Annotated in this window: 72 protein-coding genes, 1 pseudogene and 1 riboswitch; of the genes and pseudogenes, 38 read left to right on the forward strand and 35 right to left on the reverse strand. The window is 67.0% G+C overall.

What is annotated here, in order from left to right; genetic code table 11:
- Nucleotides 1-151 precede the first annotated feature (151 nt).
- Genes A7D27_RS12995 through A7D27_RS13010 form a run of 4 tightly spaced genes read right to left on the reverse strand, consistent with a single transcriptional unit; the run spans nucleotide 152 to nucleotide 5,275 of the window.
- Nucleotides 152-373, reverse strand: coding sequence for a formate dehydrogenase subunit delta (locus A7D27_RS12995; protein ID WP_044409197.1), 222 nt, complete (start codon nucleotides 371-373; stop codon nucleotides 152-154).
- Nucleotides 370-3,246, reverse strand: a complete 2,877-nt coding sequence (fdhF, locus tag A7D27_RS13000) for a formate dehydrogenase subunit alpha (protein WP_069565136.1) — start codon at nucleotides 3,244-3,246, stop codon at nucleotides 370-372. Before fdhF ends, A7D27_RS12995 begins: the two co-directional genes overlap by 4 nt.
- Nucleotides 3,243-4,799 carry an NADH-ubiquinone oxidoreductase-F iron-sulfur binding region domain-containing protein gene (locus A7D27_RS13005; RefSeq protein WP_069559127.1) on the reverse strand — a complete coding sequence of 519 codons (1,557 nt, stop codon included), beginning with the start codon at nucleotides 4,797-4,799 and terminating at the stop codon, nucleotides 3,243-3,245. Before A7D27_RS13005 ends, fdhF begins: the two co-directional genes overlap by 4 nt.
- On the reverse strand, nucleotides 4,793-5,275 hold the full coding sequence (locus A7D27_RS13010; RefSeq protein WP_069559128.1) for a formate dehydrogenase subunit gamma: 483 nt from the start codon (nucleotides 5,273-5,275) through the stop codon (nucleotides 4,793-4,795). The genes A7D27_RS13005 and A7D27_RS13010 overlap by 7 nt, the downstream gene beginning before the upstream one ends.
- 455 nt (nucleotides 5,276-5,730) lie before the next feature.
- On the opposite strand from A7D27_RS13010, the gene A7D27_RS13015 reads away from it, so the two are divergent.
- The 7 genes from A7D27_RS13015 to A7D27_RS13045 all read left to right on the forward strand — a co-directional run bounded on the left by A7D27_RS13015 (nucleotide 5,731) and on the right by A7D27_RS13045 (nucleotide 13,815).
- Nucleotides 5,731-6,708 carry a dipeptidase gene (locus tag A7D27_RS13015; protein ID WP_069559129.1) on the forward strand — a complete coding sequence of 326 codons (978 nt, stop codon included), beginning with the start codon at nucleotides 5,731-5,733 and terminating at the stop codon, nucleotides 6,706-6,708.
- A 139-nt stretch (nucleotides 6,709-6,847) separates the two neighbouring features.
- The gene (locus A7D27_RS13020) at nucleotides 6,848-7,378 is read left to right on the forward strand and encodes a DUF5943 domain-containing protein (RefSeq protein ID WP_069559130.1); all 531 of its coding nucleotides are present in this window, start codon (nucleotides 6,848-6,850) and stop codon (nucleotides 7,376-7,378) included.
- Between the two features lie 15 nt (nucleotides 7,379-7,393).
- A complete protein-coding gene (gene dgcA, locus A7D27_RS13025; protein WP_069565137.1) occupies nucleotides 7,394-9,454 on the forward strand; it encodes a dimethylglycine demethylation protein DgcA in 2,061 nt (686 codons plus the stop codon).
- A gap of 92 nt (nucleotides 9,455-9,546) precedes the next feature.
- Entirely contained in the window at nucleotides 9,547-11,505 is a 1,959-nt protein-coding gene (gene dgcB, locus A7D27_RS13030; RefSeq protein WP_069565138.1) for a dimethylglycine demethylation protein DgcB, read from the forward strand.
- Nucleotides 11,506-11,542: 37 nt separating this feature from the next.
- Complete coding sequence (locus A7D27_RS13035; RefSeq protein WP_069565139.1) at nucleotides 11,543-12,775, forward strand: electron transfer flavoprotein subunit alpha/FixB family protein; 1,233 nt, start codon at nucleotides 11,543-11,545, stop codon at nucleotides 12,773-12,775.
- On the forward strand, nucleotides 12,765-13,544 hold the full coding sequence (locus A7D27_RS13040; RefSeq protein ID WP_069565140.1) for an electron transfer flavoprotein subunit beta: 780 nt from the start codon (nucleotides 12,765-12,767) through the stop codon (nucleotides 13,542-13,544). Before A7D27_RS13035 ends, A7D27_RS13040 begins: the two co-directional genes overlap by 11 nt.
- Before the next feature lie 25 nt (nucleotides 13,545-13,569).
- Nucleotides 13,570-13,815 (forward strand): hypothetical protein, encoded by a 246-nt coding sequence (locus A7D27_RS13045; protein WP_044409219.1) that lies wholly within the window; start codon nucleotides 13,570-13,572, stop codon nucleotides 13,813-13,815.
- A gap of 793 nt (nucleotides 13,816-14,608) precedes the next feature.
- Here A7D27_RS13045 and A7D27_RS13050 read toward each other — a convergent pair.
- Nucleotides 14,609-15,703, reverse strand: coding sequence for a GlxA family transcriptional regulator (locus A7D27_RS13050; RefSeq protein ID WP_069559135.1), 1,095 nt, complete (start codon nucleotides 15,701-15,703; stop codon nucleotides 14,609-14,611).
- Nucleotides 15,704-16,120: 417 nt separating this feature from the next.
- Complete coding sequence (locus tag A7D27_RS13055; RefSeq protein ID WP_069559136.1) at nucleotides 16,121-17,497, reverse strand: L-serine ammonia-lyase; 1,377 nt, start codon at nucleotides 17,495-17,497, stop codon at nucleotides 16,121-16,123.
- Nucleotides 17,498-17,760: 263 nt separating this feature from the next.
- Between A7D27_RS13055 and A7D27_RS13060 the strand changes: the two genes are divergently transcribed.
- The 6 genes from A7D27_RS13060 (at nucleotide 17,761) to betI (ending at nucleotide 24,230) form a co-directional block, all read left to right on the forward strand.
- Nucleotides 17,761-18,699, forward strand: coding sequence for a choline ABC transporter substrate-binding protein (locus A7D27_RS13060; protein ID WP_069565141.1), 939 nt, complete (start codon nucleotides 17,761-17,763; stop codon nucleotides 18,697-18,699).
- A 669-nt stretch (nucleotides 18,700-19,368) separates the two neighbouring features.
- The gene (locus tag A7D27_RS13065; protein ID WP_069559138.1) at nucleotides 19,369-20,565 is read left to right on the forward strand and encodes a glycine betaine/L-proline ABC transporter ATP-binding protein; all 1,197 of its coding nucleotides are present in this window, start codon (nucleotides 19,369-19,371) and stop codon (nucleotides 20,563-20,565) included.
- 1 nt (nucleotide 20,566) lies between these two features.
- Entirely contained in the window at nucleotides 20,567-21,463 is an 897-nt protein-coding gene (locus A7D27_RS13070) for a proline/glycine betaine ABC transporter permease (RefSeq protein ID WP_069559139.1), read from the forward strand.
- 35 nt (nucleotides 21,464-21,498) lie between these two features.
- Complete coding sequence (locus A7D27_RS13075) at nucleotides 21,499-22,443, forward strand: choline ABC transporter substrate-binding protein (protein ID WP_069565142.1); 945 nt, start codon at nucleotides 21,499-21,501, stop codon at nucleotides 22,441-22,443.
- Between the two features lie 121 nt (nucleotides 22,444-22,564).
- The gene (locus tag A7D27_RS13080; RefSeq protein ID WP_069565143.1) at nucleotides 22,565-23,422 is read left to right on the forward strand and encodes a glycine betaine ABC transporter substrate-binding protein; all 858 of its coding nucleotides are present in this window, start codon (nucleotides 22,565-22,567) and stop codon (nucleotides 23,420-23,422) included.
- A gap of 217 nt (nucleotides 23,423-23,639) precedes the next feature.
- Nucleotides 23,640-24,230 (forward strand): transcriptional regulator BetI, encoded by a 591-nt coding sequence (betI, locus tag A7D27_RS13085; RefSeq protein ID WP_069559142.1) that lies wholly within the window; start codon nucleotides 23,640-23,642, stop codon nucleotides 24,228-24,230.
- Between the two features lie 91 nt (nucleotides 24,231-24,321).
- Here betI and A7D27_RS13090 read toward each other — a convergent pair whose 3' ends face one another.
- Nucleotides 24,322-25,857, reverse strand: coding sequence for a BCCT family transporter (locus A7D27_RS13090; protein ID WP_069565169.1), 1,536 nt, complete (start codon nucleotides 25,855-25,857; stop codon nucleotides 24,322-24,324).
- Between the two features lie 359 nt (nucleotides 25,858-26,216).
- Between A7D27_RS13090 and betB the strand changes: the two genes are divergently transcribed.
- The 5 genes from betB (at nucleotide 26,217) to A7D27_RS13115 (ending at nucleotide 33,757) form a co-directional block, all read left to right on the forward strand.
- A complete protein-coding gene (gene betB, locus A7D27_RS13095; RefSeq protein ID WP_044409245.1) occupies nucleotides 26,217-27,689 on the forward strand; it encodes a betaine-aldehyde dehydrogenase in 1,473 nt (490 codons plus the stop codon).
- A 100-nt stretch (nucleotides 27,690-27,789) separates the two neighbouring features.
- Nucleotides 27,790-29,475 (forward strand): choline dehydrogenase, encoded by a 1,686-nt coding sequence (gene betA, locus A7D27_RS13100; protein ID WP_069565144.1) that lies wholly within the window; start codon nucleotides 27,790-27,792, stop codon nucleotides 29,473-29,475.
- Between the two features lie 94 nt (nucleotides 29,476-29,569).
- Complete coding sequence (gene mdtD, locus A7D27_RS13105) at nucleotides 29,570-30,982, forward strand: multidrug transporter subunit MdtD (RefSeq protein WP_069565145.1); 1,413 nt, start codon at nucleotides 29,570-29,572, stop codon at nucleotides 30,980-30,982.
- Nucleotides 30,983-31,048: 66 nt separating this feature from the next.
- Entirely contained in the window at nucleotides 31,049-32,449 is a 1,401-nt protein-coding gene (gene dbpA / locus A7D27_RS13110; RefSeq protein WP_371914817.1) for an ATP-dependent RNA helicase DbpA, read from the forward strand.
- 75 nt (nucleotides 32,450-32,524) lie between these two features.
- Nucleotides 32,525-33,757: a diguanylate cyclase domain-containing protein gene (locus tag A7D27_RS13115; RefSeq protein WP_069559145.1), complete on the forward strand. Its 1,233-nt coding sequence runs from the start codon at nucleotides 32,525-32,527 to the stop codon at nucleotides 33,755-33,757.
- Nucleotides 33,758-33,789: 32 nt separating this feature from the next.
- Here A7D27_RS13115 and A7D27_RS13120 read toward each other — a convergent pair whose 3' ends face one another.
- On the reverse strand, nucleotides 33,790-34,524 hold the full coding sequence (locus A7D27_RS13120; RefSeq protein WP_069565146.1) for an ABC transporter substrate-binding protein: 735 nt from the start codon (nucleotides 34,522-34,524) through the stop codon (nucleotides 33,790-33,792).
- 239 nt (nucleotides 34,525-34,763) lie between these two features.
- Between A7D27_RS13120 and yccS the strand changes: the two genes are divergently transcribed.
- Nucleotides 34,764-36,938 carry a YccS family putative transporter gene (gene yccS, locus A7D27_RS13125; protein WP_069565147.1) on the forward strand — a complete coding sequence of 725 codons (2,175 nt, stop codon included), beginning with the start codon at nucleotides 34,764-34,766 and terminating at the stop codon, nucleotides 36,936-36,938.
- A 69-nt stretch (nucleotides 36,939-37,007) separates the two neighbouring features.
- Here the strand turns inward: yccS and A7D27_RS13130 are convergent, their stop codons facing one another.
- The gene (locus A7D27_RS13130) at nucleotides 37,008-37,457 is read right to left on the reverse strand and encodes a transposase (RefSeq protein WP_069565148.1); all 450 of its coding nucleotides are present in this window, start codon (nucleotides 37,455-37,457) and stop codon (nucleotides 37,008-37,010) included.
- Nucleotides 37,458-37,585: 128 nt separating this feature from the next.
- Complete coding sequence (locus A7D27_RS13135; RefSeq protein WP_069559149.1) at nucleotides 37,586-39,055, reverse strand: PLP-dependent aminotransferase family protein; 1,470 nt, start codon at nucleotides 39,053-39,055, stop codon at nucleotides 37,586-37,588.
- Between the two features lie 177 nt (nucleotides 39,056-39,232).
- On the opposite strand from A7D27_RS13135, the gene A7D27_RS13140 reads away from it, so the two are divergent.
- Nucleotides 39,233-39,463: a DUF1127 domain-containing protein gene (locus A7D27_RS13140; protein ID WP_069559150.1), complete on the forward strand. Its 231-nt coding sequence runs from the start codon at nucleotides 39,233-39,235 to the stop codon at nucleotides 39,461-39,463.
- A gap of 4 nt (nucleotides 39,464-39,467) precedes the next feature.
- Here A7D27_RS13140 and A7D27_RS13145 read toward each other — a convergent pair whose 3' ends face one another.
- The 4 genes from A7D27_RS13145 to A7D27_RS13160 form a co-directional block, all read right to left on the reverse strand.
- On the reverse strand, nucleotides 39,468-41,495 hold the full coding sequence (locus A7D27_RS13145) for a methyl-accepting chemotaxis protein (protein WP_069565149.1): 2,028 nt from the start codon (nucleotides 41,493-41,495) through the stop codon (nucleotides 39,468-39,470).
- Nucleotides 41,496-41,615: 120 nt separating this feature from the next.
- Nucleotides 41,616-42,476: an HDOD domain-containing protein gene (locus A7D27_RS13150; RefSeq protein WP_069565150.1), complete on the reverse strand. Its 861-nt coding sequence runs from the start codon at nucleotides 42,474-42,476 to the stop codon at nucleotides 41,616-41,618.
- Between the two features lie 70 nt (nucleotides 42,477-42,546).
- A complete protein-coding gene (locus A7D27_RS13155; RefSeq protein WP_069565151.1) occupies nucleotides 42,547-43,302 on the reverse strand; it encodes an ABC transporter substrate-binding protein in 756 nt (251 codons plus the stop codon).
- Nucleotides 43,303-43,494: 192 nt separating this feature from the next.
- Nucleotides 43,495-43,995 carry a M48 family metallopeptidase gene (locus A7D27_RS13160; RefSeq protein WP_069559154.1) on the reverse strand — a complete coding sequence of 167 codons (501 nt, stop codon included), beginning with the start codon at nucleotides 43,993-43,995 and terminating at the stop codon, nucleotides 43,495-43,497.
- Nucleotides 43,996-44,061: 66 nt separating this feature from the next.
- On the opposite strand from A7D27_RS13160, the gene A7D27_RS13165 reads away from it, so the two are divergent.
- Complete coding sequence (locus A7D27_RS13165; RefSeq protein ID WP_069559155.1) at nucleotides 44,062-44,265, forward strand: hypothetical protein; 204 nt, start codon at nucleotides 44,062-44,064, stop codon at nucleotides 44,263-44,265.
- A gap of 272 nt (nucleotides 44,266-44,537) precedes the next feature.
- Nucleotides 44,538-45,221: a polysaccharide lyase family 7 protein gene (locus A7D27_RS13170; protein ID WP_069559156.1), complete on the forward strand. Its 684-nt coding sequence runs from the start codon at nucleotides 44,538-44,540 to the stop codon at nucleotides 45,219-45,221.
- 69 nt (nucleotides 45,222-45,290) lie between these two features.
- On the opposite strand, the gene fba is transcribed toward A7D27_RS13170, so the two are convergent.
- From fba to A7D27_RS13205, 7 genes are all read right to left on the reverse strand, one after another.
- The gene (gene fba, locus A7D27_RS13175) at nucleotides 45,291-46,355 is read right to left on the reverse strand and encodes a class II fructose-bisphosphate aldolase (protein WP_044403502.1); all 1,065 of its coding nucleotides are present in this window, start codon (nucleotides 46,353-46,355) and stop codon (nucleotides 45,291-45,293) included.
- A gap of 123 nt (nucleotides 46,356-46,478) precedes the next feature.
- Nucleotides 46,479-46,796 (reverse strand): MliC family protein, encoded by a 318-nt coding sequence (locus A7D27_RS13180; RefSeq protein WP_069559157.1) that lies wholly within the window; start codon nucleotides 46,794-46,796, stop codon nucleotides 46,479-46,481.
- Nucleotides 46,797-46,828: 32 nt separating this feature from the next.
- Nucleotides 46,829-47,023, reverse strand: a complete 195-nt coding sequence (locus tag A7D27_RS13185) for a hypothetical protein (RefSeq protein ID WP_069565171.1) — start codon at nucleotides 47,021-47,023, stop codon at nucleotides 46,829-46,831.
- 69 nt (nucleotides 47,024-47,092) lie between these two features.
- Nucleotides 47,093-48,256, reverse strand: a complete 1,164-nt coding sequence (locus A7D27_RS13190; protein WP_069565153.1) for a phosphoglycerate kinase — start codon at nucleotides 48,254-48,256, stop codon at nucleotides 47,093-47,095.
- 27 nt (nucleotides 48,257-48,283) lie between these two features.
- A complete protein-coding gene (epd, locus tag A7D27_RS13195) occupies nucleotides 48,284-49,333 on the reverse strand; it encodes an erythrose-4-phosphate dehydrogenase (RefSeq protein WP_069565154.1) in 1,050 nt (349 codons plus the stop codon).
- A 68-nt stretch (nucleotides 49,334-49,401) separates the two neighbouring features.
- Nucleotides 49,402-51,402: a transketolase gene (tkt, locus tag A7D27_RS13200; RefSeq protein ID WP_069565155.1), complete on the reverse strand. Its 2,001-nt coding sequence runs from the start codon at nucleotides 51,400-51,402 to the stop codon at nucleotides 49,402-49,404.
- A gap of 107 nt (nucleotides 51,403-51,509) precedes the next feature.
- Entirely contained in the window at nucleotides 51,510-52,628 is a 1,119-nt protein-coding gene (locus A7D27_RS13205; RefSeq protein WP_069559161.1) for a TDT family transporter, read from the reverse strand.
- 105 nt (nucleotides 52,629-52,733) lie between these two features.
- On the opposite strand from A7D27_RS13205, the gene A7D27_RS13210 reads away from it, so the two are divergent.
- The 5 genes from A7D27_RS13210 to ligB all read left to right on the forward strand — a co-directional run bounded on the left by A7D27_RS13210 (nucleotide 52,734) and on the right by ligB (nucleotide 58,194).
- On the forward strand, nucleotides 52,734-53,645 hold the full coding sequence (locus tag A7D27_RS13210; RefSeq protein ID WP_069565156.1) for a LysR family transcriptional regulator: 912 nt from the start codon (nucleotides 52,734-52,736) through the stop codon (nucleotides 53,643-53,645).
- Nucleotides 53,646-53,690: 45 nt separating this feature from the next.
- Complete coding sequence (locus A7D27_RS13215) at nucleotides 53,691-54,692, forward strand: metalloregulator ArsR/SmtB family transcription factor (protein WP_069559163.1); 1,002 nt, start codon at nucleotides 53,691-53,693, stop codon at nucleotides 54,690-54,692.
- Between the two features lie 16 nt (nucleotides 54,693-54,708).
- A complete protein-coding gene (metK, locus tag A7D27_RS13220; protein ID WP_069559164.1) occupies nucleotides 54,709-55,899 on the forward strand; it encodes a methionine adenosyltransferase in 1,191 nt (396 codons plus the stop codon).
- Nucleotides 55,900-56,122: 223 nt separating this feature from the next.
- The gene (locus A7D27_RS13225) at nucleotides 56,123-56,383 is read left to right on the forward strand and encodes a hypothetical protein (RefSeq protein WP_069565157.1); all 261 of its coding nucleotides are present in this window, start codon (nucleotides 56,123-56,125) and stop codon (nucleotides 56,381-56,383) included.
- Between the two features lie 119 nt (nucleotides 56,384-56,502).
- Nucleotides 56,503-58,194, forward strand: coding sequence for an NAD-dependent DNA ligase LigB (gene ligB / locus A7D27_RS13230; RefSeq protein WP_069565158.1), 1,692 nt, complete (start codon nucleotides 56,503-56,505; stop codon nucleotides 58,192-58,194).
- On the opposite strand, the gene A7D27_RS13235 is transcribed toward ligB, so the two are convergent.
- The 3 genes from A7D27_RS13235 to A7D27_RS13245 all read right to left on the reverse strand — a co-directional run bounded on the left by A7D27_RS13235 (nucleotide 58,188) and on the right by A7D27_RS13245 (nucleotide 59,633).
- Nucleotides 58,188-58,640 carry a cytochrome c gene (locus A7D27_RS13235; RefSeq protein ID WP_069565159.1) on the reverse strand — a complete coding sequence of 151 codons (453 nt, stop codon included), beginning with the start codon at nucleotides 58,638-58,640 and terminating at the stop codon, nucleotides 58,188-58,190. The two genes, ligB and A7D27_RS13235, sit on opposite strands and share 7 nt — an antisense overlap.
- A gap of 114 nt (nucleotides 58,641-58,754) precedes the next feature.
- Nucleotides 58,755-59,141, reverse strand: a complete 387-nt coding sequence (locus A7D27_RS13240) for an MAPEG family protein (RefSeq protein ID WP_069565160.1) — start codon at nucleotides 59,139-59,141, stop codon at nucleotides 58,755-58,757.
- Between the two features lie 102 nt (nucleotides 59,142-59,243).
- On the reverse strand, nucleotides 59,244-59,633 hold the full coding sequence (locus tag A7D27_RS13245; protein WP_044403527.1) for an acyl-CoA thioesterase: 390 nt from the start codon (nucleotides 59,631-59,633) through the stop codon (nucleotides 59,244-59,246).
- Between the two features lie 171 nt (nucleotides 59,634-59,804).
- Nucleotides 59,805-59,898: riboswitch (S-adenosyl-L-homocysteine riboswitch) on the forward strand.
- Between the two features lie 21 nt (nucleotides 59,899-59,919).
- Here A7D27_RS13245 and ahcY point away from each other — a divergent pair.
- The 5 genes from ahcY to A7D27_RS13270 all read left to right on the forward strand — a co-directional run bounded on the left by ahcY (nucleotide 59,920) and on the right by A7D27_RS13270 (nucleotide 67,390).
- Nucleotides 59,920-61,329 (forward strand): adenosylhomocysteinase, encoded by a 1,410-nt coding sequence (gene ahcY / locus A7D27_RS13250; protein ID WP_069565161.1) that lies wholly within the window; start codon nucleotides 59,920-59,922, stop codon nucleotides 61,327-61,329.
- Between the two features lie 63 nt (nucleotides 61,330-61,392).
- Complete coding sequence (gene metF, locus A7D27_RS13255) at nucleotides 61,393-62,238, forward strand: methylenetetrahydrofolate reductase [NAD(P)H] (protein ID WP_069559171.1); 846 nt, start codon at nucleotides 61,393-61,395, stop codon at nucleotides 62,236-62,238.
- Between the two features lie 114 nt (nucleotides 62,239-62,352).
- On the forward strand, nucleotides 62,353-64,551 hold the full coding sequence (locus A7D27_RS13260; RefSeq protein WP_069565162.1) for a hypothetical protein: 2,199 nt from the start codon (nucleotides 62,353-62,355) through the stop codon (nucleotides 64,549-64,551).
- Nucleotides 64,551-65,276 (forward strand): DUF3142 domain-containing protein, encoded by a 726-nt coding sequence (locus A7D27_RS13265; RefSeq protein ID WP_069565163.1) that lies wholly within the window; start codon nucleotides 64,551-64,553, stop codon nucleotides 65,274-65,276. Before A7D27_RS13260 ends, A7D27_RS13265 begins: the two co-directional genes overlap by 1 nt.
- Before the next feature lie 248 nt (nucleotides 65,277-65,524).
- The gene (locus tag A7D27_RS13270; RefSeq protein ID WP_069565164.1) at nucleotides 65,525-67,390 is read left to right on the forward strand and encodes a DEAD/DEAH box helicase; all 1,866 of its coding nucleotides are present in this window, start codon (nucleotides 65,525-65,527) and stop codon (nucleotides 67,388-67,390) included.
- A 126-nt stretch (nucleotides 67,391-67,516) separates the two neighbouring features.
- On the opposite strand, the gene A7D27_RS13275 is transcribed toward A7D27_RS13270, so the two are convergent.
- The 3 genes and pseudogenes from A7D27_RS13275 to A7D27_RS13285 form a co-directional block, all read right to left on the reverse strand.
- Entirely contained in the window at nucleotides 67,517-68,092 is a 576-nt protein-coding gene (locus A7D27_RS13275) for a YceI family protein (protein ID WP_069559175.1), read from the reverse strand.
- A gap of 28 nt (nucleotides 68,093-68,120) precedes the next feature.
- Complete coding sequence (locus tag A7D27_RS13280; RefSeq protein ID WP_069565165.1) at nucleotides 68,121-68,675, reverse strand: cytochrome b; 555 nt, start codon at nucleotides 68,673-68,675, stop codon at nucleotides 68,121-68,123.
- A 203-nt stretch (nucleotides 68,676-68,878) separates the two neighbouring features.
- Nucleotides 68,879-70,354 (reverse strand): annotated as a pseudogene (locus A7D27_RS13285) (flavin monoamine oxidase family protein); the annotation flags it as partial.
- A gap of 160 nt (nucleotides 70,355-70,514) precedes the next feature.
- On the opposite strand from A7D27_RS13285, the gene A7D27_RS13290 reads away from it, so the two are divergent.
- Together A7D27_RS13290 and A7D27_RS13295 are read left to right on the forward strand one after the other, a co-directional pair.
- The gene (locus tag A7D27_RS13290; RefSeq protein WP_069565166.1) at nucleotides 70,515-71,921 is read left to right on the forward strand and encodes an adenosylmethionine--8-amino-7-oxononanoate transaminase; all 1,407 of its coding nucleotides are present in this window, start codon (nucleotides 70,515-70,517) and stop codon (nucleotides 71,919-71,921) included.
- Between the two features lie 84 nt (nucleotides 71,922-72,005).
- Complete coding sequence (locus A7D27_RS13295) at nucleotides 72,006-72,725, forward strand: 16S rRNA (uracil(1498)-N(3))-methyltransferase (RefSeq protein WP_069559179.1); 720 nt, start codon at nucleotides 72,006-72,008, stop codon at nucleotides 72,723-72,725.
- 30 nt (nucleotides 72,726-72,755) lie between these two features.
- On the opposite strand, the gene A7D27_RS13300 is transcribed toward A7D27_RS13295, so the two are convergent.
- The 8 genes from A7D27_RS13300 to pilG all read right to left on the reverse strand — a co-directional run bounded on the left by A7D27_RS13300 (nucleotide 72,756) and on the right by pilG (nucleotide 86,753).
- On the reverse strand, nucleotides 72,756-73,226 hold the full coding sequence (locus A7D27_RS13300) for a chemotaxis protein CheW (RefSeq protein ID WP_069559180.1): 471 nt from the start codon (nucleotides 73,224-73,226) through the stop codon (nucleotides 72,756-72,758).
- A gap of 41 nt (nucleotides 73,227-73,267) precedes the next feature.
- The gene (locus tag A7D27_RS13305; RefSeq protein ID WP_069559181.1) at nucleotides 73,268-74,287 is read right to left on the reverse strand and encodes a chemotaxis protein CheB; all 1,020 of its coding nucleotides are present in this window, start codon (nucleotides 74,285-74,287) and stop codon (nucleotides 73,268-73,270) included.
- On the reverse strand, nucleotides 74,280-82,181 hold the full coding sequence (locus A7D27_RS27195; protein ID WP_083265625.1) for an Hpt domain-containing protein: 7,902 nt from the start codon (nucleotides 82,179-82,181) through the stop codon (nucleotides 74,280-74,282). The genes A7D27_RS13305 and A7D27_RS27195 overlap by 8 nt, the downstream gene beginning before the upstream one ends.
- Before the next feature lie 9 nt (nucleotides 82,182-82,190).
- Entirely contained in the window at nucleotides 82,191-83,051 is an 861-nt protein-coding gene (locus tag A7D27_RS13320; RefSeq protein WP_069559241.1) for a protein-glutamate O-methyltransferase CheR, read from the reverse strand.
- Between the two features lie 62 nt (nucleotides 83,052-83,113).
- Nucleotides 83,114-85,159 (reverse strand): methyl-accepting chemotaxis protein, encoded by a 2,046-nt coding sequence (locus A7D27_RS13325; RefSeq protein ID WP_069565167.1) that lies wholly within the window; start codon nucleotides 85,157-85,159, stop codon nucleotides 83,114-83,116.
- A gap of 193 nt (nucleotides 85,160-85,352) precedes the next feature.
- Complete coding sequence (locus tag A7D27_RS13330; RefSeq protein ID WP_069559184.1) at nucleotides 85,353-85,889, reverse strand: chemotaxis protein CheW; 537 nt, start codon at nucleotides 85,887-85,889, stop codon at nucleotides 85,353-85,355.
- A 43-nt stretch (nucleotides 85,890-85,932) separates the two neighbouring features.
- Complete coding sequence (gene pilH / locus A7D27_RS13335) at nucleotides 85,933-86,298, reverse strand: twitching motility response regulator PilH (protein ID WP_003458790.1); 366 nt, start codon at nucleotides 86,296-86,298, stop codon at nucleotides 85,933-85,935.
- Nucleotides 86,299-86,345: 47 nt separating this feature from the next.
- Nucleotides 86,346-86,753, reverse strand: a complete 408-nt coding sequence (gene pilG / locus A7D27_RS13340; protein WP_021218373.1) for a twitching motility response regulator PilG — start codon at nucleotides 86,751-86,753, stop codon at nucleotides 86,346-86,348.
- A gap of 265 nt (nucleotides 86,754-87,018) precedes the next feature.
- Between pilG and gshB the strand changes: the two genes are divergently transcribed.
- The 4 genes from gshB to ruvX form a co-directional block, all read left to right on the forward strand.
- On the forward strand, nucleotides 87,019-87,990 hold the full coding sequence (gene gshB / locus A7D27_RS13345; protein ID WP_069559185.1) for a glutathione synthase: 972 nt from the start codon (nucleotides 87,019-87,021) through the stop codon (nucleotides 87,988-87,990).
- Between the two features lie 87 nt (nucleotides 87,991-88,077).
- On the forward strand, nucleotides 88,078-88,971 hold the full coding sequence (locus A7D27_RS13350; protein ID WP_069565168.1) for an energy transducer TonB: 894 nt from the start codon (nucleotides 88,078-88,080) through the stop codon (nucleotides 88,969-88,971).
- A 46-nt stretch (nucleotides 88,972-89,017) separates the two neighbouring features.
- A complete protein-coding gene (locus tag A7D27_RS13355; protein WP_069559187.1) occupies nucleotides 89,018-89,587 on the forward strand; it encodes a YqgE/AlgH family protein in 570 nt (189 codons plus the stop codon).
- The coding region (ruvX, locus tag A7D27_RS13360; RefSeq protein ID WP_083265626.1) for a Holliday junction resolvase RuvX at nucleotides 89,587-89,775 on the forward strand (189 nt) is incomplete at its 3' end. The genes A7D27_RS13355 and ruvX, both read left to right, overlap by 1 nt.

Below are 89,775 nucleotides of genomic sequence, written 5' to 3' on the forward strand. Positions count from 1 at the left end.
GGCTGTGCGAAGCCCATCATGGCCAGGCACGGCTCGGATGCGATGCGGTTCGCCGAGCTCACCGCATCCTACGGGTTGTGCATGCGGCACCGCGTAGGGTGGATCGCGCTCCACCGATCCACCGGAACGCCCGATGGCGTGGAGCAAGACGCTAGACCGCCCGCCCCTGCTCGGCCAGGGCGGCCTGCACCAGGGGGTGGAGGTTCTCGCCCTGGCGCTCCACCTGCCAGGCCATGAGCTCGATGCGCATGGCCGGGGTCCAGAAGTTCTGCAGGTGCTGCTGGACGCCCTTCACCGCTGCCTCCGGGTCCGGCTCGCTGCTGAAGAACTGGGCGATCTGGTTGGCCATCTTGATCAGGTTGTCTGTGCTCATCGGCGTGCCTCGACTCTCTCCGTCCTGCGGCGTTCCTTGAGCAAACGCCGCTGTTCGTCACTGAACGCCTGATAGCGTTTCTGCCATTCGGAAGGCTGGAACACCTTCGTCACTTCCACCGCCGTCACCTTGTATTCCGGGCAGTTGGTGGCCCAGTCGGAGTTGTCGGTGGTGATCACGTTGGCGCCCGACTCGGGGAAGTGGAAGGTGGTGTACACCACCCCCGGCGCCACCCGCTCGGTCACCCGGGCACGCAGCACGGTCTGCCCCGCACGGCTGCCCACGCCCACCCAGTCGCCCTCGGCGATGCCACGGCTCTCGGCGTCGCTGGGGTGGATCTCCAGGCGGTCCTCCTCGTGCCAGGCCACGTTGTCGGTACGCCGGGTCTGCGCGCCGACGTTGTACTGGCTGAGGATGCGCCCGGTGGTGAGCAACAGCGGGTAGCGGTTGTTCACCTTCTCCTCGGTGGGCACGTAGCCGGTCAGCATGAAGCGCCCCTTGCCACGCACGAAGGCGTCGATGTGCATGGTCGGCGTGCCGTCCGGCGCGGCGTCGTTGCACGGCCATTGCAGGCTGCCGTGACGCTCCAGCTCGGCGTAGCTGACGCGGCTGAAGGTCGGCGTGAGGCGGGCGATCTCGTCCATGATTTCCGACGGGTGCCGGTAGTCCATGCGGTAGCCCAGGGCATTGGCCAGGGCCACGGTGGCCTCCCAGTCGGCCTTGCCGCCCAGCGGCTCCATCACCTTGCGCACGCGAGAGATGCGGCGCTCGGCGTTGGTGAAGGTGCCGTCCTTCTCCAGGAAGGAGCTGCCGGGCAGGAACACGTGGGCGAACTTGGCGGTTTCGTTGAGGAAGATGTCCTGCACCACCACGCACTCCATGGCAGACAACGCAACGGTCACGTGCTGGGTGTTGGGGTCGCTCTGGGCGATGTCCTCGCCCTGGCAGTACAGCCCCTTGAAGCTGCCGCCCAGGGCGGCCTCGAACATGTTGGGGATGCGCAGCCCCGGATCGGGCTGCAGGGTCACCCCCCAGGCCTGCTCGAACTGTGCCCGCACCGCCTCGTTGGAGACGTGGCGGTAGCCCGGCAGCTCATGGGGGAAGGAGCCCATGTCGCAGGAACCCTGCACGTTGTTCTGCCCGCGCAGCGGGTTCACCCCGACACCCTCGCGGCCGACGTTGCCGGTGGCCATGGCGAGGTTGGCGATGCCCATCACCGCCGTGCTGCCCTGGCTGTGCTCGGTCACGCCCAGCCCGTAGTAGATGGCCGCGTTGCCGCCGGTGGCGTAGAGCCGGGCCGCCGCGCGGATGGCCTCCGGGGCCACGCCGCAGACCGGGCCCAGGGCCTCGGGGGCATGTTCGGGACGGCTGACGAACGCGCTCCAGCGGGCGAAGTCGGCCGGCTCGCAGCGGGCGTCGACGAAGTCCTGCTGCACCAGCCCCTCGGTGACGATCACGTGGGCCAGGGCATTGAGCATGGCCACGTTGGTGCCCGGACGCAGCGCCAGGTGCAGCTCGGCGCGGGCATGGGGCGAGTCCACCAGATCGATGCGGCGCGGGTCGATGACGATCAGCCGCGCGCCCTCGCGCAAGCGGCGCTTGAGCTGGGAGCCGAACACCGGGTGGGCGTCGGTGGGGTTGGCACCGATCACCAGGATGACGTCGGCCTGCATCACCGAGTCGAAGCTCTGGGTGCCGGCGGACTCGCCCAGGGTCTGCTTCAGCCCGTAGCCGGTGGGCGAGTGGCAGACGCGGGCGCAGGTGTCCACGTTGTTGTTGCCGAAACCGGCGCGCACCAGCTTCTGCACCAGGTAGGTCTCCTCGTTGGTGCAGCGGCTGGAGGTGATACCACCGATGGCGTCGCGCCCGTACTGCAACTGCAGGCGGCGGAACTCGCCGGCGGCGTAGTTCACCGCCTCCTCCCAACTCACTTCCTGCCACGGGTCGGTGATGCGCTTGCGGATCATCGGCTTGGTGATGCGGTCCGGGTGGGTGGCGTAGCCCCAGGCGAAGCGGCCCTTGACGCAGGAGTGGCCGTGGTTGGCCTGGCCGTTCTTGTCCGGGACCATACGCACCAGCTCATTGCCCTTCATCTCCGCACGGAAGGAGCAGCCCACGCCGCAATAGGCGCAGGTGGTGATGACGCTGCGCTCCGGCTGGCCCATCTCCACCACGCTCTTCTCCATCAGCGTGGCGGTGGGGCAGGCCTGCACGCAGGCCCCGCAGGAGACGCATTCGGAGTCGAGGAAGTTCTCCCCGCCGGCCGCCGCCACGCGCGAATCGAAGCCGCGCCCGTCGATCGTCAGGGCGAAGGTGCCCTGCACCTCCTCGCAGGCCCGCACGCAGCGGTTGCAGACGATGCACTTGCTCGGGTCGTAGTCGAAATAGGGGTTGGAGGTGTCCTTCGCATCGCTCAGGTGATTGGCCCCGTCATAGCCGTAGCGCACCTCGCGCAGGCCCACCTGGCCGGCCACGGTCTGCAGCTCGCAGTTGCCGTTGGCGGAGCAGGTGAGGCAGTCCAGCGGGTGGTCGGAGATGTACAGCTCCATGACGTTGCGCCGCAGGCTGGCGAGCTTGGGCGTCTGGGTGCGCACCACCATGCCTTCGGTCACCGGCGTGGTGCAGGAGGCGGGGTAGCCGCGCATGCCGTCGATTTCCACCAGGCACATGCGGCAGGAGCCGAAGGCTTCCAGGCTGTCGGTGGCGCAGAGCTTGGGAATGGTGGTGCCGAGCAGCGCGGCGGCACGCATCACCGAGGTGCCGGCAGGCACGCTGATCGTGCGGCCGTCGATGCTCAGGCTGACCTGCACCTCGCTCTGGCGGGCGGGGGTGCCCAGGTCGGTGTCCTTGGCGGGGTCGAAGATCTGGATCATTGCTCAGCCTCCGTGGGCGGCAGCCCGAAGTCGGCGGGGAAGTGCCTGAGGGCGCTGGTGACCGGGAAGGCGGTCATCCCGCCGAGGGCACAGAGCGAGCCGTAGGTCAGGGTGTCGCAGAGGTCCTGCAGCAGCAGGGCCTGCTCCTCGCGGGCAGTGATGTCGGTGGCGGCGATCAGCCGGTCCACCACTTCCACGCCCCGGGTCGAGCCGATGCGGCAGGGCGTGCACTTGCCGCAGGACTCCTCGGCGCAGAACTGCAGGGCGAAGCGCGCCATCTGCGCCATGTCCAGGCTGTCGTCGGCCACCACCACACCACCGTGGCCGAGCATGGCGCCCATGGCGGCGAAGGCCTCGTAGTCCAGCGGGGTGTCGAACTGCGTGGGTGGCACCCAGGCCCCCAGGGGGCCGCCCACCTGGGCGGCCTTCACCGGCCGGCCACTGGCGCAGCCGCCGCCGTAGGTCTCGATCAGCTCCCGCAGGGTCAGGCCGAAGGCCCGCTCCACCAGGCCGCCATGACGGACGTTGCCGGCCAGCTGGAAGGGCATGGTGCCCAGGGAGCGGCCCATGCCGAAGTCACGGTAGAACGCCGCGCCCCGGGCCAGGATGAGCGGCACCGAGGTCAGGGTCAGCACGTTGTGCACCAGCGTCGGCTGGCCGAACAGGCCCTGCAGCGCCGGCAGCGGCGGCTTGGCGCGGACCACGCCGCGCTTGCCTTCCAGGGAATCCAGCAGCGCGGTTTCCTCGCCGCAGATGTAGGCTCCGGCACCGACCCGCACCTCCAGCTCGAAGGGCCGGCCGCTGCCGGCTACGTCGGCGCCGAGGTAGCCGGCATCACGGGCCAGCACGATGGCGCAGCGCAGGGCCTCCACCGCCTGGGGGTACTCGGAGCGCACGTAGATGTAGCCCTGGCTGGCACCGACGGCGAGGCCAGCAATGGCCATGCCCTCGATCAGCAGGAAGGGGTCGCCCTCCATCAGCATGCGGTCGGCGAAGGTGCCGGAGTCGCCCTCGTCGGCGTTGCACACCACGTACTTCTGCTCGGCGACGGCGCCACGCACCGTGCGCCACTTGATGCCAGCGGGGAAGGCAGCACCACCGCGCCCACGCAGGCCGGAATCCAGCACGGCAGTGACGATCTCGTCACCACTCAGCGCCACGGCACGGGCCAGGCCCTCGAAGCCGCCGTGGGCACGGTAGTCGTCCAGGGACAATGGCCGGGTGATGCCGGCGCGGGCGAAAAGCAGCCGCTGCTGGCTCTTCAGGTAGGGCAGTTCTTCCACCGCACCCAGGGCCAGGGGATGCTGGCCGTCACCGGCGAGGGCGTCGAGCAGGCCGGGCACGTCGGTTTCGCTCACCGGGCCGAAGCCCAGGCGGCCCTCGGCCCCCTCCAGTTCCACCAGCGGCTCCAGCCAGTAGAGGCCACGGGAACTGGTGCGGTGCACCTCCAGCGGCAGTTGCCGGCGCGCGGCCTCGGCCACCAGGGCGTCGGCCACGGCATCGGCGCCCACCGCGCGGGCGACGGAATCACAGGGGATGCACAGCCTCAGCATGAGCCGTCCTCCAGGCAACCCTGCACCAGCGCGTGCAGGCGTTCAGGGGTCAGCCGGGCGTGGACCTTGCCGTCCACCTCGACCGCCGGGGAGCAGGCGCAGGCGCCCAGGCAATAGACCGGGCGCAGGCTGACGCGGCCATCGGCGAGGGTGCCGTGGTCGTCCAGTTGCAGTTGCTCACGCAGTTGCGCCGCCAGGGCTTCGGCGCCCCGGCTCTGGCAGGACTCGGCGCGGCACAGGCGCACGGTGTGGCGCGCCGACGGGGCGGTGCGGAAGTCGTGGTAGAAGCTGATCACCCCATGGACCTCGGCCTGGCTGAGGTTGAGGGCGCGGGCGATCTCGGGGATGGCAAGGGCGGGAATGTAGCCGGCGCCCTGCTGGATGGCGTGCAGGATCGGCAGCAGGGCACCGGGGGTGTCCTTCTCCCGCGCCAGCACGCGCTGAATCAGAGGCAGGTGAAGCGTCTCATCAGGCATACAGCGTTCCTCGGCTCCGCAGGCCGGGCGCTGGGCGCCTGGGCCTGGAGGTTTCGGCTGCGGCAGCGCCGACCGCCACGGTACGCGGGCCGGTTGCCACCCTGTTGCCGGGACCGCGCGTCTGCGCGCACGGGTCCGGGGCATTACGCGAGCTTGCCATCCCTGCGCCTGGGAAATTGCACCTCAGCGACCCTGTGCATGCTGAAACCGACGCCGGGTGGTGTGCCGCCACCTTCTTATATAGATGCCCGGCGGCCCCATCGGCGGTTGCCGGACGCGCGGCCCGCCACGAGCCGCCGCGCCGCCGAGCCCTGCATGCCTATCCGCGACCGGCTTGACGCTTTCGGCAATACCCCGGTCGCTTTTGCACGATAGCGCCCAAAGCCCCGGGGATATGCTCCCTTCAAAGCGCCGGCAGAAGATTCGGCGCACCAAGAATCAAAGGGGACAGCCTGATGAGCCCAGCCGAACTGCACGCCGACAGCATCGTCATCGATGGCCTGATCATCGCCAAGTGGAACCGCGAACTCTTCGAAGACATGCGCAAGGGCGGCCTGACCGCTGCCAACTGCACCGTCTCCGTCTGGGAAGGCTTCCAGGCCACGGTGAACAACATCGTCGCCAGCAACAACCTGATCCGCGAGAACAGCGACCTGGTCATCCCGGTGCGCACCACCGCCGACATCCGCAAGGCCAAGGAACAGGGCAAGACCGGCATCCTCTACGGCTTCCAGAACGCCCATGCGTTCGAGGACCAGATCGGCTACGTGGAGGTGTTCAAGCAGCTCGGCGTGGGCATCGTGCAGCTGTGCTACAACACCCAGAACCTCGTGGGCACCGGCTGCTACGAGCGCGACGGCGGCCTCTCCGGCTTCGGTCGCGAGATAGTCGCCGAAATGAACCGCGTCGGCATCATGTGCGACCTCTCCCACGTCGGCTCCAAGACCTCCGAGGAAGTCATCCTCGAATCGAAGAAGCCCGTCTGTTACTCCCACTGCCTGCCGTCCGGCCTGAAGCAACACCCGCGCAACAAGTCCGATGAAGAGCTGAAGTTCATCGCCGACCACGGCGGTTTCGTCGGCGTGACCATGTTCGCGCCGTTCCTGGCCAAGGGCATCGATTCCACCATCGACGACTACGCCGAAGCCATAGAGTACGTGATGAACATCGTCGGCGAGGACGCCATCGGCATCGGCACCGACTTCACCCAGGGCCACGGCCAGGACTTCTTCGAGTACCTGACCCACGACAAGGGCTACGCCCGCCGCCTGACCAACTTCGGCAAGATCGTGAACCCCCTGGGCATCCGCACCGTGGGCGAGTTCCCCAACCTGACCGAGACCCTGCTGGGGCGCGGCCACAGCGAACGGGTGGTGCGCAAGATCATGGGCGAGAACTGGGTCAACGTCCTGCGCGACGTCTGGGGCGAATGACGCCGGACCGAACCGAACACGAACGTAGGGTGGATGACGCTCTTTTCATCCACCAGCCCACCGCGCGGTGGCTCATCTCTGCGGCGGATGACTGAAGCGCCATCCGCCCGATACCTGACCTGAATTCGGAGTTATCCACATGGCCAAACACGCCCCTGAACTGCCCATCGAAGTCGACAGCGAGACCGGCGTCTGGACCACCGACGCCCTGCCGATGCTCTATGTGCCGCGCCACTTCTTCGTCAACAACCACATGGGCATCGAGGCCGAGCTGGGTCCTGCGCGCTACGCCGAGATCCTCTACAAGGCCGGCTACAAGTCCGCCTGGCACTGGTGCGAGAAGGAGGCCGAATGTCACGGCCTGGAAGGCGTGGCGGTGTTCGAGCACTACATGAAGCGCCTGTCCCAGCGCGGCTGGGGCCTGTTCCAGATCCAGGACATCGACCTCGACAAGGGCACCGCCAGCGTCAAGCTCAAGCACTCCGCCTTCGTCTACGTCTACGGCAAGGTCGGCCGCAAGGTGGACTACATGTTCACCGGCTGGTTCGCCGGCGCCATGGACCAGATCCTCGCCGCCCGTGGCAGCAGCCTTCGTACCGTCGCCGAGCAGGTCTACAGCGGCTCGGAAGAAGGCCACGACGACGGCCTGTTCATCGTCAAACCCCTGTAAGCCGGAGCACGCACCATGGCCTTCGAAGCAATGTTCCAGCCGATCCAGATCGGCAAGCTGACCATCCGCAACCGCGTGCTCTCCACCGCTCACGCCGAGGTGATCGCCACCGACGGCGGCATGACCACCGAGCGCTACGTGAAGTACTACGAGGAGAAGGCCAAAGGCGGCATCGGGCTGGCCATTTGCGGCGGCTCGTCGGTGGTGTCCACCGACAGCCCGCAGCAGTGGTGGAGTTCGGTGAACCTGTCCACCGACCGCATCATCCCGCACTTCCAGAACCTCGCCGACGCCATGCACAAGCACGGCGCCAAGATCATGATCCAGATAACCCACATGGGCCGGCGCTCGCGCTGGGACGGCTACAACTGGCCGACCCTGATGTCCCCGTCGGGCATCCGCGAACCCGTGCACCGCGCCACCTGCAAGACCATCGAGGTGGAAGAGATCTGGCGCGTCATCGGTGACTTCGCCCAGGCCGCGCGCCGCGCCAAGGCCGGCGGACTGGATGGCGTCGAGCTGTCCGCCGTGCACCAGCACATGATCGACCAGTTCTGGAGCCCGCGCGTCAACAAGCGCACCGATGAATGGGGCGGCACCTTCGAAGGCCGCATGAAGTTCGGCCTGGAAGTGCTCAAGGCCGTGCGCGAAGAAGTCGGCCCGGATTTCTGCGTCGGCATGCGCATCTCCGGTGACGAGTTCCACCCCGACGGCCTGTCCCACGAGGACATGAAGCAGATCGCCAAGTACTACAGCGACTCCGGGATGCTCGACTTCATCGGCGTGGTCGGCTCCGGCGCCGACACCCACAACACCCTGGCCAACGTCATCCCCAACATGAGCTTCCCGCCGGAGCCCTTCCTGCACCTGGCGGCCGGCATCAAGGAAGTGGTCAACGTCCCGGTGCTGCACGCGCAGAACATCAAGGACCCGAACCAGGCCACCCGCATCCTCGAAGGCGGCTACGTGGACATGGTCGGCATGACCCGCGCCCACATCGCCGACCCGCACCTGATCGCCAAGATCAAGATGGGCCAGGTGGACCAGATCAAGCAGTGCGTCGGCGCCAACTACTGCATCGACCGCCAGTACCAGGGCCTGGACGTGCTGTGCATCCAGAACGCCGCCACCACCCGCGAGTACATGGGCGTTCCGCACATCATCGAGAAGACCACCGGCAAGAAGCGCAAGGTGGTCATCGTCGGCGGCGGCCCCGCCGGCATGGAAGCGGCCCGCGTGGCGGCCGAGCGCGGCCACGACGTGACCCTGTTCGAGAAGAAGGACCAGCTCGGTGGCCAGATCACCCTCGCCGCCAAGGCCCCGCAGCGCGACCAGATCGCCGGCATCACCCGCTGGTACCAGCTGGAGATCGCCCGCCTCGGCGTCGACCTGCGCCTGGGCACCGCCGCCGATCCGGCCACCCTCCTCGACCTCAAGCCCGACATCGTGGTGCTGGCCAACGGCGGCCATCCGTTCATCGAGCAGAACGAGCACTGGGGTGCCGCCGAAGGGCTGGTGGTGAGCGCCTGGGACATCCTCGAAGGCAAGGTGGAGCCCGGCAAGAACGTGCTGGTCTACGACACCATCTGCGAGTTCGGCGGCATGTCCGCGGCGGACTACCTGTCCGAGAAGGGCGCCCAGGTGGAGATCGTCACCGACGACATCAAGCCCGGCGTCGCCATGGGTGGCACCACCTTCCCGACCTACTACCGCAGCCTGTACCCGAAGGAAGTGATCATGACCAGCGACCTGGTGCTGGAGAAGGTCTACCGCGAGGGCGACAAGGTGGTGGCCGTGCTGGAGAACGAGTACACCGGCGCCCGCGAAGAGCGCGTGGTGGACCAGATCGTCATCGAGAACGGCGTGCGCCCGGACGAGACGCTGTACTACGCGCTCAAGCAAGGCTCACGCAACAAGGGCCAGATCGACGTCGACGCCCTGTTCGCCATCCAGCCGCAACCCTGCCTCAGCGAGCCCGGTGACGGCTACCTGCTGTTCCGCATCGGCGACTGCGGCGCCCCACGCAACGTGCACGCGGCGATCTACGACGCCCTGCGCCTGTGCAAGGACTTCTGACGCCGCCAGGTAGACGCGGGATGGGGTGAGCGAAGCGGCACCCCTCCCGCGCATCCTCCCCGCGTTCACCCGGTCCCGTAGGGAGACCAGCAATGCTGAACACGATTCTTCCCCTCCTGCTCTTCACCGCCCTCGGCCTGGCCGTGCTCGGCGCCGCCAAGCGCTTCCTCATGTGGCGCCGGGGCCGCCCGTCGCAGGTCGACTGGCTCGGCGGGCTGATGAAGATGCCGCGCCGCTACCTGGTGGACCTGCACCATGTGGTCGAGCGCGACAAATACATGTCCAGGACCCACGTCGCCACCGCCGGTGGCTTCGTCCTGGCGGCGCTGCTGGCGATCCTGGTGCATGGCTTCGGCCTGCATAGCCGCATCCTCGGCTTCGCCCTGCTGGCGGCTACGGCGCTGATGTTCGTCGGCGCCCTGTTCGTCGCCAAGCGCCGGCGCAACCCGCCGGCGCGGCTGTCCAAGGGCCCATGGATGCGCCTGCCGAAAAGCCTGCTGATGTTCTCCGCGAGCTTCTTCATCGCCACCCTGCCCGTGGCCGGCATCCTCCCGGCCGGCTTCGGCGGCTGGTTCCTCGCGGCCCTCCTCGCCGTGGGCGTGGCCTGGGGCGTGTCCGAGCTGTTCTTCGGCATGACCTGGGGCGGGCCGATGAAGCACGCCTTCGCCGGGGCCCTGCACCTGGCCTGGCACCGCCGCGCCGAACGCTTCGGTGGCGGCCGCTCCACCGGCCTCAAGGCCCTGGACCTGACCGACCCGAGCGCCCCGCTGGGCGTGGAGAAACCCACCGACTTCACCTGGAACCAGTTGCTCGGCTTCGACGCCTGCGTGCAGTGCGGCAAGTGCGAAGCCATGTGCCCGGCCTTCGCCGCCGGCCAGCCGCTGAACCCGAAGAAGCTGATCCAGGACATGGTCATCGGCCTGGCCGGCGGCAACGACGCCTCCTTCGCCGGCAGCCCTTACCCCGGCAAGGCCCTGGGTGAGCACAGCGGCGGCCCGCACCAGCCCATCGTGTCCCTGGAAGGCAAGGCCCTGGTGGATGCCGATACGCTGTGGTCCTGCACCACCTGCCGCGCCTGCGTCGAGGAGTGCCCGATGATGATCGAGCACGTCGACGCCATCGTCGACATGCGCCGCCACCTGACCCTGGAGAAGGGCGCCACCCCGAACAAGGGTGCCGAGGTGCTGGAAAACCTCATCGCCACCGACAACCCCGGCGGCTTCGCCCCCGGCGGCCGGCTGAACTGGGCGGCTGACCTGAACCTGCCGCTGATGAGCGACAAGCAGCAGGCAGACGTGCTGTTCTGGGTCGGCGACGGTGCCTTCGACATGCGCAACCAGCGCACCCTGCGCGCCTTCGTGAAAGTGCTCAAGGCCGCCAACGTTGACTTCGCCGTGCTCGGCCTGGAAGAGCGCGACAGCGGCGACGTGGCCCGGCGCCTGGGTGACGAGGCCACCTTCCAGACCCTCGCCAGGCGCAACATCGCCACCCTGGCCAAGTACCGCTTCAAGCGCATCGTCAGCTGCGACCCCCACAGCTTCCATGTGCTGAAGAACGAGTACGGCGCCCTCGGCGGTCATTACGACGTCCTGCACCACAGCACCTTCATCGACGAGCTGGTGCGTGCCGGCGCGCTGAACCTCGGCCAGAGCAAGGCCGGCAGCGTGACCTACCACGACCCCTGCTACCTCGGCCGCTACAACGGCGAGTACGAAGCGCCGCGTGCCGTGCTCAAGGCCATCGGCATCGAGGTGAAGGAAATGCAACGCTCCGGCTTCCGCTCCCGCTGCTGCGGCGGCGGCGGCGGCGCGCCGATCACCGACATCCCCGGCAAGCAGCGGATTCCCGACATGCGCATGGTGGACATAAAGGAAACCGGCGCCGAACTGGTGGCCGTCGGTTGCCCGCAGTGCACCGCGATGCTCGAAGGCGTGGTCGCCCCGCGCCCGGAGATCAAGGACATCGCCGAACTGGTGGCCGACGTGCTCATCGAGGCCCCGGCCGAGGTGAAGAAACCGGCCGCCAACAAAGCGTCCATGGAGGTGGCGTGATGGCCATCGACCGCCTCCCCCGCCTGGAGACCCGAGCATGAGCGACATCATCCGCCGCGACCCACGCGCCGAGTGGATCGCCCGCAACCGCCTGCACCCGCTGCACGGCCTGCTGCAGACCCAGGGCCAGGCCAGCTGGATGGGCCCCAACGGCGTGCTGCGCAAGAACCCCCATGTGGCCGCCGCCGGCTTCATCGGCCCCAACGGCGTCAAGCGCATCGACCGCAGCGGCGCCCAGCAGGGCACCGCCGGCAAGCGCAGCAGCGCGCCCGAGGTGGTGCAACTGCCGCTGTTGGTCATCGAACAACCGGCCTTCCACATCTGCGTGGTGCCCGACATGGTCGGCGGCCGCCTCTCCAGCCACGACAAGGACCTGCTCGGCCTGGCCCGCAAGCTGGCCGGCAGTGACGGCGCCGTGGTGGCCATAGTGTTCGGCGAGGACAAGGAAAGCGCCTTCGACACCGCTGGCGTCGACCGCCTGCTGCGCATCCCCGGTGAAGCCTTCGACGGCTACTCGCCGGAAGCGCGGGTACTGGCCCTGAGCGCCGTGGAAAGCCAGTTGGCGCCGCGCCACTGGCTGCTGCCCGACAGCCGCACCGGTGGCGGCGAGCTGGGCCGGCGCCTGGCCGCCAAGCTCGGTGAACGCCCGGCCACCCGCGTCTGGCAGGTAGCCGACCAGCAGGCCACGGGCCGGGCCGGTGCCGGCCGTGAAGACCTGGTGCGGCGCCTGCCCCGCCTGGTGCTGGCCGCCGCCGAATGCGCCGAGCCGGTCAGCGAGACCCGCCACGAGGCCCGCGCCCTGGAACTCACCCACGCCATCGCCCACAGCCTGCCGCGCCTCGAAGACCTCGGCCCGGTAGCCGTGGACCCGGCGCAGATCCCCATGGCCGAAGCGGAGTTCATCCTCTCCGGCGGCAACGGCGTGAAGGACTGGGACCTGTTCCACCAGGCTGCCCGCGAGCTGGGCGCCACCGAAGGCGCCTCCCGCGTGGCGGTGGACGACGGCCACATGCCGCGCAACCGCCAGGTCGGCGCCACCGGCACCTGGGTCACCGCGCGGGTCTACCTGGCGGTGGGCATCTCCGGGGCCATCCAGCACCTGCAGGGCATCGGTGCCTGCGACAAGGTGGTGGCGGTGAACATGGACCCGGGCTGCGACATGATCAAACGCGCCGATCTCTCGGTGATCGGCGACTCCGGCGCCATCCTCGCCGCACTCATCGAGCGGGTACGGCAATACCGTCAGGGAGGGGCACGCGATGCCGCATGACGCACTGAAGATCGTCAGCCTCGTCTCGGTCGGCGCCCACCCGACCTCCGGCCGTCCGCGCCGCGCCGACCAGGACGCCCGCGCGGTGGAACTGGGCCTGCGCCTGGCCGGCCCGCAGTTGCGGGTGGTGCACGCTGGCGACCCCCGGGAAGACGCCCTGCGCAGCTACCTGGGCATGGGCCTGACGGAGCTGGTGGTGCTGGAGCAGGGCCCGCGTGACGACGCCCTGCCGGCCCTCGGCGACTTCATCCAGCACAGCGGCGCGCAACTGGTGCTCACCGGCAGCCAGGCGGAAACCGGCGAAGGCTCGGGCATGCTCCCCTACCTGCTGGCCGAACGCCTCGGCTGGCCGCTGGTGGTGGGCCTGGCCGAAGTGGAGCAGGTGGACAACGGCGTCGCCCAGGTGCTGCAAGCCCTGCCCCGTGGCCAGCGGCGCCGGCTGAAGGTGCGCCTGCCGTTCCTCGCCAGCGTCGACAACGCCGCCCCGACCGCACGGCAGAGCGCCTACGGCCCGGCGCGTCGCGGACAGCTAAGTGCCGAAGACGTGGACATGGTAGAAGACGAGCTGTTCGCCGACAGCCAACTGCAACCCGCCCGCCCGCGCCCCAAGCGCCTCAAGGTGATCAAGGCCAAGACCGGTGCCGAGCGCATGAAGGCGGCGACGGCCAAGGCCTCCGGTGGCGGCGGCCAGGTCCTCAAGGATCTTTCGCCAGAAGCGGGTGCCGAGGCTATCTTCAAACTGCTGCAGGAAGAGGGCGTGCTGCGCTGACGCAGCACCAGGAGGAGATACCGACATGATGCATGCCGATCTGATCGACCAGGATGACTTCCGCGACCGGCTGGTTGCACTGGGCCTCAGCATTCCGCCGGGGGTGAGCGCCGAACAGGCGTGCGAACACGCCGTCAGCGGCCTCAGCCCGGAACGCGCCACTGCCCTGCGGCGGCTGGTGGAGGAACTGCTGGGCGGCAACGCCACCCTGCTGCCCCAGGTGCGCGAAGCCATCTCCCGCACACTGCTCCCGGCCCTGGTGCCGCGCTGATTGCCCCGTAACGACGAAGGGCGCCGCTGGCGCCCTTTTTCATGCCCAAGCAAAACCGTCGCCCGCCGGCACGGGGCTACGGAGTGATGGGGCATCGGCATCGTCCGCCTGGCATCGATGGGCTTCGCACAGCTCAGCCCATCCTACGTCCGCCTCCGCCACCTCCATCGCATGCGACCGTAGGATGCGGTGAGCTCGGCGAACTGCATCGCGTCCCGCCGCGCCCACAAGCCGGCACCAGCCCGTGGGAGCGGTTTCAACCGCAAAAGGCCCGGCACCCAAACCCCAGGCAAACCCACGTAGCCCGGACTTCAGTCCGGGGCTGGACAGGGTGCCCCGGTGAGGAGCCTTCGCGAGCAGAGCTCGCTCCTACGGGCGGGGTTCAGGCCGTAGGGGGGATGGCGCTTTTTCCATCCACCAATGGCGTTCGCCGGCACCCCCATGGTGGACCGATGAAGCGCGGTCCACCCTACGTCTCCGCCACCCCATCGCATGTGACCGTAGGATGCGGTGAGCTCGGCGAACCGCATCGAATCCCACCCCGCCCACAAGCCGGCACCAGCCCGTGGGAGCGGTTTCAACCGCGAAAGGTCCGGCACCCAAACCCCAGGCAAACCCACGTAGCCCGGACTTCAGTCCGGGAGTGAGCAGGGTGCGCAGGGGAAGAGCCTTCGCGAGCAGAGCTCGCTCCTGAGGGCAGGTGCTCGCCGGAGAAATTCCCGGGCTGAAGCCCGGGCTACGAGGACTACGGAGACGTTTTGGGGAACGGGGCCGCTGGGCGGCCCCGGGTGGGTTACAGGCGAACGCTGGCGAAGGTGGATTCGCTCTGCGCGCGACTGAGGGCGACGCCGGCGGTGGAGGGGCGGCGCAGGTCTTCCGGCAGCGGCACCAGGGCGACGACGTTGGCGTTCTGGCCGGCGCGCTCGTCACGCGGCGGGATGCCGAAGTACTCGCGGTAGCACTTGGAGAAGTGCGGGGTGGAGACGAAGCCGCACACCGAGGCCACTTCGATGATGGACATGGCGGTCTGCTTCAGCAGCTGACGCGCACGGATCAGACGCAGCTTGAGGTAGTAGCGCGACGGCGAGCAGTGCAGGTACTTCTGGAACAGGCGCTCGAGCTGGCGACGAGAGACGTCGACGTAGCAGGCCAGTTCGTCCAGGTCGATGGGCTCTTCGAGGTTGGCCTCCATCAGTGCGACGATTTCCTGCAGCTTCGGCTGGTTGGTGCCGAGCATGTGCTTGAGGGGCACGCGCTGGTGGTCCTGCTCGTTGCGGATGCGCTCGTAGATGAACATCTCGGAGATCGCCGCCGCCAGCTCGCGACCGTGCTCGCGACCGATGAGGTGCAGCATCATGTCCATCGGCGCGGTGCCGCCGGATGAGGTGTTGCGGTTGCGGTCGATGGAGAACAGGCGGGTGGTCACGGCAGCACGGGGGAAGGCTTCCTGCATGGCCGCCAGGCATTCCCAGTGCACGCTGCAGTCGAACCCGTCCAGCAGCCCGGCCTTGGCCAGCGCCCAGCTACCGGTGCACACGGCGCCCAGTTGGCGGCCCTGGCGGGACTGCACCTGCAGCCAGTGCAGGTGTTCGCGGGTCACGCTGTGCTGGATGTCCACCCCGCCACAGACGATCACCGCATCCAGCGCCGGGGCGTTCTCCAGGCTGGCGTCGGGGGTGATCTGCAGGCCGTCGCTGGCGCTGACCGGCTTGCCGTCCTGGCTGAGGGTGTACCAGCGGTACAGCTCCTTGCCGGAAAGCTGGTTGGCCATGCGCAGCGGCTCAACCGCCGAGGCCAGGGAGATCAGGGTGAAGTTGTCCAGCAGCAGGAAGCCGATGGTTTGGGGGACGCGGTTCTGTGGCTGGGAGCCGGTGGTGGACTGTGACATCTGCGAAACCCTCACGCTAAAACACGCTCTGAACCTTCATTGCGAGGTTCTCTTTTTATTGGTTCTGGTACGCGACTGACCCAGATGACTGCAGCCGATTCAACGCAAAGGTCATGCCTAAATTGTTCGGCCATTCAATAAAAACGCCCAGCCCCATCCAAACCCCATGCCAGCGGGGCTAGGCGAGAGCGACAGAAACATTCTGATAGCGACTGCCAGGCCGCGTGGTTCCTGGTGCCTGGGGTGTTCGGTAGCACTGCATGGGAGGGTTGCTGTCACCCCCGCTACATCCGGGAATGTGAGCCGTAACAGACAAACGACGCAAAATATGACCAGTCAGTCAGAAACCCGTACAGCACCTCTCGGGCGCGACGCACCAAAAGGTAGCGGCACGCCCGGGACCGGGGCGCGGGCGAATCAGCACTCGATGGCGCTGACGGCCAGGCCGCCGCGGGAGGTTTCCTTGTACTTGTCGTGCATGTCGGCGCCGGTGTCGCGCATGGTGCGGATCACCCGGTCGAGGGAGATGAAGTGCTCGCCATCGCCACGCAGGGCCATCTGCGCGGCGTTGATGGCCTTCACCGCGGCGATGGCGTTGCGTTCGATGCAGGGCACCTGCACCAGGCCGCCGACCGGGTCGCAGGTGAGGCCGAGGTTGTGCTCCAGGGCGATTTCGGCAGCGTTCTCCAACTGCCCCGGCGTGGCCCCGAGCACTTCGGCCAGGCCGGCGGCGGCCATGGCACAGGCGGAGCCGACCTCGCCCTGGCAACCCACTTCGGCACCGGAGATGGAGGCGTTTTTCTTGCAAAGGATGCCGACGGCGGCGGCACCCAGGAAGTACGCCACCACGTCGTCATCGGAGGCCTCGGGGTTGAAGCGCATGTAGTAGTGCAGCACGGCGGGGACGATGCCGGCGGCACCGTTGGTGGGCGCGGTGACCATGCGCCCACCGGCGGCGTTCTCTTCGTTCACCGCCAGGGCGTAGAGGTTGACCCACTCCATGGCGCTCATGGTGGAGCCGATGACGTTGGGCTTGCCCAGGTCCAGCAGGCTGCGGTGCAGGCGCGCGGCCCGGCGGCGCACGTTGAGGCCGCCGGGCAGCACGCCCTCGTGGCGCAGGCCGTTCTCCACGCACTCACGCATGGCCGCCCAGAGGCGCAGCAGTCCGCTGCGGATCGCCTCGTCGCCGCGCCAGGCGCGCTCGTTGGCCATCATCAGCTCGGACACGCGCAGGCCGTGGCGCTGACAGAGCTGCAGCAGTTCGGCGCCGCTGGAGAAGTCATAGGGCAGCGCGGTGGTGTCCTGGTCAAGGCGGCCGGAAGCGGCCTGCTCGGCGTCCACCACGAAGCCACCCCCGACGGAGTAATAGGTGTCACGGTGCAGCTCGCTGTGTTCGTCGAGGGCCACCAGGGTCATGGCATTGGGGTGGTAGGGCAGGTTCTCGTCCAGCAGGCGCATGTCCCGCGACCAGACGAAGGGCACCGGCAGGCGACCGTCCAGCAGCAGTTCGTTGCGTTCCATCAGCGTGGCGATGCGCGGGGCGATGAGCTGCGGGTCGATCTGGTCGGGCCATTCCCCCATCAGCCCCATGATCACCGCGCGATCGGTGCCGTGCCCGACGCCGGTGGCGGACAGCGAGCCGTAGAGGTTCACCTCCAGGCGGCGCACACGCTCCAGCAGGTGGCGCTCGCGCAGGGCGCCGACGAACAGCGCGGCGGCGCGCATGGGCCCGACGGTGTGGGAACTGGAAGGGCCGATACCGATCTTGAACAGGTCGAACACGCTGATGGCCACGGGACTCTCCGCTGACTGGGTTGCATCGCGCACATCATCGGCATTTCCGTGAGCGGCGAACGTCCCACACCGACTTGCTCGTGTCCGAATGCGCCGCCGGGCCGACCGGTCGGTCGAGCGAAAAACGACAGCGACGTCCTGCTTGCGACCTGCTTCGTAGAAAGCGGCGCGTCTGCGGCGCCATGATCCAGGCCCCCGCAGCGGCCAGCAGCGCATCGTTCGCCACGCGGGTTTCCCATCCGAAACACCCTGTGGATAAGACCATGAGCCCTAGAAAAACCTGGGGCCTGGCCGCAGCGCTGTGCTTTCCGCTGCTGGCCCAGGCCGCCGATCCGGAGTCCTGCTCCACCGTTCGCTTCGCCGATGTCGGCTGGACCGACATCACCGTCACCACCGCCGTGACCCGCTACGTGCTCACCGAGCTGGGCTACAACACCCAGGTCAAGCGCCTGTCCGTGCCCGACACCTACAAGGCCATGGCGGACAAGAAGATCGATGTGTTCCTCGGCAACTGGATGCCGAGCATGGAGAACGACATCGCCCCCTACCGCGAGAAAGGCAGCGTCGACACCCTGGGTGCCAACCTGGAAGGCGCCAAGTACACCCTGGCGGTGAACAAGGCGGCGTGGGACGGCGGATTGAAGGACTTTTCCGACCTGGCGCGCTTTCGCAAGGAGCTGGGCGGCAAGATCTACGGCATCGAGCCGGGCAACGACGGCAACAAGCTGATCGGCCGCATGATCAGCGAGAACGCCTTCGGCATCGGTGACTTCCAACTGGTGGAATCCAGCGAGAGCAGCATGCTGGCCCAGGTGAAGCGCGCCGAGCACCTCAAGCAGTGGGTGGTGTTCCTCGGCTGGGAGCCGCACCCGATGAACAACGCCTTCGAGATGCAGTACCTGGCCGGCGGCGACGCTTACTTCGGCCCCAACTTCGGCGGTGCCACCGTCTACACCAACACCCGCGCGGGGCTGGCCAGGGAGTGCCCGAACCTCGGGCGCCTGCTGAAGAACCTGCGCTTCTCCCTGGCCATGGAGAACCACCTGATGGGCGCGGTGCTCAACCAGAGCACCAACCGTCGCCGCGAGGCCAAGGCCTGGCTGAAGGAGAACCCCGCCGACCTGGCGCGCTGGCTCGAAGGCGTCACCACCCGCGACGGAAAACCGGCAGACCCCACCCTCCACCTGGCCGCCGAACCCTGATTGTCGGCGCGCCTTCCATTCCAGCGCAGCCCCCGGCGGCCCTGGCCTGCAGCCCACACAAGGGCTGCAGGCCAGGCACCGCGCGGGTTCCAGCGGTCGCGCGGGGCAAAAACTTTCTGTTAAGGTTTTTCGCCATTGGCGGATGTCGTCGCCCAACACGTCAGGGTCGTAAACCGACAATTGCCGGTATGCCGAGGCTATATCGTTGAGACAGCCGATTTCGTCGCTGCCACGCTCCCAGGGAGGTGCGGCAGACCGGGGCCCTCCGCCCCGGACCGAAGAACACAAAGCGGCCACGCCCTCCTGACGGGACGCGGCCCTACAAGAAATTTCGGATGTACGCGCACCTCCGGTCGAGGTGTGGAATGACCCAGGGATCGGGTCACGTAGCACTGCCAGAGGGTGTGGAAAGCGGTTTGCAACTCAGCGAAACGAAGGACAGGAACTCGAGGAATCGATCAGGCGTCCATGCCCTGCGGGGTGAGGGTGGCTGTCTGAATCCGTGGGCACCCGGTCGTCGGCTAGACGTCGCACAGCCTCCCTGCCAGGCCCTGGAACCAGTAAACCCACACAGGCAAGAACAGTCGACAGCACCTGGCGCCGCGCCCTGGATGGGAGCCCGCGAGCCCGTGTGTCCGACAAGGATGCCTACCGAAGGGGAATGATCCCATGCAGTCTGGAAAAATCGTGGTCCAGAACCTCTACAAGGTTTTCGGCCAGCAGCCACAAGAAGCCATCGACCTGCTCAAGCAAGGCTGGAGCAAGGAACGGATTCTCGCTGAACGTGGCGCGGTGATCGGCGTCAGCGACGTCTCGTTCAGCGTCGAAGAGGGCGAGATCTTCGTCCTCATGGGCCTGTCGGGCTCCGGCAAGTCCACCCTGATCCGCCTCATCAACCGTCTGATCGAACCGACCGCGGGTGACGTCTTCATCGACGGCCAGAACGTGGCCAAGCTGCCCAAGGCGCAATTGATCGACCTGCGTCGCCGCGACATGAGCATGGTGTTCCAGTCCTTCGCCCTGATGCCCTCGCGCACCGTGCTGGACAACGCCGCCTTCGGCCTGGAAGTGGCCGGCAAGAGCAAGAAGGAGCGCGAGCGTCGCGCCATGGAAGTGCTGGAGCAGGTGGGCCTGGCGCCCTTCGCCCACAAGTACCCCCACGAACTCTCCGGCGGCATGCAGCAGCGCGTGGGCCTGGCCCGCGCCCTGGCGGTGGACCCGTCGATGATCATCATGGACGAGGCCTTCTCGGCCCTCGACCCGCTCAAGCGCCGCGAGATGCAGGACGTGCTGCTGGAGCTGCAGAAGACCCATCGCCGCACCATCATCTTCGTCTCCCACGACATCGAGGAAGCCATGCGCATCGGTTCGCGCATCGGCATCATGGAAGGCGGCAAGCTGATCCAGGTCGGCACCCCGCAGGAACTGATCGAGAAGCCCGCCAACGACTACGTGCGCAATTTCTTCGACACCGTCGACACCAGCCGCTACCTCACCGCCGGCCAGCTCAAGGCCGACAGCGTCCCGCTCTACGTGCACAACGGCAAGGCACCCGATGCGTTGCAGGTGTGCCGCGAACTGCAGGCGATGGACAAGCACTACGCCTTCATCGTCGACGAGGACAACCGCTTCCGCGGCTCCATCAGCCTGGAGAAGATCGCCCTGCTGGTGGAGGACGGTCGCTCCCGCAGCCTCGAACCGGACCTGCTCAAGCAGATCGTGCCGGTGCCCGAGGACCTGCCACTGGAGCAGGTGATCGAGCGCCTGGTGGACAACGAAGGCCCCATCCCGGTCATCGACCAGGCGGGCCACTATGCCGGGGCGATCAGCAAGGGTCGCCTGCTGAGCCGGCTGCAGGGGGTGTGAGATGAGCGAGAAACTGGATCTGGGCAGTTGGGTCAACGACGTCGTCCAGCACCTGCTGGAAAACTACGGCGGCGCCTTCGAGAACCTGGGCGCGGTGGTCAGCGGCTTCTCCGAGCTGATCGAGCGCTTCCTGATGTGGCCCCCGGCCTGGCTGCTGATCGCCGTGTTCGTCGGCCTCGGACTCTGGCGCATCGGTGTGAAGTTTGCGCTGTTCACCGCCGCCTCGCTGGTGCTAATCGTGCTCACCGGCTTCTGGGAACAGACCGTGGTCACCCTCGGCCTGACCTTCTCCTCCACCCTGATCAGCCTGCTGCTGGGCATCCCGCTGGGCATCTGGGCTGCCAAGAGCGAGCGCGTGGCCATCATCATCCGGCCGATCCTCGACTTCATGCAGACCATGCCGGCGTTCGTCTACCTGATTCCCGCCGCCATGCTCTTCGGCCTCGGCCGCGTGCCGGGGATCATCGCCACGGTGATCTTCGCCATGCCCCCGGCAGTGCGCCTGACCAGCCTCGGCATCCGCCAGGTGAACAAGGAAATCGTCGAAGCAGGCCAATCCTTCGGCTGCACCAGCTGGCAACTGCTATACAAGGTGCAGCTTCCCAACGCGATGCCGTCGATCATGGCCGGGGTCAACCAGACCATCATGATGGCGCTGTCGATGGTGATCATCGCCTCGATGGTCGGTGCCGGCGGCCTGGGCAACGACGTTCTCGCCAGCATCCAGCGCCTGGACATCGGCCTGGGCTTCGAGAGCGGCATGGCCGTGGTACTGCTGGCGATCATCCTCGACCGCATCACCGAGAGTTTCGGCACCCCGCGCGCCCAGGGCCGCACCAGCCTGTTCGGCTGGCTCAGCGCTCGGGCACGACTGCAGCGCCAGGTGAAGCCGTCCTAAGAAACGCCAATCAACGAGTACCAGGGGAGTTGCTGATGAAGAACATGAAGAAGATGGCGGGCATCGGCCTGCTGACCTGTGCGCTGATGCAAGGCGCCTGGGCCGGCGAACCGGAAAGCTGCAAACAGGTACGTTTCGCGGAAATCGGCTGGGCGGACATCTCCGCCACCACCGGCGTAGCCATGGTGCTGACCGAGGGCCTGGGCTACAACCCGCGCAAGATCATGGCCTCGGTGCCGATCGCCTTCACCGGCGTGAAGAACAAGCAGATCGATGCGTTCCTGGGCTACTGGGCCCCGTCGATGGATGCGGTGATCGAGCCTTTCACCAAGGACAACGGCGTGAAGGTGCTGCCGACCGCCAACCTCGAAGGCGCCAAGTACACCCTGGCCGTACCCACCTACGCGGCCGAGGCCGGCCTGAAGAGCTTCCAGGACATCGCCAAGTTCAAAGACCAGCTGGGTGGCAAGATCTACGGCATCGAGCCGGGCAACGACGGCAACCTGCTGATCGACAGGATGATCAAGAGCAACCAGTTCGAGCTGGGCGGCTTCCGCATGGTCGAGTCCTCCGAGGCGGGCATGCTGGTGCAGGTACAACGCGCCATCAAGAAGAAGGAGCCGGTGGTCTTCCTCGGCTGGGCCCCGCACCCGATGAACACCCAGTTCGACATCACCTACCTCTCCGGTGGCGATGACGTGTTCGGCCCCGACTACGGCGCAGCCAAGGTCTACACCGTGGTACCGCCGGACTACGAGGCGCGCTGCAGCAACGTCGGCAAGCTGCTGAACAACCTGCAGTTCACCGTCGAGATGGAAAGCCAGCTGATGGAGAACATCCTGAAGAAGGAAGACCCGATGAAGGTCGCCGCCACCTGGCTCAAAGCCAACCCCGCCGCGCTCGACAAGTGGCTCGACGGCGTCACCACCTTCGACGGTCAGGACGGCGCCGCCGCCGTCAAGAAGCACCTCGGTCTCTGACTTCCCTTTCCGCCACCGTGGCTGCCCGGCCACGGTGCGCGGACTCGCCAAGCCCGCCCAAGAACGGGTTCAGGCCTCCAACGTAGCACTGCTGCCAATCCCACCTGATGGAGCAATACGTATGCGAAAGCTGAAGTCCCTGTGTCTGCAATCCGTCGGCATCGCCGCCCTGGCCCTTGGCCTCGGCACGGCCCATGCCGCTGACAAACCCACCCTGAAGATCGGCTATGTCAACGGCTGGGACGACAGCGTCGCCGCCACCCATGTTGCCGGCGAGATCCTCAAGGAGCGGCTCGGCTACAGCGTCGACCTCAAACCGGTCGAGCCCGCCATCATGTGGCAGGGCGTGGCCCGGGGTGACCTGGACGCCACCCTCTCGGCCTGGCTGCCGGCCACACACGGCGAGTACTACGAGAAGCTCAAGGACAAGGTGGTCGTCCTCGGTTCCAACTACAAAGGGGCCAAGATCGGCCTGATCGTGCCGGACTACGTCCAGGCCAGATCCATCGAAGACCTGAACACCTACAAGGCCGATTTCGACGGCAAGATCACCGGGATCGACACCGGTGCCGGCGTGATGCGCCGCACCGAAGACGCGATCAAGCAATACAACCTGGACATCAAGCTGATGCCCAGCTCCGGCCCGGCCATGGCCACCGCCCTGACCCGCGCCGAGAAGGCGCAGAAGCCCATCGTGGTGACCGGCTGGATTCCCCACTGGATGTTCGCCAAGTGGAAGTTGCGCTTCCTCGAAGACCCGAAGAAGGTCTTCGGCGATGACGAGCACGTCGACACCGTGGCCAACCCGGGCCTGGAAGCCAAGGCGGCCGATGCCACCGCCTTCCTGAAGAAATTCTCCTGGAGCGGCGAGGAAGTCGGTGCCGTGATGCTGGCCATCCGCGAAGGCGCCAAACCGGAAGACGCCGCCAAGGCCTGGATCGCCAAGAACCCGCAGCGCGTGGAGGAGTGGCTGAAGTAAGCCGCGCCACGCTCGCCCAAGCCCCCGCCGGCCCTGCCGTCGGGGGCTTTTTCATGGGCCGTGCCCCGGCGCCTGGATGCCCTGCAGGGCAAAACCGCCCCATCACCGGGCACCTCGGCCCCTACCCGCCTGCGACGACAACGCTGATTGATCAATCAATTAATTACGCCCTAGACTCCGCCTTCCCGATACCCACACAAAATGGTGGAAATCCCCGATGCCCAAGGTCGGAATGCAGCCGATCCGCCGCTCGCAACTGATCCATGCCACCCTCGAGGCCGTCGACAAGGTCGGCATGGCCGACGCCAGCATCGCCTACATCGCGCGCCTCGCCGGCGTCTCCAACGGCATCATCAGCCACTACTTCAAGGACAAGAACGGCCTGCTCGAGGCCACCATGCGCCACCTGATGCAGGCGCTCAGCACCGCAGTGCGCGAGCGCCGCGCCGCCTTGGTGGACGGCAGCCCACGCGCCCACCTGCGGGCCATCATCGAAGGCAACTTCGACGACAGCCAGGTCAACGGCCCGGCCATGAAGACCTGGCTGGCCTTCTGGGCCGCCAGCATGCACCACCCCTCCCTGCGCCGCCTGCAGCGGGTCAACGATCACCGCCTCTACTCCAACCTCTGCTGCGAGCTGCGCAGGGTGCTGGACGTCCAGACCGCTCGCGCGGCCGCCCGCGGCCTGGCAGCACTGATCGACGGACTGTGGCTGCGCAGTGCCCTCTCCGGCGAAGCCGACACCCGGCAGTCCCTGCACATCGCCTACGACTACCTGGACCAGCAACTGGCCAAGGCCGCTCGCTGATCCGTGGTGCTCCGTCCCCCATCGACACGCCACCCGCCTGAAACGAAAACGCCCCGGGGTTTCCCCCAGGGCGTTTTGCATGGCAGGCCGATCAGACCGGGCCGGGCACCGATACCGGCGAGCGGCGTTCCAGCGACTCGCCGTCAAGGTCGGCGCGCATCGCCTTGAGCAAGGCGAACATGTACAGCAGCAGCACCACCGAGAACGGCAGCCCCGCCAGCACCACCACCGTCTGCATGGCGGTGAAGTTGCCGGCGAACAGCAGGCCGATGGTCACCAGGGTGATCACCACGGACCAGAAGATGCGCAGCCAGTTCGGCGCGTCCTCGTCCAGCTCGCCACCCTTGCGGGACAGGTTGGCCAGCATCACCGAGCCGGAGTCGGCCGGGGTGAGGAACAGCACGAAGCCCACGCAGATGGACAGGCCGATCACCACCTTGGCCATCGGGTAATGCTCCAGCAGCAGGTAGATGGACATGGACGGCTGCTCCAGCGCGGCCTTGCCCAGCTCCACGGCGTTCTGCTGCATCACCAGGTCCAGCGCGCTGTTGCCGAACACCGACAGCCAGGCCAGGGTGAAGCCCAGCGGGATCAGCATTACGCCGCACACCAGCTCACGGGCAGTACGCCCACGGGAGATACGGGCGATGAACATGCCGACGAAGGGCGCCCAGGAAATCCACCAGGCCCAGTAGAACAGGGTCCACAGGCCCATCCAGGCTTCGCTCTTGCCGCTCTGGCCGGTGTAGACATAGAGGTCGAAGGTCTTCAGCACCAGGCCGTTGAGGTAGTCGCCCAGGTTCTGCACCAGGCTGTTGAGCAGGTGCAGGGTATTGCCCGCCAACAGCACGAACAGCAGCAGGCCGCTGAACAGGATGATGTTGAGGTTGGACAGCCGGCGGATGCCCTTCTCGATGCCCGACACGGCAGCCAGGGTCGCCACCAGGCTCATCACCAGGATCACCGCCAGCAACGCGGTCTGGCTGTGGGGGTAGCCGAACAGGTACTCCAGGCCGGAGGAGACCTGCAGCGAGCCGATGCCCAGGTTGGTCACCAGGCCCAGCAGGGTGACGAAGATGCCGAAGCAGTCCACCGCATTGCCCACCGACCCCTTCATCAGGCGCTCGCCGAACAGCGGGTAGAGCGCCGAGCGCAACGCCAGCGGCTGATTGTGGCGGTAGGCGAAGTAGCCGACCGCCAGGCCCACCAGCGCATAGATCGCCCAACCGTGCACGCCCCAATGGAGGAAGGTCAGTTGCAACGCCTGGCGCGCGGCGTGCTGGGTGCCCGCCTCGCCTTCCGGCGGGTTGTAGAGGTGGTCCAGCGGTTCGGACGCCGCGAAGTACAGCAGCGAGATGCCGATGCCCGAGGAGAACAGCATCCCCGCCCAGGCGCCGTAGCTGAAGTCGGGACGCTCGCCGTCCGCCCCCAGGCGCAGGTTGCCGTAGCGGGAGAAGGCCACGTAGAGCACGAAGAACAGGTAGGCACCGATCGCCAGCATGTAGTACCAGCCGAAGCTGCGGGACAGCCAGGCCTGGGCCTTGCCGAGCCAGAGGCCGGCCTGTTCGGGGAAGAGGATCAGCACGAGGGTGAGCAGCAGGATCGACGCCGTCGATCCGAAGAACACCACGGGATTCAGCCGCGGCTGCACACCGTGGCCGGGGTGGGAAGAGGCGGTACTCATGGACAGCAGAGCTCCAAGGCAGTTAAGGCACGCGCCTGTCGGCGCAACCACAGACCCGCGCCGCCCTGCCCGACCCGCTCATGAACCCCGGCGAAGCCTCTGCATTGCGGCCTGGACAGGGTGCGGCGAACTGCCGCACATCGGTCCATGCCGCGCAGCTTATTCTTTGTTGTTTGAACGTTCAATAAAAATAAAGTAGGCTCGTTTTCACCCTGATCGGGCGGCCTTTTGCCGTCCTGGAATCACGAGAAAGGGGCGAAAGGCCCCCCGCCTGCGTAACGAGACCTGAGAGGACGATCCCCATGGCCCGATTCGAAGAACAGAAGCTCTACATCGGCGGTCGCTACGTCGAAGCCACCAGCGGCGCCACCTTCGAAACCATCAACCCCGCCAATGGCGAAGTCCTGGCCAACGTCCAGCGCGCCAGCAAGGACGACGTCGAGCGCGCCGTCGCCAGTGCCGTCGAGGGCCAGAAGGTCTGGGCCGCCATGACCGCCATGCAGCGTTCGCGCATCCTGCGCCGTGCCGTGGACATCCTGCGCGAGCGCAACGATGAGCTGGCCGCGCTGGAAACCCTCGACACCGGCAAGCCACTGGCCGAGACCCAGGCAGTGGACATCGTCACCGGCGCCGACGTGATCGAGTACTACGCCGGCCTGATCCCCGCCCTGGAAGGCGAGCAGATCCCCCTGCGCGAAACCAGCTTCGTCTACACCCGCCGCGAGCCGCTCGGCGTGGTCGCCGGCATCGGCGCCTGGAACTACCCGATCCAGATCGCCATGTGGAAATCCGCCCCGGCCCTGGCCGCCGGCAACGCCATGATCTTCAAGCCCAGCGAAGTCACCCCGCTGACCGCCCTCAAGCTGGCCGAGATCTACACCGAAGCCGGCGTGCCGGATGGCGTGTTCAACGTCCTCACCGGCAGCGGCCGTGAAGTCGGCCAGTGGCTGACCGAGCACCCGCTGATCGAGAAGATTTCCTTCACCGGCGGCACCTCCACCGGCAAGAAGGTCATGGCCAGCGCCTCCAGCTCCTCGCTGAAGGAAGTGACCATGGAACTGGGCGGCAAGTCGCCGCTGATCATCTTCGACGACGCCGACCTTGACCGCGCCGCCGACATCGCCGTCATGGCCAACTTCTTCAGCTCCGGCCAGGTCTGCACCAACGGCACCCGCGTGTTCGTGCCCAAATCCCTGGCTGCAGCCTTCGAAGCCAAGGTGGTCGAGCGCGTCAAGCGCATCCGCCTGGGCAACCCGGAGCAGGCCAGCACCAACTTCGGCCCGCTGACCAGCTTCGCCCACATGGAAAGCGTGCTCGGCTACATCGAGGCCGGCCGCAAGGAAGGCGCACGCCTGGTGATCGGCGGTGAGCGTGTGACCGAAGGCGAGTTCGCCAAGGGCGCCTATGTGGCCGCCACCGTGTTCGCCGACTGCACCGACGACATGACCATAGTCCGCGAGGAAATCTTCGGCCCGGTGATGAGCATCCTCACCTACGAAACCGAAGACGAAGTGATCCGCCGCGCCAACGACACCGACTACGGCCTGGCCGCCGGCGTCGTCACCCGCGACCTGGCCCGCGCCCACCGTGTGATCCACAAGCTGGAAGCCGGCATCTGCTGGATCAACACCTGGGGCGAATCCCCCGCCGAGATGCCGGTGGGTGGCTACAAGCAATCCGGCGTCGGCCGCGAGAACGGCATCACCACCCTGGCCCACTACACCCGCATCAAGTCCGTGCAGGTGGAGCTCGGCGACTACGCCTCGGTGTTCTGACCCAGCCCCCGCAAGCCTCAAGCGACTCGGCTGCAAGCCCGCGCGCCGCACACGGTGCGGCCCGGCGCTTGCAGCCCGCAGCCCATCCGGAGGATGACCCATGGAATTCGACTACATCATCGTCGGTGCCGGCTCGGCCGGTAACGTACTGGCTACCCGCCTGACCGAAGACGCCGACGTCAGCGTCCTGCTGCTGGAAGCCGGTGGCCCCGACTACCGCTTCGACTTCCGCACCCAGATGCCCGCCGCCCTCGCCTACCCGCTGCAGGGCCGCCGCTACAACTGGGCCTACGAGACCGACCCCGAGCCCTACATGAACAACCGCCGCATGGAATGCGGGCGCGGCAAGGGCCTGGGTGGCTCCTCGCTGATCAACGGCATGTGCTACATCCGCGGCAACGCCCTGGATTTCGACACCTGGGCCAAGGCCCCGGGCCTGGAAGACTGGACCTACCTCGACTGCCTGCCCTACTTCCGCAAGGCCGAGACCCGCGACATCGGCCCCAACGACTACCACGGCGGCGACGGCCCGGTGAGCGTCACCACGCCGAAGAACGGCAACAACCCGCTGTTCCACGCCATGGTCGAGGCCGGCGTACAGGCCGGCTACCCGCGTACCGATGACCTCAACGGCTACCAGCAGGAAGGCTTCGGCCCCATGGACCGCACCGTCACCCCGAAAGGCCGCCGTGCCGCTACCGGCCGTGGCTACCTGGACCAGGCGCGCAACCGCCCGAACCTGACCATCGTCACCCACGCCCTGACCGACCGCGTGCTGTTCAGCGGCAAGCGCGCCATCGGCGTTGACTACCTCAAGGGCGACAGCGACCAGCGCATCACCGCCCACGCCCGCCGTGAAGTGATCGTCTGCAGCGGCGCCATCGCCTCGCCGCAACTGCTGCAACGCTCCGGCGTCGGCCCCAGCAACCTGCTGCGCAGCCTCGACATCCCGGTTGTCCACGACCTGCCCGGCGTCGGCGCCAACCTGCAGGACCACCTCGAGCTGTACCTGCAGTACGCCTGCAAGGAGCCGGTCTCCATCTACCCGGCCACCAAGTGGTGGAACCAGCCGGCCATCGGTGCCGAGTGGCTGTTCCTCGGCAAGGGCCTGGGCGCCAGCAACCAGTTCGAGGCCGGTGGCTTCATCCGCACCCGCCCCGAGTTCGCCTGGCCCAACATCCAGTACCACTTCCTGCCGGTGGCGATTAACTACAACGGCAGCAAGGGCGTGCAGGAGCACGGCTTCCAGGCGCACATGGGCTCCATGCGCTCGCCGAGCCGCGGTCGTATCCATGTGAAGTCCCGCGACCCGCGCCAGCACCCGAGCATCCTGTTCAACTACATGTCCCACGAGCAGGACTGGCAGGAGTTCCGCGACGGCATCCGCATCACCCGCGAAATCATGGCCCAGCCGGCCCTCGACCCCTATCGCGGTCGCGAGCTGAGCCCGGGCGCGGACAAGCAGACCGATGCCGAGCTGGACGAATTCATCCGCAACCATGCCGAAACCGCGTTCCACCCCTCCTGCTCCTGCAAGATGGGCACCGACGACATGGCGGTGGTGGATGGCCAGGGCCGCGTACACGGTATGGAAGGCCTGAGGGTGGTGGACGCGTCGATCATGCCGGAGATCATCACCGGCAACCTCAACGCCACCACCATCATGATGGCCGAGAAGATCGCCGACAAAATCCGTGGCCGCCAACCGCTGCCACGCAGCACCGCTGCGTACTACGTGGCCGGTGACGCCCCCGTGCGCACCGAGCCGCAGCGCAAGGCGAGCTGACCCGACGCCCGCCACGGCGCAGCCGTGGCGGGCAACGGATGACAGCGCTCTCCTGCCAGCCTAAAGTCCCCGGGTCATCCTCTCGAGGATTCCCATGCCCGCCTCACCACCGCTCGATTCCCGCACCGCCCGCCTGCTGCCCTGGCTCGTGGCCATCGCCTTCTTCATGCAGGCCCTGGACGGCACCATCCTCAACACCGCCCTGCCCACCATGGCCCGCGACCTCGCCGAAGACCCGCTGCGCATGCAGTCGGTGGTGATCGCCTACATGCTCACCGTGGCCCTGCTGATCCCCGCCTCCGGCTGGCTGGCGGACCGCTTCGGCACCCGTCAGGTGTTCCTCGGGGCGGTGCTGCTGTTCACCCTCGGCTCGTTGTCCTGCGCCCTCTCCAACACCCTCGGCCAACTGGTGGTGGCGCGGGTGGTGCAAGGCCTGGGCGGCGCCCTGATGATGCCCGTGGGCCGGCTGATGGTGCTGCGCAGCTACCCGCGCACCGAGCTGGTGCGGATCATGAGCTTCGTCACCCTGCCCGGCCTGCTCGGCCCACTGATAGGCCCGACCCTTGGCGGCTGGCTGGTGGAATACGCCACCTGGCACTGGATCTTCCTCATCAACCTGCCGGTGGGCCTGCTCGGCGCCTACGCCGCCGGGCGCTTTCTGCCGGACCTGCGCAGCAGCGGCCCGGTGCGCCTGGACCTGCGCGGCTTCCTGCTGTTCGGCACGGCGATGGTGCTGATCACCATCGCCCTGGAAGGCCTGGGCGAACTGCACCTGCCCCACGTGCGGGTGATGCTCCTGCTGTTCGCCGGCATCGCCTGCCTGGCGGCCTACTGGCTGCACGCCATGCAGATCGAGCGGCCGCTGTTCCCACCCTCGCTGTTCCGCACCCGCACCTTCGCCGCCGGCATCCTCGGCAACCTGTTCTCGCGCCTGGGCAGCGGCGCCCTGCCGTTCCTCACCCCGCTACTGCTGCAGGTGGCGCTGGGCTTCGGCCCGGCCCAGGCGGGCATGACGCTGATCCCCCTGGCGCTCTCGGCCATGCTCGCCAAACCCCTGGCCAAGCCACTGCTGGACCGCCTCGGCTACCGCCGCCTGCTGCTGGGCAACACCGCCCTGCTTGGCGGCCTGATCGCCAGCCTGGCCCTGGTAGACGCCAGCACGCCCTACCCGCTGCTGCTGGCCCAGCTCGCTGCCCTCGGTGCAGTCAACTCGATGCAGTTCACCGCCATGAACACCGTGACCCTGCTGGACCTCGACGACCAGCAGGCCAGCAGCGGCAACAGCCTGCTCTCGGTGGTGATGCAACTGTCCATGGGCCTCGGCGTTGCCGTGGCCGCCGCGTTGCTCGGCGGCTTCGGCAAGCCCGACGCCCAGAGCGTGCTGGAAGCCTTCCAGGCCACCTACCTGTGCGTCGGCGTGCTGACCCTGATGGCGGCGGCGATCTTCCTGCAACTGCCCGCCGACAGTGGCCGCGTCGTCCGCCCGGTGGACGACGGCGGCCACTGAAACCCCGCCGCCGGTCGCCAACGGCCGGCGGTGATGACTCTTCATCCTGCTAAACTGCGCGCCCAGATGACCCACCAGGCCCCCTCCGTGAGCACCCTACCCTTCAGCAGTCTTCCCCTGTCCGCCGCCATGCAGGCCAACCTCGAGGCCCTCGGCTACCGGGAGACAACGCCCATCCAGGCCCTCGGTCTGCCCGTGATCCTCCAGGGCCGTGACCTGATCGCCCAGGCAAAGACCGGCAGCGGCAAGACCGCCACCTTCGGCATCGGCCTGCTGGAAGGGCTCAACCCGCGCTTCTTCGGCTGCCAGGCCCTGGTGCTATGCCCCACCCGCGAACTGGCCGACCAGGTGGCCAAGGAACTGCGCCGGCTGGCCCGTGCGGCAGACAACATCAAGATCCTCACCCTGTGCGGCGGCATGCCGCTGGGCCCGCAGATCGGCTCCCTGGAGCACGGCGCGCACATCGTCGTCGGCACACCGGGCCGTGTGCTGGAGCACCTTCGCCGGGCCAGCCTGGTGCTCGACGGCCTGCGCACCCTGGTGCTGGACGAGGCCGACCGCATGCTCGACATGGGCTTCATCGAAGCCATCGAGGAAGTCGTCAGCCTGGCCCCGGCCAAGCGCCAGACCCTGCTGTTTTCCGCCACCTACCCCGATGGCATCGGCCGATTGGCCTCGCGCTTCCTGCGTGACCCGCAGCGGGTCGAAGTGGAGTCGCGGCACGACGACCAGCAGATCGAGCAGCGCTTCTACGAGATCGACCCGCGCCAGCGCTTCGAAGCCGTGGCCCACCTGCTCATGCACGTGCGCCCGCAGTCCTGCATCGCCTTCTGCCAGACCCGGCAGCAGTGCCAGGAGCTGGTGGCACACCTGCAGTCCCTGCGTATTTCGGCACAGAGCCTGCACGGCGAAATGGAGCAGCGCGACCGCGACCAGGTGCTGACCCTGTTCGCCAATCGCAGCCTCTGCGTGCTGGTGGCCACCGACGTCGCCGCCCGTGGCCTGGACATTGCCGGGCTGGAAGCGGTGATCAACGTCGAGCTGTCCCGCGATGCCGAAGTGCACATCCACCGCGTCGGCCGCAGCGGCCGTGCCGGGGAGAAGGGCCTGGCCCTGAGCCTGGTGGCCCCGGCCGAGGCCAGCCGAGCGTCGGCCATCGAAGCCCTGCAGCAGGCGCCGCTGAACTGGCAGCGCCTGGATGAATTAGTGGTGAAGAATCGCGAGCCGCTTCTGCCACCTATGGCTACGCTGTGTATCAGTGGAGGGCGCAAGGACAAGGTTCGCCCTGGGGATATCCTCGGCGCACTCACCGGCGAGGCTGGAATTCCCGGCACGCAGGTGGGCAAGATAGCCATCTTCGACTTCCAGGCCTTCGTGGCCGTGGACAGGAGCATTGCCCGCCAGGCACTCCAGCGTCTTGCGGAAGGCCGGATCAAGGGGCGTGTCTTCAAGGTGCGCCTCCTCTAGCGACACCCCGGAACGGATCGATCGAAACACAGCGCTGGCGACAACGTGCCTGTCGTCGAGGCAATGGAGCAAGTAGTGCGCAACATTCTGGTCATCGAAGACAGCCCGCTGGTCCTTAAGATCCTGGAGCACCTGTTCCGCCAGGAGCCGGACCTGCAGCCGCTGTTCTGCGCCAGCATGGGCGAGGCCGAAGTGCTGCTGGAAACCTCGGCCGCGCTGTTCTTCGCCGCCATCGTCGACCTCAACCTGCCGGATGCCCCGGACGGCGAGGTGGTCGATCTGGTGCTGCGCCATGCCGTGCCCTGCATCGTCCTCACCGGCTCCTACGACGAGCAACGCCGCGACAACCTGCTGCTCAAGGGCGTGGTGGACTACGTGCTCAAGGAAAGTCAGCACTCCTACGAGTACGCCTTCCGCCTGCTGCACCGCCTGGAGCGCAACCGCGGGGTGAAGATCCTGGTGGCCGAGGATTCCGACGCCACCCGCAAGTTCGTCCGCCGGGTGCTGACACCCCACCAGTACCAGGTGATCGAAGCCTGCGACGGCGACGAGGCCTTGCGCATCCTCCAGGAGCAGACCGACATCGACCTGCTGCTGGTTGACCACGGCATGCCCGGTATCAGCGGCTTCGAGCTGGTGAAGACCCTGCGCCAGAAGATGCGCCGCAACGAGTTGATCATCCTCGGCCTGTCGGCCGACGCAAAGGGCTCGCTCAGCGCCATGTTCATCAAGCACGGTGCCGATGACTTCCTGCGCAAGCCCTTCTGCACCGAGGAGCTGAACTGCCGGGTGATGTTCAGCCTGGAGCGCCGCGACATGCTCAAGGCCCTGCGCCAGGCCGCGCTGTACGACTCGCTCACCGAGCTGTTCAACCGCCGTGCGTTCTACGAGCAGTGCGCCGAACGCCTGCAGCAGGCCCGGCGCAACAGCCAGCCGATCAGCGTGGCGATGATCGATCTGGACTTCTTCAAGCGCATCAACGACGACTACGGCCACGCCAGCGGCGACACCGCCCTGGTGATGTTCGCCAAGGTGTTCCGCCACAGCTTCCCCGATGCCGTGCTGGGCCGCCTGGGCGGCGAGGAGTTCGCCCTGCTCAGCGACGCCGACGGCGTGACCGTTCAGGCGACGCTGGACCAGTTGCGGCGCAATTGCGCACGGCTGCGCTATGCCGATGAGGCACCGCCGCTGTCGTTCAGCGCAGGGGTCTACCACGGCGAGCCGGAGGAGTTGGAAGCCCTGCTGCAGAAAGCCGACCAGCGCCTCTACGAAGCCAAGAGCCAGGGGCGCGGGCGCACCCTGCTCTGACGCTCAGACCTGCTTCGCGCTGGAGCAGGCGCTCAGAGCCCCTGAGCGTCGAGGATGCGCTGGTAGGTGCCGTCCTCGCGCATCTCTTGCAATGCCCGGTTGAAACGCTCCACCACCTCACGGTGCTGGGGCAGACTGCGGCGCACGAGGATCGCCAGGTTGTTCTCCGACAGTGGTTGCGGCAGGAACTCCAGCTCATCACGAATGCCCTTGAGCCCACGGCCGAAGTGGTAGCGGGCCACCAGCTCGTCCTCCAGGGTCAGGTTCACCCGCCCCGCCGCCACCATCCGCGCGCCCATCTCGAAGCCCACCACCGGCAGCCGTTTCAGGCGGGCGTCCTGGTCGAAGCCAGGGAAATAGGCATAGCCGCGCACCACCGCCAGGCTGTAGGGCAACAGGTCATCCAGCTTCGTGTAGTGGAGACCGGCGCCGCGGCGCTGCACGAAGCGGATACGGTTGACCAGGTAAGGCTCGGAGTACAGCCCATAGACCACCCGGTCGTCCTTGTACCAGGCGCTCACCACCACGTCATAGTCACCCACCTGCACGCCCTGCAGCACTCGGGCCCAGGGCACCTCAAAGTACTTCGTGGTGTAGCCGGCGCGCTGCAGGGCGGCCTCCACCAACTGCACGGCGAGGCCATTTCCCGGCAAGCGCGCATCGGTGAAGGGCGGCCAGACGTCACCGGCCAGCCGCAGCGGCTCGGCGCGCAGGCCAGCCGCACCCAGCAGCAAGAACAGGAACAGCAAGCGAAGAGTCTTGGTCATAGGAGAGTCCCACTTCCAGGCAGAGACGGCAGCACCCGGGAGGCCACCTTCTCAGGGTAGACCGCTTCAGACGGAGGCGCCGAACAATCGCCTGACGCCAGCATGCCCACCGGCGCCAGGCACTGCACAAACGCGGCGTATCGCTGTAACCCACCTCGCCCGGGAAACATCCAAGCGGTAACCTCAGGCAGGCCGCTCTATGCGGCTGCCGTTCCGAATCGCCCGCTCACAAGGCCACCATGTCCGCTACGTCGTTCAGCCATTCCCTGCGCCGCCTCTGGGCCCAGGACAAGTTCAGCTACAGCCTGCGGGTCTCCATTGCGCTGACCGGCAGCATGGCGTTGTGCTGGTCCCTGGACCGGATGGACGCCCTCATCCCGCTGTTCCTCGGCATCATCGCCAGCGCCCTCGCGGAAACTGACGACAGTTGGCAAGGGCGTATCCAGGCGCTGCTGGTGACCCTGGGCTGCTTCAGCATCGCTTCGCTCTCGGTGGAGCTGCTGTTCCCCTACCCCTGGTTGTTCGTCGCCGCCCTGGCGCTGGCCAGCTTCGGCCTGACCATGCTCGGCGCACTGGGCGAGCGTTACGCCACCATCGCCTCGGCGACGCTGATCCTGTCGATCTACAGCATGATCGGCGTCGACCAGCGCAATGGCGTGCCCGACGACCTCTGGCGCGAACCGGCACTGCTGGTGAGCGGCGCCGCCTGGTACGGCCTGCTCTCGGTGATCTGGCAGGCGCTGTTCACCCACCAGCCAGTGCAGCAGAGCCTGGCGCGGCTCTACCGCGAGCTGGGGCAGTACCTCAAGCTCAAGTCCAGCCTGTTCGAGCCCCTGCGGGAGCTGGACGTAGAGGCCAAGCGCCTGGAGCTGGCCCAGCAGAACGGCAAGGTGGTCAGCGCGCTCAACGCCGCCAAGGAAATCATCCTGCACCGGGTCGGCAACGCCCGGCCGCGGCCCAAGGTCAGCCGCTACCTGAAGCTGTACTTCCTGGCCCAGGACATCCACGAGCGCGCCAGCTCCTCCCACTACCCCTACAACCAGTTGGCCGAGGCCTTCTTCCACAGCGACGTGCTGTTCCGCTGCCAGCGCCTGCTGCGCCAGCAGGGCGGCGCCTGCCAGGCCCTGGGCCAGGCCATCCAGATGCGCCAGCCGTTCGAGTACCACGACGGCACCCAGGCCCTGCAAGACCTGCACCGCTCCCTGGAGCACCTGCGCATCCAGAGCAACCCGGCCTGGCGCGGCCTGCTGCGCTCGCTCAACGCCCTGGCCAGCAACCTCTCCACCCTGGATCGGCTACTGACCGACGCCAGCAACCCCGACGCCCTCGCCGAGGCTCAGGACAGCAGCCTGCTGGACCGCTCGCCCAAGGGCTTGAAGGACGTCTGGGAGCGCCTGAAGCAGAACTTCACCCCCACCTCGGTGGTGTTCCGCCATGCCCTGCGCATGGCCATCGCCCTGTCCGCCGGCTACGGCGTGCTGCACCTGATCCACCCGAGCCAGGGCTACTGGATCCTGCTGACCACGGTCTTTGTCTGCCAGCCCAACTTCGGCGCCACGCGGCGCAAGTTGGTGCAGCGGATCATCGGTACGGTGATCGGCCTGGCCCTGGGCTGGGCACTGTTCGACCTGTTCCCCAGCGCCCTGGTGCAATCGATGTTCGCCGTGGTGGCCGGGGTGATCTTCTTCACCAACCGCGCCACCCGCTACACCCTGGCGACGGCGGCGATCACCCTGATGGTGCTGTTCTGCTTCAACCAGGTCGGCGACAGCTACGGCCTGTTCGTGCCGCGCCTGGTGGATACCCTGCTGGGCAGCCTGATCGCCGCCCTGGCGGTGATCTTCATCCTCCCCGACTGGCAGGGTCGCGGGTTGCACCGAGTGGTCTCCACCACCCTGGTCTACAACGCCCACTACCTGCGGCAGATCCTCCAGCAGTACACCAGCGGCAAGCGCGACGACCTGGCCTACCGCCTGGCCCGGCGCAACGCCCACAACGCCGACGCAGCGCTGTCCACTACCCTGGCCAACATGCTCATGGAACCCGGGCACTTCCGGAAGGACGCCGAGATGGGTTTCCGCTTTCTGGTGCTGTCCCACACCCTGCTCAGCTACCTCTCCGCCCTCGGCGCCCACCGCAGTGCCGAGCCGCTGATGCTGGAGCCGGCCCTGGCCGAGGCCGGCGAACGCATCGCCGCCACCCTGGAAGCCATCGCCGCCGCCATGGCCCAGCGCCAGCCGGTGGCCATCCACAGCGATAGCGAAGAGGCCCTGGCCAAGACACTGGAGCAGTTGCCGGAAGACATGGACGAGCGCGTACGCCTGGTGCAGACCGAACTGGCCCTGATCTGCCGCCAGCTCGGCGCCCTGCGTACCCTGGCGGGGCATCTGGCGGGTGGGGAGAAGACGGAGTAGCGGAGCGCACTCCCCTGAAGCTGTGGGAGCGAATTCATTCGCGACGCGGCCCGAAGGGCCGCCAGGCACTCACAGCCACATGGCATCCCAATGCGGGTAATCACCCAGGCGTTTCACCAAACCAGCCCTCAGCGGGTTCGCCACCACATAGCGCGCAACCGGCAGCAGCTCACTTTCGCGCCGCAACGCCCGGTCATGGAAACCCGGCTGCCAGACCGCACAGCGTTCTCCCATCAACAGCCCCAGGTGCCTGGCCGTACGCCCCTTCAAGACCTTGACCACTGAAGACAGCGACACCGGTGCATCGAGCCGCATAAGCCAGTGGAAGTGATCGGGCATGACCACCCAGGCCAATGAGTACGCCAGCTCGAAGCGCTGCAGGCGCCTCAACTCGCCGACCAGCAACCGGGCATGGGCGAAGTGGGCAAAGAACGGGCGTCGATCAGCGGTTGTCGCGGTAACGAGATAGACCCTGCCGAGTTGGGAAACACGTCCCTTGCGCAGATCACGGCTGCCCACGAGCCTCTCCTCTTCCGGTGGAAAGATCGGACTCTAGCCAGGCGAGGGCCGTTCGGTCGCAAGGGTGAGCGCCGGAAACATCGGATCAGTGGGTAGGACTGCTATCGCACGCCGGAAGCCATCGGTGCTCATACCCTCGCGAATGAATTCGCTCCCACAGGGCCCTCCTCCTGTGCACCCTCGCTTTGCGCCATCAACACCTTCACCCGCTCGCCCACCTTGCGTACGGCCGCTTCCTGGGCGGCACTGGGGCGTGGGGCGTAGTTCATGCGCAGGCAGTTGCGGTACTTGCCGGAGGCGGAGAAGAGGCTGCCGGGGGCGATCTGCACCCCATCCTGCAGCAACTCGCGGTTGAGGCGCAGGGTGTCGAAGCCGGCCGCCAGCTCCACCCAGAGCATGAAGCCGCCCTGGGGGCGGCTGACGCGGGTGCCCTCGGGGAAGTGCGTCATCACCCAGTCGATCATCTGGTCGCGCCCCTGCTGGTACTGGGCGCGCATACGCCGCACGTGGGGTTCGTAGGCGCCGCTGGCGATGAACTCGGCCAGCGCCAGTTGCGGCTGGGTGGCGGTGGCGCCGGAGGAGATGTACTTCATGTGCAGCAGGCGGTCGAAGTAGCGCCCGGGGGCGATCCAACCCATGCGCAGGCCCGGCGCGACGGTCTTGGAGAAGGAGCTGCAAAGCAGCACGCGACCGTCCTCGTCGAAGGACTTGATGGTGCGCGGGCGCGGGTAGCGGTAGGCGAGGTCGCCGTAGACGTCGTCCTCGAGGATCGCCACGTCATAGCGCTGGGCCAGCTCCAGCAGGGCGCGCTTGCGGACCTCGGGCATGATGTAGCCCAGCGGGTTGTTGCAACTGGGGGTGAGCTGGATGAGCTTGATCGGCCACTGCTCCAGGGCCATCTCCAGCGCCTCCAGGCTGATGCCGTTGAGCGGGTCGGTGGGCAGTTCCAGAGCCTTCATGCCGAAGCCCTTCAGGGCCTGCATGGCGCCATGGAAGCTGGGCGAGTCCACCGCGACGATGTCGCCAGGCTGGCACACGGTGCGGATCGCCGTGGAGAGCGCTTCATGGCAGCCAGTGGTGATGATCAGATCGCTGGCGGGGATGCGGTTGCCGCTGTCCAGCAGCAGGCGCGCGACCTGTTCGCGCAGCGCCTGGGAGCCCTGCAGGCTGTCGTAATACAACCCGCCGAGATCGCTGCGCCGGGCAGCCTGGGCCAGGTTGCGCAGCAGTGGGCGCAGGGTGGGACTGGTGATGTCGGGCATACCGCGCCCCAGTTGCACCAGTCCATCCCGCGCGCCGCGACGCACCAGCTCCAGCAGGTCACTCCACTGCGACACCTCCACCGGCCGTTGGGCGGCCCGCGCCACGGCGGGCAACTCGGGCATCTGCCGGCGCAGAGAGACGAAGTAGCCGGACTTGGGCCGGGGCTCCGCCAGGCCCTGGTCCTCCAGCACCCGGTAGGCCTGCTGCACGGTACTGAGGCTGACGCCGTGCTCCTGGCTCAGGGCGCGCACCGAGGGCAGGCGGTCGCCGGGGCGGTAGTAGCCCTGCTCGATGCGCTCACCCAGGGTTTCGGCGAGCTGGCTGTAGAGCGTCATGCTGTTCTCCCTGGCGACTCACACGTGGCCGCCGACCATACAGATTCGCCGCCGATTGTGGATTCAGATGCCGATCCCGGCAATCTGTATGAAGAAAATCCTTCAATCTTGAATCTGTATCGAACAGCCCCCGTCGCCGGACAATGGCTTCACCCCCAAAACGCCAGGAGTCAGGAGATGAGCGGCTTGAGCGATGTACGGCTGACCCTTCACCCACAGGAACTGATGCAGGCCGGCGAACGCACTGCCGCATCGGTGCGCCTGCCCGGCAGTACCTGGCAGCGCTTCTGGCTGCGCCTGACGACCCGCAAGGCACTGCTGGAGCTGGACGAGCATGCCCTGAAGGACATAGGCCTGACCCGCGCCCAGGCGCTGGAGGAAGGGCTCAAGCCATTCTGGCGCGGCTAGCGGCTCACCCCAGGCGGAAGCGCGAGGTGTTGTCGTGCAGGGCCTGACTGCCCAGGCGCAGTTGTTCGGCCACACTCTGCACCGAGCGCGCTCCGCCCAGCAGCAGCGCGGCGGCCCGGTCCACCTGCTGGATGTTGCCACTGACCTCGTCGGCGGTGGCCGCCTGCTGTTCGGCGGCGGTGGCGATCTGCGCCAGGCGGTCACTCACCCGTTGCACGGCGTCGGCGATCCCCGACAGGTCATCACCCATGCTCAACACGCTGCCGACGTCGCCCTCGGCCTGGCGGTAGGCGGCCTCCATCAGCGCCACGGCCTGACCGACCACGCCTTGCAGGCTGGAGACGGTGTCGCCGATCTCCTGGGTGGAATCCTGGGTGCGCTGGGACAGGCTGCGCACTTCGTCGGCCACCACGGCGAAGCCTCGGCCCTGTTCGCCGGCGCGGGCGGCTTCGATGGCAGCATTGAGGGCCAACAGGTTGGTCTGCTCGGCAATGCCCTTGATCACGTCCACCACGCGGTTGATCTGCTGGGTCTGCTCGCGCAGTTGCTGCAAGGCGGTGACCGTCTCGCCGAGGCGGCTGCTGAGTTCGCGCATGCTGGCCCCGGTGCGGGCGCTGCGCTGGTTGCTCTGCATGGCGATCTGGCGGGTCTGCTGGGCGTCGGCAGCGGCACCTTCGCAGCTTTCCGCCACCGTCTGGGCCGTGGCTGCCAACTGATGGGCAGCGGCTGCAATCTGGCTGACCTGGCCTTGCTGCTGCTCCACCGAAACAAGGGTTTCCTCGGCCTGGTCGTTCAACTGGCGCACGGTGCCACCCAGTTGCTGGCTTTCGCGGTTCACCCCGTCCAGGGAGTTGCGCAACTGCACCAGCGCGGCGTTGAGGGCCTCGGCGATCTGTGCCAGATCATCCCGGCCGTGCACGGCGGCATTGACCCGCAGGTCCCCGGCGCGCAAGCCCTCGGCAGCCTCGGTGATGGCAGCGGTGCCCCGGCGGATCGCCGCGTTCAGGCACAGCAGCATGTACAGCGCCAGCAAGGTCAGCACGGCGAAGCCGCCGATCACTTCGCTCATGCTGGCGACGGCCTCGCCACGGAACACACCGAGGCGCAGGCGCAGGCGTTCACCGAGCGCGGTCTGCAGGACCGCGAGCTGGCTCCCGGCCTGCTCGGCCTGGTTGATGAAGTCCGCCGCTTCGAGGGTGAAGGGGTTGGCGTCGAACATGCCCTTGTCGACGACGGCGAGGTAGCTCGAGAGGGCTTCTTCGGCCTGGCTGAACAACCCGTCGAGCTCGGCGTTGGGCAGGCCCTTGCCGGCAATGGCCTCGCGGGCCTTGCGCAACTGCCGCACGGAGTCGTCGAGGGCACGGCGCAGGTCACGCACGGCGACTCGGCTCTGCAGGGTGAAGTGGCGGGAAATCACGGCACCGTGGGCGCTGGCGACGAAGTTGCCGAGCAGCTCGCGGGTACGCGGCTGCACGTAGGTGACCTGCTCCATCATCAGGTAGGTGTCCATCACCGGGTCGAGGATCAACCCGCTGCTGGTGGCCACCTGCTCACGCAGGGACTGCAGGCTCTGCAGCACTGCCTGATAGCGTTCCAGGGCATCGGGCAGGGCGACGCTCGCCAGCACCTGGGGGCGGATGGCTTCGCTGCGGCTCTTCAGCTCGTCGAACAGGGTGCGGTTGGGCCCCTCCAGGGATTCGGCCTTCAACTGCGCATCGACCTTGTCCAGCATCGCTTCCAGTTGCCCGGCGCGTTGCTCCAGGGTGGCCTTGGCGGCAACCTCGGTGCCCTTCCAGCGTGCCAGCAGGGTGCGCTGGGCAATGGCCTCACCGAGGGCATCGTCGAGGACGACGATCACCCGCAAGCCGCTGAGCTCACTATCGATCTGTGTCAGGCGCTCCTGATAAAAGCCGGCGATGACCCACAGGGCGTACCCCAGGGGCAAGGCGAACAGCAGGAACAGGACCTGGAACTTGCGGGCGAAGCTGAACCCCTCGAGGAGGCGGACACCCGGGCTGAACAGTGCATTCATGACGAGACCTCTCTGAATCCGGTCGGCCCCTGGCCGTGGTCGTACAAGAGGCGCTCCGGCCATCAAGCCCCGCGACGGCTCCTTACGCGGGACCGCGCATGCCAGGCGGCATGCCGTGACTCAATGCAGCAGCGACTCCATCCGCTGGATCTCTACCCGCTGGCTGGCCACCAGGGCCAGGCCGTTGCCGCTGGCGTCCAGCGCGTTCTGCGGTGGCAGCAGCTTGCGGTAGGCCGCCAACTCCCTGAAAGGCGGCAACTGGGCGGTCGGGCCATTCTCACGAATGGCGTGGTAGAGCCCGAGGTTGACCAGATCCACCAGACTCAGGGCGGGCCCAGGGGACTCCTCCCACAGGCCGGCGCCGCGAACCACCTCGATGTAGCTCTGATCCACCGCCCACGTCTTCAACACCACCACCCCCAGCGACTTGCCGTACTCCCGGCACAGACGGTTGTAGAGTTCGGTGGCGGGCACCTGGTCGGCCGCCTTGAACGCAGAAAGGATGGCCATGGCGCCCACCTCACTGAGGATAGTCGCCAACAGCACATGTTCACCGGAAACATGGCCGAGCAGGCGCCCCAGCACGGCACTGATGGCAGCCCGGCGGGCCAGGCGGTGCCAGGTGTCGAGGAACAGCTTCTTGTGCGCCGGGCTGTACAGCGGGAACAGGCTCTTGATGCTGTGGATCATGGTGATGCGGTCCACCTCCAGCATGCCCAACTGGCGGATGACCTCTTCCAGGCTCTTGGGTGGCGGCGTGCCACGCAGACGGGCGCTGGAGGCATGCTTGACCAGGGTGGCGCTCAGCGCCGGGTCCTTGCTGATGACCCGGGCCAGGGAGCCGGTGGTGGCGTTGGGATCGGCCAGGGCACGGCGGATTTCCATGGTGATCATGGGCAGGCTGGGCAGCTGTTCCTCGCCGTTCATCAACTGGGATACCAGCTTGCGGTAGATCGAATAACCCGACTCTTCAGTACTCACCGGCGTTCCTCACGTGGCCCTTTGCCATTCTAGTCAGCTGCCAGTGGCCCACACAGTGGGGCGACGCACGTTATTCGGGTACCTGAACGCCGGCCTCGGCCGCCATGCGGGCGAAGCGGCCGTCTTCCAGCAGGCGCTGGAAGACCTCGTCGAACCGGACTTTGAGCGCCTCGTAAGGCTCGCGCCGGGGGAAGGCGAAGTAGCCGTCCTTGCTGTCGATGGCCGGCTGTAGCCGGACCAGGCTGCCGGCCGGAAGGGCTTCGATCCAGGGGCGGGAGTTGCGCTCGTTTGTCGCCAGCAGATCGATGCGACCGTGCTGCAGCATCAGCAGCGCATTGTCCACGCCCTCGACGCTGCGCAGGTCGAGATGGGCGCGGGCGTGGTCGAAACGGTCGCCGTAAACCCAGCCACGGATGGCAGCGACTCGCAGCCCCTGCAGCCGGGCGTAGTCACCTCCCCATTCGAGGGGCTGGTCGCTGCGGGCATAGAACACCAGACGATCGCGGTAGAAGGCGTGGCGGGTGAACAGCATGTGCCTTTCCCGCTCAGGCGTACGGTAGGGGCCGACAAGGATGTCGGCGCGGCCTTCGGCGACCATGAGCTGTGCCCGCGCCCAGGGATACAGCTCGAAGCGCACGCTGTCGCCCATCTCGCCCAGCACAACACGCAACAGGTCGGCGCCCAGGCCGATGAAGCGGCCCTGCCCATCCTGTCCGTACAACTGCGGGAAATCGGTACCGACGGCCAACCATTCCCGGGCTTGAGCCAGAGGAGCGAGCAGCAGGCACGACAACACCAGACTGGGCAACCAGGACGTGCGCTTCATGCCTAGGGGGATCTCGCGGGGGACAGCGTCAGAGCCTAGCAGGCTTTACGCCCTCGTCAGGCACTTGCGTCAGCCTCTCTCGGAAAGCCCCTACACCCCGAGCCAGGGGCAGCCGGCTATAGTCCGTTGCGCCATGCCCGCCTCAGGACTGCGCATCCTGCAGCCCTCCACAGCTGGGGCGGGCATGGCTCCTCAGCCCCTCTCCCCCAGGTCGCGCCAGGTCAGGTACAGGCGCAGGTCGAACTCCAGTTGGTGATACCCCGGCAGCATGTGCTCGCAGAGCTGGTAGAAGGCCTTGTTGTGGTCGCGCTCGCGCAGGTGCGCCAGCTCGTGCACCACGATCATCCTCAGGAACTCCGGCGCGGCCTCCTTGAACAACGAGGCGACGCGGATCTCCTTCTTCGCCTTCAGCCGTCCACCCTGCACGCGGGACACGGCGGTATGCAGGCCAAGCGCCTTCTGCACCACGTCCAGCTTGTTGTCGTAGACCACCTTGTCGATGGCCGGTGCACTGCGCATGTGCTCCTGGCGCAAGGCATTGGTGTAGCCGTAGAGCGCACGGTCGCTCTGTACGTCGTGGCGGTCGGGGTAGCGGCGGGCCAGGTATTCGCCCAGGCGGCCCTGGTCGATCATCTGCCGCACCTGTTCCTGCAGGTGGGAGGGGTAGGCCTTCAGGTAGCGCAGCGGGTCCATGGTCAGGCAGGTGTCGTGAAAGGGCGCCCATTGTACCGGGCGCGGCAGCAGGTGACCGGTTTTGTCATGACCATCACAACGCCAGCATCGCCGTTCGTCGGTGCGATTTCGCCCCCGGCAAACCGCCTCGCTTACGGCTATTTGACGGCCGCGCCGGAGCGCCTCCGCACGGTAAGCGGCTTCCCCGAAAAAGCGATGTACCGGTTGGTTACTTTCTGCGATGGCATGGCGATGTCAAACGCCGATTTCGCCATTTTTATGGCGGCATGAATTTGACGAACAGTGATTCACGGGCGGTTTTTCACGCCGTATAAAGCCATCCGCCAGGTGCCCCACCACGGGACGCCCAGCACGAACAGCGGCTCAGGCCGCACTTAACCACCCTACTTTTGGTTCGTGTGCAGTTGGCCGGATTGCCAGTGTAAGGGCGTCTCTAAAAGCGCAGCGATGACAACGCAGATCGTTTTTGGAGATGGCCGCAAGTGATTACACGCTCGTGGATGAGTTGCACCCCACTGAAAGTTCTCTTCGAGAACTCAGTCATGATCGACCTTGGAACCTGGAACCTGACCATCCCCGTCGGCGCCCCCTCCGTCACCATCGATACCCCCGCCCTGGTCGGCGGTTACCAGGACAACTACTTCAAGGCCAGCAACGGCACGCTGTTCTTCTGGACCCCGGTCAACGGCAGCACCACTGCCAACGCCATCTACCCCCGCAGCGAACTGCGCGAAACCTTCGCCGACGGCCGGCTGCGCAACTGGAACTACAGCGCGGCGGACAACTACATGAGCGCGAACCTGGCGGTGGACCAGGTGCCCTCCACCGGCAAGATCGTGGTGGGCCAGATCCACTCCTACGGCAGCACCAGCCCGCTGCTGAAACTGGAGTACCAGTACAAGACCAAGACCGGCACCGGGAACATCGTCGCCAAGATCCGCAACTCCCCGACCGATCCGAGCGGCGCAGTGAGCACCCTGCTCACCGGCGTGAAGCTGGGCCAGCGCTTCACCTACGTGATCAACCTGTCACCCCAGGGTCGCCTGAGCATCCTGGTGAATGACACCCAGTTCAGCCAGCAGCTCGACGGCACCTGGGCGCCCAAGCCGCTCTACTTCAAGGCGGGCGTCTACACCCAGGACAACGCCGGGGCCGACAGTGAAGCCGGCAGCGCCACCTTCTACAACCTGAAGACCGAGCACCGGGCGCTGACCGCCGTGAACTGAGCCCAGCCTGACGAACGCCCATGAAAAAGCCCCGCCGAAGCGGGGCTTTCTCCATGCACCGACGCCGGATCAGTTGACCTTGGCGTCCAGCTCACCCTTGGCATAACGCTGGAACATGCCTTCCAGGGAGATCGGCTTGATCTTGGAGGCATTGCCGGCGGTGCCGAAGGCTTCGTAGCGGGCGATGCAGATGTCGCGCATGGCCTTCACGGTTTCGCTGAAGAATTTGCGCGGGTCGAACTCGCTCGGGTGCTGGCTCATGTAGCGACGGATGGCACCGGTGGAAGCCAGACGCAGGTCGGTGTCGATGTTCACCTTGCGCACGCCGTGCTTGATGCCTTCGACGATCTCTTCGACCGGGACGCCGTAGGTTTCCTTAATGTCGCCGCCGAATTCGTTGATGATCGCCAGCCAGTCCTGGGGCACCGAGGAGGAACCGTGCATCACCAGGTGGGTGTTGGGGATGCGCTTGTGGATTTCCTTGATGCGGTCGATGGCGAGGATGTCACCGGTCGGCGGCTTGGTGAACTTGTAGGCGCCGTGGCTGGTGCCGATGGCGATGGCCAGAGCGTCCACCTGGGTCTTCTTGACGAAGTCGGCGGCCTCTTCCGGGTCGGTCAGCATCTGGCTGTGGTCGAGGATGCCCTCGGCGCCGACCCCGTCTTCTTCGCCGGCCTGGCCGGTCTCCAGGCTGCCCAGGCAGCCCAGCTCGCCTTCCACGGACACGCCGCAGGCGTGGGCGAATGCCACGGTCTGCTGGGTCACGCGGACGTTGTATTCGTAGTCGGCCGGGGTCTTGCCGTCTTCACGCAGGGAGCCGTCCATCATCACCGAGGAAAAGCCCAGTTGGATGGAGCGCTGGCACACGTCGGGGCTGGTGCCGTGGTCCTGGTGCATGCACACCGGGATGTGGGGGAATTCTTCGATGGCAGCCAGGATCAGGTGGCGCAGGAAGGGCGCACCGGCGTATTTGCGGGCACCGGCGGAGGCCTGGACGATCACCGGGGAATCGGTCTTGTCGGCCGCTTCCATGATGGCGCGCATCTGTTCCAGGTTGTTGACGTTGAAGGCCGGGACGCCGTAGCCGAACTCGGCGGCGTGGTCCAGCATCTGGCGCATGCTGATGAGTGCCATGGTGTTTCAGTCTCCCAAGTGGGGTGGGCTGTCGAAATGCGAAGCCTGCCGCAGGGGCAGGCCGGGTTCAAGCTTCGCGGTGAATACCACCGCGAAAGCGGATGTTCTCAAGGGTGAGGCGACTCAGGGCGCCTTGCAGCCGCGACCGATCAGGTCGTCGGTGGCCACCCAATAGACCAGGCCTTCGTCACCCTTGGTGTGGAAAGCCAGGCGGTCGTCGCTGTAGAGCGCGCCGGAGCCGGAAGGTTCTGCCTTGAGGCGATAAACGATGTCACCGCCGCCCAGGCGCACGTCCACGTCCTGCTGGGCCTTGTCGGCGAAGCGCCAGAACACTTCGGCCTGGCTGTCGCAGACCCAGTGGGTCCAGTTGTCCTCGGGCGCCTTCTGGCTGGCGCACCCGGCCAGCGCCAGCAGCGCTGCGAGGGCGAGAATGCCTTTCATCCTTCACTCCATGGCCGGGCGTTGCCGTCGGCTCACTGACAATGCTGTTCCGCGCTGCTGCCCAGGGTCGGCTCCCCGCTGCTCTGGGCTTCCACCCGCTGGTCGTCGCGCGTCTGCGGCAGGACGACCTGGGGCGGGCTGAGCACCTCGCAGGGCTGGGGTGCCGGGCCTCCGGCACACCCGCCGAGCACGACGAACAAGGGCAACAGCAAGGTTCTGATCCACATGGCGATGACTCCTTTATCGGTTTCCCTGAACGAGAGACCGCATGCCATCGCCATGATTCAGGCCATCTTTCAGGCCTTGGCGCGCTGCTCCAGCACCTCTACGGCCGGCAGCACCTTGCCCTCGACGAACTCGAGGAACGCGCCACCACCGGTGGAAATGTAGGAGATGCGCTGGGCCACGTCGTACTTGTCGATGGCGGCCAGGGTGTCGCCACCGCCGGCGATGGAGAAGGCATCGCTCTCGGCGATGGCCAGGGCCAGGGCCTTGGTGCCTTCGCCGAACTGGTCGAACTCGAACACGCCGACCGGGCCGTTCCAGAGGATGGTCTTCGACGACTTCAGCAGCTCGGCGAACTGGGCAGCGGTCTGCGGGCCGATGTCGAGGATCATGTCGTCATCCGCCACGTCGGCGATGAGCTTGACGGTGGCAACGGCGGTTTCGGCGAACTCCTTGGCAACCACCACGTCCACCGGCAGCGGCACGCTGACCTTGGCGGCGATGGCCTTGGCGGTGTCCACCAGGTCGGCTTCGTAGAGGGACTTGCCGACCTTGTAGCCCGCCGCAGCGAGGAAGGTGTTGGCGATGCCGCCGCCGACGATCAACTGGTCGCAGATCTGGCTCAGGGAATTGAGCACGTCCAGCTTGGTGGAAACCTTGGAGCCGGCAACGATGGCGGCCATCGGGCGGGCCGGATTGCCCAGGGCCTTGCCCAGGGCGTCCAGCTCGGCGGCCAGCAGCGGGCCGGCAGCGGCGACCTTGGCGAACTTGGCCACGCCGTGGGTCGAACCCTCGGCGCGGTGGGCGGTGCCGAAGGCATCCATCACGAACACGTCGCACAGCGCGGCGTATTGCTGCGCCAGCTCATCGGCGTTCTTCTTCTCGCCCTTGTTGAAGCGCACGTTCTCGAACAGCACGACCTGGCCAGGGGCGACGTCGACGCCACCCAGGTAGTCGGCCACCAGCGGCACTTCGCGGCCCAGAGCCTTGGACAGGTAGTCGGCCACCGGCTTGAGGCTGTTCTCCTCGGAGAACTCGCCCTCGGTGGGACGGCCCAGGTGGGAGCAGACCATCACCGCCGCGCCCTTCTCCAGTGCCAGCTTGATGGTCGGCAGGGAAGCAAGGATGCGTGCGTCACTCTTCACGACGCCATCCTTCACCGGCACGTTGAGATCCTCGCGGATCAGCACGCGCTTACCCTGGAGGTCGAGGTCGGTCATTTTCAACACGGTCATGGGGTCAGTCCTTCACGGGGCTGGAGGTCAACGGGTTGTAGTAGCAGCCCGCAGGTAGTGGCCTGCGGTGTCGAGCATGCGGTTGGCGAAGCCCCATTCGTTGTCGAACCAGGCCAGCAGGTTCACCAGGCGCGGGCCGGACACACGGGTCTGGCTGCCGTCGACGATGGCCGAATGGGGGTCATGGTTGAAGTCGCAACTGGCGTGGGGCAACTCGGTGTAGGCCAGCAGGCCCTGCAACGGGCCGCTTTCGGCGGCCTCGCGCAGCACGCGGTTGATGGCGGCGGCGGAGGTGTCGCGGGCGGTCTGCAGGGTGATGTCGAGACAGGACACATTCACCGTCGGCACGCGGATCGCCTTGGCCTGGATGCGCCCGGCCAGTTCCGGCAGCAGGCGCTCGATGCCCCGGGCCAGGCCGGTGGACACCGGGATCACCGACTGGAAGGCCGAGCGCGTGCGGCGCAGGTCTTCATGGTGGTAGGCGTCGATCACCGGCTGGTCGTTCATGGCCGAGTGGATGGTGGTGATGGAGACGTACTCCAGACCCACCGCCTCGTCGAGCAGTTTCAGCAGCGGCACGCCGCAGTTGGTGGTGCAGGAGGCATTGGAGACCAGGCGCTCGGTGCCGCTGAGGCTGGCCTGGTTGACACCGAAGACCACCGTGGCATCGATGTCCGCCTCGCTGGCCATGGGCTGGGAGAACAGCACCCGCGGCGCACCAGCGGCGAGGAAGCGCTCGCCCTCGGCGCGGGTGGTGTACTGGCCCGAGCACTCCAGCACCAGGTCGACGCCCAGGGCGGCCCAGTCGATGCCCTCGGGCTCGGCGCTGCGCAGCACCTTCACGCAGTTGCCGTTGATGTGCAGGCAATCGCCGTCCACCTTCACCTCGCCGGGGAAACGGCCGTGGGTGGAGTCGAAGCGGGTCAGGTACTCGATGCTGGCCTGGTCGGCCAGGTCATTGAGGGCGACGATCTCGAAGCCGTCACGACCGCCACGCTCGTACAACGCGCGCAGGACGCAACGACCGATGCGGCCGTAGCCGTTCAGGGCGACTTTGAAGGGGCGATGGCTGGACATGGGCGCTCGCTGGGCCGAAAGGAATGAGTACCCCGGACCCGGGCCATGACGGCCCGGGTCCGTGCAGGTCAGACGTCCAGCAGTTCTTCGGCGGTGGCGACGATGTTGTCGACGGTGAAGCCGAAATGCTCGAACAGCGCCGGCGCGGGGGCGGACTCACCGAAGCTGGTCATGCCGATCACGCGGCCTTCCAGGCCCACGTACTTGTACCAGTAGTCGGCGTGGGCGGCTTCGATGGCGATGCGCGCGCCCACCTGGACCGGCAGCACGGCCTGCTTGTAGGCGGCGTCCTGCTGGTCGAACAGGCTGGTGGACGGCATCGACACCACGCGCACCTTGCGGCCGGCAGCGGTCAGGGCGTCATGGGCCTGCACCGCCAGGCCCACTTCGGAACCGGTGGCGATGAGGATCAGCTCGGGCTCGCCGACGCTGTCCTTGAGCACGTAGCCACCTCGGGCGATGTCGGCCAGTTGGGCAGCATCACGGGCCTGGTGAGGCAGGTTCTGGCGGGAGAAGATCAGCGCGCTCGGGCCGTCCTTGCGCTCGATGGCGGCTTTCCAGGCCACGGCGGATTCCACCGCGTCGGCGGGGCGCCAGGTGTCCAGGTTCGGGGTCGAACGCAGGCTGGTGAGCTGCTCGATGGGCTGGTGGGTCGGGCCGTCTTCGCCCAGACCGATGGAGTCGTGGGTGAAGACGTAGAGCACGCGCTGCTTCATCAGGGCGGACATGCGCACGGCGTTGCGGGCGTATTCCATGAAGATCAGGAAGGTCGCGCCGTAGGGGATGAAGCCGCCGTGCAGGGCGATGCCGTTCATGATGGCGCTCATGCCGAACTCACGGACGCCGTAGAACAGGTAGTTGCCGGCGGCGTCATCGGCGGAGACGCCCTTGCAGCCTTTCCACAGGGTCAGGTTGGAGCCGGCCAGGTCGGCGGAGCCGCCGAGGAACTCGGGCAGCAGCGGGCCGAAGGCGTTCAGGGCGTTCTGGCTGGCCTTGCGGCTGGCGATGGTCTCGCCCTTGGCGGCCACTTCAGCGACGTAGGCAGCGGCCTTCTCGGCGAAGTCGGCCGGCAGTTCGCCCTTGATGCGGCGCTCGAACTCGGCGGCCAGCTCCGGGTGAGCAGCGGCGTAGGCGGCAAAGCGCTGATTCCACTCGCTCTCGCGGGCAGCACCGGCGGCCTTGGCGTCCCACTCGGCATAGATGTCGGCGGGGATTTCGAACGGGCCGTGGTTCCAGCCCAGGGTGGCGCGGGTCAGGGCGATCTCGTCGTTGCCCAGGGGCGCGCCGTGGCACTCCTCCTTGCCCTGCTTGTTCGGCGAGCCGAAGCCGATCACGGTCTTGCAGCAGATCAGGGTCGGGCGGTCGGTGGCCTTGCGCGCGGTCTCGATGGCGGTGCGGATCTCTTCGGCGTCATGGCCGTCGACATTGCGGATCACCTGCCAGCCGTAGGCTTCGAAGCGCTTCGGCGTGTCGTCGCTGAACCAGCCGTGGACTTCGCCATCGATGGAGATGCCGTTGTCGTCGTAGAAGGCGATCAGCTTGCCCAGGCCCAGGGTGCCGGCCAGGGAGCAGACCTCGTGGGAGATGCCTTCCATCATGCAACCGTCGCCCAGGAACACGTAGGTGTGGTGGTCGACGATGGCGTGGCCTTCGCGGTTGAACTGGGCGGCCAGCACCTTCTCGGCGATGGCGAAACCCACGGCGTTGGCAATGCCCTGGCCCAGCGGGCCGGTGGTGGTCTCGACGCCGGCGGTGTAGCCGTACTCCGGGTGGCCCGGGGTGCGGCTGTGCAGTTGGCGGAAGTTCTTCAGGTCATCGATGGACAGGTCGTAACCGGTCAGGTGCAGCAGGGAATAGATGAGCATCGAACCGTGGCCGTTTGACAGCACGAAGCGGTCGCGGTTGGCCCACTGCGGGTTGCTCGGGTTGTGCTGCATGTAGTCACGCCAGAGCACTTCGGCGATATCGGCCATGCCCATGGGGGCGCCGGGGTGGCCGCTGTTGGCTTTTTGCACCGCATCCATGCTGAGGGCACGAATGGCATTGGCACGCTCACGACGGCTGGGCATCGCTGATCTCCTGCGGGTTGAATGACGCTGAACGAAAAAAGGCGGCTATTTTCGCCCAGCGGGCAGGCTCGGGGCAATGACAGATGGTCGAAGAGGCGCAGCTTCCCTCAGGCCGGGCTGTTCAGGCAGGGCGCACGGAACAGCTCACCGTGCCACAGACCAGCCAGCGTGCGGCGCATCACCAGGACCCAGACCATCGCCAGGCCGGCGGCCAGCAGCAGTCCGAAGGCCCCGAAGGCGGCCACATCGGTCTGCCGCTGCAGCTCCAGGCTGGCCAGGGCGAACACCCCAAGGGGGAAGGTGAAGCCCCACCACCCCAGATTGAAGGCCATGCGCTGGCGCCGGTAATGCAGGGTGAACAGCAGGGCGATCACCAGCCACCAGAACCCGGCGCCCCAGAGCACGAATGCGCCCATCAGGCCAGCGGCGGGCGCCAGGGTGCCCAGCCCTTCCAGATGCGTACCGGCAAACGCTGCCGGGGCCGCGTGGCCCAGGGTCATCAGTCCCAGGCAGCCGGTGGCCAGCGGCCCCAGGGGCAGCCAGCTGGTGGCGGCGAAGGCGGTGTCCGGCAACTTGTGCAGGGCCAGGCGCAGCAGCACCAGGGTGATCAGGGAGAAAGCCAGGGTCAGGGACAGGCCCCACAGCAGGTAGCCGCTCACCAGCAACGGCCGGGCCAGCTCCGGGGCCAGGTGCGGGGCCAGCACCCCGGCGCTCGCCGCCGCCACCTCGGGTGCGACGATGGGTAGCAGCCACACCGCCGTCAGGGACTCCAGGGCATGGCGCTGGTGGGTGAACATCAGGTACGGCACCAAGAGGGCACTGCCCAGGGCCAGCAGCATGTCCAGCCACCACAGCCCGTGGGCCAGGGCATAGGCCGCCTCGCCCCAGCGCGGGCCGCCGTAGAGCACCAGCCCGTTGATCAGCGTTGCCAGCCCCATGGGGATGGCCCCCAGGAACATCGACTGGACCGGGTGCGCCAGCATGGGCCCGACGGTTTCCGGGAACGCCACCAGGCGACCGATGAACAGCAGGCTGAAGGCCAGGAACAGCACCAGGTCCAGCGCCCAGACCACCTCCCCCAGCGGCCGCAAGGCAACCAAGGGGCCCGGCAGGTTGCCGAGCACCAGCGCCAGCACGCCAGTGCCCATGGTCACGGCGAACCAGCCGGGGATGAAGTGGCGCACCAGGGCGCTGGGATGATCGAGGCGGGTGAAGGGGCGAGGCATGGCGGCTCCGGTCGGGTGGTCCCGTGTCAGACGATGCCTGCACGATACGACCGGGCGTGCTATACGAAAAATACATCCTCGATATACCAGACATACCTTTCATTTATGAATCTGCATCACCTCAAGGTCTTCCTCGCCGTCGCCGAGACCGGCGCCATCAGCGCTGGCGCCGAGCGCCTGCACATCAGCCAGCCGGCCGTCACGCGGGAAATCCGCGAGCTGGAGGGGCGCCTGGGCCTGCCACTGTTCGATCGCCAACCCAGGGGCGTAGCCCTGACCGAAGCCGGCCAGCGTCTGCTGGCCTATGCCGAGCGCATCTTCGCCCTGGAGCAGGCCGCTGAGCGCGAGCTGCAGGCCTTCGCCGGGCTGGGCGATGGCGAGCTGCACCTGGGCGCCAGCGCCACCCTCGGCAGCTACGTGCTGCCGCCGTTGATCGCCCGCTTCCACCAGGCCCACCCGCAGATCCGCGTCGAGCTGCGGGTGGACAACACCCGCAGCATCCTCCGCGACCTGCAGGACCAGCGCATCGCCCTTGGCTTCGTGGAAGGTGAATTCGACCGCCAGGCCTGCGCCTTCCAGCGCCTGGAGCAGGACAGCCTGGTGGCGGTGTGCGCCCCCGATCACCCCCTGGCTCAGCGAGGCACCCTCCGCGCCCGCGACCTGACCGACTACCCGCTGTACCTGCGGGAGGAGGGCTCCGGCACCCGCGCCAGCATCGAGCAGGCCTACCACGCCCACGGCCTCGGCACCGACCCGCGCCTGGCGATCGGCAGTACCGAGGCGCTGAAGCACCTGGTGGCCCAGGGCCCCGGCCTGGCCTGGCTGTCCCGCCGGGCCGTGGCGGACGAGCTGGCAGCGGGGCGCCTGGTCGCCCTGGCGGTGGACGACCTGCACATCGAGCGCGAACTGCACGTGCTCTGGCTGCCGGGCCGCAGCCTGGCCCCGGCGCCGGCGGCCTTCCTGGCGCTGGCCCTGGATGGCCAGACGCCGCCGATCAGCAATATCAAAGAATCTTGATATTGGGATTGCGAGCCAGGGGAGCGCTGACTAGACTGCGCCTCCATGAACCTGCGCGTGCCCCAGATCCGCCATGACGATTGCGACGAGCTGGCCGCCCTGTGCAAGGCCGGCGGCGATCCGCTGCGGCTGAACGTGCTACGGGCGCTGGCCAACGATTCGTTCGGCGTACTGGAGCTGGCGCAGATCTTCGCCATCGGCCAATCGGGCATGAGCCATCACCTCAAGGTATTGGCCCAGGCCGGGCTGGTGGCGACGCGCCGCGAAGGCAACGCGATCTTCTACCGCCGCGCCATCGCCCGCAGCGACAGCCTGGGTGGCGCCCTGCACGCCGCCCTGCTGGTCGAGGTGGATGCCCTGGCGCTGCCGGACGACGTACTGGGCCGCATTGCCGAGGTGCACGCGCGACGTGAAGCCGCCAGCCGCGAGTTCTTCGCCCGCACGGCGGAGAAGTTTCAGGCCCAACAGGACCTGATCGCAGGACTGCCGCAATACCGTGACAGTGTGCTGGCACTGCTGGACGCGCTGCGACTGCCCGAGACGGCCAGCGCCGTGGAGATCGGCCCGGGCGATGGCGGGTTCCTGCCGGACCTCGCCCGCCGCTTCCAGCAGGTGGTCGCGCTGGACAACAGCCCGGCGATGCTGGAGCTGGCGCGCCTGCGCTGCGACGCCGAAGGACTGGGGAACGTCGAGCTGAAGCTCGCCGATGCCCTGGATGATGAACAGGAAGCCGCCGACTGTGTGGTGCTGAACATGGTCCTGCACCATTTCGCCGCCCCGGCCGAGGCCCTGAAACAGCTGGCCCGCCACCTGCTACCCGGCGGCGCTCTGCTGGTAACCGAGTTGTGCAGCCACAACCAGAGTTGGGCCAGGGAGGCCTGCGGCGATCTCTGGTTGGGCTTCGAACAGGACGATTTGGCCCGTTGGGCCGATGCCGCGGGGCTCACGCCCGGCGAGAGCCTCTACATTGGCTTGAAGAACGGCTTTCAGATTCAGGTGCGGCACTTCGCCAAACCGGACTCGCGAAGCGACCTCACCCACCGGTAGTAAAGGAAACCGATAGATGAGCGAATACTCCCTGTTTACCTCCGAATCCGTGTCCGAAGGCCATCCGGACAAGATCGCCGACCAGATTTCCGATGCCGTCCTCGACGCCATCATCGAGCAGGACAAGCACGCCCGCGTGGCCGTGGAAACCCTGGTGAAGACCGGTGTCGCCATCGTCGCCGGCGAAGTGACCACCAGCGCCTGGGTCGACCTCGAGCAGATCGTCCGCGACGTGATCAACGACATCGGCTACACCAGCTCCAACGTCGGATTCGACGGCTCCACCTGCGGCGTGATCAACATCATCGGCAAGCAGTCCGTGGACATCGCCCAGGGCGTCGACCGCTCCAAGCCGGAAGACCAGGGCGCCGGTGACCAGGGCCTGATGTTCGGCTACGCCAGCAACGAAACCGACGTGCTGATGCCGGCCCCGATCCGCTTCTCCCACGCCCTGGTCGAGCGCCAGGCCGAGGCCCGCAAGTCCGGCCTGCTGCCGTGGCTGCGCCCGGACGCCAAGAGCCAGGTCACCTGCCGCTACGAGAACGGCAAGGTCGCCGGCATCGACGCGGTCGTGCTCTCCACCCAGCACAACCCCGAAGTGTCCATGGCTGACCTGCGCGAAGGCGTGATGGAGCTGATCATCAAGCACTGCCTGCCCGCCGAGCTGCTGCACAAGGACACCCAGTTCCACATCAACCCGACCGGCAACTTCGTGATCGGCGGTCCGGTGGGCGACTGCGGCCTGACCGGCCGCAAGATCATCGTCGACTCCTACGGCGGCATGGCACGCCACGGCGGCGGCGCCTTCTCCGGCAAGGACCCGTCCAAGGTGGACCGTTCCGCTGCCTACGCCGGTCGCTACGTGGCCAAGAACATCGTCGCCGCCGGCCTGGCCGACCGCTGCGAGATCCAGGTCTCCTACGCCATCGGCGTGGCCCAGCCCACCTCCATCTCGATCAACACCTTCGGCACCCACAAGATCGCCGAAGACACGATCATCAAGCTGGTACGTGAGGTGTTCGACCTGCGTCCCTACGCCATCACCAAGATGCTCGACCTGCTCCACCCGATGTACCGCGAGACCGCCGCATACGGCCACTTCGGCCGCACCCCGCAGCAGAAGACCGTCGGCAACGACACCTTCAGCACCTTCACCTGGGAGAAGACCGACAAGGTCGACGCCCTGCGTGCCGCCGCCGGCCTCTAAGCCGACGCAAAGCGAAAAGCCCCGCCACCGTGCGGGGCTTTTTGTTTGCACTCACTCTGCCGGCACACCACCCAACGCCCCGCGCGCTCACCGGCGCTTTCCCACAACCCTCTCGGCCCACAAAGCACGCCCCCTCGACGAGACTGGCGCCCCCGCCGCATCCCTGTATGCCCGGACGACGCGGCGGGACATTGCGTCCGGCAATTCAAGGAGAGAGAACGACATGCAGAAGTTGATGGCATTGCTGGCAGCCGCCGGCCTGGCAACCACCCTGGGCAGCGTCCAGGCAGACGAGCTGCAAGGGCAGTTGGAGCAAGCCAGGAAGGACGCTTGTGACAAGCAGCGTGCCGAACTGCAAGCCGAGAAGGACGGATCGGGGAAAGGCGGCGGCCTGGCCGCCTCCCTGCTGGGTTCGGTGAAGAACGAGGTGAGCAAGCACCTGGACGACGCCTGCGGCACCCCCGACGACGCCAGCGAGGGCTGACGCCCCAGGGCAGGGCGCCCGGCGCCCTGCCCTTCCATGCACTTCTCCACGCCACCATTCCCCTCCGCGACCGGCGGCATCGGCCGTAACCTCGCCAGGACGCGGTCATTGGAGACACCATGCGCACCCCCGCCCTGCTGCTCCTGCTGACCTTCCCCTTCGCCACTTTCGCCACCCCCTCCTGCCCGGACTGGCCCGTAGACAAGGCCCGCCAGGAACTCACCGCCCTCGACACCCAGCTCACCGCCTGGAACCAGGCCTATCACCTCGAAGGGCATTCACCGGTGGCCGACGAGCTGTACGACCAGGTGCTGGCCGAACGCGGCCGACTCGGCCGGTGCTTCCCCTCCGTCGCCGGCGCCCCGGCCGCCCCCCTCGACGGCGCTGGCGGCAAGCAGTTGCACCCGGTGCCCCAGACCGGCCTCGACAAGCTGGTCGACGCCAACGCCCTCGCTCGCTGGATGCGGGGGCGCGAGGACCTCTGGGTGCAACCGAAAGTGGACGGCGTGGCCGTGACCCTGGTGTACCGGGACGGCCATCTGGAGCAGGCGATCAGCCGGGGCGACGGGCGCCAGGGCGAAGACTGGACGGCCCGCGCCCGCCAGTTGCCGGCGGTCCCCGCCGAACTGCCAGGGCTGGCCGGGCGGCAGGTCCTGCAGGGTGAGCTGTACTGGAAACGCCCCGGCCACGTGCAGGCACAAGCAGGCGGCCAGGGTGCGCGGGGGCGGGTCGCCGGGCTGATGGCACGCCAGCGACTGAATGACGAGGACGCAGCAGGCATTGGCCTGTTCGTCTGGGATTGGCCCGGCGGCCCGGCCGAGATGGCGGCGCGGCTCAATCGCCTGGCACAACTGGGCCTGGACGACACCCGTCGGCTGACCCGCCCGGTGCACAGCGCCGTCGAGGTCGAACAGTGGCGCGAGCAGTGGTACCGCTCGCCCCTGCCCTTCGCCAGCGACGGCATCGTGGTGCGCCAGGGTCGCGCACCGGCACCACACACCTGGGAGCCACGACCGCCCCACTGGGCGGTGGCCTGGAAGTACCCCTTCGCCCAGGCACTGGCCGAAGTACGCCGGGTGGAGTTCCGCATCGGCCGCACCGGGCGCATCACACCCCTGCTGCACCTGGAGCCGGTCACCCTGGAGGACCGGCGCATCCAGCGTGTCGGCCTGGGCTCCCTGGAACGCTGGCAGGCGCTGGACGTCCGCCCCGGTGATCGGGTATCGGTCGCACTGGCCGGACTGACCATTCCGAGGGTGGACGCGGTGGTGACCCGCGCGGCGGAACGCCCGGCACCGGACGCGCCCGACCCGGCGCTGTTCCACCCCCTGAGCTGCTGGACGCCGGAGGCCATGTGCCGTCCCCAGTTCCTCGCCCGCCTGGACTGGCTATCGGGCAAGCAGGGGCTGGACATGCGCGGTATCGGCACCGGCACCTGGGAACAGTTGCTGCAGGCCGGAAAGCTGGAGGGGCTGCTGGACTGGCTGGACCTGGAAACCACCCGCCTCGACACGGTGCCGGGCTTTTCCCACACGCGCAGCCAGGCCTTCCACGAAGCCCGGGAGCGGGCCCTGCGCCGGCCATTCGCCGACTGGCTGAAGGCACTGGGGGCACCGCCGGGGCATACCGTCGCTGAAGGAGAAAACTGGCGAGCGCTGGCCGCGCTCGATGAGGCCGATTGGCGAAAGCGCCCCGGCGTGGGCCCGAAGCGGGCCGCGCAGCTAAAGGCGTTCTTTCATCATCCGCAGGTCGCCGACCTGGCCGCCCGCCTGGGAGCGGCGGGCGTGGAGGGGTTCACGCCGGTTCAGTAGGCGCGGAATTCCTTGTGGCAGGCCTCGCAGGCGTCTTCCACCTTCTGCACCAGCGGCGCCATGACCTGGGGCTGCAGCGGGCGGTTGACCGTGGCGGTCGCCAGTTGGCCGGTGGCGGCCTCCAGCTCACGAGCCAGGGTCTGGAAGCGCTCCTGGCGCTGCCACACCTCGTCACGAGCATCGCTGCCGTGCTCATCCTCGCGCACCTGGGGGAAGTGCTGCCAAGGCTGGTGGGCCAACTGGTCCAACTGCTTGGCGTTGTCGGCGAACTTCTGCTCGTCGAAGGTCACCCGCCCGCGCAACATGCCGCCCATGTCTTCGCTGACATGGAGCATCTGCTTGAACAGCGCCTGGCGCTTGCCCAGCGGAGAGTTGGGATCGACACCGCCGCATGCGCTGAGGGCAATGCAGGCGGAAAGCAGGATCAGGGCCGGGATCTTCTTCATGGGAGCGGTGCACCGTACAACTGGCGGCGGGGCGCACAGTATCGACACCCACCGGGTAAATACCAAGGGTGGCGACAGTTTGTCGCAGCCCTGTGCGCCCGGCGGCGTCGCCCATCAGGCGGACACGAAGAAGAACGCGGCGATCAGGGCCATGCCAGCGAACCACACCAGCGAACGCAGCAGCGCCCAGTCCGCCAGGTAGCAGACGAAATACACCACGCGGCTGACCACGAAGCCTACGGCCAGCAGGTCGAGGGTCTGCTGCGGCGCCTGGCCGATCTGGTGGGCGGCCAGCAGCGCGGCAGCGAAGGCCGGCGTGACCTCAAAGGCGTTGTGCTGGGCGTTGTCGGCACGCTTGCGCCAGCCGGTGAGGCCGGCGAGGAAGGTGCGTGGGTCGTGGTTCTGCCGGGGCCCGAAATCACCCCCGGTGAACTTCGCCACCCCCGTGGAGAGGTAGGGCAGGAACAGGGCGATCAGCAGGCACCAGTAGGCAAGGGTCATGGCGGGCTCCAGTCAGCAAGGGGAGCACGGAGCCTCCCAGCCCTGGCCGGGGCTGTCCATGGCCGCCGCAACCGGGGTCGCGGCACGGCGGCCAATCCGGCGCTATTCCTTGAACTGGTCGCGGATGTAGGTGATTTCGGTCTTGCCGTGGGCCGCGGGCTTGCCGTCGTCGCCGAGGTTGACGAAGACCATGCGGTCGATGGTGAGGATGCTCTTGCGGGTGATCTTGTTGCGCACTTCGCAGCGCAAGGTCAGGGAGGTGCGGCCGAACTCGGTGGCGGTGATGCCCAACTCGATGATGTCGCCCTGGCGCGCAGAGCTGACGAAATTGATTTCCGACATCAGCTTGGTCACCACCCGCTGGCTGCCCAGTTGGATGATGGCGTAGATGGCGGCCTCCTCGTCGATCCACTTCAGCAGGCTGCCGCCGAACAGCGTGCCGTTGGGGTTGAGGTCCTCGGGCTTGACCCATTTGCGGGTGTGGAAATTCATGGAATCCCTCCGGTTGGCGAGTGACGGCGCGATGATCGCAGGGCGCTGTCGGCTCGTCCAAGCGACGCGCTCAATCGCCTCGATAGCAGCAGACGGAAAGCCTTGGGGAGTGCCGTTCGGGCCGCTATAATCTCCACCGCTTCAAACGGCCCACCGGGCCGTTCCCGCCACCTGTCCGAGGGGCGCTGCAGCAGGGCTGTCTTCGATGGCGCCTGTCAGGCTCGGATGGGGCGTTCCCCAAACGCATCAACGGCGCCCATTCGCACCCAACGAATGGAGAGTTCGCATGAGCGCTGTCATCACGCCTGCCGATTTCAACGATTACAAGGTCGCCGACATTTCCCTGGCCGACTGGGGCCGCAAGGAACTGACCATCGCCGAGTCCGAGATGCCGGCCCTGATGGGCCTGCGTCGCAAGTACGCCGCCAGCCAACCGCTGAAAGGCGCGAAGATCCTCGGCTGCATCCACATGACCATCCAGACCGGCGTGCTGATCGAGACCCTGGTCGCCCTGGGCGCCGAAGTGCGCTGGTCGTCCTGCAACATCTTCTCCACCCAGGACCAGGCCGCTGCCGCCATCGCCGCCGCCGGCATCCCGGTGTTCGCCTGGAAGGGCGAGACCGAGCAGGAGTACGAGTGGTGCATCGAGCAGACCATCCTCAAGGACGGCAAGCCCTGGGACGCCAACATGGTGCTGGACGACGGCGGTGACCTGACCGAGATCCTGCACAAGAAGTACCCGCAGATGCTGGACAGGATCCACGGCATCACCGAAGAGACCACCACCGGCGTTCACCGCCTGCTGGACATGCTCAAGGCGGGCACCCTGAAAGTCCCGGCGATCAACGTCAACGACGCGGTCACCAAGAGCAAGAACGACAACAAGTACGGCTGCCGCCACAGCCTGAACGACGCCATCAAGCGCGGCACCGACCACCTGCTGTCCGGCAAGCAGGCCCTGGTGATCGGCTACGGTGACGTGGGCAAGGGCTCCGCCCAGTCCCTGCGCCAGGAAGGCATGATCGTGAAGGTCTCCGAGATCGACCCGATCTGCGCCATGCAGGCCTGCATGGACGGCTTCGAGCTGGTCTCCCCCTACAAGGACGGCATCAATGACGGCACCGAAGCCAGCATCGACACCGCCCTGCTGGGCAAGATCGACCTGATCGTCACCACCACCGGCAACGTCAACGTCTGCGACGCCCACATGCTCAAGGCGCTGAAGAAGCGCGCCGTGGTGTGCAACATCGGTCACTTCGACAACGAGATCGACACCGCCTTCATGCGCAAGAACTGGGCGTGGGAAGAGGTCAAGCCGCAGGTGCACAAGATCCACCGCACCGGCGCCGGCAGCTTCGATCCGGCCAACGACGACTACCTGATCCTGCTGGCCGAAGGCCGCCTGGTGAACCTGGGCAACGCCACCGGCCACCCGAGCCGCATCATGGACGGCTCCTTCGCCAACCAGGTACTGGCGCAGATCTTCCTGTTCGAACAGAAGTTCGCCGACCTCTCTGCCGAGAAGAAAGCCGAGCGCCTGACCGTGGAAGTCCTGCCCAAGAAGCTGGACGAAGAAGTGGCCCTGGAGATGGTCAAGGGCTTCGGCGGCGTGGTCACCCAACTGACCAAGCAGCAGGCCGACTACATCGGCGTCGACGCCTCCGGCCCGTTCAAGCCGGACACCTACCGCTACTGACAGCCCCAGGCAGTGGGCCGCACCCGCGGTCCACTGCCTGCCGCTGGAACGAGACTGCTTTCCATGTCCCAAGACCGTCGTTACAGCTTCGAATTCTTCCCCGCGAAGACCGAGGCCGGCCACGAGAAGCTCCTGGCCACTGCCCGCACCTTCGCCGGCTACAACCCCGATTTCTTCTCCTGCACCTACGGCGCCGGCGGTTCCACCCGCGACCGCACCCTGCAGACCGTGCTGCAACTGGATGGCGAGATCCAGGTGCCGACCGCCCCGCACCTGTCCTGCGTCGGCGACAGCAAGGCCGAACTGCGCGCCCTGCTGGCCCACTACAAGGACGCCGGCATCCGCCGTATCGTCGCCCTGCGCGGCGACCTGCCCTCCGGCATGGGCATGGCCAGCGGCGAGCTCCGCCACGCCAACGACCTGGTGGCGTTCATCCGCGCCGAGACCGGTGATCACTTCCACATCGAAGTGGCCGCCTACCCAGAGGTACACCCCCAGGCACGCAATTTCGAAGAAGACCTCAAGCACTTCGTCAACAAGGTGAAGGCCGGCGCCGACAGCGCCATCACCCAGTACTTCTTCAATGCCGACAGCTACTTCTACTTCGTCGATCGCGCCCGCCAGCAAGGCGTCGAGATCCCGATCGTCCCGGGCATCATGCCGATCACCAACTACAGCAAGCTGGCGCGCTTCTCCGACGCCTGCGGCGCGGAAATCCCGCGCTGGGTGCGCAAGCAACTGGAGGCCTACGCCGACGACACAGCCAGTATCCAGGCCTTCGGCGAGCAGGTGATCACCGAGATGTGCGAACGCCTGCTGCAAGGCGGCGCTCCGGGCCTGCACTTCTACACCCTGAACCAGGCCGAGCCCAGCCTCGCCATCTGGAACAACCTCAAGCTTCCCCGCTAGGGCGCCGCCGGAAACCTGGGCGGGGATGACAACGCAGGCAGCCTTTAGCGATACCCATAGAGACCCGGGCGGGTGGTGGAAGCACACCGGCCCCTACTCCCCAAGGACGATGCCATGAAGACCGCGCCACGCCTCCTCCCGCTGCTGATCCTAGGCGGACTCGCCAGCCCTGCTGCACACGCCAGCTTCGACTTCTTCTGCAGCCCCACCTGGGCGCTGGTAGAAGACAGCCTGAACACCTGCAGCAACCTGCCCTTCCTCAGCCCAGGCAACGACAGCCGCGCCAACCTCAAGCTGCTGCTCGCCGACGCCGGCCGCCTGAGCCTGCCGAGCCCGCTGCAACCCTCCAGCGATTACGAAGGTGGCTACGCCCAGGCACCCTTCGCCCTGGACATGCTCAGTCCCGCTACCCCAGAGAGCGAAGTCCCCGAAACGCCGGCGGAAGCGGACTCCACCGCCACCGAGTCGGTCTCGCCCCGCGTGGAGAACCTGGCCCTGGCCCTGGAGCAAATCGGCGTGAAGCTGGAAGACGGCGCCCTGGCCGAACAGCAGTTCGCCGAAGGTGAAGGCAACCGCTGCCGTACCAACAACCTGGACACCACCCAGGCCTTCGTCGGGCAGTTGGCCAGCACCGGCGGCCTGTCCGCCGAAGAGCGCAAGGCCCTGGCCACCAGCCGCGTGAACCTGCTCAGCGTATGCGGCGAGGGCGACCCGCAACCGGCCGACGTACTGCCGGCCGCCGGTACCGTCACCTCTGCCGACGGCCAGGCCTACCTCGCCTACCTGACAGGTGCCGACGCCTTCTACCGGGGTGACTTCGGCACAGCCCGTGAACGCTTCACCCTACTCGCCGACAGCCCCCAGCCCTGGCTAAAGGAGGCCGCCCTTTACCTGAAGGCGCGGGTCTCGCTGAACCAGGCCCAGGAAGGCGCCTTCGACGAATTCGGCATCCCCGACCTGACCAAGGTGGACCGCGCCCTGCTGGACGCCAGCGACAACGAATTCAAGGCCTACCTCACCGCCTACCCGGAAGGCGCCTATGCCACCTCCGCGCGCGGCCTGCTGCGCCGCATCTACTGGTTGCTGAACGACAACCGTCGCTTCGCTGCCGAATTTGCCTGGCAGTTCGCCCAGGACGACGCCAAGCGCAACCTCGACCTGCCCCAACTGGTGGAAGAGCTGGACATCAAGCTGCTGCCCGCGCTGAAGCCCGAGGACCTGCAGGACCCGGCCCTGCTGGCCATGGCCGATCTGATGCGCCTGCGCCGCCCGGCCGAAGGCGAGCCGCCGCTGATCAGCCTGGAGCAGTTGCAGGCGCAGAAGCAGCGCTTCGCCGACCGCCCGGCGCTGCATACCTACCTGGTCGCTGCCTGGCACTTCTACCGGAGCCACGACGCCGCCAAGGCCCTCGCGGCCCTGCCGGCGGAAGACCCGCAGGCACGCCTGGACCTGGTCACCTTCAGCCAGGAAACCCTGCGCGGCCTGGCGCTGGAAGCCAAGGGGGACGCCGAAAGCGCCTACGCGCTCTGGCAGCGCCTGCTGCAACGCCACCCCAACGAACTTCAGCGCGGCCAACTGGAGCTGGCCGTCGCCCTCAACCGCGCCCGCGCCGGCCAGGTCGACCCGCTGTTCGCCGCCGACTCGCCGGTGCGCACCGCGCCGATCCGCGAGATCCTCCTGCGCAACGTCGCCTCCGCCGACCTGCTGCGCCGCCAGGCGGTGGACAGCGCCGCGCCGCAGCGCGAACGCGACACCGCACTATTCACCCTGCTCTACAAGGACCTGGTGTTCGGTGACTACGCCGCCTTCCTCAAGGACCAGCCGCTGATCCCCAACCCGACGCCCAAGGTCGAGGACGGCAACGAGCTGGCGGTCGGCCGTTTCGCCTGGACCGGCCAGCAGGACGGCTATGCCTGCCCGAGCCTGACCGAGGTGGCCACCCGCCTGCAGGGCAACGCCAAGGACGCCCAGGCCGGCAACTGCCTCGGCGAGTTCATCCGCACCAACGGCTTCGACGGTTTCAGCCTCAACACCCAGCCGCCGAAGGACGAACTGGGTGGCTCCGCCAGCCAGTTCCCCGGCAAGCCGTATTCCCGCCTGGTCGGCTACATGGCGGTGATCGACGATGCCAAGGCCAGCGAGAACGACCGCGCCTACGCCCTGTACCGTGCCGTGAACTGCTACGCACCCGCCGGCTACAACACCTGCGACGGCCAGGACATCAGCAAGGCCCAGCGCAAGCAGTGGTTCCAGACGCTGAAGACGCGCTACGCCAAGAGCACCTGGGCCGAGGCGCTGAAGTACTACTGGTGATGCCCCTCGGGTTCGCCAGAGCCCTGGCCCTCGGGCTGATCCTGGCCAGCCCGCTGATCGGCGCCAGCGAGCGGGTCGACGCCGCCACCCACGACGCCTTCTGGCTGTGGAGCGGCGTGCGCCCGCAACCCCTGCTGGCCAAGGCCAAGACCCTCTACATCCTCCAGGGCCAGATCGACGGACCGCGCCGCGCGGGCGACCCGGCGGCGCGCTTCATCGCCCAGGGCATGGCCGTACCACGCCTGCGCCAGGGCGAGATCTGGGTGGTCTATCGCGCCCACACCCTGCGCTGGACCGAGGACGTGCACCGGACCCTGCTCGCTCAGCTTTCGCGCTGGAAGCGTGCTGGCAATACCGTCACCGGCATCCAGATCGACTTCGACGCCGGCACCCTCTACCTGGCCGAGTACGCCGACTTCCTCCAGGCACTGCGCCGGCGCCTGCCGGCTGAATACCGTCTGAGCATCACCGGCCTGCTCGACTGGGGCAGCAACGGCGACCCCGAGGTGATCAATCGCCTGGCCCAGGTGGTGGACGAAGTGGTGGTGCAGACCTACCAGGGCCGCCACACCATCCCCGAGTACGGTCGCTACCTGCCGCGCGTGGCACGCCTGCGCCTGCCGTTCCGCATCGGCCTGGTACAGAACGGTGAATGGCAGGCACCCGACTACCTGGCAGCGAGCCCCTGGTTCAGAGGCTATGTGGTGTTCCTGCTGAATCCATGAACGCGCCGGGATGTGAAGCGATCGAACCGTTGAGCGGTTGAATGGGCTGCATACGGGAAAGCCTCTGTTATACTCCGCACTCCCGCCAGGCATTCGCCCGGACACTGGCCCTCCATTCCGCCAGTGGGACCGGACGGCACCGCGCTCCCCATAGCGGCTGCTAAGGCCTGTACGAAAAGCACTTTTCGTCCAGTACCTCGCCAGGCTGACAAGTCCCCGGGCCCAGCCCTAACTAGACAGGATCATCCATGTCCTTTGCCTCCCTCGGTCTCTCCGAGGCATTAGTCGGCGCGGTGGAAGCCGCCGGCTACGCCCAGCCCACTCCCGTGCAACAGCGGGCCATTCCCGCCGTGTTGCAAGGTCGCGACCTGATGGTTGCGGCGCAGACTGGCACTGGCAAGACCGGGGGCTTCGCCCTCCCGGTTCTCGAACGCCTCTTCCCCAACGGCCACCCGGACAAATCCCACCGCCGCGTCGCGCGCCAAGCCCGGGTACTGGTCCTGACCCCGACCCGCGAGCTGGCCGCCCAGGTGCACGACAGCTTCAAGGTGTACGCCCGCGACCTGCCCCTGGCCAGCGCCTGCATCTTCGGCGGCGTCGGTATGAATCCCCAGGTGCAGGCCCTGTCCAAGGGCATCGACGTGCTGGTGGCCTGCCCCGGCCGCCTGCTGGACCTGATGGGTCAGGGCAGCATCGACCTCTCCCATGTGGAGATCCTGGTCCTGGACGAAGCCGACCGCATGCTCGACATGGGCTTCATCCACGACGTCAAGAAGGTCCTCGCGCGTCTGCCTGCGCAGCGCCAGAACCTGCTGTTCTCGGCGACCTTCTCCAAGGACATCACCGACCTGGCGAACAAGCTGCTGCAAGACCCCGAGCGTATCGAGGTCACGCCGCCGAACACCACGGTCGAACGCATCGAGCAACGCGTGTTCCGCCTGCCGGCCAACCAGAAGCGCGCCCTGCTGGCGCACCTGGTCACCGTCGGCGCCTGGGAACAGGTGCTGGTCTTCACCCGCACCAAGCACGGCGCCAACCGCCTGGCCGAGTACCTGGACAAGCACGGCCTGCCGGCCGCTGCGATCCACGGCAACAAGAGCCAGAACGCCCGCACCAAGGCCCTGGCCGACTTCAAGGCCAACGCCATCCGCATCCTCGTGGCCACCGACATCGCCGCGCGCGGCCTGGACATCGACCAGTTGCCCCACGTGGTCAACTACGAGCTGCCCAACGTCGAGGAAGACTACGTCCACCGCATCGGCCGTACCGGCCGTGCCGGTCGCAGTGGCGAGGCCATCTCGCTGGTGGCCCCGGACGAAGAGAAACTGCTCAAGGCCATCGAGCGCCTGACCAAGCAGCGCATCCCCGACGGCGACCTGCAAGGCTTCGACCCTTCCACCGTCGAGGCCGAGCGCCCCGAGGCACGCCCGCCGAAGCCGGAGCGCAAGCCCCGCGCCGACAAGCCCAAGCGTGAGCCGAGCAACGGCGACAAGCCCCAGGCCGCCCAGGCTGCCGCCGATGGCGAAGGCAAGGCCAAGAAGAGCCGCAAGCGCCGCGGCAAGGGCAAGGGCAAGGCGGACGGCGCCCAACCGCAGCAGCAGTCGGCGAACCTGGCTGGCAAGCAAGCCTCCCGCCCTGCCGGCCCCCCGCCGGTCCCGAGGGACCGCGACCCGGAAGAGTTCCTGGACGATGACGTGGACAACTTCGGCAACCGTGCCGACTACGTCAGCCCGTACCAGGACAAGGGCCGCGGCCGTCGCGGCGGCCAAGGCCAAGGCCAGGGTCAGGGCGCCCGCAGCAACAGCGGAAGCGGCGCTGGCAATGGCGGTCGCTCCCGTAACCAGGGTGGCGCCGGCGGCAGCGGTGGTGACAATGGCCAACGCCGTGGCGGCAGCGGCGGCCAGCGTGCCCAGGGCGGCGGCAACCAGGGTCGTCGGGAAGAACCCCGTCGTCGCGAGGAGCCGGCTGTTCAGGAGCCGCGCAAACCGGCTCCGAAGATCATCCACAAGGAATCCCGCGCCGACCGCTTCCCGACGCCGGAACAACTGGACGAGCTGAGCAACGGCAACCGGCCGCGCGGTGAAAAACCCGCCCTGCTGACCCGCAACCGCTGACAGCAAGCCCCATTGAAAACGCCGGCGAAAGCCGGCGTTTTCATGTGCAGTGCCCGGTAACGCCAGGCCAACTGCCAGAAACAGAAACGCCGGCTTGCGCCGGCGTTTCCATTTCCCTGGGGAAGGTTACTTGCGCACACCTTCGAAGGAGATGATCAGCTCGACTTCCTGGGAAGCCGGGCCGAGGTCCTTCTGGATGTCGAAGTCCTTCAGCTTCAGGGTGGTGGTGCCTTCGAAGCCGGCACGGTAGCCGCCCCACGGGTCGCTGCCTTCGCCGATGAACTTGGCCTTGATCACCACCGGCTTGGTCACGCCGTTGAGGGTCAGGTTGCCGGTCACGTCGGCGGTGCCTTCGCCGGTGGATTTCACACCGGTGGACTCGAAGGTGGCGGTCGGGTGCTTGCTGACGTTCAGGAAGTCACCGCTCTTGATGTGCTTGTCGCGCTCGGCATGGTTGGTGTCGACACTGCCGGTCTTCAGCTCGACCTTCACCTTGCTGGCTTCGGGCGCCTTGGCGTCGAAGCTGAAGGTGCCGTCGAAGTCCTTGAAGGTGCCGTAGAGCCAGCTGTAGCCCAGGTGGCTGATCTTGAAGTTGACGAAGGCGTGCTGGCCCTGTTTGTCGATGGCGTAGTCGGCAGCCATGGCCTGGCCGGCGAACAGGGCAGCACCGAGGGTCAGCGCGGCGAGGGATTTCTTCAGCATCAGTGTTTCTCCTTGTGAGGGTGCAGCGTTATTTGGCGGCGCGCCCGAGCATGCGGACCAGGGTGGCGTCGCGATCGATGAAGTGGTGCTTGAGAGCAGCCAGGGCATGCAGGCCGGCGAAGATTACCAGACCCCAGGCGAGGTACTCGTGGATCACACCGGCCACGTCTTCCTGGTCGGGAATGGTTGTCAGGGTGGCGGGCACTTCGAACAGCCCGAACACCTCGATGCCACGGCCATCGGCAGTGGAAATCAGGTAGCCGGAGATCATCAGGGCGAAGAGGCCGGCGTACAGCGCCAGGTGGCCCAGTTTGGAACCCAGGCGGGTCATGCGGCCGTGATTGGCAGGTGCCGGTGGCGGAGGGCTCAGGAAGCGCCACACCAGACGCAGCCCCATCACCAGGAACAGCATCACGCCGAGGCCTTTGTGGATGTCCGGCGCGGTCTTGTACCAGCCGCTGTAGTAGTCCAGGCCGACCATCCACAGCCCCAGGCCGAACAGGCCGAAGACCACCAGGGCTACGCCCCAGTGCAGGAAAATGCTGATTGCGCCGAAGCGGTCGGAAGTGTTGCGCCACTGCATCAGGAAGGGTCCCTTGAAAACGAATGGCCACAAGCCTAGCGGCAAAAAGATCGAATTAAAGTAGAAAATGTCGCTTTGAAATATCGAGCAATACGATCATAGGAGACGACCCGGCACGCGGAAAATTTAGCGATAGGACAGGTCTGACAGAGATGTCCGACGGCTGGTACAGCCGCCGGACGGGTGAAAGGGCGAGGGAATCAGAACAGCCAAGAGAAGAAGCCCTTCTTCTCCGGCTTGGCTGCCTCGGCCTTGGCCGGGGCGGCAGGCGCAGCCGCGGCGACCTGCTCCACAGGCTCCAGCGGTTTGCCGGCGAACAGGTCGCGAGCCTGGCCGGCGGCGCGCTGGCCACTGCGCAGGGCGCCTTCCAGGGTGCCCGGGTAGAGGGCGTCGGTGTGCTCGCCGGCGAAGATCACCCGCTGCAGCGGCTTTTCCCACAGGCGCCAGTACTGGCTGATCTCGCCCGGGCCGTAGGCCAGGTAGGCGCCGCCGGCCAGCGCATCCTTGCCGTAACGACGGACCTCGAAGCCCTGGAACTGCTCGCGGGCGCCGGGGAAGAACTTGTCCAGGCGGATCAGCACCTGGTCCACCATCTGCCGGTCGCCAAAGGCCTGCAGCAGGCGGGCGCTGTCGCCGGAGATGTTCACCAGCAGGTTGGCACCGCCCTTCAGGGCCGGCTCGACCCACAACATGCCCAGACCCTGGTCGCTGTAGACCTCACCGGAAAGGCGGCTCTTGCCCCAGACCGGCTTCTTGAACTTGAGCAGCAACTGGTCACGCCAGCCGTAGTTGATGTCCTTCAGCGCCTTGAGCTGCAGCGCCGACAGCGCCGGTGTGAGGCTGATCTTGTCCAGTGCCGGCAGCGGCACGGCCAGCACCACGTAGTCGGCACGGTAGCCGGCGCCACCAACCTTCACGGTCACGCCGTCCTTGTCCTGGACGATGGCCGAGACACGGGCGTTGGTCTTCACCGTCTTCAGTTTCTTCGCCAGCGCCTGGGCCAGGGCTGCGCTGCCGCCGGGCAGGCGCGCGGCGCGCAGGTCACCTTCCGGCAGGCCCCGGTAGACGCGGGCCTGCTGGGCCAGGTAGAGCAGCGACAGGCGCGACGGCTCGTCGTAGCGGGAGCGAATGCGCTGGTCCACCAGGGCACGGGCAGTGGGCGGCAGGGCCAGCTTGTCCAGCCAGCGGGACGCGGTGATGGCGTCCAGGCTTTGCAGGGTGTGGTTGACCAGCGGCTTGAGCGGGTCGTCGATGGACGCGGCGAGGTCATCCAGACTCTTGTCGAAGCGCTTCAGGCCCTCGACGGTGGAAGGCGCTTCCTTCAGCAGGTCGGCCTCGGTGAAGTAGCGACCGCTCACCAGGTAGCCAGGAGCGCGCACATAGTCCGGTGCCGGGATGGTGCCGAGCTTGAAGTCCTTGAGGTAGGCGTGGAGGGTCGGTTGCAGCTTGGCGGAGCCGATCCACTCGGTGGTGGCCAGGCCGGAACGGCCACCGATGGACGGCTTGGCCTCCAGCAGGGTGACCTGCCAGCCCTGCTGCTGAAGCTCATAAGCCGCCGTCAGGCCGGCCATGCCGCCACCGACGACGATCGCGGCGGGTTGTTTCTCCTTGCCCTGCGCACCGACGCAGAACAAACCGATCAGGATCAGCGCGCACCCGCGCAGCCAGGCAGCAGACATTGGTTCCCCCAGGAAAAGCGAGCGTCTTTCAAATGGCGCGCAGGATACGCCAGGCGCCCCTGCCCCCACCAGAGAACCCCGTCGGCGATGTGCCGGATCGGCCCGCTTGTCCATCTCACCCCTATTGCATAGGCTTCCCCGACCTTTCCGGAGACCGACCATGGGCCAAAACGCCGACTGGATGCAGCGCGACCTCGCCGTGCTGTGGCATCCCTGTACCCAGATGAAGGACCACGAGCGCCTGCCGGTGGTGCCGATCCGCCGCGGCGAGGGCGTGTGGCTGGAGGACTTCGAAGGCAAGCGCTACCTGGACGCGGTCAGCTCCTGGTGGGTCAACGTGTTCGGCCACGCCAACCCGCGCATCAACCAGCGCATCAAGGACCAGGTCGAGCAACTGGAGCACGTCATCCTCGCCGGCTTCAGCCACCAGCCGGTGATCGAGCTGTCCGAGCGGCTGGTGAAGCTCACGCCCCGGGGCCTGGACCGCGTCTTCTATGCCGACAACGGCTCCTCGGGCATCGAAGTGGCGCTGAAGATGAGCTACCACTTCTGGCGCAACCAGGGCCTGGAGCGCAAGAAGCGCTTCGTCACCCTGACCAACAGCTACCACGGTGAAACCGTCGCGGCGATGTCGGTCGGCGACGTGGCGCTGTTCACCGAAACCTACAAATCCCTGCTGATGGACACCCTCAAGGTGCCGACCCCGGACTGTTACCTGCGCCCGGAAGGCGTCAATTGGGAGGCCCACTCGCGGGCCATGTTCGCCCACATGGAGCAGACCCTCGCCGAACACCACGAGGAGGTCGCCGCCGTGATCGTCGAGCCGCTGATCCAGGGCGCCGGCGGCATGCGCATGTACCACCCGATCTACCTCACGCTGCTGCGCGAGGCCTGCGACCGCTACGGCGTGCACCTGATCCACGACGAGATCGCCGTCGGCTTCGGCCGCACCGGCACAATGTTCGCCTGCGAGCAGGCCGGCATCGCCCCGGACTTCCTGGTGCTCTCCAAGGCACTCACCGGCGGCTACCTGCCGATGGCCGCCGTGCTCACCTCGGAGGCCGTCTACCAGGGCTTCTACGACGACTACCAGACCCTGCGCGCCTTCCTCCACTCGCACACCTACACCGGCAATCCGCTGGCCTGCGCTGCCGCCCTGGCGACCCTGGACATCTTCGAGCAGGACAACGTCATCGAGGCCAACCGCGCCCTGGCCGCGCGCATGGCCAGCGCCACCGCGCACCTCGCCGACCACGCCCACGTCGCCGAGATCCGCCAGACCGGCATGGTGCTGGCCATGGAGATGGTCCAGGACAAGGCCAGCCGCACGCCCTACCCCTGGCAGGAGCGCCGTGGCCTGAAGGTGTTCCAGCACGCCCTGGAGCGCGGCGCTTTGCTTCGTCCGCTGGGCAACGTGGTGTACTTCCTGCCGCCCTACGTGATCACCCCGGAGGAGATCGACTTCCTCGCAGAGGTGGCCAGCGAAGGCATCGACATCGCCACCCGTGACGGGGTGAGCGTGGCCGTCGCGACCGACCTGCACCCCAATCACCGCGACCCGGGCTAGCCGGGCAGCGGCCTGTCAGGCGGTTTAACGGCGGGCGGCGAAGCGGGTAAGCTTGCGGCTTTCCCTCTTCAGCCCGCCGAATCCATGCGCCTTTCCCGCTTTTTCATCGACGCCCCCCTCGCCCTCGGACAACACACCCTGCCCGAGGCCCAGGCCCACTACATCGGTCGCGTGCTGCGCCTCACTGAAGGTGATGCCGTCCAGTTGTTCGACGGCTCGGGCCAGGAATTCATCGGCGAACTGGTGGAACTCGGCAAGAAGAGCGTCCGCGTCGAACTGCGCGAAGCCTTCGCCGGCCTGGTCGAGTCGCCGCTGAAGGTCCACCTCGGCCAGGGCCTGTCCCGGGGCGAGCGCATGGACTGGGCCATCCAGAAGGCCACCGAGCTGGGGGTAGCGGAGATCACCCCCCTGGTGAGCGAGCGCTGCGAAGTGCGCCTGAAGGATGAGCGTGCCGACAAGCGCCTGGCCCACTGGCGCCAGGTGGCCATCAGCGCCTGCGAGCAATGCGGCCGCTCGGTGCTGCCGGTGATCCACCCGCCGGTGACGCTGGGGGAGTGGCAGAAGCAGGTGGAGGCGGACCTCAAGCTGGTCCTTCACCCGGTGGCAGAGCCCCTGGCCAGCCATGCACGACCGGCCACGCTGGCGTTCCTCATCGGCCCGGAGGGCGGGCTGTCCGACGCCGAAGTGGAAGCCGCCCAACAGCAGGGCTTCCAGGCGGCACGCCTGGGCCCGCGCGTGCTGCGCACGGAAACCGCGCCGGTGGTCGCGCTGAGCGTCGCCCAGCAGTTGTGGGGGGATTTCTAGGGAGCAGGCCGCCGCAGCGGCCCGGCCGGCTCAGATCAGGCCGGCATCCGCCAGGAGTTGCTCCAGGGCGACCAGGTCCGGGATCTTGGCGATACCGTCCTCCAACTGCACCGAGCCCAGCTCCAGGGGCAGCAGCTCGGCATTCGCCGAGGGCAGGTCGGTGTCGACCTTGAGGGAACGCGGAATGCCCTGCACCAGCAGGGCGATGAACTTCACATGGGCACGGCTGCCCAGGGCGTTGAGCACCACCACCCGCGCGCTGGAGCCCACCTGGGGCTGGCCACCGCTGGCCGCCTCGAACGACAGCAGGGGTAGGCGCAGGTCGCGCCAGGCCACCTGGCCGAGGAACCAGGCCGGCATCCCGGCGGACGCCTGGGGCGCCCGGTAGGGGATCAGCTCCGCCACGGCCACGTTGGGCACCAGCAGGGTGCGGTCGGACAGCGGCAGCAGCAACCCGGTCAGGCTGTTGGCACTCTGGGTGTTGGCGACGGCTTGGCTCATGGCGTTTCCTTCAAGGATTCTTCAAGACCACCGGCGGCGCCTCAGGCGCACTGCTCGGCCAGGTGGTTCACCAGCGCCTGGGCCAGCTCGCGCGGGTCGGCACTGAAATTGCTGTAGCCGCCTTCACGCAGGCTGTCGGGCATGCTCGAACAGACGCAGCTCTCGGCGCGCTGGGTCCAGATCGGCGCCCCCTGGCGGCGCACGTAGGCGGCGGCAGCGCTGCCGTCGCTGCCCATGCCGCTGAAGGCGATCACGCCGCACTGCTCGCCGAAGTGCTGGGCGAGGTTGAGCATGATCTGGTCGATGGACGGGCTATAGGGCTCGGGCCAGGGACGATTGCCCATGAGCATCGCGCCGTCTTCGGCAAAGGTCAGCTCCTGGGCGATCGGTACCACCACCACCTCGCCGGCGCGCACGCGGTCGCCGGGGCGAGCCAGGTTGACCGGCCACTGGCTGTGGCGGCCTACAGCCTGGGGCAGGATGCTTTCGAAGGCGGGATCGATGTGCTGGGCGTAGAGGAAGCCCACCGGCAGGCCGCCGGGCAGTGCATCAAGGAAGGCCTTGACCGCTGCCGGACCGCCGAGGGATGCCGCCAGCAGCCAGACCTGGCGAGCCGGCTCGCCAGCCACCAGCGGGGTCTCCGCCAGGGAACGCGGCAGGTCCAGACGCGCAGGGCGTTGGGCTTCGACCATCAGCGCTTCCAGGCTCGGGCCGACCGCCACGGCGGGGTCTCCCACCAGGCGCTTGAGCTTGCCGAACAGGCGGCGCTCCCAGCGCGGGTAGTTTTCCGAATGGCGCTCGGGGGCATGCCCTTCACCGAACAGCACCGGGGCGCTGGCGCGCTCCAGCAGGCTGTCCACCAGCGGCGAGTCTTCCGACTGGGCCAGGTCCACCAACCAGAGGTCGGCGTCACAGGCGCTCAGGGCGTCGTCGTCGAGACGGGCCGGGTCACTGTTGAGGATCACCTGGTAGCCGTTGCCGACCAGCGCCTGCTGCAGCACATGGCGCTGCAGCGAGGTGTCGGCGATGACGGCGATGCGTGCAGAGGTCTTCTCAGTCATGTCCCTTGACCAGTCGCTGGATGGTTTCAAGCAGCAGGGACTCCTGGTACGGCTTGCCCAGGTAGTCGTTGACGCCGATGGCCATCGCCCGCTCGCGGTGTTTCTCGCCGGTACGGGAGGTGATCATGATGATCGGCAGGTCCTTCAGGCTCGCGTCGTGGCGTACCAGGGTGGCCACTTCGAAGCCGTCCATGCGCGGCATTTCGATGTCCAGCAGCATGACGTCGGGGCGGTGCTCCTGCAGCTGGGCGATGGCATCCACCCCGTCCTTGGCGGTCAGCACGTTCATGCCATTGCGTTCCAGCAGGCGGCTGGTGACCTTGCGCACGGTGACCGAATCGTCCACCACCATGACCACTGGCGGGCGGTCGTGGTCCAGCTCCGCCGGCAGGGCGGCCTGGCTGGTGGTGCGCGGCAGCATCTGCACCTGGTGCGCATGGCGCGCACGAATGGTCGCCAGCAGGTCGAGAATCACCACCACGCGGCCGTCCCCGAGGATGGTGGCACCGGAGATGCCCTGCACCCCGGCGAACTGCGGGCCGAGGCCCTTTACCACGATCTCGCGGGAGCCGGCCAGGGCGTCCACCTGGACGGCCACGGCGTGCTCGGTGGAACGCACCAGGATCACCGGCAGCGGCAGGCTCTGGCCCACCAGCTTGGGATGCTGGCCGTTGTTCAGCAGGTCGCCCAGGTATTTCAGCTCGTAGGCCTGGCCGGCGTACTCGAAGCGCGGCGCGTCCGGCTGGTAGTAGGTCTCCAGCTCATACGGGGAGACCCGCACGATGCCTTCGATGGTGTTCAGCGGGATGGCGTAGAGGTCCTCACCGGAGAGCACCATCAGTGCACGGTTGACCGACACGGTGAACGGCAGGCGGATGAGGAAGCGCGAGCCCTCGCCCGGGGTCGACTCGATGCTCATGGAGCCACCGAGCTGCTTGACCTCGGAGTGCACCACGTCCATGCCCACGCCACGCCCGGAGATCTGCGTGACCCTTTCGGCGGTGGAGAAACCGGCCTCGAGGATGAACTGCAGCACCTCGTGGTCGGAAAGCTGGGAGTCGGCGTCCATCAGCCCGCGCTCGATGGCCTTGCGGCGCACGGCGTCGAGGCGGATACCGCCACCGTCATCGGCCAGGGTCAGGAGAATGTCGCCACCCTCGCGGCCCAGGGTCAGGCGGATGGTACCGGCGTCGGGCTTGCCGGCGGCGCGGCGCAGTTCGACCGGCTCGATGCCATGGTCGACGGCGTTGCGCAGCATGTGCTCCAGGGGCGCGACGATGCGCTCGAGCACGGTCCGGTCCATTTCGCCCTCGGCGTTGCCGACGAGGAACTCCACCTGCTTGCCCAGCTCGCTGGCCACCTGGCGCACGATGCGACGCAGGCGCGGTACGAGGCGGTCGAAGGGCACCATGCGGGTGCGCATGAGACCTTCCTGAAGCTCGGTGTTGACCCGTGCCTGTTGCAGCAGCAGGGTTTCGGCGTCGCGGTTACGCGCCGCCAGGGTTTCCTTCAGGTCCAGCAAGTCGGACGCGGACTCGAACAGCGCGCGGGAGAGCTGTTGCAGCTGGGAATGGCGGTCCATTTCCAGCGGGTCGAAGTCTTCGTAGCCGGCGCGCTCGGCCTCGGCCTGGTAGCGGCTGAGGATCTGCGCCTGGGTCTCGGTGTCGAGACGACGGAGCTGGTCGCGAACCCGCTCGATGGTGGATTCCATTTCGCTCAGGGTGAAGCTGAAGTCGCTCACCTGCTGCTCGACACGGCCACGGAAGATGGACGTTTCGCCCGCCAGGTTGACCAGGCCTTCCAGCAGGTCGGCCGGCACCTTGACCATTTCCTGCGGCGCACGACGCGCGGCAGCGTCCTGGGCGGCCTCCTGGGCCTTGAGCACGAACGGCAGGATCTTGTCTTCGCTCACTGCCACCGGTAGGGCGCTCGCCGCCACGATAGGGGCTGCGAGGGTCGGCTGGGGCATCGGCTCGGGAGCCGCTTCGGCAGTTGCTTCAGGCTCGTCCGCAAGGCTGGCATCCAGGCGCTGACGCAGTTGGTCGAGCTCGGCCTGCAGGCCTTCGAAGCCGGACTGCACGTCGAGGAACAGGCTCTCGGGCCAGGGCGCGCCCTGTTGCAGCGCTTCGGTCAGGTGCTGCTCCAGGTCGTGACTGAGGTCGCCCAGGCGCTTCTGGCCGGCCAGGCGCGCACCGCCCTTGAGGGTGTGCAACAGGCGCAGCAGGTCGTCGATCTGGGCGCTGTCGTCACGCTTCTCTTCCCAGCGGCCAATGGTGCGCTCCATCGCTTCCAGCAGGTCATCACCCTCTTCGAGGAAGATGTCGAGGATGTCGGCTTCTGCTTCCTCGTCCTCCACCACCGGCGCAGCGGCTACAGGCTGCAGGTGCACGCTGGAGGGCATGCTGAGTTGTTCGTCGGGGTTGGCACGGAAGCGGCGGATCGCGTCGATCAGCACACTGCCGTCCGGTACCGCGCGCTTGTCACGCACGGCTTCGAGCATCTCGGCGAGGCGGTCATGGCAGGACTGCAGCAACCCGAACAAGGTCGGGCTGGCGCGCAGGCGGCCGCCACAGAGGCCTTCGTAGAGGAACTCCAGTTCGTGGGCGAGGTCGCCGATCTCGCGGATCTCGGCCATGCGCGCACCACCCTTGAGGGTGTGCAGGTCGCGCTGCAGGGCTTCGACTTCCAGCAGGTTGTCGACATCCTCCATCCAGCGCTGCAGGGCATTGCCCGCGCTTTCGATGATGTCGAAGCCTTCCTCGAGGAAGATTTCCACCAGTTCGGGATCGCGATCATCGAAGGCGCTGTGGACCGGCTCGCTCACCACGGGAGCCGGTGCAACCGGCTCGACCGGGGCGGGCGTCTCGGTCACCTCGGGCAGCTCCTGCTCGATGCTCGGCGCGTCAACCACCTCCGGCAGCGCCGGGGCTTCATCCACCGGCAGCCATTCGGCGTCCAGCTCGGGCTCGGGCTCGGGCTCGGGCTCGGGCTCGGGCTCGGGCTCGGGCTCGGGCTCGGGAGAAAGTGTGGCTTCGGCTTCGGCTTCGGCTTCGGCTTCGGCTTCGGCTTCGGCTTCGGCTTCGGCTTCGGCTTCGGCTTCGGCTTCGGCTTCGGGGGCAGGCGACAGGACGCTTTCGGTCTCGTCAAGCAGCCAGGCATCGGCCTCGGGGCTTTCCACGAGCGCCGGCTCGTCGGTCTCCGGCAGGGGCAGGTCTTCCAGCACCCGCGGGGCGTCGGCGTCAGGCTCGTCAAGGGCCGGCAGCGGCAGGACGTCATCGTCCAGCTCAAGCAGGCCGGCATTCAATTCGAGGGACTCTTCGGACACCTCATCCGGCAAGGCAGGCGCTTGCGCCTCTGCCGGCGGGACGATGACTTCGTCAACCGGGGCCTCGGCCACCGGCGCGACGGGCAGGCTTACCGTACCGCCTTGGCGAAACGCGCGAATCGCCTGGATCAGCGCCTCCGGGTTACGCAGCGGCTGACGGGCCTGGAGCTGGTCGAGCATCACGGCCAGGTCGTCATGGCTGGCCTGGAGCAGGCCGGCCAATGCCGGGGAATGGTTGAAGCGACGGTCCACCAACCCTTCGTAGAGGGACTCGAGTTCGTGGGCGAGGTCGCCGATGGGGGCAATCTCGGCCATGCGCGCACCGCCCTTGAGGGTGTGCAGGTCACGCTGCAGCGAGTGCAGCGGCGCGTGATTGTCCGGCTCGTCGAGCCAGCGTTCCAGCGCCTGGCCGGCGCTTTCCAGGATGTCCACGGCCTCTTCGAGGAAGATGGAGACCATCTCTTCATCGAGGTTCTCGTAGGCCAACGGTGCGGTAGCCGCTTCGACGGCTGCGGCAGGCTCGGCGACCGGAGCAGACATCGGCTCGATGGCCTCATCCACCAGCTCCGGCAGGGTCACCTGCTCAAAGGCCGGCACTTCATCCAGCTCGGGCAGCGGCGGCAGTGCGGCGGCGTCCGCGGGCGGCAGCTCGGGCTCGGCGGCAGGCGGCAACACCTGGTCCTGCTCTTCGACCAGCAGCCCGGTGTCGCGATCCATGTCCAGCAGCGCGAGGGCTGCCGGGTCGACGGCCTGCTGGAGCAGGTCGCGCAGGGCCTGGACCCGCTCCGGTTGAGGCGTGACCTGAAGGGCCGCGGCGACCTGGTCCATCATGCTGATCAGCGCTTCGTGGGCCCGCTCGGCCTCGTCGAAGAAGCGTTCGCTGACCGGCAGGCTGCCTTCCTCGACGGCACCGTAGGTGTCCAGCAGGGCTTCGCAGAGTTCTTCGATCTGCGGCAGCTCGGCCATCTCGGCACCTCGGCCGAGGGTGTTCAGCTCTTCCAGCAGGGCGCCCAGTTCCTGGCGTTCGGAGGGGTGCTCGCGCCAGCGGCGCAGCAGGTCCTCGGCATCCAGGAGGATGTCCATGCCTTCGGCGAGGAAGATGGAGATCAGTTGCGGGTCGCGCCCGGACTGGCCCTGCTCGCCCAGGCGAGCGGCTTCGGCGGCGCCGATACGCTCGGCGTGCAGACGCTGGACGCGCTCGAGGAAGGCCTCGGTCCCGGGGATCGGGCGCAACGGGGCGGTTTCCAGTTGCTCCAGGCCGATGCGGAAGAGCTGCTCGGCATCGCGCAGCAGTTCGGCATCCACCAGGTCCATCTGGATCAGGTTGGTCTTGTACTCCTTGGCCAGTTTCTCCAGCGGCATGGCGATGGCGGCGATCGGCAGGATGCCGGCCATGTGTGCACTGCCCTTGAGGGTGTGCAGGGCGCGCTGGAGGTTGTCGGTCACCGGCTGCGGCAGGGACTGCGAACAATCGGCAAGGAAGCCGACGAGGGTTTCCAGATGGGCTTCGGCCTCGTTGCGGAAGATGTCCAGCAACTGCGGGTCGAGCGGCTCTTCATCGGTCGACGCGCTGTAGACAGCGGTCGGCGCGGCCACTTCGGGCTGAGAAGGAAGCTCGCCCACGGGCTCGGCAGCCTGTACGGAGACCGGGGCTTCAGATTTTGGGAGGCGCTGCCCCTTGGCCAGGGCGTGCGCCTCGGCGGCCAGGTGGTCGACATCGTCACGCTGGCGCTGGGCCTTGGCGGCGAATTCGTCCACCAGTTGCGGCAGCAGGGCGACCACGTCGTTGACCACGCCCTTGACGTCTTCATCCGGCTGGATGCTGCGGTCGAGCACGCGGTTGAGCAGGTTCTCGATGGACCATGACAGCTCGCCGATGACCAGCGCGCGGACCATGCGGCCGCTGCCCTTGAGGGTGTGGAAGGCGCGGCGGACTTCGGTCAGCGCATCCTTGTCGTCGGTGTTGGCGCACCAGCGCGGCAGGTAGTCGCCAATGGTTTCCAGCACTTCGCCGGCTTCTTCGATGAAGACCTCCAGCAGTTCGTCGTCCACCGGCTCTTCGTCGGCAGGCGGCGGCAACAGGCTGGGCGGAACTTCGCCGGCGGGCGGGTTGATCGGCTGCACCGGAGCGGCCATGACATCGGCCATGGACAGCGCGCGGGGCGCCTCTTCGACCGGAGCGACAACGGGCTCCAGCGGAGCAGAGGGCAGGTCGACCTCCGGCAGGTCGAGGCCACTCAGCTCCACGTCGTCCCAGCTGGGGGTGGCTTCGGGCAGCGGCTCGAGGCTGAGGGGCTCGTCCAGCATCGGTTCGAGAGGCTCGGCAGCCGGCAGCGGCTCCAGTGCCTCGAGGTCGAAGGAGGCGAAGGGCTCGTCGGCCGGCTTGGGCTGATCGAGGGATTCCAGCTCCAGCGGGGCGTCGAGGCCGAAGTCGATGACGTCGGGCGACTGGGCCTCCGGCTCACCGAGGTTCCAGTTGTCATCGGAGACCAGCAGCGTCGGCGCATCATCGGCCTTCAGCTCGGTGGTCTCGAAGCTGTCGAGGGTGCCCAGCTCCAGGGGTTCGTCCAGCAGCGGCTGCGCATCCAGCTCGGGCAGCGGCTCCAGTTCGGGCAGTGCGTCGAAGGCCACCGGCTCGGCGCTGTCCAGCGGTTCGAGTTCCGGCAGGGCATCCACCAGTGCGGGCACCTCTTCCACCGGGGCAGGAACCTCGGCGAAGCCGGCATCGAGCGTGATTTCCGGCTCGACCGGCAAGGGTTCGAAGGCCAGGGGCTCGACCGTCGCGGGGGCTTCCTCGGCGAGAACTTCGATTTCCTCAACCGGGTCGGCCAGCGGGGCGGGTTCTTCGGTCTGGAACTCCGGAAGATCGAGGATGGAGGGCTTGGCCTTGAGCGGGTAACCCAGGTTCTCCAGGCTCTCCTCGGCCACGTCGAGGATCATGTCACCTTGGGTGGCATGGTCTTCGGAGAGGCGCTCCAGGTAGTACTCGACGCTGGTGATGGCGTCGGCCAGGGTATCCAGGCTCTGCCAGTTGGGCACGGCCTTGCGGGCCAGGAGCTGTTCCTGGATGTAGCGGTTGCAGGCTTCCAGCAGGGCGGCAGCGCGTGCCAGCGGGATCATCGCCAGGCCGCCACGGACCTGGGTCAGCAGATCCGGTACGCGGGCCAGGTGTTCGTGGTTCCACTGGGACGCGATGAACTCGATGATCGCGTCCTTGGCCTGTTCGAGGCCGTTGCGCGCTTCCTTGATCACCAGTTGATGAATCTGCGCCACGTCGGTGGTGGGCAGGTGGCTCTCTTCGCTGGAGCCGTCATCGGCCGGGCCGACCATGCCGGCGAGGGTTGCCTCGACGTACAGCAGGGCGCCGGCGACATCCATGAGGACAGCGTCGTTGGGCTCGCGCTGGCCGAGGGACAGGCTGTGGATGACGTCGATCTGGTCGAGAATGACCCGGCGCGGCTGGCCGAAACCGAGCACGGCGAGGGTGTCTGCGATCTGCTTGAGGGGCGCGAGCAGGGCATCCAGCTCGGTGACGCCGCGGCGGTCGCTGCGCACGAAGATGTCGAGGCTGTCCTTGACGCGGACCAGCTCTTCGCAGAGGGCGGTGACCACCGAGCGCATGGCGTCGCGGTCGGGGCCGGCCAGGCGGGCGCGCTCCTCGTCCACCACGTCGGTGTCGGGCAGTGCTTCGTCGAGGCGGTACTGCTCCTTCAGGGCACGGATGCGCGGTGACTGGGCCGGGGCCTTGGCGATGTAGAACAGCAGATTCTTGACCAGTTCGTCCGGGGCCGGCTGGTTGATGCCATCGGCGCCCTGGTCGACCAGGCGCTTGAGCTCCTTGTCGATCTGACGCAGCAGGGTGCGGACGGAGGTGCCGTTGACCACGCTGCCATTGGCCAGGCCTTCGACCATGCCGGAGGCGATGGGCCACAAGGTACCCAACGGGGCCTCCTTGCACAGCGATTCGAGGCGGGCGAAGACGCGGGCCATGTAGCCGAGGTTGGTGGCCAGGTCCTGGCCACGGATGATTCCCACCAGGGCCATCTGCAGCATCTGCCGCAGCTTGCGCAGCAGTACCGGCAGTTCGGCGGTGCGCATGCGGGCCAGCGCATCCACCGACAGTGCGGGGGTGCGGCTGGAGAGATCAGGGGAGAACAGGCTGGTTTCGGACAGCAGCTTCTCGCCACGGGCGGCGCGCAGGTCGTTGAGCAGCGGCAGGACGACCATGGGCAGGTCGCGGCGTGCGCTCTGGATGCGATCCAGGTAGACCGGCAGTTGCAGGATGGCCTGCATGAGCACCTCCAGGGCTTCGCCCTGGTTGGTCACGCGGCCTTCCATCAGCGCCTGGGCGAGCTGCTCCATTTCCTCGGCGAGCAGGGCCGCGCCGTAGAACTCGACCATCTGCAGGGTGCCGTGGACCTGGTGCACGTAGGTCTGGCAGAAACGCATGCGCGTCGGGTCCTGGGTGTTCTCGACGAACGCCTCCAGGGCCTGGCGGGCCTGCTTCAGGGTTTCCGCGATCTCGCCCTTGACCCACTCCAGGGCGACATAATCGTGCCGATCACTCATAGCCGTCTGCTATCCCTTCCGGGTGAATGCCAGAACCTGATCGTCGGCCACCGGCTCCAGGTCCGGATGGTGCCAACCAACCACTTCACCGACGCCGATCACCATGAGCCCACCGGGCGCCAGGCGCTCGGCCAGGCGATTGAGGATTTCACGGCGACGCCAGCGGCGGAAATAGATCAGCAGGTTCTGACAGAAGATTACGTCCATGCCGGACATTGGCGCCTTCGCCAGTTCCAGCACATTGAGCCGGGCGCAACACACGCGCGCGGCCAGGCTCTCCACAACTTTGAAACGGCCATCGCCCAGAGACTGGAAATAGCGCTCGCCCATGTCGCCGTCCAGGTGCTCCAGGCGCCGGGCGCCGTACACCCCCTCGCGAGCCTTGTTCAGCGCGCTGAGGCTGATGTCGGTGCCGGTGACACCAAAATAATCGGGCCGCTCGCTGCCCATGAGGGCCTCGGCGGCCGCAATGGCCAGGGAATACGGTTCTTCGCCACTGGAACAGCCGACGCTCCAGAGGGCGAGGGGGCTGTCCAGCCCCCTCGCGACGCGCTCGCGCAGGTAAGTGCAGAGCAGGTCGAACGAGGGGCCATGGCGGAAGAAACGGGTTTCCTGAACGGTGAGGCGGTCCAGCAGGGTCGACCATTCGACGGCACCACGCGGCCCGTCGGTGACCTGGCGGAAGTAGAGGGTGTAGTCGTCTACGCCCAGCTCACGCATCCGCGCGGTTAGGTTGGTCTGCAGGAACGAGCGTCGCTGCTCGTTGATGACCACGCCGGTGCGTTCCTCGAGCAGCGATTGCCAGTCATGGAACTGCGCGGGGGTCATATCGGCCATGGGTTTCAAGGCCCACACGCCGCCAGGCTGCATGCTGTCGTGCCTCTCGCTCATGGCCGTTGCGCCGCAGCCTCAGGCTGCGGCACCTCCCTTGTTCAGGCCCGGTCTGCGTCCGGCAGGTTGAAGCCGGATACCGACTTGCGCATCTCACTCGCCATCTTGGCGAGGTTACCGATGCTCTTGGCGGTTGCCGTGGTACCGGCGGAGGTCTGCGAGGTGATCTCCTGAATGACGTTCATGGTGTTGGAAATGTGGCCCGCGGACGACGCCTGCTGGCGCGCCGCGTTGGAGATGTTCTGGATCAGGGCCGCGAGGGTCTTGGATACCTTCTCGATCTCCTCCAGGGCCACACCGGCGTCCTGCGCGAGGCGGGCACCGCGTACCACTTCGGAGGTGGTCTGCTCCATGGAGATAACTGCTTCGTTGGTGTCGGTCTGAATGGTTTTAACCAGGGCCTCGATCTGCTTGGTCGCGGCGGAGGAGCGTTCTGCGAGGCGCTGTACCTCGTCCGCTACCACGGCGAAGCCTCGACCCGCGTCGCCCGCCATGGACGCCTGGATCGCGGCGTTCAGTGCAAGGATGTTGGTCTGGTCGGCGATGTCGTTAATCAGGCTCACGATGTCACCGATCTCCTGGGACGATTCACCGAGACGCTTGATTCGCTTGGAGGTGTCCTGGATCTGCTCGCGGATGTTGTCCATGCCGGTGATGGTGTTGTGCACCACTTCGTTGCCCTTGTTGGCGATGGCTACGGAACGCTCCGCTACCGCGGAGGACTCCGAGGCGTTCGCCGATACCTGGTCAATCGACACGGCCATTTCGTTGATCGCGGCGGACGCACCGGCGATTTCCTGGGCCTGGTGCTCGGAAGCCTCGGCCAGGTGCATGGCGGTGGCCTGGGTTTCCTGGGCAGCGGCGGCTACCTGCACCGCGGTCAGGTTGATGGTCTCTACCAGTTCGCGGAGCTGGTCGATGGAGTAGTTGATCGAGTCCGCGATCGCACCGGTGAAGTCCTCGGTTACGGTCGCTGCTACGGTCAAGTCACCGTCTGCAAGGTCGGCGATCTCGTCGAGCAGTCGCAGAATCGCAGCCTGGTTACGTTCGTTCTTCTCGGCGGTCTCGGCCAGACGCTGGCGGGTGGTCTGAACCATGACCAGGCCGATCAGGATGATCGAGCCCAGTGCCAGGGCACCGAGGACGTAACCGGCCAGGGTGTTCAGGCTGCGGCCATCGGCCTGTTCCTCGAAGCCGGCGGCCAGTTGGGACGCTTTGTCCAGCAGGGTCTGGGAGCCGGTGAAGATGGTGTTGGCGGATTCGCGGACCTGGAAGAGTTCGGGCGAGGTTTCGAGAATCTCGTCCACGGAGCCGGAGACGAACTCGAACAGTTCGGAAATCTCCTGCAGGCGCTCCAGGGCCTCACTGTCGGTCACCTTGGTGATTTCCATGGCGGCGTTGCCTTCGAGCATCGCGTTCAGTACGCGGCCGAAAAGGCTGGCGTCGCGACCGAACATGTCGGCAGCCTGCACGGAGTCCTGATCACCGGCCAGTACCTTGTTCACGGAGCCGAGGATCCGTTCGGCCAGCAGCGACTGACGCTGGGCCACGGAAACCTGGGCTGCGGGGGCGCCGCTTTCCAGCAGGATGTCCACGACTTCCTCGTACTCGACCTGCAGCTGCGGGATGGTCTCGGCGAGGGTGCCGGCTACCTGGTGCAGGGAGAGTACGGTCTGCTCGCTGGCCAGGATGGCGTCGGAGTTCTGCCTCAGGCTGTTCCAGTCGGCCTGCACGGCATCCATCTCGGCCTTCACGGCCTCGGGCGCCGGCGGCAGGCCGGTCTCCGCGTCGCCGCTCATCAGAATATTCCAGCGTTTCTCGAAGTCGTTGCGCGCTTCCTTCAACAGAACGAAGGCCTCGGGCTTGCCCGCCGCCGCTTCGGTGGCGTTCTTGGCGATACGCTGGGACAGAACCCGCAGCTCACCGGAGTGGCCGAGGTATTCCTGGTCGTGGTTCGCCTGCGTGTTGAGGTACGCGAAGTTGGCGAACAGCAGCACGATGGAGACGATCAGGACCACGAAGAGTCCGGCGATCAACGTACTGCTGCGCGCACCCGCGAGTAGATTGCCTGCGTTCAGTTTTTTCATTATCGGGCCCCCGCCTGGACCAACTACACAACGATTTCCATGTAACGCCAAGGGCCGGTATAGACCGGCCCAACCGTGGATCAACGGCACACGATGGTGCCTGGGTCAGCCGGAGACACTGCACTCCGACCGATCGGACCGCCCCTCCCGGAAACGGCCCTGCGCGCAGGCCCGAGAGCCTGCGCGCTGGGAACTAGACCGCGACGTCCAGGAACACCTGGTGCTGGGCCAGCGCATGAGGGCTGAACACCAGCCAGGGATGCTCACGCTGGAACACGCCGTGGATGAATGACTGGATATTGGCTTCGAGCGGCGGCAGCTCCTCGGAGAACGAATCCACCGGGAAGTGCTGCATACCGAAGACTTCGTCGACGATGAGGCCGGCGAAGATTTCCTGATGGTCCACCACCAGCACCCGGCGCTGCTTGCGCAGGGATGACAGCTCGCCGCCGAAGAATCCGCACAGGTCCATGATCGGCAGCAGCCGGCCACGGACGTTTGCGACGCCCTTGACCCAGGGTTTTACCCCCGGAAGCAAGGTGTAACGGGGCTCGTGGAGCACCTCGCCCACTTCACCCATGGACGCCACGAAGAAGCGCTCACCCATGCGGAAGCCGATCCCACTCCAGGTCTGGACCGTTTCCTGCTGGGCGGGCAAGCCCGCCGCCAGGGCGCGGCAGCGCTGGTCGATCTCGAGGAGTATCTGGAATGGGGTCTTTGCATCCGACATGCGGGGCTGAGCCTTCTTCTGGGACTTCACGGTGCTACCGGCATCAGCCGGCCAGCACCGCGTTAAGGGTTTTCAGCAGCGTGTCTTCATCGATCGGCTTGGTCAGGTAATCCTTCGCGCCCTGGCGCTTACCCCAGACCTTGTCGGTTTCCTGATCCTTGGTGGTGACGATGATCACCGGAATGTGGCTGGTTTCGGCGTCCTTGGTCAGCTGACGAGTCGCCTGAAAGCCATTGAGGCCAGGCATGACGATATCCATCAGCACGGCATCGGGCTTTTCCTGGCGAGCCAGGGCGACGCCATCGGCGCCATTTTCCGCCTTAAGTACCTGATGACCATGTTTTTCGAGCATGGCGGTCAGCTTGTACATTTCGGTCGGCGAGTCATCAACAATCAGAATACGAGCCATGTTTGTCCCCAATACGGAAAGGCACTTCCAGCCACACGGGCCGGACTTCAGGAGGCTTGTTCCACCGGGGTGAAATCAGGCACATGGGTCTTGATCGCGCCGAGCAGTTCTTCCTTGCTGAAGGGCTTGGTGAGGTACTGGTCGGAACCGACGATGCGACCCTTGGCCTTGTCGAACAGGCCGTCCTTGGAGGACAGCATGATCACCGGGGTGGATTTGAAAGCACTGTTGTTCTTGATCAGGGCGCAGGTCTGATAACCGTCGAGACGCGGCATCATGATGTCGACAAAGATGATGTTCGGGTGTGTGTCCGCGATCTTGGCCAGAGCATCGAAACCGTCGACAGCCGTGATGACCTCGCAACCCACCTTCTTCAGCAGAGTTTCAGCGGTGCGACGAATCGTCTTCGAATCGTCGATCACCATCACCTTCAAACCCTCGGAATGCTGTTCCATGTTCGCCCTACCATCGCCTCGGTGAGTCGTTATTAGCTTCGTTCAGTGCGCCTGAGGCCCTGTCAGCGACGGGCTGCGACCCAATCGTCGGGCCTTTTTAGCACACTCTCCAGACGCAAGCCAGAAACCGCCTACGCCATGGATTTGCCAGTTCGTACGGCGAGGTTTCCCTTGACCGCAATCGCCTCCAGCGCCACCCTGAGCGCCTCTTCCGGGGCCCGATCGAGGCCCCTTCTTCACTTCACGAGTTGCGGAGACACCACCCATGAGCGTTCGCCTCGGGATCGTCATGGACCCCATTGCGCAGATCAACTTCAAGAAGGACAGCTCCCTGGCCATGCTTCTCGCGGCCCAGGCTCGTGGCTGGTCCCTCTTCTATATGGAGCAGCAGGATCTTTACCAGGCAGCAGGCGTAGCCCGTGCCCGCATGAAACCACTCGAGGTGAAAGCCGACCCTACGGGCTGGTATGTCCTCGGGGATGAGCAGGACACCCCGCTCGCCGACCTCGATGTGATCCTCATGCGCAAGGATCCGCCCTTCGACAACGAGTTCATCTACTCCACCTACCTGCTGGAGCAGGCCGAGCGCGCCGGCGTGCTGGTGGTGAACCGTCCGCAGAGCCTGCGCGACTGCAACGAGAAGTTCTTCGCCACACTCTTCCCGCACCTCACCCCGACGACCCTGGTGAGTCGACGGCCCGACATTCTGCGCGAGTTTGCAAAAGAGCAGCGTGACATCATTCTCAAACCCCTTGATGGCATGGGCGGTTCGATGATTTTTCGTCACCGCGAGGGCGACCCGAACCTTTCGGTGATCCTGGAGACCCTCACCCGCCACGGCGCCGAGCAGATCATGGCGCAGCGCTACCTGCCGGCAATCGTCGACGGCGACAAACGTATCCTGATGATAGACGGCGAACCGGTACCTTACTGCCTGGCACGCATTCCCGCTGCCGGCGAGACCCGCGGCAACCTCGCCGCCGGGGGGCGGGGCGAAGCCCGCCCGCTGACCGATCGGGACCGCGAGATCGCTGCTACCGTCGGTCCGGTACTGCGGGAGAAGGGCTTGCTGTTCGTCGGCCTCGACGTGATCGGCGACCACCTCACCGAGATCAACGTCACCAGCCCGACCTGCATCCGCGAGATCGACGCCGCATACGACACCCGCATCGGCGAACGCCTGATGGACGTCATTGCCACCCGTCTGGAGGCGAACCAGAGCAAGCCGCAAGCTTGACGCAGTCAACACCTTGCAGCTTGCGGCTTGCAGCCTGCCGCCCCAGTTCGGCAGACTGCGCGCCACTTTGAGCAGACCCGATGTGCGATGAACGCAGCCGCTGACCTCCCTCGCTTCCCCTCCGCCAGCGTGCGCCCGGCGGACAGGCTCGGCTTCACCCTGTTCCTCGCCGCGGTGCTGCACATCGCGCTCATCCTCGGTGTCGGCTTCACCTTCAGCGACCCCAGCCAGATCAGCAAGACGCTGGAAATCACCCTCGCCACCTTCAAGAGTGACGAGAAGCCGAAGGAAGCCGACTACCTGGCCCAGAATGACCAGCAAGGCAGCGGCACCCTGGAGCACAGGGACACGCCCAAGACTACCGAGCAGGCGATGTTCCAGGATCAGGAGATCCGCAAGGTCACTCCGCCCGCCGCGCCCCAGCAGACCCAGCGCCAGGAAGCCCCCAAGGCGGCCATCGCCACCACTGCACCCAAACCGCAGAAAACCCCGGTCAAGCGCGAGGAAGCCAAGCCCGAGCCTGAGACCCCGCCGGCCCCGGTATTCGACAGCGCCCAATTGTCCTCCGAGATCGCCAGCCTGGAGGCCGAACTGTCCCAGGAGCAGCAGCGCTACGCCAAGCGCCCGCGCATCCACCGCCTCAACGCGGCCTCGACCATGCGTGACAAAGGAGCCTGGTACAAGGACGAATGGCGCAAGAAGATCGAACGCGTCGGCAACCTCAACTACCCCGAAGAGGCCCGCCGTCAGCGCATCTATGGCTCGTTGAGGTTGCTGGTGTCGATCAACCGCGACGGCACCCTCTATGAAGTGCAGGTGCTGGAATCCTCCGGCCAGCAGGTGCTGGACCAGGCCGCCATGCGCATCGTCCGCCTTGCCGCCCCCTTCTCCCCGTTCACCGGTGACCTGGCCGACATCGACCGCCTGGAAATCATTCGCACCTGGCGTTTCGAGCGGGGCGACAGGCTCTCCAGCAACTGAGCCGGCACCCTTGAAGCCGGCGGCGCGAAGATCGACACTAGCGCCCATGAAAAGCACCGCGCCCAGCTACCTCAAGCACCACTTCCTGATCGCCATGCCCCACATGGACGATCCCAACTTCGCGCAGACCGTCACCTACCTGGTCGAGCACAACGACCAAGGCGCCATGGGGCTGGTGATCAACCGCCCCAACGGCCTCAGCCTCGGTGACGTGCTCGAACAACTGCGCCCCGACGACACCGCCCCCGCCCACTGCCAGAGCCTGCCCATCTACGCCGGCGGCCCCGTGCAGACCGACCGCGGCTTCGTCCTGCACCCCAGCGGCCTGCAGTACCAGGCCACCCTGGACCTGGGCGACCTGGCGCTGTCCACCTCCCAGGACGTGCTGTTCGCCATCGCCGACGGCCGCGGCCCGCAGAAGAGCCTCATCGCCCTTGGCTATGCCGGCTGGCAGGCCGGGCAACTGGAGGCCGAGCTGGCCGAAAACGCCTGGCTCACCTGCCCTGCCGACCCGGCCATCCTCTTCGACACCCCCAGCGACCAGCGCCTCGCCGCTGCCGCTGCACGGCTGGGGGTCAACCTCAACCTGCTCACCAGCCAGGCCGGGCACGCCTGATGGCCGGCCCGACAACCGCACCCCGCCTGCTCCTCGGCTTCGACTACGGCACTCGCCAGATCGGCGTCGCCGTCGGCCAGGCCGTCACCGGCCAGGCCCGCGAACTGTGCGTGCTCAAGGCACAGAACGGCGTACCCGACTGGCAGAAGGTCGAAGCCCTGATCAAGGAGTGGCAGCCCGACGCCATC

This window comes from Pseudomonas sp. 1D4 (assembly GCF_001728925.1).
Classification (GTDB): Bacteria; Pseudomonadota; Gammaproteobacteria; order Pseudomonadales; family Pseudomonadaceae; genus Metapseudomonas; species Metapseudomonas otitidis.

Bases quoted from the DNA above. Each gene is read 5' to 3' on its own strand.
- A7D27_RS13035 (WP_069565139.1), top strand. From the start codon at position 11,543: ATGAGCGACATCATCCGCCGCGACCCACGCGCCGAGTGGATCGCCCGC.
- A7D27_RS13350 (WP_069565168.1), top strand. From the start codon at position 88,078: ATGAACGCAGCCGCTGACCTCCCTCGCTTCCCCTCCGCCAGCGTGCGC.
- A7D27_RS13120 (WP_069565146.1), bottom strand. From the start codon at position 34,524: ATGACCAAGACTCTTCGCTTGCTGTTCCTGTTCTTGCTGCTGGGTGCG.
- A7D27_RS13235 (WP_069565159.1), bottom strand. From the start codon at position 58,640: ATGAAGAAGATCCCGGCCCTGATCCTGCTTTCCGCCTGCATTGCCCTC.
- pilG (WP_021218373.1), bottom strand. From the start codon at position 86,753: ATGGAACAGCATTCCGAGGGTTTGAAGGTGATGGTGATCGACGATTCG.
- A7D27_RS13210 (WP_069565156.1), top strand. From the start codon at position 52,734: ATGAATCTGCATCACCTCAAGGTCTTCCTCGCCGTCGCCGAGACCGGC.
- A7D27_RS13080 (WP_069565143.1), top strand. From the start codon at position 22,565: ATGCGAAAGCTGAAGTCCCTGTGTCTGCAATCCGTCGGCATCGCCGCC.
- pilH (WP_003458790.1), bottom strand. From the start codon at position 86,298: ATGGCTCGTATTCTGATTGTTGATGACTCGCCGACCGAAATGTACAAG.
- A7D27_RS13215 (WP_069559163.1), top strand. From the start codon at position 53,691: ATGAACCTGCGCGTGCCCCAGATCCGCCATGACGATTGCGACGAGCTG.
- betA (WP_069565144.1), top strand. From the start codon at position 27,790: ATGGAATTCGACTACATCATCGTCGGTGCCGGCTCGGCCGGTAACGTA.
- gshB (WP_069559185.1), top strand. From the start codon at position 87,019: ATGAGCGTTCGCCTCGGGATCGTCATGGACCCCATTGCGCAGATCAAC.
- fdhF (WP_069565136.1), bottom strand. From the start codon at position 3,246: ATGATCCAGATCTTCGACCCCGCCAAGGACACCGACCTGGGCACCCCC.
- A7D27_RS13135 (WP_069559149.1), bottom strand. From the start codon at position 39,055: ATGACGCTCTACAGCCAGCTCGCCGAAACCCTGGGTGAGCGCATCGAG.
- A7D27_RS13245 (WP_044403527.1), bottom strand. From the start codon at position 59,633: ATGAATTTCCACACCCGCAAATGGGTCAAGCCCGAGGACCTCAACCCC.
- A7D27_RS13160 (WP_069559154.1), bottom strand. From the start codon at position 43,995: ATGGACCCGCTGCGCTACCTGAAGGCCTACCCCTCCCACCTGCAGGAA.
- A7D27_RS13010 (WP_069559128.1), bottom strand. From the start codon at position 5,275: ATGCCTGATGAGACGCTTCACCTGCCTCTGATTCAGCGCGTGCTGGCG.
- A7D27_RS13015 (WP_069559129.1), top strand. From the start codon at position 5,731: ATGAGCCCAGCCGAACTGCACGCCGACAGCATCGTCATCGATGGCCTG.
- dgcB (WP_069565138.1), top strand. From the start codon at position 9,547: ATGCTGAACACGATTCTTCCCCTCCTGCTCTTCACCGCCCTCGGCCTG.
- betB (WP_044409245.1), top strand. From the start codon at position 26,217: ATGGCCCGATTCGAAGAACAGAAGCTCTACATCGGCGGTCGCTACGTC.
- A7D27_RS13355 (WP_069559187.1), top strand. From the start codon at position 89,018: ATGAAAAGCACCGCGCCCAGCTACCTCAAGCACCACTTCCTGATCGCC.
- A7D27_RS13295 (WP_069559179.1), top strand. From the start codon at position 72,006: ATGCGCCTTTCCCGCTTTTTCATCGACGCCCCCCTCGCCCTCGGACAA.
- A7D27_RS13050 (WP_069559135.1), bottom strand. From the start codon at position 15,703: ATGTCACAGTCCACCACCGGCTCCCAGCCACAGAACCGCGTCCCCCAA.
- A7D27_RS13240 (WP_069565160.1), bottom strand. From the start codon at position 59,141: ATGACCCTTGCCTACTGGTGCCTGCTGATCGCCCTGTTCCTGCCCTAC.
- epd (WP_069565154.1), bottom strand. From the start codon at position 49,333: ATGTCCAGCCATCGCCCCTTCAAAGTCGCCCTGAACGGCTACGGCCGC.
- A7D27_RS13020 (WP_069559130.1), top strand. From the start codon at position 6,848: ATGGCCAAACACGCCCCTGAACTGCCCATCGAAGTCGACAGCGAGACC.
- A7D27_RS13270 (WP_069565164.1), top strand. From the start codon at position 65,525: ATGTCCTTTGCCTCCCTCGGTCTCTCCGAGGCATTAGTCGGCGCGGTG.
- A7D27_RS13155 (WP_069565151.1), bottom strand. From the start codon at position 43,302: ATGAAGCGCACGTCCTGGTTGCCCAGTCTGGTGTTGTCGTGCCTGCTG.
- A7D27_RS12995 (WP_044409197.1), bottom strand. From the start codon at position 373: ATGAGCACAGACAACCTGATCAAGATGGCCAACCAGATCGCCCAGTTC.
- A7D27_RS13265 (WP_069565163.1), top strand. From the start codon at position 64,551: ATGCCCCTCGGGTTCGCCAGAGCCCTGGCCCTCGGGCTGATCCTGGCC.
- A7D27_RS13325 (WP_069565167.1), bottom strand. From the start codon at position 85,159: ATGAAAAAACTGAACGCAGGCAATCTACTCGCGGGTGCGCGCAGCAGT.
- A7D27_RS13260 (WP_069565162.1), top strand. From the start codon at position 62,353: ATGAAGACCGCGCCACGCCTCCTCCCGCTGCTGATCCTAGGCGGACTC.
- A7D27_RS13305 (WP_069559181.1), bottom strand. From the start codon at position 74,287: ATGACTGAGAAGACCTCTGCACGCATCGCCGTCATCGCCGACACCTCG.
- A7D27_RS13225 (WP_069565157.1), top strand. From the start codon at position 56,123: ATGCAGAAGTTGATGGCATTGCTGGCAGCCGCCGGCCTGGCAACCACC.
- A7D27_RS13060 (WP_069565141.1), top strand. From the start codon at position 17,761: ATGAGCCCTAGAAAAACCTGGGGCCTGGCCGCAGCGCTGTGCTTTCCG.
- A7D27_RS13290 (WP_069565166.1), top strand. From the start codon at position 70,515: ATGGGCCAAAACGCCGACTGGATGCAGCGCGACCTCGCCGTGCTGTGG.
- A7D27_RS13165 (WP_069559155.1), top strand. From the start codon at position 44,062: ATGACCATCACAACGCCAGCATCGCCGTTCGTCGGTGCGATTTCGCCC.
- A7D27_RS13205 (WP_069559161.1), bottom strand. From the start codon at position 52,628: ATGCCTCGCCCCTTCACCCGCCTCGATCATCCCAGCGCCCTGGTGCGC.
- A7D27_RS13190 (WP_069565153.1), bottom strand. From the start codon at position 48,256: ATGACCGTGTTGAAAATGACCGACCTCGACCTCCAGGGTAAGCGCGTG.
- A7D27_RS13185 (WP_069565171.1), bottom strand. From the start codon at position 47,023: ATGTGGATCAGAACCTTGCTGTTGCCCTTGTTCGTCGTGCTCGGCGGG.
- A7D27_RS27195 (WP_083265625.1), bottom strand. From the start codon at position 82,181: ATGAGTGATCGGCACGATTATGTCGCCCTGGAGTGGGTCAAGGGCGAG.
- A7D27_RS13320 (WP_069559241.1), bottom strand. From the start codon at position 83,051: ATGCAGCCTGGCGGCGTGTGGGCCTTGAAACCCATGGCCGATATGACC.
- dgcA (WP_069565137.1), top strand. From the start codon at position 7,394: ATGGCCTTCGAAGCAATGTTCCAGCCGATCCAGATCGGCAAGCTGACC.
- ahcY (WP_069565161.1), top strand. From the start codon at position 59,920: ATGAGCGCTGTCATCACGCCTGCCGATTTCAACGATTACAAGGTCGCC.
- ligB (WP_069565158.1), top strand. From the start codon at position 56,503: ATGCGCACCCCCGCCCTGCTGCTCCTGCTGACCTTCCCCTTCGCCACT.
- A7D27_RS13065 (WP_069559138.1), top strand. From the start codon at position 19,369: ATGCAGTCTGGAAAAATCGTGGTCCAGAACCTCTACAAGGTTTTCGGC.
- A7D27_RS13005 (WP_069559127.1), bottom strand. From the start codon at position 4,799: ATGCTGAGGCTGTGCATCCCCTGTGATTCCGTCGCCCGCGCGGTGGGC.
- A7D27_RS13075 (WP_069565142.1), top strand. From the start codon at position 21,499: ATGAAGAACATGAAGAAGATGGCGGGCATCGGCCTGCTGACCTGTGCG.
- betI (WP_069559142.1), top strand. From the start codon at position 23,640: ATGCCCAAGGTCGGAATGCAGCCGATCCGCCGCTCGCAACTGATCCAT.
- mdtD (WP_069565145.1), top strand. From the start codon at position 29,570: ATGCCCGCCTCACCACCGCTCGATTCCCGCACCGCCCGCCTGCTGCCC.
- tkt (WP_069565155.1), bottom strand. From the start codon at position 51,402: ATGCCCAGCCGTCGTGAGCGTGCCAATGCCATTCGTGCCCTCAGCATG.
- metF (WP_069559171.1), top strand. From the start codon at position 61,393: ATGTCCCAAGACCGTCGTTACAGCTTCGAATTCTTCCCCGCGAAGACC.
- dbpA (WP_371914817.1), top strand. From the start codon at position 31,049: ATGACCCACCAGGCCCCCTCCGTGAGCACCCTACCCTTCAGCAGTCTT.
- yccS (WP_069565147.1), top strand. From the start codon at position 34,764: ATGTCCGCTACGTCGTTCAGCCATTCCCTGCGCCGCCTCTGGGCCCAG.
- A7D27_RS13180 (WP_069559157.1), bottom strand. From the start codon at position 46,796: ATGAAAGGCATTCTCGCCCTCGCAGCGCTGCTGGCGCTGGCCGGGTGC.
- A7D27_RS13045 (WP_044409219.1), top strand. From the start codon at position 13,570: ATGATGCATGCCGATCTGATCGACCAGGATGACTTCCGCGACCGGCTG.
- A7D27_RS13280 (WP_069565165.1), bottom strand. From the start codon at position 68,675: ATGCAGTGGCGCAACACTTCCGACCGCTTCGGCGCAATCAGCATTTTC.
- A7D27_RS13170 (WP_069559156.1), top strand. From the start codon at position 44,538: ATGATCGACCTTGGAACCTGGAACCTGACCATCCCCGTCGGCGCCCCC.
- fba (WP_044403502.1), bottom strand. From the start codon at position 46,355: ATGGCACTCATCAGCATGCGCCAGATGCTGGACCACGCCGCCGAGTTC.
- metK (WP_069559164.1), top strand. From the start codon at position 54,709: ATGAGCGAATACTCCCTGTTTACCTCCGAATCCGTGTCCGAAGGCCAT.
- A7D27_RS13145 (WP_069565149.1), bottom strand. From the start codon at position 41,495: ATGAATGCACTGTTCAGCCCGGGTGTCCGCCTCCTCGAGGGGTTCAGC.
- A7D27_RS13140 (WP_069559150.1), top strand. From the start codon at position 39,233: ATGAGCGGCTTGAGCGATGTACGGCTGACCCTTCACCCACAGGAACTG.
- A7D27_RS13070 (WP_069559139.1), top strand. From the start codon at position 20,567: ATGAGCGAGAAACTGGATCTGGGCAGTTGGGTCAACGACGTCGTCCAG.
- A7D27_RS13040 (WP_069565140.1), top strand. From the start codon at position 12,765: ATGCCGCATGACGCACTGAAGATCGTCAGCCTCGTCTCGGTCGGCGCC.
- A7D27_RS13275 (WP_069559175.1), bottom strand. From the start codon at position 68,092: ATGCTGAAGAAATCCCTCGCCGCGCTGACCCTCGGTGCTGCCCTGTTC.
- A7D27_RS13300 (WP_069559180.1), bottom strand. From the start codon at position 73,226: ATGAGCCAAGCCGTCGCCAACACCCAGAGTGCCAACAGCCTGACCGGG.
- A7D27_RS13330 (WP_069559184.1), bottom strand. From the start codon at position 85,889: ATGTCGGATGCAAAGACCCCATTCCAGATACTCCTCGAGATCGACCAG.